General features: G+C 54.1%; 99 protein-coding genes, 2 tRNA genes, 2 pseudogenes, 1 riboswitch and 2 other annotated features (1 of these 106 only partly in view). Of the genes and pseudogenes, 13 read left to right on the top strand and 90 right to left on the bottom strand.

What is annotated here, in order from left to right; translation table 11 throughout:
- Positions 1 to 43: 43 nt before the first annotated feature.
- From radA to FZ041_RS01640, 20 genes are all read right to left on the bottom strand, one after another.
- Entirely contained in the window at positions 44 to 1,423 is a 1,380-nt protein-coding gene (gene radA / locus FZ041_RS01730; protein ID WP_075442022.1) for a DNA repair protein RadA, read from the bottom strand.
- Between the two features lies 1 nt (position 1,424).
- The gene (locus FZ041_RS14680; protein WP_255449194.1) at positions 1,425 to 1,553 is read right to left on the bottom strand and encodes a hypothetical protein; all 129 of its coding nucleotides are present in this window, start codon (positions 1,551 to 1,553) and stop codon (positions 1,425 to 1,427) included.
- Complete coding sequence (locus FZ041_RS01725) at positions 1,540 to 4,035, bottom strand: ATP-dependent Clp protease ATP-binding subunit (protein ID WP_149188325.1); 2,496 nt, start codon at positions 4,033 to 4,035, stop codon at positions 1,540 to 1,542. Before FZ041_RS01725 ends, FZ041_RS14680 begins: the two co-directional genes overlap by 14 nt.
- Positions 4,032 to 5,120 carry a protein arginine kinase gene (locus tag FZ041_RS01720; protein WP_075442026.1) on the bottom strand — a complete coding sequence of 363 codons (1,089 nt, stop codon included), beginning with the start codon at positions 5,118 to 5,120 and terminating at the stop codon, positions 4,032 to 4,034. The genes FZ041_RS01725 and FZ041_RS01720 overlap by 4 nt, the downstream gene beginning before the upstream one ends.
- Entirely contained in the window at positions 5,107 to 5,658 is a 552-nt protein-coding gene (locus FZ041_RS01715; protein ID WP_075442028.1) for a UvrB/UvrC motif-containing protein, read from the bottom strand. Before FZ041_RS01715 ends, FZ041_RS01720 begins: the two co-directional genes overlap by 14 nt.
- Positions 5,659 to 5,691: 33 nt before the next feature.
- The gene (locus FZ041_RS01710) at positions 5,692 to 6,144 is read right to left on the bottom strand and encodes a CtsR family transcriptional regulator (protein WP_075442030.1); all 453 of its coding nucleotides are present in this window, start codon (positions 6,142 to 6,144) and stop codon (positions 5,692 to 5,694) included.
- 174 nt (positions 6,145 to 6,318) lie between these two features.
- Positions 6,319 to 7,182: a metal ABC transporter substrate-binding protein gene (locus tag FZ041_RS01705; protein WP_255449196.1), complete on the bottom strand. Its 864-nt coding sequence runs from the start codon at positions 7,180 to 7,182 to the stop codon at positions 6,319 to 6,321.
- A gap of 116 nt (positions 7,183 to 7,298) precedes the next feature.
- Positions 7,299 to 9,143, bottom strand: a complete 1,845-nt coding sequence (locus FZ041_RS01700) for a condensation domain-containing protein (RefSeq protein WP_149188323.1) — start codon at positions 9,141 to 9,143, stop codon at positions 7,299 to 7,301.
- A 188-nt stretch (positions 9,144 to 9,331) separates the two neighbouring features.
- Positions 9,332 to 9,721 carry a biotin/lipoyl-containing protein gene (locus tag FZ041_RS01695; protein WP_075428569.1) on the bottom strand — a complete coding sequence of 130 codons (390 nt, stop codon included), beginning with the start codon at positions 9,719 to 9,721 and terminating at the stop codon, positions 9,332 to 9,334.
- Positions 9,722 to 9,758: 37 nt separating this feature from the next.
- Positions 9,759 to 9,914: a methylmalonyl-CoA carboxyltransferase gene (locus tag FZ041_RS01690; RefSeq protein ID WP_075428570.1), complete on the bottom strand. Its 156-nt coding sequence runs from the start codon at positions 9,912 to 9,914 to the stop codon at positions 9,759 to 9,761.
- A gap of 14 nt (positions 9,915 to 9,928) precedes the next feature.
- Positions 9,929 to 11,458 carry a methylmalonyl-CoA decarboxylase subunit alpha gene (gene mmdA / locus FZ041_RS01685; RefSeq protein WP_075442036.1) on the bottom strand — a complete coding sequence of 510 codons (1,530 nt, stop codon included), beginning with the start codon at positions 11,456 to 11,458 and terminating at the stop codon, positions 9,929 to 9,931.
- Positions 11,459 to 11,575: 117 nt separating this feature from the next.
- Positions 11,576 to 11,992 (bottom strand): methylmalonyl-CoA epimerase, encoded by a 417-nt coding sequence (gene mce / locus FZ041_RS01680; RefSeq protein ID WP_075442038.1) that lies wholly within the window; start codon positions 11,990 to 11,992, stop codon positions 11,576 to 11,578.
- Between the two features lie 28 nt (positions 11,993 to 12,020).
- Positions 12,021 to 12,959, bottom strand: coding sequence for a methylmalonyl Co-A mutase-associated GTPase MeaB (meaB, locus tag FZ041_RS01675; RefSeq protein ID WP_075442040.1), 939 nt, complete (start codon positions 12,957 to 12,959; stop codon positions 12,021 to 12,023).
- 99 nt (positions 12,960 to 13,058) lie between these two features.
- Positions 13,059 to 13,454: a cobalamin B12-binding domain-containing protein gene (locus FZ041_RS01670; protein WP_075442042.1), complete on the bottom strand. Its 396-nt coding sequence runs from the start codon at positions 13,452 to 13,454 to the stop codon at positions 13,059 to 13,061.
- Between the two features lie 59 nt (positions 13,455 to 13,513).
- Positions 13,514 to 15,160 carry an acyl-CoA mutase large subunit family protein gene (locus FZ041_RS01665; RefSeq protein WP_075442044.1) on the bottom strand — a complete coding sequence of 549 codons (1,647 nt, stop codon included), beginning with the start codon at positions 15,158 to 15,160 and terminating at the stop codon, positions 13,514 to 13,516.
- A gap of 63 nt (positions 15,161 to 15,223) precedes the next feature.
- A complete protein-coding gene (scpC, locus tag FZ041_RS01660; protein WP_075442046.1) occupies positions 15,224 to 16,726 on the bottom strand; it encodes a succinyl-CoA:acetate CoA-transferase ScpC in 1,503 nt (500 codons plus the stop codon).
- Between the two features lie 282 nt (positions 16,727 to 17,008).
- On the bottom strand, positions 17,009 to 17,638 hold the full coding sequence (locus tag FZ041_RS01655) for a redox-sensing transcriptional repressor Rex (protein WP_075442048.1): 630 nt from the start codon (positions 17,636 to 17,638) through the stop codon (positions 17,009 to 17,011).
- A gap of 11 nt (positions 17,639 to 17,649) precedes the next feature.
- Entirely contained in the window at positions 17,650 to 19,083 is a 1,434-nt protein-coding gene (locus FZ041_RS01650; RefSeq protein ID WP_255449193.1) for an O-antigen ligase family protein, read from the bottom strand.
- On the bottom strand, positions 19,083 to 20,393 hold the full coding sequence (locus tag FZ041_RS01645; RefSeq protein ID WP_149188322.1) for a bifunctional folylpolyglutamate synthase/dihydrofolate synthase: 1,311 nt from the start codon (positions 20,391 to 20,393) through the stop codon (positions 19,083 to 19,085). The genes FZ041_RS01650 and FZ041_RS01645 overlap by 1 nt, the downstream gene beginning before the upstream one ends.
- A gap of 17 nt (positions 20,394 to 20,410) precedes the next feature.
- Entirely contained in the window at positions 20,411 to 23,089 is a 2,679-nt protein-coding gene (locus FZ041_RS01640) for a valine--tRNA ligase (RefSeq protein WP_149188321.1), read from the bottom strand.
- A gap of 36 nt (positions 23,090 to 23,125) precedes the next feature.
- Positions 23,126 to 23,344 (bottom strand) — a binding site (T-box leader).
- A gap of 142 nt (positions 23,345 to 23,486) precedes the next feature.
- Between FZ041_RS01640 and FZ041_RS01635 the strand changes: the two genes are divergently transcribed.
- Positions 23,487 to 24,737, top strand: a complete 1,251-nt coding sequence (locus FZ041_RS01635; protein WP_075442054.1) for a VanW family protein — start codon at positions 23,487 to 23,489, stop codon at positions 24,735 to 24,737.
- A gap of 160 nt (positions 24,738 to 24,897) precedes the next feature.
- Here FZ041_RS01635 and uvrA read toward each other — a convergent pair whose 3' ends face one another.
- The 3 genes from uvrA to FZ041_RS01620 form a co-directional block, all read right to left on the bottom strand.
- Positions 24,898 to 27,726: an excinuclease ABC subunit UvrA gene (gene uvrA / locus FZ041_RS01630; protein WP_149188320.1), complete on the bottom strand. Its 2,829-nt coding sequence runs from the start codon at positions 27,724 to 27,726 to the stop codon at positions 24,898 to 24,900.
- 12 nt (positions 27,727 to 27,738) lie between these two features.
- The gene (uvrB, locus tag FZ041_RS01625) at positions 27,739 to 29,775 is read right to left on the bottom strand and encodes an excinuclease ABC subunit UvrB (RefSeq protein ID WP_149188319.1); all 2,037 of its coding nucleotides are present in this window, start codon (positions 29,773 to 29,775) and stop codon (positions 27,739 to 27,741) included.
- 97 nt (positions 29,776 to 29,872) lie between these two features.
- The gene (locus FZ041_RS01620; RefSeq protein WP_149188318.1) at positions 29,873 to 30,361 is read right to left on the bottom strand and encodes a hypothetical protein; all 489 of its coding nucleotides are present in this window, start codon (positions 30,359 to 30,361) and stop codon (positions 29,873 to 29,875) included.
- Between the two features lie 167 nt (positions 30,362 to 30,528).
- Between FZ041_RS01620 and FZ041_RS01615 the strand changes: the two genes are divergently transcribed.
- Positions 30,529 to 31,059, top strand: a complete 531-nt coding sequence (locus FZ041_RS01615; protein ID WP_149188317.1) for a folate family ECF transporter S component — start codon at positions 30,529 to 30,531, stop codon at positions 31,057 to 31,059.
- Here FZ041_RS01615 and FZ041_RS01610 read toward each other — a convergent pair.
- From FZ041_RS01610 to FZ041_RS01570, 9 genes are all read right to left on the bottom strand, one after another.
- Positions 31,049 to 32,131: an HD-GYP domain-containing protein gene (locus FZ041_RS01610; protein WP_149188316.1), complete on the bottom strand. Its 1,083-nt coding sequence runs from the start codon at positions 32,129 to 32,131 to the stop codon at positions 31,049 to 31,051. The genes FZ041_RS01615 and FZ041_RS01610 overlap by 11 nt on opposite strands.
- 152 nt (positions 32,132 to 32,283) lie before the next feature.
- Positions 32,284 to 34,761: a leucine--tRNA ligase gene (gene leuS, locus FZ041_RS01605; protein WP_149188315.1), complete on the bottom strand. Its 2,478-nt coding sequence runs from the start codon at positions 34,759 to 34,761 to the stop codon at positions 32,284 to 32,286.
- Positions 34,762 to 34,876: 115 nt separating this feature from the next.
- On the bottom strand, positions 34,877 to 35,806 hold the full coding sequence (locus tag FZ041_RS01600; RefSeq protein WP_075442065.1) for a YitT family protein: 930 nt from the start codon (positions 35,804 to 35,806) through the stop codon (positions 34,877 to 34,879).
- Positions 35,807 to 35,818: 12 nt separating this feature from the next.
- The gene (locus tag FZ041_RS01595; protein WP_149188314.1) at positions 35,819 to 36,628 is read right to left on the bottom strand and encodes a Nif3-like dinuclear metal center hexameric protein; all 810 of its coding nucleotides are present in this window, start codon (positions 36,626 to 36,628) and stop codon (positions 35,819 to 35,821) included.
- Entirely contained in the window at positions 36,622 to 37,311 is a 690-nt protein-coding gene (locus FZ041_RS01590) for a tRNA (adenine(22)-N(1))-methyltransferase (protein ID WP_149188313.1), read from the bottom strand. Before FZ041_RS01590 ends, FZ041_RS01595 begins: the two co-directional genes overlap by 7 nt.
- A gap of 64 nt (positions 37,312 to 37,375) precedes the next feature.
- A tRNA-Asn gene (locus tag FZ041_RS01585) sits at positions 37,376 to 37,451 on the bottom strand.
- 71 nt (positions 37,452 to 37,522) lie between these two features.
- Positions 37,523 to 38,653, bottom strand: a complete 1,131-nt coding sequence (gene rpoD, locus FZ041_RS01580; protein WP_075442071.1) for an RNA polymerase sigma factor RpoD — start codon at positions 38,651 to 38,653, stop codon at positions 37,523 to 37,525.
- Positions 38,654 to 38,700: 47 nt separating this feature from the next.
- The gene (gene dnaG, locus FZ041_RS01575) at positions 38,701 to 40,491 is read right to left on the bottom strand and encodes a DNA primase (RefSeq protein WP_149188312.1); all 1,791 of its coding nucleotides are present in this window, start codon (positions 40,489 to 40,491) and stop codon (positions 38,701 to 38,703) included.
- Between the two features lie 201 nt (positions 40,492 to 40,692).
- Positions 40,693 to 41,691 carry a deoxyguanosinetriphosphate triphosphohydrolase gene (locus FZ041_RS01570; protein WP_075442075.1) on the bottom strand — a complete coding sequence of 333 codons (999 nt, stop codon included), beginning with the start codon at positions 41,689 to 41,691 and terminating at the stop codon, positions 40,693 to 40,695.
- Between the two features lie 199 nt (positions 41,692 to 41,890).
- Between FZ041_RS01570 and FZ041_RS01565 the strand changes: the two genes are divergently transcribed.
- A complete protein-coding gene (locus FZ041_RS01565; RefSeq protein ID WP_187626272.1) occupies positions 41,891 to 42,433 on the top strand; it encodes an LptA/OstA family protein in 543 nt (180 codons plus the stop codon).
- Between the two features lie 73 nt (positions 42,434 to 42,506).
- Here FZ041_RS01565 and glyS read toward each other — a convergent pair whose 3' ends face one another.
- From glyS to FZ041_RS01525, 9 genes and pseudogenes are all read right to left on the bottom strand, one after another.
- The gene (gene glyS, locus FZ041_RS01560) at positions 42,507 to 44,558 is read right to left on the bottom strand and encodes a glycine--tRNA ligase subunit beta (RefSeq protein WP_149188310.1); all 2,052 of its coding nucleotides are present in this window, start codon (positions 44,556 to 44,558) and stop codon (positions 42,507 to 42,509) included.
- Positions 44,559 to 44,560: 2 nt separating this feature from the next.
- Positions 44,561 to 45,439 (bottom strand): glycine--tRNA ligase subunit alpha, encoded by an 879-nt coding sequence (gene glyQ, locus FZ041_RS01555; protein WP_033170319.1) that lies wholly within the window; start codon positions 45,437 to 45,439, stop codon positions 44,561 to 44,563.
- Positions 45,440 to 45,726: 287 nt separating this feature from the next.
- Positions 45,727 to 46,353, bottom strand: coding sequence for a hypothetical protein (locus tag FZ041_RS01550; RefSeq protein ID WP_149188309.1), 627 nt, complete (start codon positions 46,351 to 46,353; stop codon positions 45,727 to 45,729).
- Between the two features lie 29 nt (positions 46,354 to 46,382).
- Positions 46,383 to 47,111, bottom strand: coding sequence for a DNA repair protein RecO (gene recO / locus FZ041_RS01545; protein WP_075442083.1), 729 nt, complete (start codon positions 47,109 to 47,111; stop codon positions 46,383 to 46,385).
- A complete protein-coding gene (locus FZ041_RS01540) occupies positions 47,111 to 47,791 on the bottom strand; it encodes a DUF502 domain-containing protein (RefSeq protein ID WP_149188308.1) in 681 nt (226 codons plus the stop codon). The genes recO and FZ041_RS01540 overlap by 1 nt, the downstream gene beginning before the upstream one ends.
- Positions 47,788 to 48,750, bottom strand: coding sequence for a GTPase Era (gene era / locus FZ041_RS14515; RefSeq protein WP_255449195.1), 963 nt, complete (start codon positions 48,748 to 48,750; stop codon positions 47,788 to 47,790). Before era ends, FZ041_RS01540 begins: the two co-directional genes overlap by 4 nt.
- Positions 48,739 to 49,200, bottom strand: a pseudogene (ybeY, locus tag FZ041_RS14510) (rRNA maturation RNase YbeY); the annotation flags it as partial. The gene era and the pseudogene ybeY, both read right to left, overlap by 12 nt.
- Positions 49,201 to 49,203: 3 nt before the next feature.
- Positions 49,204 to 50,214 carry a PhoH family protein gene (locus tag FZ041_RS01530; RefSeq protein ID WP_149188306.1) on the bottom strand — a complete coding sequence of 337 codons (1,011 nt, stop codon included), beginning with the start codon at positions 50,212 to 50,214 and terminating at the stop codon, positions 49,204 to 49,206.
- 619 nt (positions 50,215 to 50,833) lie between these two features.
- The gene (locus tag FZ041_RS01525; protein ID WP_075442091.1) at positions 50,834 to 51,205 is read right to left on the bottom strand and encodes an endonuclease domain-containing protein; all 372 of its coding nucleotides are present in this window, start codon (positions 51,203 to 51,205) and stop codon (positions 50,834 to 50,836) included.
- A 425-nt stretch (positions 51,206 to 51,630) separates the two neighbouring features.
- Between FZ041_RS01525 and bioB the strand changes: the two genes are divergently transcribed.
- Entirely contained in the window at positions 51,631 to 52,632 is a 1,002-nt protein-coding gene (bioB, locus tag FZ041_RS01520) for a biotin synthase BioB (RefSeq protein WP_075442093.1), read from the top strand.
- A 55-nt stretch (positions 52,633 to 52,687) separates the two neighbouring features.
- On the opposite strand, the gene FZ041_RS01515 is transcribed toward bioB, so the two are convergent.
- The 4 genes from FZ041_RS01515 to FZ041_RS01500 all read right to left on the bottom strand — a co-directional run bounded on the left by FZ041_RS01515 (position 52,688) and on the right by FZ041_RS01500 (position 58,517).
- Positions 52,688 to 53,596, bottom strand: coding sequence for a DUF2156 domain-containing protein (locus tag FZ041_RS01515; RefSeq protein WP_149188305.1), 909 nt, complete (start codon positions 53,594 to 53,596; stop codon positions 52,688 to 52,690).
- A gap of 75 nt (positions 53,597 to 53,671) precedes the next feature.
- Positions 53,672 to 54,055, bottom strand: a complete 384-nt coding sequence (dhaM, locus tag FZ041_RS01510) for a dihydroxyacetone kinase phosphoryl donor subunit DhaM (protein ID WP_075442097.1) — start codon at positions 54,053 to 54,055, stop codon at positions 53,672 to 53,674.
- A 107-nt stretch (positions 54,056 to 54,162) separates the two neighbouring features.
- Positions 54,163 to 57,942 (bottom strand): phosphoribosylformylglycinamidine synthase, encoded by a 3,780-nt coding sequence (locus FZ041_RS01505; protein ID WP_149188304.1) that lies wholly within the window; start codon positions 57,940 to 57,942, stop codon positions 54,163 to 54,165.
- A gap of 101 nt (positions 57,943 to 58,043) precedes the next feature.
- Complete coding sequence (locus tag FZ041_RS01500; RefSeq protein WP_149188303.1) at positions 58,044 to 58,517, bottom strand: NanQ anomerase/TabA/YiaL family protein; 474 nt, start codon at positions 58,515 to 58,517, stop codon at positions 58,044 to 58,046.
- A 246-nt stretch (positions 58,518 to 58,763) separates the two neighbouring features.
- Positions 58,764 to 58,975: a binding site (T-box leader), on the top strand.
- Between the two features lie 47 nt (positions 58,976 to 59,022).
- Here FZ041_RS01500 and FZ041_RS01495 point away from each other — a divergent pair.
- Together FZ041_RS01495 and FZ041_RS01490 are read left to right on the top strand one after the other, a co-directional pair.
- Positions 59,023 to 59,502, top strand: coding sequence for an Lrp/AsnC family transcriptional regulator (locus tag FZ041_RS01495; protein ID WP_075442103.1), 480 nt, complete (start codon positions 59,023 to 59,025; stop codon positions 59,500 to 59,502).
- On the top strand, positions 59,499 to 60,686 hold the full coding sequence (locus FZ041_RS01490) for an aminotransferase class I/II-fold pyridoxal phosphate-dependent enzyme (protein WP_149188302.1): 1,188 nt from the start codon (positions 59,499 to 59,501) through the stop codon (positions 60,684 to 60,686). The genes FZ041_RS01495 and FZ041_RS01490 overlap by 4 nt, the downstream gene beginning before the upstream one ends.
- Before the next feature lie 44 nt (positions 60,687 to 60,730).
- Here the strand turns inward: FZ041_RS01490 and FZ041_RS01485 are convergent, their stop codons facing one another.
- On the bottom strand, positions 60,731 to 61,006 hold the full coding sequence (locus FZ041_RS01485; RefSeq protein WP_149188301.1) for a late competence development ComFB family protein: 276 nt from the start codon (positions 61,004 to 61,006) through the stop codon (positions 60,731 to 60,733).
- 131 nt (positions 61,007 to 61,137) lie between these two features.
- On the opposite strand from FZ041_RS01485, the gene FZ041_RS01480 reads away from it, so the two are divergent.
- Positions 61,138 to 61,212: transfer RNA gene (locus FZ041_RS01480), tRNA-Arg, on the top strand.
- A gap of 135 nt (positions 61,213 to 61,347) precedes the next feature.
- Here the strand turns inward: FZ041_RS01480 and FZ041_RS01475 are convergent.
- From FZ041_RS01475 to FZ041_RS01460, 4 genes are all read right to left on the bottom strand, one after another.
- Positions 61,348 to 61,695, bottom strand: coding sequence for a hypothetical protein (locus FZ041_RS01475; protein ID WP_149188300.1), 348 nt, complete (start codon positions 61,693 to 61,695; stop codon positions 61,348 to 61,350).
- 122 nt (positions 61,696 to 61,817) lie between these two features.
- Positions 61,818 to 63,404: an alpha-glucoside-specific PTS transporter subunit IIBC gene (locus FZ041_RS01470; protein ID WP_149188299.1), complete on the bottom strand. Its 1,587-nt coding sequence runs from the start codon at positions 63,402 to 63,404 to the stop codon at positions 61,818 to 61,820.
- Positions 63,405 to 63,435: 31 nt separating this feature from the next.
- A complete protein-coding gene (locus FZ041_RS01465; RefSeq protein ID WP_149188298.1) occupies positions 63,436 to 64,767 on the bottom strand; it encodes a 6-phospho-alpha-glucosidase in 1,332 nt (443 codons plus the stop codon).
- A gap of 170 nt (positions 64,768 to 64,937) precedes the next feature.
- Positions 64,938 to 65,714 carry a MurR/RpiR family transcriptional regulator gene (locus tag FZ041_RS01460; protein ID WP_149188297.1) on the bottom strand — a complete coding sequence of 259 codons (777 nt, stop codon included), beginning with the start codon at positions 65,712 to 65,714 and terminating at the stop codon, positions 64,938 to 64,940.
- Between the two features lie 207 nt (positions 65,715 to 65,921).
- Here FZ041_RS01460 and FZ041_RS01455 point away from each other — a divergent pair, with 207 nt between their 5' ends.
- Entirely contained in the window at positions 65,922 to 66,725 is an 804-nt protein-coding gene (locus FZ041_RS01455; protein ID WP_149188296.1) for a MetQ/NlpA family ABC transporter substrate-binding protein, read from the top strand.
- 12 nt (positions 66,726 to 66,737) lie between these two features.
- Complete coding sequence (locus FZ041_RS01450; RefSeq protein WP_149188295.1) at positions 66,738 to 67,910, top strand: pyridoxal phosphate-dependent aminotransferase; 1,173 nt, start codon at positions 66,738 to 66,740, stop codon at positions 67,908 to 67,910.
- A 245-nt stretch (positions 67,911 to 68,155) separates the two neighbouring features.
- Here the strand turns inward: FZ041_RS01450 and FZ041_RS01445 are convergent, their stop codons facing one another.
- From FZ041_RS01445 to FZ041_RS01410, 8 genes are all read right to left on the bottom strand, one after another.
- The gene (locus tag FZ041_RS01445; RefSeq protein ID WP_149188294.1) at positions 68,156 to 70,723 is read right to left on the bottom strand and encodes a flagellar hook-basal body complex protein; all 2,568 of its coding nucleotides are present in this window, start codon (positions 70,721 to 70,723) and stop codon (positions 68,156 to 68,158) included.
- A gap of 31 nt (positions 70,724 to 70,754) precedes the next feature.
- Entirely contained in the window at positions 70,755 to 71,132 is a 378-nt protein-coding gene (locus FZ041_RS01440; protein ID WP_149188293.1) for a TIGR02530 family flagellar biosynthesis protein, read from the bottom strand.
- Positions 71,133 to 71,286: 154 nt separating this feature from the next.
- A complete protein-coding gene (locus FZ041_RS01435) occupies positions 71,287 to 71,901 on the bottom strand; it encodes a recombinase family protein (protein WP_149188292.1) in 615 nt (204 codons plus the stop codon).
- An 87-nt stretch (positions 71,902 to 71,988) separates the two neighbouring features.
- The gene (locus tag FZ041_RS01430; RefSeq protein ID WP_149188291.1) at positions 71,989 to 72,759 is read right to left on the bottom strand and encodes a hypothetical protein; all 771 of its coding nucleotides are present in this window, start codon (positions 72,757 to 72,759) and stop codon (positions 71,989 to 71,991) included.
- An 80-nt stretch (positions 72,760 to 72,839) separates the two neighbouring features.
- On the bottom strand, positions 72,840 to 73,682 hold the full coding sequence (locus FZ041_RS01425) for a metal ABC transporter permease (RefSeq protein ID WP_075442119.1): 843 nt from the start codon (positions 73,680 to 73,682) through the stop codon (positions 72,840 to 72,842).
- A complete protein-coding gene (locus FZ041_RS01420; protein ID WP_075442120.1) occupies positions 73,682 to 74,500 on the bottom strand; it encodes a metal ABC transporter ATP-binding protein in 819 nt (272 codons plus the stop codon). The genes FZ041_RS01425 and FZ041_RS01420 overlap by 1 nt, the downstream gene beginning before the upstream one ends.
- Before the next feature lie 18 nt (positions 74,501 to 74,518).
- Positions 74,519 to 75,256: an ABC transporter permease gene (locus FZ041_RS01415; protein WP_149188290.1), complete on the bottom strand. Its 738-nt coding sequence runs from the start codon at positions 75,254 to 75,256 to the stop codon at positions 74,519 to 74,521.
- Complete coding sequence (locus tag FZ041_RS01410) at positions 75,256 to 76,128, bottom strand: ABC transporter ATP-binding protein (RefSeq protein WP_149188289.1); 873 nt, start codon at positions 76,126 to 76,128, stop codon at positions 75,256 to 75,258. The genes FZ041_RS01415 and FZ041_RS01410 overlap by 1 nt, the downstream gene beginning before the upstream one ends.
- A 114-nt stretch (positions 76,129 to 76,242) precedes the next feature.
- On the opposite strand from FZ041_RS01410, the gene FZ041_RS01405 reads away from it, so the two are divergent.
- Positions 76,243 to 76,698 (top strand): sporulation-specific protein 15, encoded by a 456-nt coding sequence (locus FZ041_RS01405; protein ID WP_075442126.1) that lies wholly within the window; start codon positions 76,243 to 76,245, stop codon positions 76,696 to 76,698.
- Positions 76,695 to 77,576 carry a polysaccharide deacetylase family protein gene (locus FZ041_RS01400; RefSeq protein ID WP_149188288.1) on the top strand — a complete coding sequence of 294 codons (882 nt, stop codon included), beginning with the start codon at positions 76,695 to 76,697 and terminating at the stop codon, positions 77,574 to 77,576. The genes FZ041_RS01405 and FZ041_RS01400 overlap by 4 nt, the downstream gene beginning before the upstream one ends.
- Before the next feature lie 3 nt (positions 77,577 to 77,579).
- Here the strand turns inward: FZ041_RS01400 and FZ041_RS01395 are convergent, their stop codons facing one another.
- The 6 genes from FZ041_RS01395 to xylB all read right to left on the bottom strand — a co-directional run bounded on the left by FZ041_RS01395 (position 77,580) and on the right by xylB (position 85,442).
- On the bottom strand, positions 77,580 to 78,596 hold the full coding sequence (locus tag FZ041_RS01395; protein WP_075442130.1) for a LacI family DNA-binding transcriptional regulator: 1,017 nt from the start codon (positions 78,594 to 78,596) through the stop codon (positions 77,580 to 77,582).
- Between the two features lie 151 nt (positions 78,597 to 78,747).
- Positions 78,748 to 79,377 carry a DUF4867 family protein gene (locus tag FZ041_RS01390; protein ID WP_149188287.1) on the bottom strand — a complete coding sequence of 210 codons (630 nt, stop codon included), beginning with the start codon at positions 79,375 to 79,377 and terminating at the stop codon, positions 78,748 to 78,750.
- Between the two features lie 30 nt (positions 79,378 to 79,407).
- Positions 79,408 to 81,027 carry a glycoside hydrolase family 43 protein gene (locus FZ041_RS01385; protein WP_149188286.1) on the bottom strand — a complete coding sequence of 540 codons (1,620 nt, stop codon included), beginning with the start codon at positions 81,025 to 81,027 and terminating at the stop codon, positions 79,408 to 79,410.
- Positions 81,028 to 81,042: 15 nt separating this feature from the next.
- Positions 81,043 to 82,458, bottom strand: a complete 1,416-nt coding sequence (locus FZ041_RS01380) for a glycoside-pentoside-hexuronide (GPH):cation symporter (RefSeq protein ID WP_149188285.1) — start codon at positions 82,456 to 82,458, stop codon at positions 81,043 to 81,045.
- A gap of 23 nt (positions 82,459 to 82,481) precedes the next feature.
- A complete protein-coding gene (locus FZ041_RS01375) occupies positions 82,482 to 83,903 on the bottom strand; it encodes a sugar porter family MFS transporter (protein WP_149188284.1) in 1,422 nt (473 codons plus the stop codon).
- Between the two features lie 15 nt (positions 83,904 to 83,918).
- Positions 83,919 to 85,442 (bottom strand): xylulokinase, encoded by a 1,524-nt coding sequence (gene xylB, locus FZ041_RS01370; RefSeq protein ID WP_149188283.1) that lies wholly within the window; start codon positions 85,440 to 85,442, stop codon positions 83,919 to 83,921.
- A 323-nt stretch (positions 85,443 to 85,765) separates the two neighbouring features.
- Here xylB and FZ041_RS01365 point away from each other — a divergent pair, with 323 nt between their 5' ends.
- Complete coding sequence (locus tag FZ041_RS01365) at positions 85,766 to 87,256, top strand: L-fucose/L-arabinose isomerase family protein (protein ID WP_149188282.1); 1,491 nt, start codon at positions 85,766 to 85,768, stop codon at positions 87,254 to 87,256.
- A gap of 282 nt (positions 87,257 to 87,538) precedes the next feature.
- Here FZ041_RS01365 and FZ041_RS01360 read toward each other — a convergent pair whose 3' ends face one another.
- The 21 genes and pseudogenes from FZ041_RS01360 to FZ041_RS01260 form a co-directional block, all read right to left on the bottom strand.
- On the bottom strand, positions 87,539 to 88,588 hold the full coding sequence (locus FZ041_RS01360) for a sulfate/molybdate ABC transporter ATP-binding protein (protein ID WP_149188281.1): 1,050 nt from the start codon (positions 88,586 to 88,588) through the stop codon (positions 87,539 to 87,541).
- Complete coding sequence (modB, locus tag FZ041_RS01355; RefSeq protein ID WP_075442144.1) at positions 88,579 to 89,250, bottom strand: molybdate ABC transporter permease subunit; 672 nt, start codon at positions 89,248 to 89,250, stop codon at positions 88,579 to 88,581. Before modB ends, FZ041_RS01360 begins: the two co-directional genes overlap by 10 nt.
- 1 nt (position 89,251) lies before the next feature.
- Positions 89,252 to 90,046, bottom strand: a complete 795-nt coding sequence (gene modA / locus FZ041_RS01350; RefSeq protein ID WP_149188280.1) for a molybdate ABC transporter substrate-binding protein — start codon at positions 90,044 to 90,046, stop codon at positions 89,252 to 89,254.
- A riboswitch (molybdenum cofactor riboswitch) is annotated at positions 90,042 to 90,171 on the bottom strand. Its footprint overlaps the gene before it by 5 nt.
- Positions 90,172 to 90,254: 83 nt before the next feature.
- Positions 90,255 to 91,004, bottom strand: a complete 750-nt coding sequence (gene sigH / locus FZ041_RS01345; protein WP_075442267.1) for an RNA polymerase sporulation sigma factor SigH — start codon at positions 91,002 to 91,004, stop codon at positions 90,255 to 90,257.
- A 156-nt stretch (positions 91,005 to 91,160) separates the two neighbouring features.
- Positions 91,161 to 91,691: an NYN domain-containing protein gene (locus FZ041_RS01340; RefSeq protein ID WP_149188279.1), complete on the bottom strand. Its 531-nt coding sequence runs from the start codon at positions 91,689 to 91,691 to the stop codon at positions 91,161 to 91,163.
- 3 nt (positions 91,692 to 91,694) lie between these two features.
- Positions 91,695 to 92,579 (bottom strand): 23S rRNA (guanosine(2251)-2'-O)-methyltransferase RlmB, encoded by an 885-nt coding sequence (gene rlmB, locus FZ041_RS01335; RefSeq protein ID WP_255449191.1) that lies wholly within the window; start codon positions 92,577 to 92,579, stop codon positions 91,695 to 91,697.
- On the bottom strand, positions 92,579 to 93,271 hold the full coding sequence (gene thyX, locus FZ041_RS01330) for an FAD-dependent thymidylate synthase (RefSeq protein WP_075442150.1): 693 nt from the start codon (positions 93,269 to 93,271) through the stop codon (positions 92,579 to 92,581). Before thyX ends, rlmB begins: the two co-directional genes overlap by 1 nt.
- Positions 93,272 to 93,274: 3 nt before the next feature.
- A complete protein-coding gene (locus FZ041_RS01325) occupies positions 93,275 to 93,763 on the bottom strand; it encodes a Mini-ribonuclease 3 (protein WP_075442152.1) in 489 nt (162 codons plus the stop codon).
- Positions 93,760 to 95,190, bottom strand: coding sequence for a cysteine--tRNA ligase (cysS, locus tag FZ041_RS01320; RefSeq protein WP_149188278.1), 1,431 nt, complete (start codon positions 95,188 to 95,190; stop codon positions 93,760 to 93,762). The genes FZ041_RS01325 and cysS overlap by 4 nt, the downstream gene beginning before the upstream one ends.
- A 34-nt stretch (positions 95,191 to 95,224) precedes the next feature.
- A complete protein-coding gene (gene ispF, locus FZ041_RS01315) occupies positions 95,225 to 95,701 on the bottom strand; it encodes a 2-C-methyl-D-erythritol 2,4-cyclodiphosphate synthase (protein ID WP_075442156.1) in 477 nt (158 codons plus the stop codon).
- Positions 95,702 to 95,728: 27 nt separating this feature from the next.
- On the bottom strand, positions 95,729 to 96,481 hold the full coding sequence (ispD, locus tag FZ041_RS01310; protein ID WP_149188277.1) for a 2-C-methyl-D-erythritol 4-phosphate cytidylyltransferase: 753 nt from the start codon (positions 96,479 to 96,481) through the stop codon (positions 95,729 to 95,731).
- Between the two features lie 120 nt (positions 96,482 to 96,601).
- Positions 96,602 to 96,979, bottom strand: a pseudogene (locus FZ041_RS01305) (NAD(P)H-dependent oxidoreductase); the annotation flags it as partial.
- A 254-nt stretch (positions 96,980 to 97,233) separates the two neighbouring features.
- A complete protein-coding gene (locus tag FZ041_RS01300; RefSeq protein ID WP_149188329.1) occupies positions 97,234 to 98,223 on the bottom strand; it encodes a sugar-binding transcriptional regulator in 990 nt (329 codons plus the stop codon).
- A gap of 46 nt (positions 98,224 to 98,269) precedes the next feature.
- The gene (locus tag FZ041_RS01295) at positions 98,270 to 99,427 is read right to left on the bottom strand and encodes a PIN/TRAM domain-containing protein (protein ID WP_075442162.1); all 1,158 of its coding nucleotides are present in this window, start codon (positions 99,425 to 99,427) and stop codon (positions 98,270 to 98,272) included.
- 203 nt (positions 99,428 to 99,630) lie between these two features.
- On the bottom strand, positions 99,631 to 100,119 hold the full coding sequence (locus FZ041_RS01290; protein ID WP_075442164.1) for a CarD family transcriptional regulator: 489 nt from the start codon (positions 100,117 to 100,119) through the stop codon (positions 99,631 to 99,633).
- Positions 100,120 to 100,281: 162 nt separating this feature from the next.
- On the bottom strand, positions 100,282 to 101,244 hold the full coding sequence (locus FZ041_RS01285; protein ID WP_075442166.1) for an NAD(P)H-dependent glycerol-3-phosphate dehydrogenase: 963 nt from the start codon (positions 101,242 to 101,244) through the stop codon (positions 100,282 to 100,284).
- Entirely contained in the window at positions 101,241 to 101,957 is a 717-nt protein-coding gene (locus FZ041_RS01280) for a tRNA threonylcarbamoyladenosine dehydratase (protein ID WP_439653956.1), read from the bottom strand. Before FZ041_RS01280 ends, FZ041_RS01285 begins: the two co-directional genes overlap by 4 nt.
- Before the next feature lie 164 nt (positions 101,958 to 102,121).
- Positions 102,122 to 103,264, bottom strand: coding sequence for a cell division protein FtsZ (ftsZ, locus tag FZ041_RS01275; protein WP_149188275.1), 1,143 nt, complete (start codon positions 103,262 to 103,264; stop codon positions 102,122 to 102,124).
- A 334-nt stretch (positions 103,265 to 103,598) separates the two neighbouring features.
- The gene (locus FZ041_RS01270; protein WP_075442172.1) at positions 103,599 to 104,477 is read right to left on the bottom strand and encodes a DMT family transporter; all 879 of its coding nucleotides are present in this window, start codon (positions 104,475 to 104,477) and stop codon (positions 103,599 to 103,601) included.
- Between the two features lie 122 nt (positions 104,478 to 104,599).
- Positions 104,600 to 106,018 (bottom strand): GntP family permease, encoded by a 1,419-nt coding sequence (locus FZ041_RS01265; RefSeq protein WP_149188274.1) that lies wholly within the window; start codon positions 106,016 to 106,018, stop codon positions 104,600 to 104,602.
- A gap of 275 nt (positions 106,019 to 106,293) precedes the next feature.
- Positions 106,294 to 106,872, bottom strand: coding sequence for a flavodoxin family protein (locus tag FZ041_RS01260; RefSeq protein ID WP_149188273.1), 579 nt, complete (start codon positions 106,870 to 106,872; stop codon positions 106,294 to 106,296).
- 173 nt (positions 106,873 to 107,045) lie between these two features.
- Here FZ041_RS01260 and FZ041_RS01255 point away from each other — a divergent pair, with 173 nt between their 5' ends.
- Positions 107,046 to 108,203, top strand: coding sequence for an MFS transporter (locus FZ041_RS01255; RefSeq protein ID WP_075442178.1), 1,158 nt, complete (start codon positions 107,046 to 107,048; stop codon positions 108,201 to 108,203).
- A 30-nt stretch (positions 108,204 to 108,233) separates the two neighbouring features.
- On the opposite strand, the gene FZ041_RS01250 is transcribed toward FZ041_RS01255, so the two are convergent.
- The 5 genes in view from FZ041_RS01250 to FZ041_RS01230 are tightly spaced (at most 15 nt apart) and all read right to left on the bottom strand, a layout consistent with a single transcriptional unit that may run on beyond the window.
- A complete protein-coding gene (locus FZ041_RS01250; protein WP_149188272.1) occupies positions 108,234 to 109,229 on the bottom strand; it encodes an endo alpha-1,4 polygalactosaminidase in 996 nt (331 codons plus the stop codon).
- Between the two features lie 15 nt (positions 109,230 to 109,244).
- Positions 109,245 to 111,488: a coiled-coil domain-containing protein gene (locus FZ041_RS01245; RefSeq protein WP_149188271.1), complete on the bottom strand. Its 2,244-nt coding sequence runs from the start codon at positions 111,486 to 111,488 to the stop codon at positions 109,245 to 109,247.
- The gene (pelG, locus tag FZ041_RS01240; RefSeq protein WP_149188270.1) at positions 111,485 to 112,966 is read right to left on the bottom strand and encodes an exopolysaccharide Pel transporter PelG; all 1,482 of its coding nucleotides are present in this window, start codon (positions 112,964 to 112,966) and stop codon (positions 111,485 to 111,487) included. Before pelG ends, FZ041_RS01245 begins: the two co-directional genes overlap by 4 nt.
- Positions 112,966 to 114,393 (bottom strand): GT4 family glycosyltransferase PelF, encoded by a 1,428-nt coding sequence (gene pelF / locus FZ041_RS01235; protein WP_149188269.1) that lies wholly within the window; start codon positions 114,391 to 114,393, stop codon positions 112,966 to 112,968. Before pelF ends, pelG begins: the two co-directional genes overlap by 1 nt.
- On the bottom strand, positions 114,393 to 115,343 hold the 3' portion of the coding sequence (locus FZ041_RS01230) for a DUF2194 domain-containing protein (protein WP_149188268.1). Its footprint extends 873 nt past the window's final position; only the last 951 of its 1,824 coding nucleotides appear in the window; the start codon falls outside the window, past its right edge — the gene reads right to left on this strand; the stop codon is at positions 114,393 to 114,395. Before FZ041_RS01230 ends, pelF begins: the two co-directional genes overlap by 1 nt.

The following is a 115,343-nucleotide window of genomic DNA, read 5'->3' as shown; positions in this document are numbered from 1 at the left end:
TATTATTATAGCACGTTATCTGCCATTATGCACATGAGGCCAATCAATCTTTTGGCATGGCGAGCCGCAGTGCATCGCTGATGGTCTCAGCGCCATAGAGATGGATGCCGTCGGTCTCACGGGCCAGCTGCCGGTAGTTCTTCATCGGCAGCACGACATGCTCAAAGCCTAATCGCTTGGCCTCGTTGATGCGGATGTCAGCCTGGCCGACAGCGCGCACCTCGCCCGATAAGCCCACCTCGCCAAAGACGATGGTCTTAGGCCGCAGCAGGCGGTTGGCAAAGCTTGACGCCATGGCCACGCAGATGCCGAGGTCAGCTGCCGGCTCGTCGATGCGGATGCCGCCCGCCACCTTGACATAAACATCACAGGCACCGATCTGCAGATGCACACGCTTTTCGAGCACGGCCAGCAAGAGCTGGATGCGCTTGATATCGACCGAATCAGCCGTACGGCGCGGCGGCACATACGGCGTCGGTGCGACAAGTGCCTGCAGCTCGACAAGCAGCGGACGCGTCCCCTCCACCGTCGGTATGATGACCGTACCGCTGTCGCCCACGCGATCAGACAAAAAGAGTTTTGATGCATCCGGCACGTCGACGAGTCCCACCTCACGCATCTCAAAAAGTCCGAGTTCGTTCGTACTGCCAAAGCGGTTCTTGACCGCCCGCAACACGCGGTATTCGGCATTGCGCTCGCCTTCGAAGTAAAGCACCGTATCGACGATATGCTCAAGGACACGCGGGCCAGCCAGATTGCCCTCCTTGGTCACATGGCCGATGACAAAAGCGGCAATGCCGTTCGTCTTAGCAATCCGCAGGAGGTCTACCGAGCACTCACGCACCTGTGAGACACTGCCCGGCGCGCTCTGCACGTCAGGCTTGAAGATGGTCTGTATCGAGTCGATAACCAAAAGATCCGGCTTGATATTGGCCACGTGAGCTTCAATCGTCTCCAGATTCGTCTCGCTGACAACAAAAAGGGTATCGGCGATTGCCTGCAGCCGGTCGGCACGCATGCGCACCTGCCGTGTGCTTTCCTCGCCAGTCACATAGAGTACACGACGGCCGCCGCGTGCCACGTCAGCACAGACTTTTAGCGTGAGGCTTGACTTGCCAACGCCGGGATCGCCGACAATCAGTACCATCGAGCCAGGAATCACGCCGCCACCCAGCACGCGGTCAAGCTCGCCCGAGCCTGTCGCAAACCGCGGCAAATCCTCGACCTGCACCTCGGCAATCGGCTGCGGCTTTACGGCATCCGATAGTCCGAGCCGCAGGCCACCGCCCCCAGCCGGCTCTGGCGTGATGGTCTCTTCGACCATCGTATTCCACGCTCCGCAACCGGGACAGCGGCCAAGCCACTTAGGCGCATCGTAGCCGCATTCCTGACAGACGTAGACCGTTTTCTTTTTCTTTGCCATATCATTTTCCTATCCTTTTCAGCAGGCGGATGGTCCAGCGGCCCAGCCAAATGATAGCCCAGAGCAGGTTCAGGATGAAATCCAGCACTCTGCCGCCAAGGCTTTTGGGGGCCAGTTTATTTTTCGGCATCAGCCTGCTCCTTCTTGGCCGCCTTCGGTTCCTTCTTTACAAAGTCCAGGCTGTCGCCATTCTTGCGGACATAGATGGTATCGCCCGCCTTGAAACTGCGCGCGAGCAAACGCTCAGCAATCGCATCTTCGATGTGTTTCTGCAAAGCGCGCTTGAGTGGCCGCGCACCGTATTTGAAGTCCATACCGGCATCCACGAGCTTGTTCTTCGCCGCCGGACTGATTTCGAGCTTGATTTCCTTTTCTTCGAGGCGCTTCTTGACATCGCGCAGCAGGATATCGACAATCTTCGCAAGCTCAGCCCGCCCAAGCGGACGGAATACCAGCAGCTCATCGATGCGGTTGAGGAACTCCGGCTTGAAGATGCGCTTGACCTCGCCGAGCACACGCTTGCGGGCATTCTCCTCCGCCTGTGCCTCCTCATCAGCAGCACTGCCGATGGCAAAGCCTAACGATGTATTCTGCTTTTTGAGGAAGCTTGCGCCCGCATTCGAGGTCATGATGATGACCGTGTTGCGGAAGTCCACAGTACGTCCCTGGCCATCGGTCAGGCGGCCGTCGTCGAGCACCTGCAGCAGGATATTGAACACGTCAGGATTGGCTTTCTCAATCTCGTCCAAAAGGATGATTGAGTACGGCTTGCGGCGCACCGCATCAGTAAGCTGGCCACCCTCCTGGTAGCCGACATAGCCCGGCGGCGCACCGACCATGCGCGATACGCTGTATTTTTCCATGTACTCGGACATGTCAAAGCGGATGACCGAATCTTCACTGCCAAACAAGGCTTCTGCCAGTGCCTTGGCAAGCTCAGTCTTACCAACACCTGTGGGGCCTAAGAACAGGAACGAGCCAATCGGACGCTTCGGATCTTTCAGCCCTGCCCTTGCCCGGCGGACGGCCTTGGCTACTGCGGTCACGGCCTCACTCTGGCCGATGACACGCCGCATGAGGATTTTCTCCATATTGAGCAGTCGTTCCGATTCCTTGGCAGCCAGCTGACGGACAGGGATGCCCGTCCAGAGGGCTACGACATCAGCGATGTCATCGGCCGTGACCGTGATGTGGTTATTGCCACGCTTTTCCCATTTGCGCCGCGCTTCGTCGAGCGCAGTTTCGGCCGTCTGCACGGCATCGCGCAGCGTAGCTGCCCGCTCATAGTCCTGCGAGGCAACCGCTGCTTCCTTCTCCGTATGCAGCCTGCCGAGCTGCTCACGGATTTCCTGCACCTTGCCTGTAGGGGCTACCTGACGCATGCGTACCTTTGAAGCTGCCTCATCCATCAGATCGATAGCCTTGTCGGGCAGGAACCTATCCGTAATGTAGCGCTGCGACAGGCGGACAGCCGCTTCGATGGCTGCATCCTCGATGGTTGCCCGATGGAATTCTTCATACTTGCCACGCAGGCCATGCAGGATCTTGATGGCGTCCTCCGGTGCCGGCTCCTCGACCACGATGGTCTGGAATCTGCGGGAAAGCGCCGCATCTTTTTCCAGATATTTCTTGTATTCATCGAGTGTCGTTGCGCCGATAATCTGGATTTCCCCCCGCGACAACGCCGGTTTCAAGATATTGGCCGCATCGAGCGCGCCTTCGGCAGCACCAGCTCCGACCAACGTATGCATCTCATCGATGAACAAGATGATATTGCCCAGCCGCTGGATTTCCTCGATGATGCCCTTGAGCCGCTCCTCGAACTCGCCGCGGTATTTCGCCCCGGCGACGAGCGAGGCCATCGACAGCGACACAACCTTCTTGTCCTGCAGCATATAGGGCACAGCTCCCTCGATGATGCGCTGGGCCAGCCCTTCGGCGATTGCCGTCTTGCCGACGCCTGGCTCACCGAGCAGGATGGGATTGTTCTTCGTGCGGCGTGACAAGATCTGGATTACACGCTGGATTTCCTTTTCCCGGCCGATGACAGGGTCCATCTGGGCCTCTTCGGCCATGCGGTTGAGGTCACGCCCGTATTTCTTGAGCAGCGGCGCACCTTTTTCCTTGCGGCCGCGCGCCCGCGTCTCCTGCGGGCCGTCATCCTCCGAATGGGGCTGGTCGATGCGGTCCATGACCTCATTCTGCAAGGCATCGGGATCGACGCTTAGCCGATCGAGCACCTCAACGGCCGCGCCTTCGGTTTCCTGCAGCAGGCTCAGCAGGATATGCTCGGTGCCGATGTAGCTATGGCCGAGTGTCTGTGACTCCTCAACAGCCCCTTCCATAACACGCTTGGCCCGTGGCGTATAGTACGGATTATCCGATGGATATTCCGCCTCCTTGGCCACGAGACTGCGGATCTGGCTCACAGCTGCCTCAAAGGTGATACCGAGCGCCTGCATGGCCTGGGCTGCTACGCCCTCACGCTCGTGCAGCAGACCGAGCAGGATATGCTCGGTACCGATGTAGTCCTGCTCCAAGTCCTGTGCCACATACTGGGCAAATTCAATCGCCTTGATGGCACGATTGGTAAAGTGATTTCGAAAATTCATGGATGTTCCTCCGCGCTCACGCGATGGTCCAGCAGCGCTTGCCGCGTCTTGCGGGCCCTGAGCCGGTCGATTTCTTTCTTGGACATGTTCGCATTCTCGGCCAGATTCTGCAGATAACTCTTGCGGCTTACCGTCAGGATATCCGCATAGCAGTCAGCTGTTACCTCACTGATGAGCTTGAGATCAATGCCGAGACGAACCTTCGATAAAAGCTCCATCGTCTCCTTTTCGGACAGCAGCCGCGCATAGGCCAGCGTGCCATAAGCACGCCATACTTCATCTTCGAGCTGCTCCTTGCGATAGAGTGCCAATGCCTTGCGGGCCCGGCGTTCATGCGCTACGATTTCCGTCACGGCACTCTTGAGATTCTCGATGAGCTCCTCCTCCGAAAAGCCCAGCGTCAGCTGGTTGGCAATCTGGAACAGGCAGCCCACCGGCTCCTTCGCATCGCCGTATACCGCGCGTACAGCCAGCCCGAGCTGCGGCGAAATATTGATGATGCTGCCGACATTGCGCGTGAATACCAGCCCCGGCAGATGCAGCAGCACCGAAGCCCGCAGGCCCGTGCCGAGATTTGTCGGGCACGACGTAAGATAGCCCATCTTCTCATCAAAGGCAATATCGAGCTTGGACTCGATGAGATCATCGAGCGTTGAAGCTGTACTCATCGGCAGGTCAAGATTGAGCCCCGGCGCCCAGCACTGGATGCGCAAATGATCCTCTTCGTTGACCATGATGCTGATGCAGCGGTCATCCGACACATAAGCCGCCCGATGCTGGGGATTCTTGACGAGATTCTCCGTAATCAACTGCTTTTCAATCAAGACTTCACGCTGTACCGTCGACAACCGCTCGACATCGACACGATCAAACGGCATCCCCATCGATTTCTCGAGTTCCGGCAAAACACCATCCGTCGCTACAAGCACCTTAGCCAGCTGATTGAAGTCGGCCCGGTTCGGGAACGGCTCGCCGCGCAGGTTGCGTGCCAGGCGGATGCGGCTGGCAATGACGACATCGCTATCCGTGCCGCCGCTCTTCAGCCAGGTAATATCCTTATCCCGCAGCAGTTCATTGATTGCCATCAGCTGCACCTCCTTCCTTCAGCGCCAATTGTGCCTCTAATGCCCGTATCTTATCGCGCAGTTCTGCAGCCCGCTCGTATTCTTCCTGGGCCACACTTTCCTGCAGCTTTTGGCGCAGCATACCGATTTCGTGCTTGAGCTCAATCGTGCCGCCCGTGCGATGCGGGATCTTGCCACGATGCAGGCTCGAGCCATGGATGCGGCGCAAAAGCGGCTCAAGCTGCTGGCGGAACGTCTTGTAGCAGTCTGCGCAGCCAATCTTGCCCGACTGCTGAAAGTCGCGATAGCTCATGCCGCAGCTCGGGCAGACCAGCTCCCGCTGCCCCGCCTGCTGCACTTCCTCTGCATCCGTATGATTGCTGAAGATTCCCTTGAGGAAATCATCCATCGATACATTGCGTGTATGATGCTCGGTTGCCATGAACTCACCGTACGCAGCCGCACATTTCTCGCAGAGATTCTTCTCCACGCGCCCGTCGGGGCCAATCTGGGTAATATGAACGACCGCCTCGTTGCGGCCGCAATCGTCACATAACATCTGCTTCTCCTCCTTTGCGGAAACTACAATCTGCTACGAGAAATTTTCCAATGTCAGCAGCAGGGATTTCAAAAGATGCACGCGTTCCTCATCCGTACAGTTCGGCGACTCGAATGCCGATACCACGACCTGCATCACGAGTGCTGCCTCACGATTCGTTATCATCTGATGCTGCAGCAGATAATGGACCATGGACTGTACCATCGGCAGCTCCGTATCCTTATCTATCTTATCGAGCATGTCCTGATAGACCATATTGCGCGTCGGCACCTGTACGATGCGGATAAAGCCGCCCAGACCACGGCGGGATTCCACGACGAAGCCCTTATCCTGTGTAAACCTTGTCGACAGCACATAGCTGATCTGCGACGGCGCACAGGAAATCTCATCGGCAATGTCCGTACGCCGCAGCTCTACCTTGCCATCCTGTTGTGCCGCCAGCTGGCGCAGGATATAGGCCTCTATCAAATCTGCGATATTGCTCACGTTAATCACCTTCTATTATAATTGACCATTTGACTTTTATCTTATTCTATTATAGCGCCTTTGCACAGATTTTGCTACTGGGAAAATATGGCAACGAAAAAGGAGCTGACCGAGCAGCTCCTTTATGGCCTTATCCGGCAGACTTCGTCTGCCACCTTCCCCTTAGAGAAGACTTTATTGCAGTGCAGTCTTGAGGGTTTCCATATTATTTTTCATCGTATCTATGTATGCATCCATAGCAGATTCATTTGCCTCGCCCGTTACGATTGGGTCGAGCGTATAGATCTTGGCACCTGTCTCACGGGCAATAGTCTCAGCCGCCGACGGCGAGTACTGTGGCTCGACGAACAGGACCTTGACAGGCAGTGCCTTGACCTTCGCGATGGTATCCTCAAGCTCCTGCGGCGTCGGCTCCGTGCCGGGCTCGCGTTCGATGACGCTGACGATATTGAGCTTGAATTCCTTGGCCAGATACGGGAAAGCCTCATGGAACGTCACGATATCCTTATGCGGCAGTTCATCGAGCGCCGCGTGCATCTCTTTTTTGAGCGCTTCAAGCTTCGTGCAATACTCAAGCGCATTCTTGCGATACGCGTCCTGATGGGCAGGGTCCGCCTCGCAGAGCTTGGCCGTGATGGCTTTGACCTGCGCAATCGAGTATGTCACCGACGTCCATACATGCGGATTTTCTTGCTCACCAGTCTTTAAAAGATTGATATCCTTATAATCCGCTGCCTCGATGACCTTGAGCTTCTTATTCTGCTTCACAGCTTTATCGAGGAAGCTTTCCATGCCCGCACCATTGACCACGAACACATCCGCCTTCTCCAGCATCTTCATATCCTCGGTCGTCAGCTGATAGTCATGCAGGCAGCCCGTCTGCGGTTTCGTCATATTGACGACTTCCACGCCATCAACACCCTTGGTGATATTGATGACATCGATATACATCGGATAGAACGAAGTCACGATCGTAAAATTCTTCTTATTGCCACTCTGCTGTAAAGAACTGCAACCAGCAGCCGTAAAGGCCAGCACCAGTACGAGCAGCAATGCTGCTATTTTTTTCAAACAAATCCTCCTTTAGCCCCATGGGCTGATTCTGCTTTCCTCTGCCATTACAGATTCATTGTAGCAAACGTGTCAAGCCAAGCTTAGGACTGCAGCCACAGCCGCTGGTATTTTTCCAGCTGGCGGCCAAAATGCATGATGATGCTTTGTGCCATCGCCGGCTCCCTGCGCATGACGCTTTCCATGGTGATCCGCGGAATGACGAGCAACAGTGCCTGATCGGTCAATACTTCCAAAGCCAGCTGATTCCTGCGCTTGGGCAAAAGGACGCTATCATTTGCCCAGGCTTTCTCCGCGACAATGTCCAGCGTATTATACCAGCCATCGCCAGTTTCCATGCTGCGGGCCAGCTTGCCCCGCACGACAAACAACAGCTGCTCCTCCACATCCTGCCCGAAAAGCCTGTCGCCCTCATAGCAAGTAAGCAGTTTAGCCGTCCCTGCAAAGGCCTGCACCAATCCTTTGTCGCACGACTGGAGGAGCTCCAGCTGTAGCAGTGCATCCAGCAGGTTCGTCCGCTGCTGCACCGGCTTGGCCGCCATGCTCTGGGACCGCCGCCGGCTCCAGTTCGCGCGGAAGGCACTGTAAGGCTGCTGCCAATCCATGACCATCTGGCGCAGCATCAGGATATAATCCTGCGCCAGCTTCTCGATCCCGGCTGGCTGGAAATACCGGCAGTCATACGCAAAAGTTATAGCAATCTCCCATTCGGCATAACGGAAACGCACACCCAGATGCAGCTCCCGCGTATCCCATACCTCCTGCGTCACAATGCGCCCTTCCCGCTTGCCCTGGCGCTGCGAATAGCTTCCCTCATCCTGCAGGAAATCACCGAAATTCAATACATGGTAAAAGCCCTTTTCCTGCTGGTCCAGCACCGCCTGGATATCCTTGCGGGCCAACGCCGCATACGAAGTCGAGACCAGAAACTGCTTGAACACCTGCTCCGTCAGCTCCTGCACCTTGGGATCCTCTGCCACGCGGACGCGCAGCGGCAGCATGCTCTGACTGCCACGGCCCGCCTCACTGCCCGGTGCCAGCAGGCAGAAGGCCACATCGCGGCAGTCGTTCTCTCCCTGCAGGAGCAAGCCCCAGGCCGTCTGCAGGACAGACATCAAGACCTTCTTGTTGTCCTTCGACAATTCCTTCAGATCAGACAGCACGTCACTGGGGATATGCGTCAGATAATTCTGCTCCTGGCGTTCCTGTCCGGCATCCTGTCCGCCAGCGCCTGTCTCTTCATATGGCAGGTGGGAAAGCCCCGGCAGGTCACTGAGCAGCTGCCGCCAATAGCTGCGGATGGACTCGGCTCCCCCTGCCGTGGCAGTCGCCGCTGCCGGCGCCTTCTCCAAGGGCAGGTTGTGTATATAGCGGAAAATGTTGCGGACATCGAAATTATCCATCACGGCCTGCACACCAGTCACGACTACCGCATACTCCGAGGCCCCCGTATGATAGACCGCAAAACGCAGCAGGCTGCCATAGCGCAGATCAAAGCCCTGGCGCAGATCAGCCTCCATCAGGCGCCGCAATTGCTCATCCAGATCCTTTCCCGACGTCTGTTCCAGATTGCGATAGATGATCACCGGCAGATTCCGCCGCTCCTTGAACACCACAGCCAGCATCTTGTCTCCGGCCACACAGTAATTCGTCCGCAGGACATCCTCCTGCTCAGTCAGCGTCCGGATTGCCAGATTGAAGCGCAGGGGCAGCAGTTTCCCCTCCAGCTTATAGAGATTCTGCCGCAGGGGACTCACTGGCGTTGTCTCCCCATACGTCACCACTTGCCGCTCGCTTTCCGTCAAGTCCCTGACATATTGTATCCGATGGGCCGTATATCCCCGGCGTTCATCCAGCTGTGCGCCATACAGCTGGCGAAGACTTCCCTGCTGCCCGGCTGGCAGCTCCTCTACACTCCATTTACGCACGTTGATCAGCGCTCCTCTACATCATGATCCTAAGGCAGTTTATGCCACTGTTATCCTTAGGATTTCGCCAAAATGACAGTTTTTCCCTGCTTGACACGTGAAAAACATCCCGGCATCACCGGCAGCAAAAAAACTCCCCTCAGGAAAATCCTGAAGGGAGCCTTCACGCAATATCCGATCTGTACGGCTTAGCCGAGGATCACCAGCGACTCATGAGCTTTGACGCTCTGGCCAGCATCGACGTTGAATTTCTTGACAACGCCATCAGCATCAGCAGCAATCTCGTTCTGCATCTTCATAGCCTCGAGAATCAGCAGCGTCTCGCCGGCTTTGACAGCCTGGCCTTCGCTGGCAACGAGTTTGACGATCTTGCCCGGCATCGGAGCATCGATGGAATGCTCACCAGCGCCAGCGGCAACAGCCTCTTTCTTCGGAGCTGCCGGTGCAGCCGGAGCCGGTGCCGGAGCAGCTTTCGGAGCCGGTGCAGCAGCCTTCGGAGCTGCCGGAGCAGCGGCTTTCACTTCCTCGACTTCTACTTCATAAGCATTGCCGTTAACGGTAATATTGAACTTTTTCATTAATAATTCCTCCAAATACCTTCAACTTCGGAATCAATCAAAACTGTTTGGCCAGACCGCCACGAGCGGACAGAGCCCATACATCGCTGCGCTTGATGCGAACAGCGATGACTTTATTCGACATCATCATCTGGACAGCAGCCGTGATAGCAGCTACTACCTCAGGCGATACGCCATTTGCTTCTGTTTTCATAGCACACCCTCCGATCAAAGCGGAATATTGCCGTGCTTCTTAGCCGGGCCAACTTCACGTTTGCTGGCCAGTGCATTGAGGGCCGTGATGATACGCGGACGCGTCTCTTTCGGCTCGATGACCATATCGACGTAGCCGCGCTCTGCAGCAACGTACGGCGTAGCAAAGTTCTCGACATACTCAGCCGTCTTGGCATCCTTATCCGGATCTTTGCGGAAGATGATGTTCGCAGCACCTGCCGGGCCCATGACAGCGATCTCCGACGTCGGCCAAGCCATGACCTGGTCTGCGCCGAGCTCACGGCAGCACATAGCGATATAGGAACCACCGTATGCCTTACGCGTGATGACCGTGACCTTAGGAACCGTAGCCTCGCTGTATGCATAGAGCATCTTCGCGCCATGACGGATGATACCGTTGTGCTCCTGATCGACACCTGGCAGGAAGCCCGGTACATCGACGAGGTTGACGAGCGGGATATTGAAGGCATCACAGAAACGGATGAAGCGAGCCGATTTATCCGAAGCATCAACATCGAGGCAGCCAGCCATGACATTCGGCTGGTTGGCGATGATACCTACGCTGCGGCCATCAAAGCGGGCGAAGCAGCAGATGATGTTCGTAGCAAAATGCTCATGAACTTCATAGAACTCGCCATTATCGACGATGGAGCGGATGACATCCTTCATATCATATGGCGCATTCGGATTATCCGGGATGACCGTGTTGAGTTCCTCATCCTGACGATCCGGATCATCACCGGTCTCCATGATCGGTGCATCTTCCATGTTGTTGCTCGGCAGGAAGGACAGCAGGTAACGGATCTGCTTGATGCAGTCGTCCTCATCCTCAGCTGCGAAGTGAGCAACACCGCTGCGCGTGTTATGGGTCATAGCACCGCCCAGAGCCTCAGCCGTCACTTCCTCAGCCGTTACCGATTTGATGACAGCCGGGCCCGTGATGAACATCTGGCTCGTGTTCTTGACCATATAGATGAAGTCCGTGATAGCCGGGCTGTATACAGCACCGCCGGCGCACGGTCCCATGATGACCGAGATCTGCGGGATGACGCCCGACGCTGCCGTATTGCGATAGAAGATACCACCATAGCCAGACAGAGCATCGACTGCTTCCTGGATGCGGGCACCGCCCGAATCATTAATGCCGATGCATGGAGCGCCCATCTTCATGGCCAGATCCATGACTTTCCAGATCTTATGGGCATGCTTCTCACCCAGCGAACCACCCTCAACGGTGAAATCCTGTGCGTAAGCATAAACCAGACGGCCGTCGACCGTACCATAACCCGTTACAACGCCCTCGCCCGGGAGTTCTTTCTTCTCCTGGCCGAAGTTCGAGCAACGATGTTTCATGAACATATCGAGTTCGACGAACGTACCCTCATCAAACAGCTTGTTGATGCGCTCACGGGCCGTCTGTTTGCCCTTTGCGTGCTGCTTGTCGATACGAGCCTGACCGCCGCCCTGCATGATATGCTCTTTTTTTGCATGCATTAATTCAATCTTTTCCTGAACAGTAGCCATTATATACCTCCTATAATTAGCTTGTGAGCATCCTGTCAATGACAAAATCCTCATGTACTGCAATCTCTATTTTGCACTATTTGTGTGAAAATTGCAAGACTAATTTATTACCAGGTATCAATCGCGCTGGCAAAGTTCGAGCAGGACACCATGCGAAGCCTTCGGATGGACAAAGGCAATCTTAGCACCGCCGGCACCGATGCGCGGCGTTTCATCAATCAGACGGACACCTTTCTCTTTGAGATCAGCCAGAGCTGCCTCCAGGTTGTCTACACGCAGGGCAATGTGCTGGATGCCACCACGGCCGCCATTCTTCTCGATGAATTTTGCAATCGGGGAAGTCTCATCCGTTGCTGCTAAGAGCTCAATCTCGCTGCCATTCGGCGTCGGGAAAAAGCCCGTCGTCACTTTCTGCTCAGCAACCGTCTCCTCACCGTTAGCCGGCAGGCCAAGCATATCACTCCAGAAGGAACCGACTTCCTTGAGGTCCGAAACAGCAATACCAATATGATCTACACCTAATACTTTGAACATGATGAATTCCTCCATTCGGATAAAAGATTTATTTGAGCATCTCGCCCATAACCTCACCAATCACCGTGTATGGATCGGTCTTATGCTGCTTGATCTGCTCTACATAGCCATCCAGTCTGCCACTATCGACAATCTTGCTCTTGATGTAGCTGCCGATGTTGCTGCTGAGGATGTCAAGCATCTCATCACGGGTACGCTTCGTGCGGCGCTTGGCCAGCTCGCCATTGCCCTCGATATACGTCCTGTGCTTATCTACAGTTCCTAACAGTTCGGCTATGCCTTCATTCTGGCTGGCTACCACCTTAGTGATCGGCGGACGCCAATCCGTCATCAGACTGTCAAGATCAAGCATCATGTTGATCTCGCGGACCAGCTTGTCCGCACCATCAAGATCAGACTTGTTGATGCAGTAGAGATCCCCGATCTCCAGGATGCCTGCCTTGATTGCCTGGATGTCATCGCCCATGCCCGGAATCAATACGACCATCGTCGTATCCGCGGCCTTGACGATATCTACCTCTGACTGTCCAACACCGACGGTCTCGACGATGATGATGTCCTTTCCAAAAGCATCCATTGCCTTGACAGCATCGGCGGTCTTATGCGAAAGACCACCCAGGCTGCCGCGGGTGCCCATACTGCGGATAAAGACTCCCTCGTCAAGTGTCAGTCCATTCATGCGGATGCGGTCGCCTAAGATGGCGCCGCCCGTGAACGGGCTGGTCGGGTCAACAGCGATTATACCAACGGTCTTTCCCTGTGCACGGTACTCTCTTGCAATCTTGTCCGAGAGGGTACTCTTGCCTGCACCTGGCGGCCCCGTGATACCCAAAACATAAGCATGACCGGTGTGGGGATAAAGCTTCTTCATGATGTCTGTCGCTTCATCGTATTCATTCTCGATAGCCGTGATGGCCCGTGAAAGTGCCAGCCGGTTGCCTTTGAGCAGTTCTTCTGCGATATCCAAAATGCCACCACCTTTCGGTAGTTTCTACATAAATAAGGCCGGGCAAGAGCCGGAGACCGGAATGTGTCTCCTGACTCTCCTTCCCAGCACCATTGTTTCTTAGAGTTTTACATGCTCATTGATGAATTTGACAACATCACCAGTCGGAGTGCCCGGCGTGAACACTTCCGCAACACCGGCCTCTTTGAGAGCCGGAATATCGCCTTCTGGGATGACACCGCCACCGATAATCAATACATCGTTCATGCCATTCTTATGGAGAAGGTCGACGACTTTCGGGAACAGATGACCATGAGCACCCGAAAGAATGCTCATAGCAACAACATTGACGTCCTCCTGCAGAGCAGCTTCAGCAATCTGCTCCGGCGTCTGGCGAAGCCCCGTATAGATGACCTCGAAGCCAGCATCACGCAGCGCGCGGGCAACGACCTTAGCGCCGCGGTCATGGCCGTCAAGGCCCGGTTTAGCAACTAATACTCTGATTTTCTTTTCCATTTTGAATTCCTCCAAAAACGTAAACGCTATTCTTGTCCGATTGTTCGCGATAGAGACGCTTACAGGCTGACATGAGCCTCATACTCGCCGAATACCTCGCGCATGACGTTGCAGATTTCGCCAAGGGTTGCATACGTCTTGACAGCAGCGAGGATATGCGGCATGAGGTTTTCGTTCTCATCCTGGCAAGCCTTCTTGAGGTCAGCCAGTGCAGCTTTTACTGCCTCATTATCGCGTTTCGCTTTCATAGCCTCGACTTTAGCCTTCTGACGTTCGCCGACGGCCTCGTCGACTTTCAGCAGGCCTTTTGGAGGTTCTTCTTCCATCTGGAATTTGTTGACACCGACGATGGTGCGGGCACCAGACTCGACATCCATCTGCCATTTGTAAGCAGAATCCTGGATTTCTTTCTGGATGTAGCCCTTCTCGATAGCAGCGACAGCACCACCGAGATCGTCGATTTTCTTGATATAATCCCAAGCCTCTGCCTCGATGCTGTTGGTCATGGACTCTACATAGTAGGAACCAGCCAGCGGATCGATGACATCAGCCAGACCGCTCTCATACGCAACAATCTGCTGGGTGCGCAGGGCAATCGTAACGGATTCCTGCGTCGGCAGAGCCAGAGCCTCATCACGGGAGTTCGTGTGCAGGGACTGGGTACCGCCCATGACAGCAGCTGCTGTCTGCAGGGCAACGCGGACGATGTTGTTGTTCGGCTGCTGAGCCGTCAGCATCGAACCTGCCGTCTGCGTATGGAAACGCAGCTTCATGCTCTTATCATTCTGCGCATGGAAACGCTCTTTCATGACTTTTGCCCAGATACGGCGGGAAGCACGGAACTTCGCCACCTCTTCGAGAACGTTGTTGTGTGCGTTCCAGAAGAAGGACAGACGGCCAGCGAAATCATCAATCTTGAGGCCCGCTTTGATAGCAGCCTCGCAGTAAGCGATACCATCAGCAATCGTGAAGGCGATTTCCTGTGCAGCCGTCGAACCGGCCTCACGGATATGATAGCCGGAGATGGAGATCGTATTCCATTTCGGTACATTCTTTGAGCAATACTCGAAGATATTCGTGATAAGGCGCATGGACGGACGCGGCGGGAAGATATACGTACCGCGAGCGGCATACTCCTTGAGGATATCGTTCTGGATCGTACCGCGCAGCTGGTCAGCTGGCACACCCTGTTTCTCAGCTACAGCGATATACATAGCCAAGAGGACCGAAGCCGGTGCATTGATCGTCATTGACGTCGAAACCTTGCCCAGGTCGATCTGGTCGAACAGCGTCTCCATATCAGCCAGCGAGTCGATGGCAACACCAACCTTGCCGACCTCACCTTCAGAAATCGGATCCGTGGAATCGTAACCGATCTGCGTCGGCAGGTCAAAAGCACAGGACAGGCCCGTTGCACCGTTCTCGATCAGCATGCGATAGCGTTTGTTGGACTCCTCAGCTGTGGAGAAGCCTGCATACATGCGCATCGTCCAGAAGCGGCCGCGATACATCGTCGGCTGGACACCACGCGTATACGGATAAACACCTGGGAAGCTAATTTCATCAGCATAATCCGTATCCTTGATGTCAATCGGCGTATAGAGGCGTTTTTCCGGCAGGTGCTCACGCTCCGGGAAACGTGCAATTGCTTTTTCAACGCTGGCTTCGTATTTGGCGAGCTCAGCCTGGATTTTCTCATTGCTCATTTGGGAATTCCTCCTGATTCATTCAGTCAATCTATATATCTATATTATCTGTATGTGATTTTCTTATTTAGCCATGCTGCCCGTCTTGACGAAACGCTCATGGAAGGAAAGCGCCTCTTCAAGGATATGCGGCGTATGGGCATGCTTCGTTGCCTCAGTCGCACGATTGAAGTAATCGAGCAGGATTGGGCGGTAATCCGGATGCGCGCAGTTGTTGATGATTTCCAGCGCACGCTCACGCGGTGCCTTGCCACGCAGATCGGCGATGCCCTGCTCCGTGATGATGATATCCACATCATGCTCCGTATGATCGATATGCGAGCAGAATGGAACGACAGCCGAGATCTTGCCTTCTTTGGCAATCGACGGCGTGTAGAAGATGGTCAGGTAAGCGTTGCGGGCAAAGTCGCCGCTGCCACCGATACCATTCATCATCTTGGTGCCTGTGATATGCGTCGAGTTGACGTTGCCATAGATGTCAACCTCAATGGCCGTATTCATGGCAATGACGCCCAGGCGATGGACAACTTCCGGACTATTGGAGATTTCCTCCGGACGCAGCAGCAGATATTTCTTGTATTTCGCTACATCCTTATAGAAACGTGCCATGCCCTCCGGGGACGGGCTGAATGCCGTGCCCGATGCGAAGTTGAGCTTGCCCGCATCGATAAGATCGAGCATGCCGTCCTGAATGACCTCGGTGTAGACCGTCAAATCTTTGAGATCTGAATCGACGAAGCCGGCGATAACTGCATTGGCAACGTTGCCGACACCAGACTGCAGCGGCAGCAGGTTCTTCGGCATGCGGCCAGCCTCGATTTCCTTGTTGAGGAATTCGAGCGTGAACTCGCTCATCTTCTTCGAATCTTCATCGATTGGTTTCAATGGACGCGTGTGATCGGGGATATCGCAGGGAACAATGTATTTGATCTTTTCCGGCGTACACGGGATATACGTCGTACCCACACGGTCATTGGCCTTGACGATTGGAATCGGCAGGCGGTTCGGCGGGTCCATCGGGATGTAGACATCGTGCATGCCTTCAAGATCCAGCGGCTGCGAGGTATTGACCTCGACGATAACGACATCTGCACTCTGTACATACGATGCAGCATTGCCCAGGGAAGTCGTTGGGATGATATTTCCCTCTTCCGTGATTGCACACGCCTCGACAACAGCGACATCAACATGTCCCAGATAACCGCAACGGCTAAGCTGGGCTGACTCTGACAGATGCAGGTCAAGGTAATCAACCGAACCATCGTTGATCTCATTGCGCAGAGCTTTATCCGTCTGATACGGCAGACGCTGCTTGATGCCATGAACCGATGCCAGTGCATCATCCAGTTCCGGACCAGTAGAAGCTCCCGTCCACAGATTAATCGCAAATGGCTCCTTCTTCATGCGTTCAGCAAGTGCAAGTGGAACAGCCTTCGGATACGCGGATGCGGTAAAACCGCTCATTGCAACGTTCATATCCGGTTTGAAGAAAGCTGCTGCTTCTTCAGCCGTTACGATTTTCGCCTGCAATGCCTTATTGCGTACGCGATCGAGAATGTCAATCATGGAAAATCCTCCCTCATCAGTGCCGACCCATTTTCGGTTCCGGCAACAGATTTTAACGTTCGGGACGCTGCATCTTGTTTCGAATTCCTTGTTATGATTCACGGCATGTGGAAGTATAACACGAAGTTATCAACACCATGAATTATAATCATAGATTATTGTAACACTATGCTCTGATTATGTCCCATGACTAAGGATAGCACGAAAAGAAAACGCCGTCAAGATAGTCTTGACGGCGTTTGACGAGAATTCGTTCAATACTTCACATATATTATTTTTTGCTTATTTGCGGGTAATATGATATGACAAGCTACTAAGACCAATTGATAAATCTTCATTGACAATATGCATGGTTTCAGGAACTTCCATCTTGATTGGGGCAAAATTCCAGATGCCCTTGACTCCCGCATCGACGAGTTTATCCGCCACCCCTTGTGCAAAGGCTGCCGGTACAGCAATGATACCGATATGGATATTGCGTTCCTTGACGATTTTCTTCATATCACGGATATCTTCTACCTTGACATGATTGACCGTCGTCCCAATGACATTCGGATCCTGATCGAACAGGGCCACAAGGTTGAAGCCCAGCGTCACAAAGTTCTGATAGTTCGCCAATGCCGCTCCCAGATGGCCAATGCCGACCACAGCAATATTCCAATGGTTGTTAAGCCCCAAAATCTCACCGACATTGCGTTTGAGTTCATTGACATAATAGCCTACGCCCTTTTTGCCGAACTGGCCAAACGAAGCCAGATCCTTGCGGATCTGCTCCGGCGTGATGCCCAGCCGGCGGCCCAGCTCATCGGAGGAGATGATATCGATCCCCTCATCCTGTGCCAGCCGCAACGTCCGGAAATATAAGGGAAGGCGGTCGATCGTTGCCTTGGATATATTCACTTGACCTTTCATAAAACGCCTCCCTATCCTTCTTGTTGTTCTTTCACTTCATGCATGAGCGCTAAAGCTGCTGCCAGTGCCGCCATCATCCAGAGGAACATCGACGAGGGGATATTGAACAGCAGATCGTCGGTGAAGCCATTGAGCGCCACCGACAGGACAGCCAGCCCCAGCCCCAGGGACAAACCGCCTAACAGGCGGTGATCCTGCCAATCGCGGCAATCCTGCCAGAAGGGAGTCTCAGGCTGCTCTTTTGCAGCCTGCATGCTCTGCTCGACACGCTGCAGCTCAGCATCAGCCGCCGCATCTTCCCGCAGGTCGAACGGCGTAGCTTCCACCGGCTCAGCAGCAGGCGGCTCGAACCGCTGCCGCAAGGCGGAAAACATTGTGCCGAAGAAGAACCACAGGAACGCCAGTGCTCCGGGGATACCGATCTCTGCAGCATAGTTCAAGTAGAGGTTATGCGCATGCACAATGCGGATATCCGCCCCCTGCAAGTAGAAATCATATTCTGGATAGACCATCCAATACGCCCCCCAGCCTATGCCGAAGAATGGATGATCCTGTATCATCGCCACGGTGCTTTCCCAAAAGGCTAGCCGCATCTCTGCCGAGGTGTCGACCTTCGTGAAGACGGACGTCAGGCGCTCATAGAGCACCGGATCTGCCAATAGCAGGATGCCGCCTACCACAGCGCATCCCAACAGCACACGCCAATCCTTGACCATGCCATACACCAGGAAGATGACCGCGATGACCAGGCAGGCACCGCGCGCATACGTCATGGCCAGGCAAGCGGCCGCAGCCACCATGAATGTACCCAGCAGGATACGCTTTGCCCTGCTGTCAGCCTTGGTAAACAGTCCAAAGGCCAGACAGATGATGATATCGAGATAACCCGCCAGGATATTGGGATTCTCCCAAGTGGAGAAAACACGCTTGCGCAGCTCGGGGAATGCTTCCCCATCGACCCATTTCATCGCGCTGATATCAATGCCAAAGACAAATTGGTAGATACCATAAAGCACGACCAGCACAGCCGCCCCCGCAATGGCCAGCAAGATCTGCCGGACCTGCTGCCCATCGCGGACCTGCTGGCCGACCAGGAAATACGTCAGCGCATAAACGCCCACGAGATTGTACCAGTTATAGAAACTGAAGCCGCGATCTGGCGACGCCAGGATCGAGACGCCACTCAGCAGCAGGAACAGGCAAACAGGGACATCAAGCGGCAGCTGCCGGAACTTGAATGTGCGATCCGTGCGGAAGCGCAGTACCGTAAGCACGACGCCTGTCAGCATGGCCAGCGTAGCACCTGCCGGCCAGAGGGCCAGCAGGAACACTTCAGCCAGTACAGCATACCAGGACCAGTCCTTGAACCGCTTGCACCACTTCTGCCGAAAGGCCTCGCGGCGGCGCTGGTGGATCTCGCGCATGGAATCAGACTCCACAGCCATCACATTACCCCCTTCCGTTCAAGCAAGAGCTGGCGGACACCGCCAACCAGATACAGCGACCCCGCCATGACCAGCAGTTTTTCCCCGTTGGCCAGCTCTAGCGCTCTATCCAGTGCTTCGCCATTATCAGCGATAGCCTCGACATGCTGGACATGAGGTGCTACCCGCTTGGCGAGCTCCTGCGGATCAGCCGCCCGTTCCGAATCAGGGACAGTCACCACGACCGTATCATTGGGCCGCAGCAGGATATCCAGCATCGTCTCGATATCTTTGTCTTTCAGGATACCGAGCAGCAGCACACGCTGCTGGGCCGGGAAATACAGATCCAGGCTCGTGCGCAGCGCGTTCATGCCGGCAGGGTTATGGGCCCCATCGACGATCACGGGCTGGCTGCCAAGGGCAATGCGCTCGAAGCGCGCTGGCCAGCTGGCCATCTTCAAGGCCTCGCCAATGGTTTTCTCATTGACGCGCCCATCGATGTTATGGATGAGCTGTGCCGTCATGACTGCCACCGCAGCGTTATCCACCTGGTGACGGCCCAAGAGACGCAGCTCATACGGCATATCCGCTACCCCCAGGAGTGCCGAGGTGAAACGCAGTTGCTGCATGTGCCCATCACAGGACAGATACTCCATCTGGAAATCCTCGCCCGATACAAAAACATCAGCATTTTTTTCCTCAGCCGTCTGGCGGATGATATCCAAGGGAATGCCCGCAGCCGCAGTGACAACGGGAACGCCCTCTTTGATGATACCAGCTTTATGGTGAGCAATACCCTCCAGCGTTCCGCCGCAGCGGTCCGCATGCTCAAAGGTCACGTTCGTGATGACCGAAACCTCCGGCGTGATGACATTCGTCGAATCCAGCAGACCGCCAAGGCCAACCTCGATGACTGCATACTCGACATGGCACATGGCAAAGTAGAAGAAAGCCAGTGCTGTGAGTACCTCAAACTGTGTCGGGCACTCGTCCCCCTCAGCCACCATCTGCTCCACATAGGTGCGGATAGTGCTCAGGCAATCCGCAAACTCCTGCTCACTTATCGGCTGGCCATCGACCTGTATGCGCTCCGTATAGGAGACCAGATGCGGCGAGCTGTACATGCCTGTATGGATATCTGAACGGCGCAGGATGCCGGCAAGCATCGCCGACACCGAACCTTTGCCATTCGTACCAGTCACGTGGATGGTGCGATACCTGTCCTGCGGCACATCCAGGAGCTCCAGCAGCCGCTGGATACGCGTAAGCCCCAGCTTGATGCCAAAGATATTCAGCCCTTCCAGATAGGTAAGAGCTTCCTGATAATTCATGTTACGATTCTCCTATCTTAGAGCTTCGCCAAATCCTGGATGCGGCTCTCCACCGATTTTTTCTTTTCTTCATAGCCGGCAAGTTTTTCTTTCTCACCAGCGACAACCTGCTCCGGCGCCTTCTTGAGGAAGCCTTCGTTGCTGAGTTTGCCCGTAAGGCGTTTGATTTCCTTCTCCAGTTTCTCGAGTTCCTTATTGAGACGAGCCGTTTCTTTCTCAACATCGATAAGGCCCTTGAGCGGCAGGTAAATCTCGACGCCATTCACGACACCCGCCATGGCATTTTCCGGTGCAGCAGCACCAGCCGGCAGGATCGTAACCGGCTCCGAGGAAGCCAGCTTGTCAAGATAGCCCGTGTTTTCCGTAAATACCTCACGCAGGGACTCATCCTTGAAGTTCAGGATGACTTCACTCTTCTTGCTCGGTGCCGCCCCGACTTCAGCGCGCATGTTGCGGATGGATTTGATGCTCTCCATGATAGCCGTCATCTGGGCCTCGATAGCATCGCTGATACGGGCTGCATCAGCCTGCGGCCACTCGGAAATCATGATGCTCTTGATGTTCTCTGCATGCGGGACTTTCTGCCAGATTTCTTCGGTGAGGAACGGCATGAACGGATGCAGCAGACGCAGCGTGCCCTCGAGGACATGGGAGAGGACATAGAGTGCCGTATTGCGGGCCCGCACGTTTTCCGTATCATAAAGGCGGGCTTTCGTCAGCTCGATGTACCAATCGCAGAACTCATTCCAGAGGAATTCATAAATCATGCGGCCAGCTTCGCCAAGCTCGAACTTATCGAGATTCTCCGTGACATCGCGGACCGTGCGGGCATAGCGCGAGAGAATCCAGCGGTCAGACAGCGTATAATCTTCCTCGGCCGGCACGAAGTCCTTGTCAAACCCTTCGAGGTTCATAAGCATATAGCGCGATGCATTCCAAATCTTGTTGGCAAAGTTGCGGGCCGACTCGACGCGCTCCCAATAGAAACGCATATCGTTGCCCGGTGTATTACCCGTGATCAGCATGAAGCGCAGCGTATCGGCACCGTATTTCTCGACGACCTCAACCGGATCGATACCATTGCCGAGCGATTTGCTCATCTTGCGTCCCTGGCTGTCGCGGACAAGACCATGGATGAATACATGCTTGAACGGGATATCCTTGCCAAACTCGAGGCCCATCATGACCATGCGGGCAACCCAGAAGAAGATGATATCATAGCCCGTAACGAGCGTAGCCGTCGGATAGAAATGCTCAAGCTCCTCGGTCTTTTCCGGCCAGCCCATCGTTTCAAACGGCCAGAGGCCCGACGAGAACCAGGTATCGAGCACGTCTTCATCCTGATGGATATGTTTGCTATGGCAATGCGGGCACTCGGTAAGGTCTGTACGCGATACACTCGTTTCACCGCAGTCATCGCAATACCAGGCCGGAATGCGATGGCCCCACCAGAGCTGGCGCGAAATGCACCAGTCGCGGATGTTTTCAAGCCACTGGATATAGATCTTGGAGAAGCGCTCCGGCACGAACTGGATCTTGCCGCTCTTTACCGCCTCGATAGCCGGCTTGGCCAGCGATTCCATCTTGACGAACCACTGCTTGGAAACCAGCGGCTCTATCGTGCTGTGGCAGCGCGAACAATGGCCAACGGCATGCTCATGCTCTTCCACCGAAACGAGAACGCCGAGCTCTTCGAGCTCTTTGACCAGGGCTTTGCGGCATTCATAGCGGTCCATGCCCTCGTACTTGCCGGCACCTTCCATCATCTTGCCCGTATTGCTGATGACTTTGATTTCTTCGAGGTGATGGCGCTGTCCCATCTCAAAGTCGTTCGGGTCATGAGCCGGCGTAACCTTTACGGCACCAGTACCGAAGGATTTATCGACGTATTCATCGGCAAACAGCGGAATCTCACGGTTGACAATCGGCAGGATCAGCGTCTTGCCGACGATGTCCTTATAGCGCTCATCGTCTGGATGAACGGCAACACCCGTATCGCCGAACATCGTCTCCGGACGCGTCGTAGCGATTTCGACATACTGGTCCGTGCCTTTGACCTGATAGCGCAGATGCCAGAGATGGCCCTGCTCCGTCTCATGCTCAACCTCGATGTCCGAGATTGCCGTGTTGCAGTCCGGGCACCAGTTCGTGATGCGCGTCCCCTGATAGATGAGACCTTTTTCATAAAGGCTTACGAATACCTCGCGGACAGCCTTCGAGCAGCCCTCGTCCATCGTAAAGCGCTGGCGGTCCCAATCACAGGAGGAACCCAGCGTGCGCAGCTGGTACATGATGCGGTTGCCGTACTGCTCTTTCCAATCCCAGACGCGCTCGAGGAATTTCTCACGGCCGAGCTCGTAGCGGTTCGTGCCCTCTTCGCGCAGTGCGCCCTCGACCTTGGCCTGCGTTGCAATGCCGGCGTGGTCACAGCCCGGAACCCAGACCGTATTGAAGCCCTGCATGCGATGATACCGGATCAGAATATCCTGCAGCGTATTGTCTAGCGCATGGCCCATGTGCAGCTGTCCCGTGACGTTCGGCGGCGGGATAACCATGCTGTACGGTTTCTTGCTCTTGTCGACCTCAGCATGAAAGAATTTGTTCTCCTCCCAGTACTGATACCATTTCTTCTCAAAAGACTGCGGATCATAAACCTTCGGGATATTGTTCCCCTGCTCCTGGATTTCTTCTGCCATGATAAACCTCCTAAAACTAAATAAAGCGCTCTCGTCCAAAAGGACGAAAGCGCCTGCCTTCGTGGTACCACCAATCTTCCCATGCAGACAAAGCCTGCATGACTCAAAGCCGTAACGTGGCCGACGGCCCAGCCTACTCCTTGTTCAGCGGGGCAACTCCGAAGCTACCTTCCAACATCTGATGCAGAGACTCTCACCTGCCGTCTCCTCTCTGAGGCACCGGATTGCTGTACTCCTCTTCTTCCTCGTTGTTAGCGATTTGATGATTCAGATGCCGTTAATTTTATCATACCTGCCCTATATTTGCAACGCCCGAAATTTTATCATTTAATAATTGAAACGTATATGCGAAGCGATTATACTATAACTAGTATTGTACGTAGGAGTTTGGATTGCTATGAATTTTTCGTCGATATCCCTTAGCAAAATAGTTGCCATCCTGACCATCGGCATGGCCTTTACGGTCGTCGTCGTCGGCAGCGTATCGGTCTCAGTCACCAATCAGAACCGCGTCGCCATGGGTGTCCAGGCACATGGCACCAGCATCGCTGGTATGACCCGGAAAGAAGTCCACGAGTTCTTCCAAAAAGAGGCCCAGCAGGCACTCAAACGTCAAGCAGCTGTGCTGACCTATAAGAATCGCCACTGGAACATTGCCCCTGCTGATATCGACTTGCATGGCAACGTCAACGAAGCAGCCGAAGCCGCCTATGCCATCGGCCGCGACCAAGACAGCATCACGAACATGATCACCCAGATGACCTGCGCCCTTTTCGGCCGCAACATCACGATGACAGCATCGTTCGACAAAGATAAACTGGCAGCCCAGCTTGCCAAAATCGAGCAGCAGCTCCATACTGAGCCGGTCAATGCCGAAGCGCAGCTGCAAAAGAACGGCACCATCAAGAAAACCCCGAGCGTTACCGGCCTTACACTCGATACGGCCCCGATAGCCGCCGAGCTCACGCCGCAGTTCGAAGCGCTGAAGCTGACCGCCAAGGTCACACTACAGCCCAAAGAGCAGCCGCCTTTCATCATGGACGCGGATCTGGCTGCAATCGATAGCGTACTTGCCTCATACACCACGCGCTTTTACCCTGGTGACCGCGGCGACAATATCGGCCTTGCCGCCAGTCATCTACAGGGGGCACTCATCCGCAGCCAATCGACGCTCTCCTTCAACAGTATCGTCGGCCAGCGCACCTATGAAGCTGGCTACAAGGATGCCGGCGTCATCATTGATGGCGAGCATCGCGTCGATGTCGGCGGCGGTGTCTGCCAGGTCAGCAGCACGCTCTACAATGCCGTCCTGCTTGCTGGCATGACCCCGACCGAGCGCTCCAATCATTCTCTGCCTTCCGCCTATGTGCCAGCAGGCCGCGATGCCACAGTTGCTGACAATCTGCTGGACTTCGCCTTCCGTAATCCGCTGCCCCATCCCGTCTACCTGCGCGTCGCCAACACGGGCTCGGCGCTGACTATCTACGTACTCGGCACCAAAGCCGACTTGCAAGGCCAAACCATCGCCCTCGTCACCGAAGGCTCCGCCAAGAATCCGTCGCTCTACCGCATCTGGAAAAAAGACGGACAGGTCATCGACCGCGAATACCTGCATACCGACCATTATTCCGACCCGCAAGAAACGTAACGTCCGGAAAACATACCTGTTGCTACATCAAAAGCCAGTTGACGTAAAAACGTCAACTGGCTTTTTCATGTTGCCTTAGCGTTCCTCTCTCTATCCATACTGAAAAGAATCCGACAATACGTAGCACGGACGAGGACAGGTACGCTTTCCTCGTCACCCCTTATTCATTTTTCTCCTCCAGCAACGGCTTGAGGAATTTGCCTGTATAAGACGAGTCCACCTTGACGATATCTTCCGGCCGGCCCTCGGCCACAATCGTGCCGCCGTTGCTGCCGCCCTCGGGGCCCAAGTCGATGATGTGGTCAGCCGTCTTGATGACATCGAGATTGTGCTCGATGATGACAACGGTGTCACCACCATCGACGAGGCGCTGCAGGATGTCCAGCAGCTTATGGATATCGGCCGTATGCAGGCCTGTCGTGGGCTCATCGAGGATGTAGAGGGTGCGGCCCGTGCTGCGGCGCGAGAGCTCCGTCGCCAGCTTGACGCGCTGGGCCTCGCCCCCCGACAAGGTCGTTGCTGGCTGTCCGAGCTTGATATAGCCAAGGCCAACATCCTGGATAACCTGCAATTTACGGGCAATGCGCGGTACATTCTGGAAGAATTCCACGGCCTCGTCAATCGTCATTTCGAGAACATCGGAGATGGTCTTACCTTTATAACGTACCTCCAGGGTTTCGCGATTATAGCGTGCCCCCTTGCAGACCTCGCAGGGCACATAGACATCGGGCAGGAAATGCATCTCAATTTTCAAGATGCCATCGCCCTTGCATGCCTCGCAGCGGCCACCCTTGACATTGAAGCTGAACCGCCCGGCCTTGTAGCCACGCATCTTGGCTTCCGGAGTCTGGCTGAACAGCTCACGGATTGCATCAAAGACACCCGTATAAGTTGCCGGATTGGAACGCGGCGTGCGTCCTATGGGCTGCTGGTCGATATCGATGATCTTGTCGATATGCTCCAGCCCCTTGATTTTCTTATGCTTGCCCGGCTTGCCCTTGGAATGATAGAGCCGTGAGGCGATGCCTTTATACAGGATCTCATTGACCAGCGTACTCTTGCCCGAGCCCGATACACCAGTCACCAGCGTCATCGTCCCCAGCGGGAATTTGACGTCGATGTTCTTGAGATTGTTCTCCTGGGCACCGACTACCTCGATGAACTTGCCATTGCCGGGACGTCGTTTGCCTGGAACCGGGATGAATTTCCGGCGCGATAAATATTGGCCGGTCACCGATTCTTTTACCTGCATGATTTCCTCAGCCGTACCCTGGGCAACAATCCGGCCGCCATGAGCGCCAGCCCCAGGGCCAATATCGATGATATGGTCAGCCGCATACATCGTATCCTCATCATGCTCGACCACGATCAAGGTGTTGCCGAGGTCGCGCAGGTTCTTGAGCGTTGCCAGCAGGCGGTTGTTGTCACGCTGGTGCAGGCCGATGCTCGGCTCATCGAGCACGTAGAGCACCCCTTGGAGCCCCGAGCCAATCTGGGTAGCCAGCCGGATGCGCTGGGCCTCGCCCCCCGACAGGGTACCCGCCGCCCGCGAAAGCGTCAGATAATCAAGGCCGACATTGAGCAGGAAACTCAAGCGCGCATGGATTTCCTTCAGGATCTGCACGGCAATCTTCTGCTCACGTGGTGTGAATTCCACGCCTGCCAGGAAGACATCCGCTTCACGGATGGTCATAGCCGTAAGCTCGGCAATGCTCTTATCCCCCACCGTAATCGACAGGGTCTCGGGCTTCAAGCGCGCCCCATGACAGACCGGACAGTCAATCTCCGTCATGTAGTTCTCATAAGACTCTCGCATCTCATCGGAATCCGTTTCCTGATAGCGGCGGTTGAGCATCGGCAGTACGCCCTCGAATTCCACATTGTACTCCTTGCGCTCGCCGAACATATTCGTGTAGTGGAACCGGAATTTCTCATCGCCAGCGCCATGAAGCAGTACATGGCGTGTCTTCTTGTCCATATCCTTCCAGGGCGTGTCCACCGTATAGCCATAGTCTGTAAGCACGGCCGTAATCACGCACATGCCATAGGAATGCGGGTTCTTCGATAGCGGCGCAAAGACGCCCTGTGCCACCGACAGGGACGCATCGGGCACCACGAGTTCCTCATCAAACTCCATATGGCTGCCAAGGCCCATGCAGACCGGGCAAGCACCATAGGGACTGTTGAACGAGAACATGCGCGGCGTGATTTCCGGCAGGCTGATACCGCAATCGACACAGGCGAAATTCTCGCTGAACATCAAGAGTTCCCCATCGACAATCTGCACATAGACGACACCCTCGCCAAGTTTCAACGCCGTCTCCAAAGAATCGGCCAGCCGCTGTTCCATGCCCTCGCGGACAACCAAGCGGTCAATAACCACCTCGATGGTGTGTTTTTTCGTTTTCTCAAGCTGGATCTCATCGTTGACATCGTGGACTTCCCCATCGATGCGCACGCGCACATAACCCTCACGGCGGATATGCTCAAGCACCTTCTTGTGCTCCCCCTTCTTGCCGCGGATTACCTGGGCCATGACCAGCAGTTTCGTGCGCTCTGGCAGTTCTTTGATCTGGTCGATCATCTGGTCCACGGTCTGCTGGGTAATCGGCTTGCCGCACTTCGGGCAGTGCGGACGGCCAGCCCGCGCATAAAGAAGACGCAGATAATCATAGATTTCCGTTACCGTACCGACCGTCGAACGCGGATTGTGGCTCGTCGTCTTCTGGTCGATGGAAATCGCCGGCGAAAGCCCCTCGATGTTGTCCACATCGGGCTTGTCCATCTGCCCCAGGAACTGGCGGGCATAGGAGGACAGCGACTCGACATAGCGCCGCTGTCCTTCGGCATAGATGGTATCAAAGGCCAGCGATGACTTTCCCGATCCCGAAAGCCCTGTGATGACCACGAGCTTATCCCGCGGGATTTCCACGTTGATATTCTTGAGATTATGCGCTCTTGCGCCTTTTATCTTGATGCTGTTTTCCATTGCCTTTCCCTCTTATTTCTTCGACGGCAGGCTGCCATCGAGTTCCAATATCATATCCCTAAGCTCAGCTGCCCGCTCGAATTCCAGTGCGCGGGACGCCTGCTGCATCTCACGCGTAAGCGTCTTGATGAGATTCTCCTTGTCCTTCTTGGTAAGCTTTTTCTTCTTGCGCTTGCCATCGGCCGCATAATCTGCTGACGATTCGGCCACCAACGTCGTTTCGATAAGCGGCTTGATGGGCTTCTTGATGGTCTTGGGCACGATGCCGTGCTCGTGGTTATACGCCTGCTGGATTTCACGACGGCGCTCTGTTTCGTCCATGGCCCGTTTCATCGAATCGGTGATGCGGTCAGCATACATGATGACATGCCCATTGGCATTGCGCGCCGCGCGGCCGATAATCTGAATCAGCGACGTATCCGAACGCAAAAAGCCCTCTTTGTCGGCATCGAGGATAGCGATAAGCGATACCTCCGGCATATCAAGACCCTCGCGCAGTAAGTTTATGCCAACGAGCACATCAAACTCCCCGGCACGCAAATCATGGATGATTTCGGCACGCTCAATCGTCGCGATATCCGAATGCAGATAACGCACCTTGATTCCCGTTTCTTTCAGATAATCGGTAAGGTTTTCTGCCATCTTCTTGGTCAACGTCGTGACCAGCACGCGCTCATCCTTTGCAATCCGCAGCTTTATCTCCGCCAACAGATCATCAATCTGCCCGTCAAGCGGCCGCACCTCAATCTCAGGATCTAGAAGCCCCGTTGGCCGGATAATCTGCTGGGCGACCTGCTGCGCCTTCTCAAGTTCGTATTTTCCCGGCGTTGCCGAAACGTAAATGATCTGATTGATGCGCGCAGCAAACTCCTCAAAAGTCAGCGGCCGGTTATCAAAGGCTGACGGCAGCCGGAAACCGTTTTCGACCAGAGAAACCTTGCGGCTGCGGTCGCCCGCGTACATCGCATGGACCTGCGGCAAGGTAACATGGGACTCGTCCATGACAATAAGGAAATCCTCTGGAAAATAGTCCAGCAAGGTATACGGCGCATCGCCAGCCTTGCGATGCGTCAGATGACGCGAGTAATTTTCGATGCCCGAACAATAGCCCATCTCCTGCATCATCTCGAGGTCATACTTCGTGCGCTGTTCGATGCGCTGGGCCTCCAACAGTTTTCCCTTCTGCTGGAACATTGCCACCTGCTGCTCCATCTCCGTACGGATATCGGCCATGGCAATCTTGAGGTCCTCATCTTCGGTAACATAATGCGAAGCCGGAAAGACCATCACATGGGTGCGCTCACCATAGACCTCCCCCGTCACCACATCAAACTCCACCATGCGGTCGATCTCATCGCCAAAGAGCTCGATGCGCACCGCGCGGTTGTTATAGCCAGCGGGGAATACTTCCACCACATCGCCGCGCACGCGGAATCTTCCGCGCTCAAAGGCAATATCGTTGCGCTCATAGCGGATCTGCACGAGCTTGCGCAGGATTGCCTCACGTTCGACCTCCTGCCCTTTATGCAGCGACAGCACCATCTCATGATAGCTCTCCGGCGAACCTAAGCCATAGATGCACGAAACCGAAGCCACGATGATGACATCGCGCCGCTCAAATAGCGAGCAGGTCGCCGAGTGGCGCAGCTCATCGATCTCATCGTTGATGGAGGAATCCTTTTCGATATAAGTATCCGTCGAGGCGATATAAGCCTCGGGCTGATAGTAGTCGTAGTAGCTGACAAAGTAACCAACGTAATTGTCCGGAAAGAAGGTTTTGAACTCACTGGCCAGCTGAGCCGCCAACGTCTTGTTATGGGCGATGACCAGCGTCGGCTTCTGCACCTTCTCGATGACCTTGGCAATGGTATAGGTCTTGCCGGTACCCGTTGCACCAAGCAGCACCTGGGCCTCCTGGCCATTCGTGATGCCCGCCGCCAAGTCATCGATGGCCTGGGGCTGATCCCCCATGGGTTCAAAGGGCGCCACCACCTTGAAGGGAATATTCTTATCAAATTGTGTTGTATTCAGCTTCGGCACCATTGCCATATCAAGACCTCCTCCAGCTTTAGCGAATGTGTGTACTCTATTATACCGCATTATAAAAAAAGGCTCAATGACAAATAGTCATTGAACCCCATACGTTTCACGGCAAACGGCACAATATCCTCCTGGCGAGAATGATCCCGAGCGTTCCCGTCACCAGCTGCGGCCAGCTCATCATGAACAGCAGCACGGCTGCCACCTGTGGCGGCAGATCCACCAGCCGGATGACAGCTACGGTCCCGGCATACAAGACAATGGCCTTGATGACAGGAGTCAGATAGACGGCGCGGCTATGCTGCCAATGCGCCGCTCCCAGCATATAGATCACGTTGCCAGCAGCCACCACCGGCAGCATCAGGACCAGCGGCAGCTGCCCCTGCAGGAACGCTCCCACTGGCAGCAGCAGGCCAATGACAGCCGCCCAACGGCTGCCTGTATGCCAGGCAGCCAGCACCATCACAGCATTGAGCAGGCTGCCGATCAAAAACATATTGACCGGCCCTGGTATCATCGGCATAAGCAGCCGGATACTCTGAAACAACAAGGCGATAGCCAACAACAGGGCAATCCTTATCCACGTATTCTGCAAAATCCATCCCTCACCATCTATTTTCTCGGTATAACACAGCATCAAGCTGCACAAGCGCCCCACCAGCTTGACGCTCCTGCCATTCAATGATACAGTGACAGTATCTATGCAAGCAGAGTAAAACCAGTACATCATGTGCCGGATAGTTGGGAGTTGTCAGATCACTTATGCAAGATTCATCCACCAAAGCCCTCGTCTACGGCGGCGTCTTCACTGCCTTAGCCATCCTTCTCACCTATGTCTTCGCCATCCAGACACCATTTGTCCGCATCACCTTCGGCTTCCTGCCCCTCGCGCTATACGGGGCGCTTTTCGGCCCTTGGCGCGCTGGCATTGTCGGCGCACTGACCGACATCATCGGCTCGATACTTCTCGGCGGCAGCACCTTCTTTCCCGGCTTCGCGCTTTCCGGCTACCTGACCGGCTGGATCTACGGCTGGTTTCTCCATACCAAAAGACACATCACCTGGAAAACCGCCTGGCTCCCCTTCTTGCTGGTGATGTGTCTCATCCATCTCGGACTGAATACGCTCTGGCTCGTCCTCTACTATGATAAAGCCGCAGGTGCCATCTTCTTCAGCCGTCTGCTGAAGAACCTGCTCTGCTATCCGCTGGAAGTCAGCCTGTTCCTGCTCGTCTACCAGCACGTCTTCCCTTTGCAGGCCCCAAAGCGCGATTGCTCTCCTATCAAGCGCTGACTTCGGCCGCCGTGAGGATCGATTCGATCTTCACCTGCCGCGTGGCATTGAGATCGATGAACTCTCCCTTGGTCGTCTGCACCACTGGCAGTGAGTTGACACGGCTCTCATCGATATAGACGATACGGCCGCGTTCTCCATTGCTGAGCTGCACCCAATTGCCATTGAGGGCGTGGCAGAGGTTCTTGATGAACAGCACGCCGTATTCCGTGTCGAGCTTGCCGTTGAGGATGTCATCGTACAAGATTGCAAACACGTCAAAGGGCGAACGGCGTTTGGCAAAGATGCGGTCACCAGCCATTGCATCGTAGATATCCAGGATAGCGAGAATGCGGCCAAAGCGGGAGATCTGTGCCCGCGGCAGGCCGTTCGGATAGCCCGAGCCGTCGCAGCGCTCATGATGCTGGAGCACGCCATCCATGATGTCACGGTTTGCACTCAGCGTCGTCATGCCGATCATGTCATGGCCGAACTGGGTATGCTTCTTGATGACATCAAACTCCGCCTCGGTCAGCCGTCCTTTCTTCTCCAGGATCTCCGACGAGATGCGCATCTTGCCGATATCGATGAACAAGCCCGCAATGACGAGGTTATACTGGTCGAGGATCGACAGATTGAGCCACTTGCCCATGAGGCCGGCCAGGATTCCCACATGCAGGCAATGATTGATCAGATAGCTGCCCTCACGCGCCATATTGTGGATCTGGGATACGGCCTTGGCACCATCACACAGCTCACGGAAATTCTTTTCATCCATGATATCCTGCAAGGCTGCCGCATCGAACTCCCCACGCTCCGCCAGATTCTCAAACATGAGCTTGAGCTTGCGATAGACGGTATCATAGCAACTCGTGTAGGCGTCATCAAGCAGGAATTCCTTGCCCGGGATATCGACCGCCTCATCTTCTTCCTCGATATACACCGAAAAAATAGGGCGATCAAGCAGACTGTAGATCAGCTCCAACGTCAGATTAATGCCCTGGCCGATCAATACATTCATGTCGCCATCCATCACGTCCCGCCCTACGACCATGCCAGGACGCAGATTCTCCACTGCATACGCCTTCAACACGAGTTATCATCCTTCCCTTAGAAGTGGTCTTGCGCCACTTGCCTGTCCTTGAATACAAGAATAATTATACCATATCCACGCGCAATCCGTATACATCTTTGCACAAATGATAAAAAGCGCTCCGCAAACGCGGAGCGCTTTTCCATAGGCTGTCAGCCCTTCACTACGATATTGACGAGCTTCTTCGGCACGCAGATGACTTTGACGATCTGCTTGCCCTCGGTCAGCTCTTTGGCACGCGGCAGTTCCATGACTGCCTTTTCCATTGCTGCACGGTCAAGATCCGGCGATACCATGATCTTGTCACGGACCTTGCCGTTGATCTGCAGGACGATCTCGATCTCATCCTGTTTCATGGCAGCCTCATCATAGGACGGCCATTTCTGCTGGTGGACACTGCCCTCGCCAAACAGATGGCTCCAGAGTTCCTCGGTGATATGCGGTGCGAACGGTGCGAGCATCTTGACGAGGTTTACCGCCATCTCACGGGCAAGACCTGCATTGAGCTCTTTGTCCTGGAAGCCATAGAAAGCGTTGACGAGCTCCATGACGGAGGAGATTGCCGTGTTGAACATAAAGCGGTCGCGGACGTCTTCCGTTACCTTCTTGATGGTGACGTGGAGAATACGGCGCAGTTCCTTCTCATCCTTCGTCAGTGCCGACACATCATAGCTGTCCTTGCCAGCCTTGATGCTCTCCTCGAAGTGGCCGAGGATACGCCATACACGGTTGAGGAAACGATATGCACCCTCGACGCCCTGATCGCTCCACTCGAGGTCGCGGTCAACCGGTGCCGCGAACAGGATAAAGAGACGCGCCGTATCGGCACCATACTTGCCGATGATTTCCTCTGGCGATACGACATTGCCCTTGGACTTGGACATCTTCGAACCATCTTTCAGGACCATGCCCTGGGTCAGCAGGTTCTTGAAGGGCTCATCGAAATCGACGAGACCAGCATCCTTCAAGACCTTCGTAAAGAATCGCGAATACAAAAGGTGCAGGATGGCATGCTCGATACCGCCGATGTACTGATCGACCGGTGCCCAGTAGTTGACCTTATCCTTCGCGAACGGCATCTTGTCGTTGTGCGGATCCGTATAACGCAGGAAGTACCAGGACGAGCAGATGAAGGTATCCATCGTGTCGGTCTCACGCGTAGCATCCGCCCCGCACTTCGGGCACTTGCAATGCAGGAATTTCTCACTGCTAGCCAGCGGCGAAACAGAACCAGCCTCAAAGGAGACATCCGTCGGCAACATGACCGGCAGCTGCTCTTCCGGTACCAGTACCTCGCCGCAGTGCGGGCAGTTGATGACCGGAATCGGAGCACCCCAGTAGCGCTGGCGCGAAATCAGCCAGTCGCGCAGGCGGAAATTGACCTTGCGCTTGCCAAAGCCTTTTTCCTCGGCATAGTCCATGATGGCCTTGACTGCCTCATGCATATCCATGCCCGTGAACTGAGCCGAGTTGACCAGACGGCCGTCTTTTTCGACATAGGCCTCCGTCATTTCCTCCAGCACCAGCTCCTTATCCTTCGGCTGCAGTGTCAGGATAATCGGCAGATCGTATTTCTTCGCAAACATCCAGTCGCGGGAGTCACCGGACGGAACGCCCATGACAGCCCCCGTGCCATAGTCAGCGACGACATAGTTCGTAATCCAGAGCTGGGCCTTCTCGCCATTGAACGGATTGATTGCATAGAAGCCCGTGAACATGCCCTCTTTTTCCGACTCGCTCGACGTGCGCTCGATATCGGACTGGTTGCGAACCTTCTGGCAGAATGCCTTGAGTTCTTCGGCCTTATCGCTCTTTTCGATCAGCTTGTCAACCAGCGCATTCTCCGGTGCCAGCGCCACGAACGTGATACCGTAAGCCGTATCCGGACGCGTCGTATAGACGACGAGTTTCTCATCGAGCTCTGGTACGTCAAGCGTGATCTCGAGACCTTCGCTGCGGCCGATCCAGTTATCCTGCATCGTCTTGACGCGCTCCGGCCAGCCTTCGAGCTTGTCGAGGTCTTTAAGCAGGACATCGGCATAATCCGTAATCTTGAGGAACCACTGGGAAAGATCCTTTTTGTGGACATCCGAATCGCAGCGCCAGCATTTGCCATCGATGACCTGCTCATTGGCCAGTACCGTACCGCAGGTGTCACACCAGTTGACCGATGCCTTTTTCTTGTAAGCCAGTCCCTTTTTGTAGAAGAGCTCAAAAAGCCACTGGGTCCACTTGTAGTATTCCGGCGTGCAGGTCAGCACTTCGCGGTTCCAATCATAGGAGAGGCCCATCTTCTTCTGCTGCTTCTCCATGTTCTCGATATTGCTGAACGTCCAATCCGCAGGGCTTACTCCATGTTTGATGGCCGCATTCTCAGCTGGCATGCCGAAGGAATCGAAGCCCATCGGATGCAGGACATTGAAGCCCTCCATGGTCTTATAGCGGGCCATGACATCGCCGATGGCATAGTTGCGGACATGTCCCATGTGAAGATTGCCCGACGGATACGGGAACATCTCCAGTGCGTAATACTTCGGCCGGTTCGGGTCAGCCTCGGTCTTGTAGACGTCTTCGCTTTCCCATTTATCCTGCCACTTCTTTTCAATCTCCTGCGGTGAATACTTCTCCAACACAATCTCCTCCTACAATATACGAATCCCCGCCTGCAAAATGCAGCCGGGGATTGAAATTCGCGTTTTACAGCTAAAGCCTATTATACCGTAACAATAGGCATAGCGTCAACTGTCAATCGTGTTCATTGTGTAAAAACTTTTGTTTTTCCTGTTCTTCCTGCCATTTACGCCGTGCATCCTGATACGACTCGCATTCGAGCGTAAATCCCTTGCCCGAAACCTCCGAGGTATCCGATACAATCATGAAAGCCTGCGGATCGTAATGGTCAACGATCGTCTTGACACGGCTGACCTGCGTAAGACGAACGACAATAAACAGGATATCCTTGTGCTCGCGCGCAAAACCTCCCTTGCCCTCGATATAGGTAACGCCGCGATGGACGTTCTCCATGATATCCTGGCAGATCTTTTCTGCAGCCGGCGAGACGATGAAGATCGACTTCTCGCGATTGAGGCCTGCGGCCACACGATTCGTGAGCTCAGCTGTCACATAAATCGAAACCAGCGTGTACAGGGCCTCATCCACACTGAACATCCATGCCGAAGCCATGACGATGACAAAGTTCAATAGGAATACTACCGTTCCGACATCGAGCGAATAGAATTTCTTTGCCACAGCACCAACGACATCCAAACCGCCAGTATTCGCATTGGCACGGAAAATCATGCCAAAGCCGATACCGGCCATGACGCCGCCAAAAATTGCACTCAGCATACCGTCCTGCGTCACGTTCCAATCGACCATGAAATGCGTCGCATCGAGAATCAGCGACAGCACTACAGTACCGACAATCGTATCCCAGGCGTAAAGCTTGCCGAATACCCGATAGGCCAGATACAAGATTGGCAGGTTATACGCAAGGTTCTGCATACCTACCGGCAAACCGGTCAGATAGTAGACAATCAGTGCGATACCACTGATGCCGCCTGTCAGCAAATGCGCCGGAATGATAAAGAGGTTGAACCCCAAGCAGACAATCAGGCAACCTATGGCAATCTGGATATATCTGCCTGCATGTTTCTTTATGCCCAAATCACTCATCCTTATCGTCCATCAAATCATCTGAAAAAAGTCCTGAGAAGACTGGTCAGCCAAGACCTCCACCGAACCCTTGGCTTCCGCCAGCTCTTCTGCCAGCCGCTCGCGGAGCACTGCCACCACAGGGAATTCTGTGCCAAAATGCCCCGCATCGATCACGTGCATGCCAAGCTCGACAGCCTGCTGTGCTTCATGATATTTCACGTCACCAGTCACATAGGCGTCAGCCCCCAAGAAAGCGGCACGCTGGATAAACTCGGCACCGCTGCCGCTGCAAAGAGCCACCTTGCGCACAGGACGAGCCCCGGCATCCACGAGCCGTACATGCTCAGCCGGCAAGGCATCGCGCACCTGCGCAGCAAAGTCCTGCACCGTCATCGGCTGCGGCAGGCTGCCGACACGCCCCATGCTAATGACAGAACCATCCGCCTCCTGGCGCTCAATGACAAAGGCAGACAACTTCGAAAGCCCGATGGCCTGCGCCAGCACATCGTTGACACCGCCCTCGGCAATATCAAGATTCGTATGCGCTGCCGCCACAGCGATATCATGCTTGAGCAGCTGCTGCAGCCGCCGCCCGAGCGGCAGATCCGTGCGCAGCTTGCGGATGCCCTTGAAAATCAGTGGATGATGCGCGACAATCATATCCGCACCGCAGGCCACGGCCTGCTCGACCACTGCATCACTGACATCGAGGCAGACGAGGATCTTGTGCACCTCCTGCCCCAAGGCCCCGACAAGCAGTCCCGGATTATCCCAATCCTCGGCCAGCCGTTTCGGTGCGATGCGCTCCAGCGCATCCATGACCACCTGACATTTTACCATGTGAGCCGTTCCTCCAATTCCCTGACTTGTTCCTTGATGACCTCATACTTTTTCGTCTTGCATGCCCGCGGGCTCTTTTCCATGCCGTTGAGCACCCGCCGCTGCTGGAACAGCAGCGACTCGATATGATGTTTCAGCAAAGGTGGCTTCTTCTGCCAGAGCACCGGCCCGATCAGCAGATCAAGCGGTGCCGGACGCTTCACGCGCCCGCGCTCGGCTTTGATGATCTCGTAGATGCGGCCATCTGCCACAGCCAGCGCCTCATCTGCGATATGCCAGTTGTGGCGGTATAGCCATGTGCGCAGCTCCGGTGCACCATTCATCGGCTGCAGCACCAGTGTCGTCAGCTTCTTCACCACATCTGGCGACTGTTCCAATATCTGCGTCATCAACACGCCTCCCATACCGGCGATGCAGACCGTGTCCACCTCACCGGGCTCCAGCACCTGCAGGCCATTGCCCAGCCGCACCGAGATCTGATCGGCGTCCATAGCATTCTCATGCACAGTGCGCTTAGCAGCTTCATACGGCCCCTCATTCAGATCTCCGGCCACGACAAAATTCGCCTTGCCCTCGCGGATAAGGTCGATAGCCAGATAGCCATGGTCTGTACCAATATCTGCTGCCCGGCAGCCGACCGGCACAAAATCCGCTAATGCCTGAAGTCTATCATCCAACTGCATGATGACGCCTCCTGTCCAAAAAAATAAAAGGGTGTAACCTTCCGTTACACCCTTGTGTTTCCAATGGCTCCTCGAGCAGGATTCGAACCTGCGACAGCCTGATTAACAGTCAGGTGCTCTACCGGCTGAGCTATCGAGGAATTAACTTGTCAATGCTTTGCATCAACATCAACTATTATACGCATCAGCACGGTTCATGTCAAGGATTTTTTTAATCCAAGAAATCCTTGAGCTTACGGCTGCGGCTGGGGTGACGCAATTTGCGCAGTGCCTTGGCCTCGATCTGGCGGATACGCTCACGCGTTACACCAAAGTTCTGGCCAACCTCTTCCAGCGTGCGGGCACGGCCATCATCCAGGCCGAAGCGCAGGCGCAGTACCTTCTCCTCACGCGGCGTCAGCGTATCGAGCACCTCTTCGAGCTGCTCTTTGAGCAGCATGAACGAAGCTGCATCGGCTGGTGCCGGTGCATCCTGGTCCTCGATGAAGTCGCCCAGATGCGAATCCTCTTCCTCGCCGATCGGCGTCTCCAAGGAAACCGGCTCCTGCGCGATTTTCATGATCTCACGGACGCGCTCGACCGAAATATCCATCTCCTTGGCAATCTCCTCCGGCGACGGCTCGCGGCCCAGCTGCTGCAAGAGCTGGCGGGAAACGCGGATGAGCTTGTTGATGGTCTCGACCATATGCACCGGGATACGGATCGTACGCGCCTGATCGGCAATCGCACGCGTGATGGCCTGACGAATCCACCAGGTAGCATAGGTACTGAATTTATAGCCCTTCGTATAATCAAATTTCTCGACAGCCTTGATAAGACCGAGATTGCCCTCCTGGATCAGATCCAGGAACAGCATGCCACGGCCAACATAGCGCTTGGCTATGCTGACAACCAGTCGCAGGTTAGCCTCAGCCAGGCGTTTCTGCGCCATCTCGTCGCCTTCCTGCATGCGCTTGGCCAGCACGACTTCTTCCTCAGCCGTCAGCAGAGGTACGCGGCCAATCTCCTTGAGATACATGCGGACAGGGTCGTCAATGCTGACGCCCTCCGGCACGGAAAGATCGATCTCGACTTCATCATCCTTATCATCGATATCGACTTCATCATCGGACTGATCGTTGCTGTTCGAATCATCGATGATCTCAATCCCTTTCCTGCTGAAGGTGTCATACATATTGTCTATTTCATCCGGGGAAAGATCCTGCGTCTGCAGTGCTTCGACCAGCTCCCCATAGGTCAACGTACCGCCATTGCTCTTGCCCTTCGACAAAAGATTCTCTACTATCTCCGAGCTGCGGTTTCTGCTGCCAGCCTCAGCCTGAATTTTTTTAGCCTCAGCCATTCAGCATCCCCCTTTCCTCACATTCCATGACTACCAATCTATCCAACTCACAATTCATCCATTTCATCTTTGATCTTCATAACCTCATTCAGTTCATCGACATAGGCTGTATTTCCCGCTTTCATATATGCATCTGCCTTGCGGGAATGTTCCACGAACAGCATATTAAGATAGGCTTTCCTAAGCACTTTCAGGGAGTCATTGTAGGCCTCGGTTTCCGCACGTCCGCCTAAATTTTCTACCAGTGCCCGAGAGAGTTCTGCCGCCGCGTCCTCACTGAGGTTCTCCGCGGCCGTAACATCATCTGGAGCCTGCCCCTGGTTGCTCAGATCCTGCAGGAACAACAGGATTTCCCGCTGGACGGGATCACCGATGCCAGCAAGCGGCAGCACCGACTCCACATGGTGGATCAGCGAGACATCCTGCCACACCATGCGGACGATAATGCGCCCAGCGCGCCGGATCGCATTATCCTGCTGCTGCACCGCCTGCCTGATAGGAGCACGCACTGGCGCACTTTCCTCAGCCACTGCTCCCCGGGCATAGCGCCGAAGCTCATCGCGCACGACACCCTCGTCCAGCAATAAGATCTGCGCGAGCTTCTTCTCATATTCACTGCGTACCGCTGTCTCCTTGATGCCAGCCAGCACTGGCAGCATCTCATGCAGTGCCTTCACCTTCCCATCGAGTGTGTCGTAATTGACATGCTTGAGGACATACTGCAGACGGTACTCGACAAGCGGCAGTGCTTCCTTGACTAATGCCCGGAAAGCATCTGCACCATGCTTGCGGATGTATTCATCCGGGTCCTTGCCATCTGGTACTACGATGACCCTGACTACGGCTCCCGTATCCCTCACGATGGACAACGCTCGGATGGTAGCTTTCTGGCCGGCCTCATCGCTGTCATAGCAGAAGTAGATGTCCGGCGCATAGCGCAGGAGCTTCTGGCAATGCTCGGCTGTGAATGCCGTTCCCAGGGACGCCACGACGTTCCTGACGCCAGCGCCGAACACGGAAATCGCATCCATATAGCCCTCAACAACGATGGCATAGCCTGCCTGCTGGATTGCCCGATGGGAGCGATCCAGACCAAAAAGGAGTTTTCGCTTATTAAATAATATCGTCTCTGGTGTATTGAGGTACTTCGGTGTACTGTCATCGAGCACCCGGCCGCCAAAACCAACCACCCGCCCGCGCTCATCCGCGATCGGAATGATCACGCGATTGCGGAACCGGTCGTACAGGCCGCCGCCATTATTACGCTCTGCTGAAAGCCCGCATGCCAACAAAAACTCCTGCTTCACTCCACGCTTCGTAAAGGCCGTGGACAACTTATCCCAGGCATTCGGGGCAAATCCCAGCTTGAACTCTTCGATGGTCTCGGGCGAGATATCCCGTCCGGCAAAATATGCCTTGCCTGCCTCACCATAATGTGTCATGGTCAGGCAATTATGAAAGAAATCCCGCGCCATCTCATTGACTTTGCGCAAATCCGCCATCTCCCGTTCACGGGCGATTTCCTGCGGTGTGCGCTGCCGCTCCGGCAAAGGGATTCCCAGCTTTTCTGCCTGCAGCTTGATGGCCTCAAAATACGTGACGTTCTCAATCAGTGAAATGAACTTGAACACATTGCCACCGGCATGACAGCCAAAGCAGTAAAAGAATCCCTTATCCGGAACGACGGAAAAAGAAGGAGTCTTCTCGTTATGGAAAGGACAACAGCCCCAATAACGATTACCTTTGCGCTTTAAGGGAACATAGCTCTGGATGACATTCAGGATGTCGGACTGGGAGCGGACCTGCTCCACAAACTCGTCCATTCTCTCGCTGCGCATACTCGACCCCTTGCTGATACCAAATTAGATACTTTATAATAAGGTACCTGTATGTGATTCGCCGTCAACGGCAAATTTCCTGCTTTTCGTGAAAATTTCTTATGAAAGCAGCCTTGATGACATACAGCCCTTTTTACTATTAATATTCCCGCAAACTTGCCAATATCCTTTTTCCTATTGACAAATTTGAAAAAATTTGTCTCAATGGACCATCAGTCCCACGGGTGGCATGTAGATTTCATGGAAGAGCTGCACGGCATAGCTGTCCGTAAGGCCAGCCACATAGTCCGTGACGATCTTCTGCCTGCCCCAGCGTTTTTCCCGGCGGATGAATTCCTCCGGCAGTTCATCGAAATGTTTCAGGAACCATCCATAGAGTTCGCGGAGCACAAACACCGCCTGGCGGCGCTCATGGGCCAAGGTCTCCGAATGGTAGATATGTTCAAACATGAAGTTGCGGAAAATGTCCATGACTTCCTTCACTTCATCGGAAAGACCAACGTCATCTTTCCCTTGCGAATGAAGGATCATATCCGAAACCATGCTCGTGATCATATGCGAGGTGTCTTCCCCGAGCCTCTCATAGACCACAGCCGGCAGATCGCCGGGCTGCAGCAGCCCCGCCCGCAAGCTGTCATCGTAATCATGACAGAGATAGGCGATGCGGTCAGCAGTCCGTACGATGCGCCCTTCAAGGGTCTTCGGCAGTACGCTTCCCGTATGGTTCACGATGCCATCCTTGACCTCAAAGGTCAGATTCAAGCCCTGTCCCTCACGCTCGAGGAACTCCACCACGCGCAGGCTCTGCTCATTGTGGCAGAAATGCCCCGTGAGCTCAGCCATCGCCGCTTCACCGGCATGGCCAAAGGGTGTATGGCCCACGTCATGCCCAAGGGCGATGGCCTCGGTCAGATCCTCATTGAGGCGCAGCCCGCGCGCGATCGTGCGGGAAATCTGCGAGACTTCCAGGCTATGCGTCATGCGCGTGCGGTAGTGGTCTCCCGCGACGATATAGACCTGCGTCTTGTGCTTGAGACGGCGGAAGGATTTGGAATGCAGAATACGGTCGCGGTCCCGCTGAAACGATGTCCGGAACGGGCACTCCTCCATCGGATATTTCCGACGGGCCTCACGGCTCTTGGCCGCCAGTGGCGAAAGGATCTCATATTCCTGCGCTTCGATGCGCTCCCTTACATTCATGCTCAAGCCTCCTTTTAACAGGGTTTCCTTCTTATTTTACACTATTTCCGTCAAAAAGTCTCGTCTTTTTCTTATTTTCCTTTGGTTGCCAAAAATCCCCCACCACTGTCCGCAGCGATGCAGCCTGCAATTTTGCAAAAAAAGATACTTTGACGTACAATATAGGAAAGAATCTGTCATGAACAGGAGGGATTTGCCGATGAAACCAGCACGCTGGCTGCTCACCGCAGCCATTGCCGCGCTCATGTCATGGTCTGTGGCACTGCCTGGGCAGGCTGCACCACAGACCATCACACTGAGCGTCACAGATCAAATCATCAAAGGGCAGGATAAAGCCATCGTCACGGCGGACCACAGCACCTACAACGAAGACACCGCCCGCTACACGCTGCGCGGCAACGTCAAGATCCAGTTTGGCAACCGCACCATCCTGACCGATGCAGCTAAAATCAGCACGCAGACTTTGCAGCTGTGGACCGAAGGCAATACGAAGCTCACCGAAGGCGAGCTCTGCTTCGCCGGCGGGGCTGTCTATGCCGAGCTGGCTGGCAATGTCGCCTGGTTCTTTGGCCCGAATTGCAGTCTGGAACGCCCCGGCCTTGCCATCCACTCCGATAATATGGCCTATCATTGGGACAGACAGACCGCCGTCTTTGACGGCCATGTGCTCTGCATCTACAAAGGCGAGCACCGCGCCGCGAGCCACCTGGAATTTGACTTGTCAAACAACGAAATACACTAAGCGCTACACGAAAAAGAACCCTTGCGGAAAGTGATACATCACCTTCCGCAAGGGTTCTCTTTTATCGCTTAACTTACAGGACAACCTTCGAGAAGTCAGCTACGCGATTGATCAGCGTATCAATCGACTTGAGCAGGCCCAGACGGTTGTTCTTGACCTTTTCATCCTTATCCATGACCATGACGCCATCAAAGAATGCATCGATGGGCTGGGAAAGCTCGGTCAGCGCATCAATAGCGCCCGTATAATCCTGCCCTTTGACCAGGCTCTCGACAGCACTTGCCGTCGACGTATAAGCCTGATACAGGGATTTCTCCTCCGGTGCCGTGAAGAGGGCCTCATCGATAGCTGCCGTCTCAGACTTCTTCGCGAGGTTTGCCGCGCGGACAAATGCCTGGATGTTAGCCGTTGCAGCATCGCTGGCCACAAACTTCGCCACAGCTGCTGCACGCAGGCTGACCGCATAGAGGTCATCGACATTCTCGAGTACAGCATCAACAACATCATAGCGGACGTCTTCCAGAACGTTCTTGAGACGCAGGCGCATGAAGTCAGCCACATCCTGCTGCATCTTCGTGCGGGCTGCTTCATCCGTAATCTGATAAAGATCCATAGCCTTGGCTACGACCTTGGCAAGGCTCAGCGTGTATTTGGCCTCAATCATCATATGTACAAGGCCGAGAGCCTGACGGCGCAGGGCGAACGGGTCCTGGGAGCCCGTCGGGATCTTGCCGCGGCTGAACGTACCGACAATCGTATCGATCTTATCGGCTACCGAAACAATGCGGCCAGCCTCAGACTGCGGCTGGTTATCGCCAGCAAAGCGCGGCATATAGTGCTCATCGATAGCGATAGCGACCTTCTCGCACTCGCCATCGAGCTTGGCATACTCGCGGCCCATGATACCCTGAAGCTCCGTGAACTCCTGGACCATGCCCGTCACCAGGTCAGCCTTGCAGAGCTCCGCTGCCCGTCTGGCATGCTTATGCGTCTTTTCATCCGCACCGAGTTCATCCGCGATGAACGTTGCCAGTTCCATAAGGCGCTCGGATTTTTCGTACATCGTACCGAGCCCCTGCTGGAAGACAACCGTCTTGAGTTTCTCGCGATGCTCCTCCAGGCTCTTCTTGCGGTCTTCATCGAAGAAGAACTGGGCATCGTCAAGACGGGCGCGCAGCACGCGCTCATTGCCGTGCTGGACAATCTCCAAATGCTCGCTGCCGCCATTGCGGACCGTGATGAAAAGCGGCATCAGGCTGCCATCCGCAGCCTTGACCGGGAAATAACGCTGATGGTCACGCATCGGCGTGATGACTGCCTCAGCCGGCAGCTTGAGGTATTTATCCTCGAATTTGCCGCAGAGTGCCGTCGGATACTCGACAAGATAGAGAACCTCTTCGAGAAGATCCTCGGTAATCTCAGCCGTACCATTCTGTTTCTTGGCTACTTCCTCAATCTGCTCGCGAATCATCGCCTTGCGTTTGTCCTGATCGACGATGATGAAGTTCTCTTCACAAGCCTTCTCATAACTGTCTGCATCGGCAATCGTAAAATCGCCCTGCGACAGGAAGCGATGACCGCGGGACGTGCGGCCCGATTTGACCTCAGCCACCTCAAACGGGATGACTTCATCATCCAGCAGAGCCACGATCCAGCGCAGCGGACGGATGAACTTGAAGTCAAGGTCGCGCCAGCGCATGTTGTTCGGGAACGAAAGACCGCAGATGAGGTCTTTTAAAAGTTCCTGCAAGAGCTCAGCCGTAGCCTTGCCTTCCTCATGCACCATCGCATAGACATAGCCGTCTTTTTCTACGAGATCCTTCGGGTCAACACCCTGACCGCGGGCAAAGCCCTGGGCGGCCTTGGACGGATTGCCGTCCGCATCGAAAGCAATCTTGACCGACGGGCCGCGGTTCTCACTGGAGACATCTTCCTGTTTCTCAGCCAAATCTTTTACAATAAGTGCCGTACGGCGCGGCGTACCCAGCGTGCGGATACTGCCAAAGGCAATGCGGTTCTCCTGGAATGCTTTTTCTGCATTCTCTTTCAGCTGGGCAAGGATGCCCGGCATGACATGGGCCGGAACTTCTTCCGTGCCGATTTCGAGTAATAAATCCTTGCTCATGCTTACTTCTCCCCTCTATGCAACATCGGATAGCCCAGTTCCTCACGCTGTTTCAGATAGCACTCTGCGCAGAGACGGGCCAGCTTGCGGACGCGGCCAATGAAGGCCGTGCGCTGTGATACGGAGATAGCGCCACGTGCATCGAGCAGGTTGAACGTATGCGAGCACTTGAGCACGTAGTCATAAGCCGGATGGACATAGCCCTCGGCGATGACGCGGACAGCCTCGGCCTCGTATTTATCGAAGAGCTCGAACAGGAGCTTCTCATCGGAAAGATCGAAAGCATACGCCGACTGCTCATACTCGTTCTGATGGAAGACATCGCCATAGGTGTAGTCATCCGTCCACTGAATGTCATAGACGTTCTCGACACCCTGAATGTACATCGCCAGACGCTCCAAACCATACGTGATCTCCGATGCGACCGGCTTGATGTCCTGACTGCCTACCTGCTGGAAATACGTGAACTGCGTGATTTCCATGCCATCGAGCCAGACCTCCCAGCCGAGCCCCCAGGCGCCCAGCGTCGGCGACTCCCAGTTATCCTCAACGAAGCGGATATCGTGCTTCTTCGGATCGATGCCGAGACGCTCAAGGCTCTCGAGATAGAGCTCCTGGATGTTATCCGGCGACGGCTTCATGATGACCTGGAACTGATGATGCTGGTACAGGCGGTTCGGGTTATCGCCATAGCGGCCATCAGCCGGACGGCGCGACGGCTCGACATAAGCAACATGCCACGGCTCCGGGCCGAGCACGCGCAGGAACGTCGACGGGTTCATCGTGCCGGCGCCCTTCTCGACATCATACGGCTCGGCCAGGATACAGCCCTGTTCCGACCAGAATTTCTGCAGGGCCAGGATGATTTCCTGAAATTTCATGGGAACAACTCCTCTTCTAATAAATCTGCTACGGAAACGCAAAAAAGTCCCGCCCCCGTAACGTTATCGTTACAGGGACGAGACCTATCTTTCAAAATCCCGCGGTTCCACCCTGATTGGTTTCCTCAAAGGAAGCCCGCCTCAAAGTATTGGATTCCGCTCCAAAGTGCCTTTCATCTCATTGACGGCCTTTCACCATCGCCGTCTCGCTAAGGGGAGAGACTACTTCTCTTCTTCATCGCTGCTTACGAGTTTAGCAAAATCAAAGACACTTGTCAACTCCAGACTCACTTCGCCAGCTTGATGCCCGGAATGATCTTTTCGTCGATCTGCTTGCCGATGCCATCACTTTTCTCCTTGGGATAAGCCAGTGTGACCAGCCACGATTCGTCTGCGTCCTCAAGATAAACCACCTTGAGCACTTCATCCTCACCGCGCAGCTTGCCGTTCACTGTCGTCACGATCGCATTGCGGCCATCGATGGTCGTTTGCTTTTCCTGCTGGGAAATGTTTGTCATCTTAGCGGCCTTGGCCAGCGACTGGATATAGCCCGTGCGCATGGCTTTTCCCATGTCCTCATAGAACTGGCGGGCCTTGGGCTCCTGTGCCGGGCCATAGTTCTGCTCGATGCCCTGGCGGTTAAACGTATTGGCCGTGAACTCGGCCAGATGGATATCCTCGCCAGTCGGCCGTTCCATGCAGCTCTGGCGTTTCTGGATAGCCACTGCCAGCTGCGGGCTTACTGGCACATCCTTCATCGAACCGCTCAGAGAAAATGGCAGCTCCATTGAAAGCTTATATACCTGCCCCTGCACAGACACCTGCTGCAGCGGCTTATCGCCAAAACAGCCCGTCAGAAATATACACGTCAGCAGCAACATCAACGCTGCCAGCAGTATCTTGTGTTTCTTCATTGCGTTAACCCTTTCATCAAAATGACCGTTTACAGCTGCTGGATAAAGGCCAAGGATTTGAGCGGCCGTCCCAGCAGCGACTGCAGATAGCTCAGCAGCAGCTGCTCCGCCTTTACCAGCAAACGCGCACTTACCTTGAGCTGCGCAGCCTCTGACCAGTCAAAATCCCGCAAGCTCAGAATGAAGCGCCGCAGCTCAGCAGGAAAAGCCATCATGCCCGCCTCGCAGCAATCTGCACAGAGCACGCCGCCCGCGGCCTGCTGGAAATACGCATCGCCATTGATTTCCCGGCCACAGTGTACGCAGTGCTCATAATGCAGCTGCATGCCCGTAAACTCCAGCAGCTGATAAACTGCCGCCAAAGCCGTCACGCGCGGATTGCGCGTCTCAAAGGCAGACAAGATCAGCAAAAGCTGCGAAAACATCTGTGGTTCAGGCTGGCCTTCCGGCAGGAACTCACGCAGGAACTCCGCCACGAAACTGCCATACGACATAGCCGTCAGATCCTCGCTGAGTTTGCGGTAATGCTGTTTCAGCGTACACTGCTTCACCGTATCCACCCGCTGCCCTTCGGCAAGCTGGAGCTCCAGCAGCGAGAACATCTGCATCCCGCCAGCCAGCGGGCTGCGCGGCCGCCGGCAGCCAAAGGCCGCAGCCTTCACCAGCCCGCGCTCGCGCGTGAAGAACGTCATCATCTTGTCGGCTTCGCCCCAGTTCTTCGCGCCTAGCACTACCGCTTCGGTCTGATAGATTGCCATTATTTCTTTTCCTTCTGCAGCAGCGCGCTGGCCGCTGCCTTTGACAGATTGCCCGGCTCGGCCGCCAGCGGCGCAGACTGGCGTTTTGGCATGACTGCCCCAGCTGTCAGCATATACTGCAAAGCCGATTCGCTGCTGATATCGAGATAGATAACATCGGTCTTGCGCACAAACAAGTTCGTACCCGAAGTCATATTGAGACTCCAGGGGATAAAGACGCAGACATACTCATCGCCGAGCTTTTCCTTGAGCATCTCCGGAACATCAGCCATGATAAAGCCCAGTGCCTGTGACTGATGGAACGGTACCAGCACCACCTGGTCGAACATGTTGTTGGACTCAAACACCGCCGTGGACAGATGCTTGACACTATTATAGATGAATTTGACGACGGGAATCTTCCCGAGCAGTGTTTCCCCGATATGGATCAAGCGGCGGCCTGCCCAATACGACGATGCCCAGCCCGTCACATAGATAATCACCAATAGCGTAATGAGCCCCATCCCGGGGAAGTAAAAGGGCAGATGCTTGCCAAGGACTCCCTCCGTAAAATGCAGCGTCTCAGCCACCACAAAAAACGTGATCGCCAATGGCACAAGCAGTATCAGTCCATTGATAAAGCGGCGGGAAATGCAGCGGGACCAGCTGCGATTCGGCTTATCGCCCGTACCCCCGCTCATCGTTCATCACCAAAACCGAAGTTGCGCAAGATACCATCGCGGTCACGCCAATCCTTGCGCACCTTGACCCACAGATCGAGGAACACCTTCGAGCCCAGCAGGTTCTGGATATCGGTACGCGCCAGTGCACCAATCTCGCGCAGCATTGCGCCCTTGGCTCCGATGATGATGCCCTTCTGCGAATCGCGCTCGACATAGATTGTCGCGCGGATATAGACGTCATCATTTGGACGCGTCGTCATCTCATCGACATCGACAGCAATCGCATGCGGAATCTCATCACGCGTGAGATGCAGTGCTTTCTCGCGGATAAGCTCGGCCACGATAAGCCGCTCCGGCTGATCCGTAATCATATCATCGGGATAGTACTGCGGCCCCTCAGGCAGGTATTTCTTGACCTCTGTAAGCAAACTGTCAAGATTCGTTTCTTCCTTGGCCGAAATCGGCACAACGCCAGCAAAATTATATTTATTGGTATAGTTGGCAATGATAGGCAAAGCCTGCGACCGCTCAATCAAATCGATCTTGTTGACGACAAGGATAACCGGTTTCTTCGTCGCCTGCAAGCGTTCGAGAATGAACATTTCGCCCGGGCCCAGCTTCTGCGTAGCATCCACCACAAAGAAAATCGCATCGACTTCCTTGAGCGTGCCCTCGGCGGCCTTTACCATATACTCGCCGAGCTTGTGCTTCGGCTTATGGATACCCGGCGTATCGAGGAATACGATCTGCGCATCAGGCTGCGTCAGGATGCAGAGGATGCGGTTGCGCGTCGTCTGCGGCTTATCGCTCATGATGGCGATTTTCTCGCCGATCAGTGTATTGACCAGCGTCGATTTGCCGACATTCGGACGGCCGATAACGGCGATAAACCCTGATTTATGCTTGCCCTTCTTTGCAGCCGGCTGTTTTGCTGCCGCCTTTTCCGGCTTTTTCTCCGCCTTATCCTCGCGCGAGATGCCAAGCTGCCCCATGACATAACGCTGCTCTTCTTCCATCTCCTCACGGTCCGCATCTTCCATATGGTCATAGCCCAGAAGATGCAGCATACCGTGAACCGTCAGGAAAGCCATCTCGCGGCGCACGCTGTGCCCATAGTCTGCCGCCTGTTCTTCGGCCCGCTCCACCGAAATGATGAGGTCGCCCAGCACGTCGACTTCGGGCTCGCCTTCGATTTCCGGCTCCTCGCTCTCATTGAGCGCAAACGACAGGACATCCGTCGGACGGTCAATGCCGCGATACTGTTTGTTAAGCGTATGGATATACGCATTGTTGGTCAGCGTGATGCTGACCTCGCCATTCTCCACATCGTAGAGCTTGCCGACCATCTCAGCTGCCGCCTTGACGTTGTCGATATATTCCTGCGGAAACGTAAGCTCCTCTGGATAATTGCTGATGATTACTTCCATTCCTTATGCCTTTCCCTGTCTCTCTGCCTCAGCTTTGGCCTTGGCTTTTTTCTTCTTTGCTTCCCAGTCGCCATACGCCTCAACGATGCGTGTCACGACCTCATGGCGGATAACATCCATCGGCGCCATGCGCACGATGCCGACGCCTTTGACATCCTTCAGCACCTCTGCCGCTTCGCGCAGGCCCGAGGTCACGCCGCGCGGCAAATCGACCTGCCCGAGGTCGCCCGTAACCACCATACGGGAGCCAAAGCCCAAGCGCGTCAAGAACATCTTCATCTGCTTGTCCGTCGTGTTCTGCGCCTCATCGAGAATGATGAATGCATCCTCAAGCGTGCGCCCGCGCATATAAGCCAGCGGCGCAATCTCGATAACGCCCTTGGCCATGAGCTTCTGGTATGCATCCTGCCCTAAGATATCCTGCAGAGCATCGTAAAGCGGCCGCAGATACGGATCGACCTTGTCCTGCAGATCGCCGGGCAAAAAGCCCAGCCGTTCGCCAGCCTCAACAGCCGGGCGCGTCAGGATAATCTTATTGATTTCCTTATTGCGCAGGGCCGCCACCGCCATGACGACTGCCAGATACGTCTTGCCCGTACCAGCCGGCCCGATGCCAAAGGTAATCGAATTGTGACGGATGGTATCAAGATAAAGCCGCTGACCGAGCGTCTTGGGCCGCACATGACGGCCGCGCGACGTCACGAGAATCGTATCGCCAAACAGCGTGTGCAGAGCCTCCCCCTTGCCGCCCTTGACGAGCCCGATGCCATAGCGTACCTCATGCATCGTAATCGTCGTGCCCTGACGGTAGAGATACTGGAGCTCCTCAAGCACCTTGGCCGCCGGCTCCACCATCGCGGCCTCGCCGAGAATCTCGATGCGGTCGCCACGGCTTATGAACTGACAGTCAAAATTCTCCCGCATGACCTGCAGGAATTCATCGCGCTCACCCAAAAGCGAATAAGCCTCTTTATGGTCTTGGAAAACAATCTGCTTTTCTAATGCCTGCTGCAAAGAATCTGTTCACCTGCTTCTTTCTATCGAATAAACAAATATATATAGTCCCATTGTACCACATATCAAGCCCGCGTCAAAAATACTTATAGCAAAAAGCCCTGCGTACCGGAAGAGGTGCTACGTTGGCACTTACTTTTTCTCCTCAGGCCTTCCCACTGGCGAAGATGGCGCGCCCCGCGCGTCCGATGAGGTTCTATGACACCTCTGTTCTGCCATATTCTTCCTCTTCGTTCGGGATAATATTCTTCAAGTTCCAATCGGAGTACATTCAGCTCGCCTCGCTTTGATGCTGATGACTGCACGGGAACCTCTTCCACCGCTCCGCGGTCCCCCTTCCCCATAGGGGAAGGCTCTAGCCCCCACTTGGCCATCCATTCTAAAAACCCCCCCCCTTGCGTACCAGTAGAGGTTCTACGCTGAATCTCACTTTTCCTCTCCCATGCCTTCTCCCCTGTGGAAAATGGCACGCCCCGCACGACGGAAGAGATTCTGCGCTGGCTCTTGCTTTTCTCCCTCTGCCTTCCCCTCTGGGGAAGGTGGCGCGCTCTGCGCGTCGGAAGAGGTTCTATGCCAGCTCTGGCTTTTCCCCCCCCTGCCTTCCTCCTACGAAAGTTTTTCAGTGCCTGGTACTATCACTTTGCAACCGTTCCTTTACCAGCATATCAATATAACTGCATGCAGCTTCGAACTGCTTATCTATCTCCCGATTCGTGAACCGCAGCACCATCACCCCCAACCGCTGCAATTTCTCAGTCCTCTTTGCATCGTACTGATGCTGTTCCTCTTCATAATGTTGTGAACCATCTAGTTCCACGGCTAACTTCGCTTTTGGACAATAAAAATCTAAAACATAATTCAAAACCGTTTTCTGCCGATGAAATGCTGGTTTATAGGTATGCAGATAATCGTACCACAAATGACGCTCCTGTGGTGTCATATTCTTTCTCAGCGTTTGGGAAACTTTCTTCAAGTTCCAATTGGAGTACATTCAGCTCGCCTCGCTTTGATGCTGATGAGTGCACGGGAACCTCTTCCACCGCTCCGCGGTCCCCCTTCCCCATAGGGGAAGGCTCTAGCCCCCCCACTTGGTCATCCATTCTAAAAAATCCCCCCTTGCGTACCAGTAGAGGTTCTACGCTGAATCTCACTTTTCCTCTCCCATGCCTTCTCCCCTGTGGAAGATGGCACGCCCCGCACGACGGAAGAGGTTCTGCGCTGGCTCTTGCTTTTCTCCCTCTGCCTTCCCCTCTGGGGAAGGTGGCGCGCTCTGCGCGTCGGAAGAGGTTCTATGCTGGCTCTTGCTTTTCTCTCCACAAACTGAGTCAACCTTAATATTCTATAATGTTGACTGTGAACTTATATGATTTTATAATGTTTACAATAGATTCTTATCTTCATGAGAGGGGCTTCGTTATGAAAATCACTGCTATCGACAAACTCACGGATAAAATCATCGCCGGGCTGCGCATCAAACGCGGAGACGACCTGTCCTATCTGCTCACCGCACCATTGGAGGAGCTGCAAGAAGGTGCCCGCCGGCTTCAGGATCATTTCTGTGGCAACCACATCGATTTCTGCACCATCATCAACGGGCGCAGCGGACGCTGCGGTGAAAACTGCAAGTACTGTGCGCAGGCTGCCTGCCATCATACAGGCATCGAGGAATACAGCTTCCTGCCGAAGGAAGAGATTCTCCGCAACGCCAAGGCCAATCAAGACGCTGGTGCCAACCGCTTTGCCATCGTTACGTCAGGACGTGCTCTTGCCGGAGCAGACTTCGACAAGGCCATCGATACGTACAAGGCCATGCACGACAAACTCACCATCGGCCTCTGCGCCTCCCATGGCCTGCTGACCCGCGAGCAGTTCAAGCGGCTGCGCGCTGCCGGTGTCACGAGCTATCATCATAACATCGAGACCAGCCGCCGTTTCTTCCCGCAAATCTGCACCTCGCATACGTATCAAGACCGCATCGATACCATCAAGATTGCTCAGGAAGAAGGCTTCTGTGTCTGCTCGGGCGGCATCATCGGCATGGGCGAGACCTGGGAAGACCGCCTCGATATGGCTATCAGCCTAGCTGAGCTCGGCATCGAATCCATTCCCATCAACGCGCTGATGGCAATTCCAGGCACAGGGCTTGCCAACCGGCCTGCCCTGCCTGCTGAAGATATCCTGCGCACCATTGCGATTTTCCGCTTCATCAATCCAGCAGCCAATATCCGTCTTGCGGCCGGCCGCAAGCTGCTGCCCCAAAACGGTGCGACCGCCTTCCGCGCCGGCGCCTCGGCTTCGATTACCGGCAACATGCTGACGACTTCCGGCACGACCATCAAGGAAGACATGGCCTTGCTGCGCACACTTGGCCTTACGAACCAAAACACAACCTGCACCGCCAGCTGCGGTACGCACTGATTTATAAAAATAAACAGCAAGGTGGATTGCCTTATCGAACCATCCACCTTGCTGTTTATTTTATGCGTTTGGCATTGAATTTTTCAATCATCTTCTCAGGCTTGTAAGATTCCTTAGCCTTGCGCAGGCCCTCATGGCCCATATCTTCCTCGCGGTTCACATAGGTCATGCCCTGCCAGCAATGCTCGATGAACCCTTGATTGATGGCCGGATAGGCACCACGGATATCCGGATCGGCTTTCTCCACATGCACGACCACCGTATCCGTGTTCAGCTGCTCGCCGAAGGTGAACGCAATGATGCGCCCATCAAGGCGGATAGCTCCGCTCTTGAGCCCGAAGTAGTCAAAATCCGCCAGCACTTCGCGGATAGCCTCACTCTCCCAGCCGATAAACGGATCATCGGGTTCATCCTGGATGCGCAGGTCATACCAGCGCTGCAGCTCATCCAGGCAAGCCGGCAGGATTTCCTGCGTCATCGGCAGGTACTCTGCCTGCGGATACAGCTTGCGGAAGGCATTCAGATGGTTTTTCTTGGAATGCAGCTTGCGCCCGGACAGGGTGATGAGCTTTTCTGCCAAGTAGACATAATCGTAATTGTCACGATCGGCCTTGATCTCGAAGGCAGCGCCTTCGTACTGCTCCAGCACCGCCGCATAGCTCTTCTCCATCCCAGTCATGAAGAATGGCCTGTCCTGCGCCTCAAAGTAGGCCAAAAACTTTGCCGTAGCTTCCTGCATCTTCTCCTCGGGGCCATAGGGCTGCAAGGCCATCAGCTGTCCATCCCATTCAGCAGTCATATAGAGGACGCCGTCCTCTTCGCACCACTTGATATGATATGGCTTGCGCCACATGAACAGATTCGTGAAATTGAAATGGGAATTTTCATAATAACGACTTTTAAAATACCGATCAAGCAAGGGCTTGTCGGCTTTCGTCAACGCACGGAATTCTATGATAATCATCCTCCTGATGACACACTCTCGTTACTGTGTACCCTCTCATGATAACAAATCTGTCAAGTACCGGCTGTGACTGACTCACTGAAGCTTCATCATCTGACGGGCGCTTTCTGCCTGCTGCGCCACCTCAGCTACGCCAGCGCCGCCATTGGCAGCTATTGCCGCCAGAACCGCTCCCTCAACCAACGGACAGTCGACCAGCTTTACCATATCATCCTTGAGATTTTCCTGCACCAGTTCAGCCGTCATGACAGCACTGCCCATATCCATGAGGATTACAGCACCATCATGACCACAAACTTCCTCGACAGCCAGCGTGATTTTCTCATAGCTTGTCCCGAGCATGCCATCGTCCAGTCCGCCAGCTGCGGCAATCTGCGCATCACGCGCCATCATTTCCGCCAGCTCTTTCACGCCCTCGGCCAGCTTCTGGCTATGTGATACGATTACAATCCCTACCAACGCCGTCCCTTCTCTCCTGCTTTATTTGAAAATGCGGCCAGATGTCTGACCGCATTCCATCAATGTATCCTATTGTACCATAATTTTTTGCAATTGCAACAAATCTATTATTTATAGTAAGCCACGCCAGCTTCAAAGAGCTGCTGGTCTTTGCTGCCCGGCACGTTGACAGCAATATGCTCACCAATGCGCTCCGAATGTCCCATCTTGCCAAGCACACGGCCATCCGGACTCGTGATACCTTCGATGGCATTGATCGAACCATTCGGATTAAACGGGATAGCCATCGACGGATTGCCCGACGCATCGACATACTGCGTGGCAATCTGCCCGCGCACGCGCAGCTTTGCAATGATTTCCCGATCGGCGACAAAGCGGCCCTCACCATGCGAGATCGCAATCGTATGGATATCGCCCACCTTGACATTATTGAACCATGGCGACAAGTTCGATACGACCTTCGTCTGCACCATGCACGAAGCATGGCGGCCGATGTTGTTATGCGTAAGCGTCGGCGAAGATTCCGAGAGATCACGGATATCGCCATACGGTACCAGCCCCAGCTTGATAAGTGCCTGGAAACCATTGCAGATGCCCAGCATCAGGCCATCGCGCTTGTTCAAAAGCTTCATGACCTCTTCCTTGATGCGCGGATTGCGGAACATGGCTGCGATGAATTTACCCGAACCATCCGGCTCGTCACCGCCACTGAAACCGCCCGGCAGCATAATCATCTGCGCGCTGCGGATGCCCTTGACGATAGCCTCGACCGTTTCCTCAACGGCAGCTGGCGTAAGGTTACGGACAACCAATGTCTGCGCCTCAGCCCCAGCACGTTCCCAAGCCCGCGCCGAATCGTATTCGCAGTTCGTGCCCGGGAATACCGGAATGAATACCTTCGGCCGGGCGATATGCGTCTGTGGCCGCAACACATTGCCCTTTTCGTAGGGAATATACATTGCCTTTTCCTTGCTGCTCTTCTTGACCTGCGTCGGGAAAATCTTTTCGAGCGGCGTCGTAAACGCTGTCTCTGCATCGGCAAGCATGACAACCGTCGCGTCACAGACAATACTCGGGCCAGCCGTCGTCACACCGAGCTCACGGTAGCCGGTTCCGGCCAGCAGCGTCTCAACATCGGTATGTTCGGCCACCTCGAGGATGATCGAACCATAATCCGGCGTGAACAGTTTCTCCATCGTTATCTGCTCGGCGAACTTAAACCCAATGCCATTGCCGAGCGCCATCTTCGTGACCGCCGCAGCGATACCACCAACGCCGACACTCTGCGCCGCAAAGACCTTCTTGCCCGCCGTCATCTGGCTGATTTTCTCCCAGTTGCGCCGCATCTTCGCAAAGATTGGCAAATCCTGGCTGTCTTTCGGTGCCGGCACCAGATAGACCTTGTTGCCCGGATATTTGAATTCCGGCGAAACCGCACAATCGGCTTTCATGACATCGACAGCAAAGGCTGCCAGCGTCGGCGGTACATGAATGTCCTCAAACGTTCCCGACATCGAATCCTTGCCGCCGATGGCCGGAATCTCAAGCTCATGCTGCGCCCAGAGCGCACCGATAAGCGCGGCAAACGGGTTGCCCCACTTCTTCGGATCTTTGCCGAGACTTTCGAAGTATTCCTGGAACGTCAAGCGGATATTATCCGCACGGCCGCCCAAAGCAACGATCTTAGCTGCCGACTCGACAACCGAGTAGAGTGCGCCATGGAACGGGCTCCACTCCGTAAAAGCCGGATTGAGCCCAAAGGTCATCGCCGTTGCCGTATTCGTCTCCGCACCAAGGACCGGCAATTTCGCGACCATGCCCTCAGCTGGCGTAAGCTGCTTGCGGCCACCGAACGGCATCAGTACCGTATTGCCGCCGATTGTTGAATCGAAACGCTCGGCCAGGCCCTTCTGGCTGCAAACATTGAGATCCGACAGATTGGCCAGCCAGGCCTTCTCCAGATCCTTGCCGCAGGCCTTGACCGCCGCCGGGATTTCATGCAGATAGCGTTTCTTCTCATCGGGGCTGCTGATTACAGCAGTGACATGCTGGCGCACACCGTTCGTATCGAGGAATTCGCGGTTCATCTGCACGATGGGCCTGCCGCGCCATTTCATGATAAGCCGCGGCAGTGCTGTAACCTCGGCGACCTTTGTCGCCTCCAGATTCTCTTCGTCGGCGAACCGGACAAAAGCCTCCAGGTCTTCCGGATCGATGACGACAGCCATGCGCTCCTGCGACTCAGAAATGGCAAGCTCCGTGCCGTCAAGTCCCGCGTACTTCTTCTTGACTGCATCGAGATCGATGACAAGCCCGTCGGCCAGCTCGCCGATGGCAACGGCCACACCGCCAGCACCAAAATCGTTGCAGCGTTTGATCATGCGGCTGACCTGCGGATTGCGGAACAGGCGCTGAATCTTGCGCTCCGTCGGCGGATTGCCTTTCTGCACCTCAGCGCCGCAGCTCGTCAGCGACTCCTCCGTATGCTCCTTGGACGAGCCCGTTGCCCCGCCGCAGCCATCACGGCCCGTGCGGCCGCCGACGAGCACGATAAGGTCCCCGGCTGCGGGACGCTCGCGGACGACATTGACCTTTGGCGCAGCCGCAATGACCGCACCGATTTCCATACGCTTAGCCATGTAGCCCTCATGATAGACTTCGCGTACCTGTCCCGTCGCCAAGCCGATCTGATTGCCATAAGCACTGTAGCCAGCCGCAGCGCCCAATGTGATTTTTTTCTGCGGCAGCTTGCCCGATAGCGTATCCTTGAACGGGCGGCGCGGATCTGCAGCGCCGGTTACGCGCATAGCCTGGTAGACATACGAACGCCCCGAAAGCGGATCGCGGATAGCACCGCCCAGGCACGTAGCGGCGCCACCGAACGGCTCGATTTCTGTCGGATGATTGTGCGTCTCGTTCTTGAACATGACGAGCCATTCCTCGTCCTTGCCATCGATATCTGCCTTGACGACAATGCTGCAAGCATTGATTTCCTCCGATTTGTCGAGATCTTCGAGCTTGCCCTGTTTCCTTAGTGCCTTCATGCCGATGACGGCAATATCCATCAGCGTCACATCGCGGAGATTGCTCCCATAGATTTCCTTGCGGTCTTCCAGGTATTTGTTGTAAGCCTTCGTGATAGCCGGAGAAAAATAGCCTTCTTCGATGTCCACCATATCAATGGCCGTCGTGAACGTCGTATGGCGGCAATGATCCGACCAATAAGTATCGATGACGCGCAGCTCCGTGATGGTCGGTGCCCGCCGCTCCGTCTCCTTAAAGTACTGCTGGCAGAACTTCAGATCCTCGAAGCTCATCGCAAATCCCTTGTCAGCCATGAACGCCTTGAGTCCCGCCTCATCGAGCGTATTGAACGCTTTGAGCACCTCAACGTCGGCCGGTTCCTCATAGTGCATGTCCAGCGATTCCGGTTTTTCCAGGCTCGCCTCACGGCTCTCCACGGCATTGATGCAGTAGTCCTTGATTTTCGCAAAGTCATCGCGGCTCACATCCCCCACGATGACAATAACGCGGGCCGTCGCGATCCGCGGACGCTCTTTCTGCGTGACCAGCTGTACACACTGGGCTGCTGAGTCGGCCGTCTGGTCGTACTGGCCCGGCAGATATTCCACCGCAAATGTCCGCGAATTCGGAAAATGCGGCAGTTTCTCCTCATATACTACATCCACCGGCGGCTCTGCAAATACCACCGACTTTACCGCTGCATACTCTTCATCGCTGAGGCCTTCGATATCATACCGCTTGATGATGCGGACGGCCTTCAGTTCCTCGAGGCGGAACGTCTCCTTGAGGTCGCTGCAGAGCTGCTGGGCGGGGATGTCAAAGAATCCCTGTCGTTTCTCTACGAAAATTCTTCTTACAGTCATGAGTGCTCTTTTCCTCCAAATGAAAAAATACTGAAAACATAAAGCTTTATATAGATAAATAGGCATAGCAGACCCCCTACCGGCCTGCTATGCCTATTGCATCACAAACAATCCACTGCAATCTTGACGACTACCTTGGTTACCTTGCCTGGCGTATCATCTACTGCCCCCTGCGGACGATGTACATCCTCCGGATAGAGCACAGCAAAACGCCCCGGAGACAGCACAATATTGCTTTCCGGTATCAAGGACTCATAGAACGTTATATCTTTTTCGGCATCATAAGGGCTCAACACCGTAAGATCCGGGCTGAACGGACACCATCCCATATACTCTTCGCCCTCCACGACGAATTGGATATCCACATATTTCGTATGTGTCTCCGGATGGCATTCACGATATAACCGCGTCGTATAACGCTGCAGATTGGCCACACATTTATCCCCATCGATTGGATAGCGGCCATCCGCCAGCTGTGTAAAATCATGTTCGCGCAGATAATCCAACGCTTTCTGCACCATAGCTGGATATCTTACATGGCTGTCATCCAGCGAATCAATGCTGCCAATAATCATGCCATACCCCTCTTCCCATTCTCATAACTAACATCTTTGACAAGCATCCCGCTTGTCTTTAGTATCATTTTACCTAAAACAGATGCGTATTGCAAGGATACAGGGCTATTTTATCAAAAAGCGCTTAATTTTTCTACAAAAGGACATGCGCCCCAAAATTCTCCATCATCTGTTTCCTCTCAAAAGACCATCTGTAAATTATATCTTGCCAACAGACAGACCCTGTGATATGATTGTCATATATTGCAAAAGGCAATGACTGAAAGAGTATCTGTCCATCTTCTCTCCAGAGAGGCGGTGTTAGGTGTAAACCGCCGGGAGGACACAGAGAAAGCTGCTCACGAGCCTGCATGGCCCCATAAGCCCTGCCGTCAGCCGCGTTAAGGCATTGAGTGGATTCCTGCCGATTGCAGGGTCCGATTAAGGTGGTACCACGGGAATAAGCCCTCGTCCTTTACAGGATGAGGGCTTTTATAGTAGAAACATAAGGGAGGAAAATATACCCATGCGTGAACTCTTAGAACTGCTCGAACACGATGCACGCCGTCCAGTCGGCGAGCTGGCCTCCATGCTGAACCGCAGCGAGTACGAAGTCGAGCGCGACATCAAGAATCTGGAAAAGGACAAGATCATCCTTTCCTATAATACGCTGATCAACTGGGAAAAATTCGGTGATGATACGGTCACGGCTGTCATCGAAATCAATCTGACGCCGCAACGCGAAGTCGGCTTCGATGCCATCGCCGAGCGCATCTACCGCTTCGACGAAGTACGCACCGTCTATCTGATGAGCGGCAGTTTCGACCTCATGGTCATCATCGAGGGCAAGTCGCTAAAGGACGTCGCCAACTTTGTCGCCAAACGTCTGGCCACCATCGAGGGCGTCACGGCTACGCGCAGTCATTTCATGCTCAAACCATACAAGAAGGATGGCATCATCATCAACGACGAAGAGCGTGACCGCAGATTGGTGGTGTCCCCATGATCGAAACAAAAAACAACTGGGCAGACCGCCTCTCCCCCGGCGTCAATGCCATCGCTCCCTCGGGTATCCGCAAATTCTTCGATATCGCCGCCCAGATGGAGGATGTCATCTCCCTTGGTGTCGGCGAACCGGACTTTGTCACACCGTGGTCTATCCGTGAAAGCTGTGTCTACGGATTAGAGCAGGGCTACACATCCTATACGGCCAACCGCGGCCTGCCCGAGCTGCGGCAGGAAATCTGCAACCACTTCCACGACTGCTATCAGACCGACTACGATGCCGCCACCGATGTCCTGGTGACGGTCGGCGTCAGCGAAGCTCTCGATATCGCCATGCGCGCCATCCTCGCACCTGGCGATGAAGTGCTGATTCCCGAGCCTTGCTACGTCTCATATCAAGCCTGCACGATTTTAGCCGGTGGTGTCCCTGTGGCCGTTCCCGCGAAAATCGAGAACGAATTCCGCATCACGCCGGCTGAACTTGAGGAGCATGTCACGGAGCGCACCAAGGTGCTGCTGATTGGCTATCCGAACAACCCGACCGGTGCCATCATGACACGCAAGGATCTCCAGGCCATCGCGGACTTTGCCGAAAAACACGACCTTATCGTCATTTCCGATGAAATCTACGGCGACCTGACCTATGGCGGCGAGGAGCATGTCTGCTTTGCCTCCCTGCCGCGCATGCAGGAGCGCACCATCCTGCTCAATGGATTTTCCAAAGCCTATGCCATGACAGGCTGGCGCATCGGCTATGCACTCGGCAATCCGACCATCATCGCCGCCATGACGAAAATCCATCAGTACACGATGCTCTGTGCGCCAATCACGGCTCAGATTGCCGCCGTCGAGGCACTGCGCCACGGCGAGAAATACATGAAGAAGATGGTCTCGGAGTACGATCGCCGCCGCCGTCTGATTTATGATGGCTTCATCAAGATGGGCCTCGAATGCTTCGAACCAAAAGGTGCCTTCTATATCTTCCCCAACATCAGCTCAACCGGCTACACGTCGGATGAATTCGCCGAAGAGCTATTGAAAGCTGAACATGTCGCCCTCGTCCCCGGCAGTGCCTTCGGTGCCTGCGGCGAAGGCCATGTCCGCTGCTCGTATGCGACCTCCATCGACAAGATTTCCGAGGCACTCAATCGCATCGACAATTTCCTCAAGCATCATAAAAAATAAAAATGAGCCGGAAAGCAGCAACCGCTTTCCGGCTCATCGTTTCTTCAGGATTTTGTAGTATGGTGAGGATTTTTGCTCACTATCTCAATCGCCTTAGCGATTGCCTGGATAACCGTAACCTCACCTTCCGTAGTCATCTCACTGACGCGGACAAAAACATCGCCCTTGCGCGTGGATACATATCTGGGCGGCAGCTGATTGAGGGCCAGCGCAGCAATATCCGAGCGGCATTGCTCACACCGGCAGCAGGATGGATACTGTTCCAGTACAATATCCATCTTGTCCTGGACAACTTCTTCCATACAGTTTTTCAGTTCCATGATTATTCCTCCCTGTTGGGATTCATTATAACACGTTTTTAGTCAGAAGCAAATCCAGCATAATCTTTCTGAATTTGACAAAAATGCCGACCCATGCTATACTATCAATTGTTGTCTAGGGCAATAATCATGCGCTCGTAGTCCAGTGGATAGGACGTTAGCCTCCGGAGCTGAAAGCGTGGGTTCGACTCCCGCCGAGCGCACCACTTTGATTCAGATAGCTTTTCGCAGTCTTCTTTATGAAGCTGCGGAAAGCTTTTTTTGTATCCTTTCTTCTGGCAAATAATATTCCCCCGTGGATAATCCACGGGGGAATATTATTTGCTAGAAGCTTACTGTATTCACCAGAAGCCATCCTTATCTTCTTGTTTTTCGACCCATTTGTGAGCTACGTCTTTATTCACCCACCACTCATCGAAATAGATTTCGACATCTCTTTCGTTGCTCTCATCGGAACATCTATGGGACCCCAACACGAAATCCCCCTCAAGGACATCACCTGGTTCGAGCCGGTTCGGTTTGGCGTAATATTTGCGTACCCAGCCACAGCTGTAGCCATGAAAAGCGGATACCACTACGCTTTTATTCACGGGATTGTAATAAACCACGGTCCCCTTTTCTGCAAATGCACTGCTCGATAGTATCAAGGTCAGCAAAAACAACAAGGGGAATACTTTTTTCAACGACATAGTCCTCACTCCTTACCAATGATTCATCCTTATACCAACCGGCTTGTCCTTGCCGAAATGTATTCTGTTCTTTATATCCCTGAAAATGGCAAAGTGTTGTCGTCTTCCCCTCATTTTTTCACTCACACGGCACCATGCTCCAAAAGATCTTCAAAGCGCTCGCGCACCTGCGGTACCGACAACCCAATGATGACCTGGATGGCGCAGCCATTATGCACAAGGCCATGGGCGCCATGGGCCTTGAATACCTCTGGTGCGGCCAGCAGGCTGTCATCCTTGACCGTCACGCGCAGCCGCGTCGCACAGTTCGTCACGTCGACGATGTTTTCCCGGCCGCCGAGATCTGCGAGGAATGCCGCCGCTTCCTCCGCCAGGATATCCCCTTTCGCCTTGGCCTTGTAGTCGGCTTTGGTGTAGAGTTTGACCTCTTCATCGCCGCGGCCCGGCGTCTTGAGGTCAAGCTTTAGGATAAGCGTCCGGAACACTGCAAACCAGATTCCCGTGAAGATGAGCCCGACAACAATCTGCGTCAAATAAGTCGGCCAGTGATTCTGGAACAACGGGATCCAGTCCTGGAACAGGGCGCAGTCCAGAAGGCCGCCGCCGAAATTCCCCGTCACGCCCAGCGCATACATCGTAGCCGACAACGTGCCAGCCAGCAAAGCATGGACAACGAACAAGATAGGAGCGACAAACAAGAAGGTGAATTCCAATGGCTCCGTGATGCCGCAGCAGACCGCCACTGCAGCAGCGGGGAATACCAGCGCACCGATTTTCTTGCGGTTCTCCGGTTTCGCCGTGAAGTACAGTGCCAAGGCGATGCCCGGGCAGCCAAAGACCTTGCTCATGCCATGCAGCGCAAAGCCGCCTTCGGGGAACAACTCGATCAAAGGCTTTGTCGAAGCCGCAAACTCCTGCAGATGCTGGAGCCAATAAACCTGGATGCCATTATCGACCACAGCCGGCCCGAAGATAAACGGCAGGTAAATGAAGTGATGCAGCCCTGTCGGAATCAAGATGCGCTCAAGGAACGTATAGACCCATACGCCGCCTACGCCTGCGCTGACCAAAAAGCCCTGCAGCGAAGCAATCGCCAGCTGGAACTGCGGCCAGACCACGCAGAACAGCAGCGCAATCGGGAACATCAGCCAGAAGCCAGCCACCACGACGAGGGACGAGCCGCGGAAAATGCCCAGGCTTTCCGGCATATTGACATCAAACAATTTCCCATGCAGCCAGACCGAAATGGCTGCAATGAGAATCGCACCGACAATACCGGTATCGAGGGTCTTGATGGTCGCCACCATCGTAAGCCCCGAGCCAGCTACGGCCTCACGCGTGAAGTCAACGCCAAAGCTCGGCCCGTAGATGGACAGGATGGCACTGACGAAATAATTGAAGATGATGTAGATCAGAAAAGATTCCATACAGGCCCGGGCGTTATTCTTTTTCGCCAGGCCAATCGGAAGACCGATCGCAAACAAGAGCGGCATCTGGCGAAAAACCGTCCAGGCACCTTCCTGGATGATATACCAGAAATTGTACCAAAGCGTGCCCTTCTCGGCGATGGGGCCGAGAAGCATCGCATTGGTGCACAGAATGGAGATTGCTACAAATATACCAAATACACCGAACATCAAAACTGGCGTGAACATCGCACCACCGAAGCGCTGGACGTTCTGCATGACAATATCTTTTGAAATCTGCATGACAAACTCTCCTATTCCCCGTCACAGGCTTTTAGTGCAGTTCCGGCCAATACGCTTTATTCGCTTCGATGAGATCATCCAGGATTGCCTTAGCTACCGACGCCGACGGCACTGTCTTCGAAAGGGTCAGCGCCTGCCAGAGTTTCTGGTAGCTGCCATTGATCCAGGCATCGACCACGAGTTTTTCCACCGATACCTGCTGCTCCATCAAGCCCTTCTGGAACTGCGGAATCTTGCCGATGCTGATTTTTTCATAGCCGTTAGCCCCGACGATGCACGGAATCTCCACCATCGCCGTCGGATCGAAATTGGCAATCGCGCCATTGTTCTCCACAATCAGCAGCATGCGTGCTTTCTGGTTTGTCGTGATGGCCTCAGCCAAATCGACGATATAGCTTGCATGGTCATCCGCCTCAAAGGCACAATCTTTCGCTGTACCTTTGTCCACGATATCCTTCGCTGCTGCAAATACATGTTTCTCACGATGCTCCATGACCTCATTAGCCCGCGTGTGGTCAGGATGCTCGTTATCATGCTGGAACACGTAATCCGGATAGAGATAATATTTGAGATACGTATTGGGCAGCGTATCGGGATCGACTGCATAGACATCTTTCGCCTTGGCAAAGGTATCCTGCCAGCTGGCCTCAACATTTTTGTCATTGGGATTTACGACATAGCCGTGCTCCTTGACATGCGCCTTGATTTGCGGCATGAGATCATGGCCTTGCTTGTCGCGGATATCACACCACCAGCCGAAGTGATTGAGACCATAATAGCGCACCTCCATATCCTTGCGGCCATTCGGCAGCTTGAGGATTTCCGCCATGCGCTCTTCGATGCCGACAGGCATATCGCAGATATTGATGATGCGGGAATCCGGCCGCAGACGGCGCGTGGCCTCAGCAACGATAGCCGCCGGATTCGAGTAGTTGAGCATCCAGGCCTTCGGCGAATATTTTTCCATATAATCGAGAATCTCCAGAACGCCGCCGATGGAACGCATGCCATAAGCAATGCCGCCCGGACCGCAGGTTTCCTGTCCGAAGACGCCGTGACGCATCGGGATTTTTTCATCCTTCTCACGCATCGCATATTTGCCGACCCGGATATGGGCCATGACGAAGTCCACATCGGTAAATGCTTCCTCCGGATCGGTCGTATACGAAAAAGCGATTTCCGGCGCCCGCTCCGCGAGCAGAATCTTGCAGGCTTCCGCAATCTTTTTCTGCCGCTCGGCATCGTTATCGTAGAATTTTATCTGGCGAATCGGGAACCGATCGCTGTGTTTCAAGAGCATCAGGACAATTCCTGGTGTGAAGGTACTTCCGCCGCCGGCAATAACAATCGATGACTTTTTCATAATAAAAACCCCTTTCAAAAATGATTGCCTGTGAAAAACCTTCGCGAATGGATTTCATGGCTTTATCATAATCAAAAGGAGTTACGGTTTCAATAGTTCTGGCGTGGTTCGGGAGACGTCACCCCAGCCTGTGACTTGTCACGATCTGGCGTGATATATCACATTTTGCCTTAGGTATCTTCGCTGTCACCATCCTGCTCTGCCAAAAACTGCGTATAGCTGACAAACCAGATTTCCACCATCAGGAAAAAGGCCAGCGTCGACTCATAAGGACGTTTCGATGCCACGGGAAGCGCCCTAGGCGTCACATAAAGATTTTCGGTACTGAGCCGTGCCAGTGAATTGCTTTGCAGCCGCGTCATCGAGATCAGTGGCACGCCTTTAGCATGCAGCGTCTTGGCAAAATCCACCACACGGTCACTCTCGCCGCTCAGTGAAATGATGACAAAAAGATCCTCAGGCGTCGCATTCTCCATCGTGATGCGAAACTCATCCGGGCCGTAAATGGTATACAGATATTGATTCATCTGCAGGAACAGCCGCGTAAGTTCATTGGCGATATTGCGCTGCACGAGCCCCGAAGCAAAAACAAACACGCGGCGGGCACGATGCATCAGCCGGTTGACACGCTCAAAATCCTGCTTGGCAATCTCCTCGCCGATGGCCTGGCACAAGGCAGTCGTCGCCTCGGCGATCGTCTGGGTAGGCTTGTCATGGGGCTTGGCATATTCCATCTTGAGCACAGCCTTCAGATCGCTGAAGCCATCGAATCCCAGCTTCTTGGCAAACCGCATCACCGTTGTGCGCGAGACATGACAGGCATCTGCCAAATCATAGATGGATATATAACAGCATTCTTCCAAATGCGCATAGATATAACGCCAAACAATCAAATCCGTATCGTTCAACCGACTCAGATTATGCTTCACAAGCTCTTCCATCTTCATGCCATCATCCCTTCTGCCAGCAATACAACAACTGTTTACAGTATAACACATCCAGGCCAGAAACTTGACCGATCAATTTGACTTGTCATTTTTGACCGGTCAATCTGACTTGTCGATGCTAAAGCATATTAAAAATATATGTTTACAGTTGACAAAGTTACACAAGTGTCTTATCATATAATACAAATATGAATTGGAGGGATGAACATGAATGCGAAAAAATTATCACTTTTGGCCCTGAGCGCACTCACGGCTATAACGTTACTCCTCAGCGGCTGCGGCCAGCAGGCGCAAAAGGAAATCAAACTAGGTGCAACCTCCGGGCCGCATGCCGAAGTAGCCGAAGCTGTCGCCAAAGAAGCTGCCAATCAGGGACTCAAAGTCACTGTTGTCGAGTTTTCCGATTATGTCACACCCGATCAGGCGCTCGCTGACGGCGATATCGACCTGAACAGCTACCAGCACGAGCCGTTTCTAAAAAATTTTGCCGCACAGCACAACGCCGAACTTTCCCCTATTGGCACAACGATTCTCATGCGCATGGGTATCTACAGTGATAAAGTCCACAACGTAAAAGACATCCCCGATGGCGCAAAAGTAGCCATTCCGAATGACCCGACCAACGGTGGCCGCGCACTGATGCTGCTCGCTAAAGCCGGACTCATCACCTTGCCGGAAAACAATTTCAAAGCAACGATACAGGACATCCAGGCCAATCCCAAACATCTCCAGTTTGTCGAGCTCGAGGCCGCCCAGCTGCCCCGCAGCCTGCAGGATGTCGATATCGCCGTCATCACGATGAACTACGTCATGAGCGGCGGACTCGATGTCGAAAAACAGGGCATCTATCTGGAAGACAAATCGGAACCATTGGCAGTCACGGTACTGGCCGCCCGTACGAAAGACAAAGACAATGCCGACTATCAGAAAATCGCCCAGATTTTCCATGCAGAGGCCATCAAGAAATTCATTCAGGATCAGTATCATGGTACCATCGTACCAGCAGAATAAGGGGCAATCACTATGGCAGGACTATCAAAACGCACAAAGACCTTTACAGATTCCGTCATCCGGCGCATGACGCGCGTCTCACTCAAATACCAGGCAGTAAATCTCAGTCAGGGCTTCCCCGACTGGAATCCACCTTCAAAACTCACCGCACGGCTGGCCGAAATCGCCGCCCACGGGCCGCATCAGTATTCCATCACTTGGGGTGCACAGAACTTCCGCGAGGCACTGGCCAAGAAGCAAACGCATTTCACAGGGCTTGCCATTGATCCCAACACCGAAATCGTCACGACCTGCGGTGGCACCGAAGCCATGATGACCGCAGTCATGAGTGTCACTGACCCTGGCGATAAAGTCATTGTCTTCACCCCCTTCTATGAAAACTATGGTGCGGATGCCATCCTGTGCAGTGCCACCCCCATCTATGTATCGTTAAAACCGCCAGCCTATACCTTTGATGCCGGCGAACTCGAAAAGGCCTTCCAGCAGAAGCCAAAAGCCTTGATTCTCTGCAATCCGTCCAATCCCTGCGGCAAGGTATTTACGCGCGAAGAATTGCAACTCATCGCCGATCTGGCAGAAAAATACGATACCTGGGTCATTACCGACGAAGTCTACGAGCATATCGTCTACGAACCATACGAAAACATTTACTTTGCTACGCTGCCACACATGCGGGAACGCACGATTTCCTGTGGCTCCCTCTCCAAGACCTATTCGATTACCGGCTGGCGTCTCGGCTACGTCATCGCCCGCCCCGAGGTCATCGAAGTTGCCCGCAAAGTCCATGATTTCCTGACCGTCGGCGCCGCAGCGCCACTGCAGGAAGCGGCCGTCACAGCCCTGAGTTTCGACGACAGCTACTATGACTGGCTGAAGCAGCACTATACGAAGAAACGCGAACTCCTACTGAATGGCCTGCGCGATATCGGCTTGCCGCATACCGAACCGCAAGGTGCCTATTACATCATGGTCGATATATCCGCTTTCGGTTTCGCCAGCGACGAAGAATTCTGCGAGACACTGGCCGAAAAAGTCGGCGTCGGCGCTGTCCCTGGCTCGGCCTTCTTCCATGAGGATAACAACGACTATATGCGCCTGCATTTTGCCAAGAATGACGACACCTTAAACGAAGCTCTGGCAAGACTAGCCGGCATCTATAAGAAAATGCCTGTGCATCGAAAATAATAAAGCAAAAGACGACAGTCCAACCGACTGTCGTCTTTTTTCTATGGGATTTGAGCGGTCAATTGACAAGTCAATTTCTCTCCAATCCCCAAATGTACAATCCTGCAAAATTTTTTCATTCCAGTGAAAAAACTTCGCAAAATCACATACTTTTCTCACGAAAATAAAATTTAATCTCTCATATCCTACTACTTTTTATAAAGTAATAAACAAGCGGCCACCAAATCGGTTGCCGCTTGCCCGTATTAACGTTTCATATTGATCATAGTCTCAAGCATCTCATCACTGACCGTGATAATCTTTGAATTGGACTGGAAGCCACGCTGCGTGACAATCATATCCGAGAACTCGTTAGCGATATCAACATTGGACATCTCAAGAGCCGACGGCGTAATCGTGCAGCCAAGGTCACTGGCCGTCTTGACATTTGGCGTACCAGAGTTATTAGAAGTCTGATACAAGCTATTGCCTGTCTTGGTAAGACCGGAGGCATTATTGAACTGAGCAATCGCCACCTGTGCCTCGGTCTGTTTCACACCATTGGTATACGTTCCCGTAATGATACCAGAGCTGTCAATGGAAACACTTTTTAACGTACCAGCCGCATTGCCATCGCAGGTACCATTTATCGTAGTGCCACCTGCATATTGGGTAAGCTTACTCATATCAACGGTAACAGTATGTGTTCCTGTAGAACCATTAGTAAGCGTCAGATTTAAATTTCCAGAACCTTCGCTATATGTTCCCGTCGTCTTGAATTGCAACGTCGCATCCGCCATAGCTACTTTCGTTTTGCTACCATCCGGTTCCGTGATTTCCGTACTTCCCGAACCATCCAGATTTACCGATGCCGTCCACTGATTACCATTCGTGCTATCCGTTTTTGTCTTCGTAAAGTAGACGATAATAGAATGAGCATTACCTAATGTATCGTACACTGTCAAGGTTGTCGTAAGCGGCATACTATAGCCCATCGTATAGGAACCTGTCGTCTTCGTAGTCGTTGTCCCATCAGACATCGTCGTACCAATAGAATTTATCGTACTCGTATAAGAATCGCCAGCCTTATACGGCGTCGTATCGGAATTATTTATTTTCAAGCTGTTTGACTTGTCATCCGTAAGCGTAATCCCCGAAACAGTCAATCCATTCGCTGGTTTCAAAGTAACAGCACTTGATGTTGTCGTCCAGCTATCCAGTGTATTATCTCCAGATTTCACCTTACCAGTCATCTGGGTTATTGATACCGTCGTTTGCGGCTCTATCTTTTGGATATTTGCCGTTGGTAAGCCAGTGATGCTATTTATATTAGCCGTATACGTTGTATTACTGCCTTTTGAAATGCTACCAATATTGGATGAAATACCACTTCCTATTGTATATTGCGCAACATTTACAGCGGCAATTGTCGAACCATCACTGAGCGTTATCGTACCTGCACCTGACGTAGCACTGCTGCTAACAACGGTAACCCCCGCAGGCGGTGCACTATTACGTGTATACGTAGCTGTTGAACTACTAGCAATCGACAAAGTATCACCATTAGCCAATGCCACCGTATACGTCGCGCCACTGTCATTTGACAATATATCATTATTACTCAGCGTAACCGTTTTTCCTTTTACGCTGTCAATAGTTCCCGAAATAGAGGTATTTTGCACATAATTATTGCTAGTATTGGTAGAATTATTCACCGTCAACGTATCGCCGCCGGCCAAATTGACAGTATAACTTGTATTGCTATTATTCGTAAGCGTACTTCCCGTACTTAACGATACCAATTTCCCGTGAATGCTATCTACAGTATCTGACAGACCAATGCCCGTTGTATACGTTCCCGTCGAACTTGACGGTACCGACACCGTATCACCATTTATCATAGTTAAAGTAAATGGCCACGATGCAATATTTCCCCAAGTAGCATTATCAGCAGCCAACGTTGCAGTTCCGGCTGAAGCATTCAACGTCTTTATCGCATTGCTGCTAGTGGGAACCGCCCCCGTTACCTTATACGACTGCGAGGATGTTACTGGCACAGAAAGAGTGCTGCCATCACTCAACGTAAGAGTCGTATTACCATCCAGCGAATAGTTTGTTCCCATCGCATACTGCCCGCTTGCAGAAGTGATACTGATACCATTGCTAAAGCTACAATCCAGATTGCTTATTTTTGTCGTATATTTTCCACCAACGGTCCATGTATCTGTATTGGTCGGATCTACAGTTATACTATTCCCCTTGTTGTCTGTCAGCTTTATTCCCTCAATAGTAGCCTCAGCGGCATTAAGGTTATTGACATACGTTGCTGCTGTCGTCACCTTCGCAGCCATCGATTTTCCCGATTCCACCTTAATGCCACCCACAGCACCATTGGTATTTAACTCTCCATCTTTTGCCGTCCAGCCCTGCACCAGCATGCCGCTGCCTGGCAGGACATAGTTACCATCAGCATCAAACTCAAAGGCACCATCACGCGTATAGTAAGTTTCATTACCCTGCTTAACTACGAACAAGCCATTTCCCGACAAGCAAAGGTCAGTATTCTTACCCGTAGCCTGCACCGAACCATCGGTAAACAGCATATCAATGCTCGCCACACCAGTGCCAAGACCAATCTGTTTCGGATTCGTACCGCCAAGATTTCCCGTTGGTGCCGATGCACCAGCCTGTGTCTGGCTAAGCGTGTCCGCAAAGGTCACTCGGCTGGATTTAAAGCCTGTCGTATTTACGTTGGCAATGTTGTTGCCGATTACATCCATTCGCGTCTGATGCCCTTTTAAGCCCGAAACACCGGAATATAATGAACGCATCATGATTAATCACTTCTCCTTTATCCCATGTGCCTTAAAGTATTGCAGCACTGTCTATGTTGGTAAAAATATTTTCTTTAGCACTTGCTTCATCCACAGCCGTGATAACCGTGCGGTTTTTCACGCTTACGACGAGGGCCGTCTGTTTCATCCAAATCAGTGCTTCCCGCGAGCCTTTGGCGGCCATGCGGTCAACAGCAGATTCCAGACGCGCTTTGTCCTCCTCATCCAATGCTATCCCGCGCAGTTCCAGCCGCTTTTCTGCATGGCGCGAAAATTTGACGCCATGTTTCACCGCGTGCAGTTCGCGGGCAAATGCCGTTGCGTTTGGTTTTGGCGACTTTCCTTGTCTCCTGCCGATTCCTGCCATTCCCTGCTCGGCTTTCGCTGGTGTTTTGACGATTTCTTTCATAGTTGCCTCAACCCTCATGTGTGTTTTGAAACCTATACTTTTTGGAATAGACAAATTTTATTTAAGAAATCTTGCATTTTCACCGATAGATATAGTAGATTAATATAGAAACAGCCTATTCAGAAAAGTATACTTTTCCGAATAGGCTGTTTGCTTATTTCCGACGCTTTTCGCGCTCTTTTTGCTGCTGACATTTATTATAGAACGTAGAAACCGGCATGTTTATTTTCCTGGCTGCCTGGTTCAGTGAAAGCTCTCCGCGCCGCCAGGCTTGATACACACAGGCAAATCCCTGTGGCAACGGCTTCTGCGGCCGGCCAAAGCGCACACCACGCCGATGTGCTTCAGCAATCCCTTCGGCCTGCCGCTGACGGATGTTGTGCCGCTCGTTTTCGGCCACAAAGGACAGCACCTGCAAGATAAGGTCGCTAACAAATGTCCCCAATAAATCCTTGCCTCGCCGCGTATCCAATAGCGGCATATCCAAAACGACAATGTCGGCGCCTTTGACTTTGGTTATCTTCTGCCATTGCTCCAACACCTCGCGATAATTGCGTCCCAGCCGGTCAATGGAATGGATACAGAGAATCGTCTCGTCATCGATACGCTGCATAAGCTTCTGATACTGCGGCCGCACAAAATCCTTGCCCGATATTTTATCCATATAAATGTTTTGCGGCTCGATTCCCATCTTCCGCATAGCGGCCAGCTGCCGCCCCAGATTCTGCTCCCGCGTGCTCACGCGCACATATCCCAAGATTTGCTGCATAATAATCCTCCCCAATATAATAATAGGGCTATGCACGCATACAGCATGCATAGCCCCATTTATTTTACTGAGTATCTGTATTATCCCTCAATGGATTTCATCGGCATCGTTCCATTTGGCATTCTGCTTCTGCAGGGCCGCAAACGATTGACGGATTACCGGGCAGCCATAACACTCCTGCCCATCAAAATTATCTGCTTTGGCAAAGTGTTCCATCAGATGTTTGCGGCAGGCCTCATCGACGATAGCTGGCTGCAGTTCTGCCAGCGTCTTTTTACGTTCGCCCAAAAACTGCCGCATCCATGAATTCCACTGCGCATATTGGCGATAGAGCTGACGATGCAGAAAATCAAAACCATTGCCCGCAAAATTTTCCTTGGCATTGCAGAGTACATTACAGTTGGCACATTCATAGGTAGTTACCGTCGTGGTCTTTACATGGGAGACGCACGACTTCGGCAGTGACCAAGCAAAGTAGCCTGTCATCTTCGCCATGCGCATGATATCGGCATGCTCCTTTGCCAGGCGCTCAATATTCTGCGGGATATAGTGGCGAACCGTAGCCTCCAGGTTCGCCTTGGTCGCCCGCACAGGAAACGGAATCAGCTTGCCGCACTCTTCTTCGGAATCTGCCATATTTGCCTTATGTACCATCCCTAAAATCAACAGCGTCCGCTGCTGTTTCATCAACGACAAAAATTCATTGCTATTGCTGATGCCCCGCGGATCGTCATCTTCTTCCATAGCTTTATGCAGCTCGATTGCCACCAGCAGCATGCGCTTGTGCAGTTCCAGCATTTCGCCAAACATGTCCTGCATTTCTTCGCGGAGTTTTTGCTTATCACTATCTGCCGCCATCCTGTGTCACTCCTTCAGACCCTCACCTTACATCTAATCCCTTTTATTTTTTCGCGGTCTATTGGCAAACTCCTTTATTCTCAGCGGATAAAATACGGCTTGAGCACAATCGTCACAAAAAATACCAGCGCGGACAGTACGACGATTGTTGCCCCTGCCGCCATGTTGAAGTAATAGGCCAGAATCAAGCCACTGATGCCAGTAAGCAATGCAATGCCGATAGATACCGCATGATATTGCTTGACATTATTGGTGACGTTACGCGCTGCCGCCGCCGGCAGCACGAGGAGTGCGTTGATGATCAGGATGCCGACCCACTGGATGCTGATGGATACGACGACAGCCAGGATAGCGGCAAACATCCCCTCCACCCAAAAGGTATCCATGCCACGGCTGCGCGCAAACGAGGAATTGATCGAGAGAACCAGCAGCTTATTGTAGAGCAAAGCCCAGCCGCCAATCACCAGCAAAAAGACCAGCGCCAGCGCCTGCAGATCTTCCTCGGTGATGCTCAGCACATCACCGATAAGAAACGAGGAAAACTTATTGAAGCCGCCGCCAGCTGTCATGATCATAAGGCCCAAAGCAATCGCTGTCGATGAAAAAACACCGATAATCGTATCGGTCGAGGCCGTGCTCTTATTCTTGATATAGGTAATGCAAAGCGCAAACAATATGGAAAACGCCACCAGTGAGACAAGCGGTGAAACCACACCGAGCAGTACCCCGATGGCAATTCCCGTGAACGCACCATGACCGAGGGAATCCGAGAAAAAAGCCATGCGGTTCGACACGACCATCGTGCTCAAGAGGCCAAAGAGCGGCGTTACCAGCAAGATAGCCAGCAAGGCATTCTTCATAAACATATGGCTGGCCCATTCAAAGGGCAGCAGGGTATCCATGACACCATAAATCATTTCCATCAGCCTCTCACCTCGCTTTCCGCTTTGCTATCGTTGGCACTTCCGGCCTCGCCGCCCGCAAGCATGCCGAAAATACGGCGCGTGCGCGCATCACCAAACACCTCTTTCGGCGTCCCGTTCGTGACGACACGCTTATCCAGCAGCACGACCTGGTCGGCATGACGTGCCACCATGTTAAGATCATGCGAAATCAGGATAATGGCCATATCTTCTTTCTCACGCAAATCCGCAAGGATTTCATAAAAGAGCTCCAAACCGTTCTGGTCAACGCCCGATACCGGCTCGTCAAGCAGCAATAAATCCGGCAGCGGATCAAGGGCCAGCGCGAGCAGTACGCGCTGCAGCTCGCCGCCTGAGAGCGCACCAAGCCGGCGGTCAATCAAATGCGCGGCATGAACACGGGCCAGGCTCTTTTCGACCTGCGGCCGCAATTTCTTATCTGAGCAAAGCCAGACGGGACGTTTTGACAGGCAGGCCATAAAGATGTCCATAACGCTCGTCGGAGCGCTGACATCAAAGCGCAGATACTGCGGTACATAACCGATGACAGGATGCCCTGTATGCTTGCCCTTGGCATCGACATAGTGGAGCTTGCCCTGATGCGGCACCTCGCCCAGGATAGCCTTTAAAAGCGTGCTCTTGCCGGCACCATTCGGGCCGATCAAAGCCGTGAGCTGCCCGCAATGGATATGGATATTCACATCCTCGAAGATGACCTGACGGCCAATCCGGACCGCAAAATCCTCGATGCGCGTACAGCAGAGCTTGGCACAATCTTCACTCGACGATGCGTGATGATGTATGATATTCTTAAACAATTTCGTTACTCCTTATATTCAGCGGTTCAGCTGGCGGAACGACCGGCTCCCGGCTACAAAGCCCAATAAGGCATAAAGCAGCAATACCACGACTGAGCCCAGTGCAATCTCACTGCCGCTGCCAATCCCGCGCAGCAAATAGCTCGTATGCGTAAGCGGCAGCAGTTCGATGAAATAACGCAGCAAGTCCGGCAGCGCCTGCGTCGAAAAAAAAGTGCCGCACAAAAAAGACATCGGCAGCAGGATATAGGTGTTGACCTGGCTCATTTCCTCATACGTCCGTATCTTCATCGCCGCGATGAAGCCGATTTCCGCAAAGATGATGCAGTTCAGCACCAGCACCAGCAAAAAAAGCGGCGTAAGCGTGAAATGTGCGCCAAAGACCAAAGCCAGCACTACGATGATGGCCGAGGAAATCAGCCCGCGCAGTACAGCCGCGAGCACCTTGCCGATGACAAAGGCATCGGGCCATATCGGGGCGATGATATATTCTTCCAGACTTTTATGATAGATGCGCTCCGCATGCACCGGCGTGATGCTATTGAAGCTAATATTCATCGAATTGAGCGCCAGGATGCCTGGCACCAGAAAGTCAAGATACGTCCCTGACTCCACCTGGATGCTGCGCCCCAACCCCCAGCCAAAAGCGACGAGATAGAGCATCGGGGCCACCATGCGCGACAAGATGAATTTCGTCAGCCGGCGCTTCAGTACAACCCAGTCGCGCCAAAATACCGTCCAGATATCGTAAAGCATCAGATGCCCTCCTTTCGCCCGGTAAGCTCGATGAATACATCCTCGAGATTGGTCGGCCGTATGAGGATCGAGCCCTCGCCTGCCTGCCGGCCAGCAAAGACAGCTGCGGCCTGTTTTTCGGCAAAGAACTTGTACGCACGCCCTGCACTGCCATCCCACTCTACCGTATAACGCCCCAGCTGCTCACAGAAATTTTCCGGCGTATCGAGAGCCACGAGTCTGCCCTTATTGAGGATAGCCACACGGTCACAGAGATTTTCTGCTTCCTCGATATAATGCGTCGTCAAAAAGACCGTGACGCCGTCACGGGCCATCTGCCGGATTAGCTCCCAAATCCGGCGGCGGACCTGCGGGTCAAGTGCGACCGTCGGCTCATCCATGAACAGGATGCGCGGACGATGCAACAGCGCGCGCGCAATCAGCAGGCGGCGCTTCATGCCCCCCGACAGGCGGCGGACGCCATCGTTCACCACATCCGTGAGCTCGACATACGCCAGCAGCTCACGGATGCGCTGCCGCCGCTCCGCGCCCCGCATATGGTGCAGCCGTGCATGCAGCGCAAGATTCTCGCCAACCGTCAAGTCCTGATCGAAATTCACATGCTGCGGCACCACGCCAATGACACTCTTGAGCGCCTGTGCATGCTCCACCAAATCCATATCCTTATAGCGGATATGACCGCTTGTCGGCTGCGTCTGCATCGTCAGCATACGGATGGTTGTCGTCTTGCCTGCGCCATTCGGGCCCAGCAAGCCAAAAATCTCCCCGGCCCCAATGGCCAGCGAGAGATTATCGACTGCTGTCTTTTCACTATTCTTCCCCGCCTTCGTCTTATGCGGAAACTTTTTTGTCAAATTTTCTATGGTTATCATGACGTATCTCCCATATCTTCTACTATAATATTGTAGCAAATTCGTCAAGACTTGGACTTTCCTGTAAAATTCCGCTACAATAGATTCTAGCAGAATCAACAAGGAGATGTAAACATGACCGATAAACAAATCAATCTTTCCCCCGCAGAAGCCCAGCGCATGACGCGCAGCATCCAGGCCCTGCAGAAGCGCCTGCGCGATATGCACGCGCAGCGCGATGCCATAAACCTGGCACTGGCGCGCGTGACGCCAGACAATCTCGGCCTGGCCTTGACACAGAAGAAGAATCTAAAAGCACTCAGCACTGCTTACGACAAGCTCACACAGGAAACCAGCTGCCTTGACCCGCTCGATGCCGCTCAGGTACTCGAAGAAGAATACAACTACATCCTGACCATCGGCAACGTTCTCGAAACGACACGCGAGCTCAAAAAAACTGCGCATCTTCACGATAGCAACCGCGAGGCCATCCGCGAAGGTCTCGTAAAATTCTACGATGGCCTGCGGGCCGAACTTGCCGCAGCTGAAACTGCCGCGAAAGCGAAACAAGGAGGTGCCCCCTTACGTTGACCCGTCAGATTTTATCCACACTGCTGCTGTCGGCCACGCTGCTGCTCGCTGGCTGCGCCGGCCAGACGCCAAGCCCTGCTGCCGAACCCGAGTCCTCTGCGGATAGCTCCGCAGCTGCCGCAGAAACCACAGCACCAGCCTATATCACAGCCGATGATAGCTTTACCAACCTGCAGCTTGATACGCCGGCTATGCCTGTCTACGACAGCTACACCATCGCCGAGCGCCGCGCCAAGAATCTCCCCACACAGCTGCCGCAGCTCACCCCCTATAAAGACGGCAAGGTGGCCTATCTGACGTTTGACGATGGCCCTGACAACAAGAACACGCCCGCCATCCTCGATATCCTGAAAGAGAACGACGTACCTGCCACCTTCTATGTGACGGGTGCACATGCCGAGCTGCATCCCGATGTCCTGAAGCGCATTTTCGCTGAGCATCATGCCATCGGCAACCACAGCTATGACCACGATTACCGCAAGCTCTATCCAGCGATTGATGGCTTCCTTGGCGAAATGCAAAAAACCGATGATATCATCAAAAATATCATCGGTGTGCGCCCGCTTATCCTGCGGGCTCCAGGTGGTGTCATCGGCAACTTCACGTCAGCTTACCCGCCCGCACTTGCAGCCAATGGCTATGTCGAACACGATTGGAATGTCAGCTCGGCTGACGCCGCCCCCGGTCATCCGACCGCTCAGGATTTCATCGGCAATATCGACAGCCAGACGGATAACAAAGACTTTGCCATCATTCTGATGCACAGCTCCGAAGGCCATGAGGAAACGGTCAAAGCTTTGCCGGAAATCATCCGCCTCCTCAAAGCCAAAGGCTTTTCCTTCGGCGTCATCACACCGATGACGCCTCAGCCTTGGTAAGTCTCAAAGGTTTTCCAACAGGCGGATTTCATTCTTGAGAATGTATTCCTGCTTCCCAGGCATACGGCCATTGACGAGATAGGCAAACGCCAAATCTACCGCCAGATGCCCCTGCCGGTACGGATGCTGGAAAATCGTAGCCCGCACCACACCAAACTTCATCATCTCCACGGTCGTTGGCACGCTGTCAAAAGCGATGACCATCGGCCGTTTTTCTTTGGGCAGCTGCATGACCGCACGGCCAATCCCATAAACGCCGGCAGCCAGGGAAACCAGTGCCGTCGTCTCAGGATGCGCCAAAAGAAACGCCTTCGTACGCTCATAGGCGAAAATCTCATCATCTTCATGTTCGATGACGTCGATGACATGGAAATTCTCGACCCGCTGCATGCGATGCATGAACCCATCGAGACGCTGCTTATGGCCAAGCACCTGCCGGCTGCCAAGAATCAAGCCGATTTCAGCGCTGCGGCCAATCATAGCCTCCAGCAAAGCGCAGGACGTGATGCCGCCATTATAATAATCACTGCCGACATAGCAATGGCGTTTTGACCCGTCCACATCGTTATTGACATTGACGACAAAGATGCCCGCCGCCACCAATTCGTCGATCTTAGCAATAACACGCGCATCATTGATGGGATTGAGAATCAGCGCCTTGACCTCTGGCTGCAATTCTTCCATGAGCCGCAGCTGTTCCTCTGGCTGGTAGCCTTTCATCGTGCGGATGTCTACCTGCAAGCCATAAACTGCATACTCCCTTGCCGCATCCTTCATGCCCTCTATCACCTTGTCAAAAAAAGCATTGCCCTCCGACGATAAAATCACGCCGATGATGGGCCGATTCTTGCGGGCCGCTAATGCTTTGCCAGCCGGATTCGGCTCATAGCCCAGCTGCTTAGCCATCTTGCGGATATGCTCAGCTGTTTCGGCATTGACACGGCCACGGCCATTCAAGGCACGGTCAACCGTCCCGCGCGATACCCCGCAAAGCTCAGCAATTTTCTTCATGGTAACCATACTATCATCTCGCTATCCTGCATAATCCCTTATTCTCGTTCCTTATGATATCCGTATTTTAGCAAGTTTTTCCGCTTTCGTAAATAACGAATCCCTTGGACAAACAAAAGCCTCTTCTGTCATCTCTGGCAGAAGAGGCTTTTGTGCTCCATCAGCAAAGTTCGATATTCTCTCCCTGCAAGCCAATCCAAGCGCCATCGCGGTCAAGACCGCTCTCCTTGTGGGCGATCAGCCATTTGTTGTCCGCAAACAGCAGCCGGTCCTCGGCCTGCTGGCCGGGCTTTTCCCGCAGTTCCTCATTCGTCCCTTTCGGCAAGACAACACCGCAGCGGAACTCCTGGCCCTCCTTGCCACACGGCGCATAATGAAGCGTCGTCGCATAGAGCTCGACTGCCGTGCCTGCCGGCACGAAAAATACCTCCATCTTGCTCGTATCATAGGTATTGTTCTCATAGTCGATATCCTGCTGACGGCCCAAGATCAGATAAAGGTCTGTCGCTGCGATATCGATTTCCGAAGAGCGATGATACTCAACGGCATTGAGCTTCTCATTCCAGCCGCTGCAATGACCAAACTCAATGGCCTGCTCGCCATAGGTCTTATCCTTGAGCTCCTGATAGAGCGGCAATTCCTCAAACGCACGGACTGACGGCTCATAGACCACTTCGCCTTTCTTCACAGCCGGACGGGCTTTGATTGTCTCCACAAAATCTGTGACATCCAATGGCAGAACACGGCCATACGTACGAAATTCTTTTTCTTTGACACTGCTGATTTTCATTTTCTGCACCTCGCGATTCTATTCATCCCATTATTTTTCTAATTCTTTGTAGCTGAAATAGTCAAAGTCCGCAGGCAGCGCCGTGCCCGTGATATCGATGCAATTCATGCCGACAAATGCCCCGGTAAAGAAGCCGCCGCCCCGCACATAATCGTCGGACAGCTTCCAGCTAGCCAGCGTAACAGGAAGGAACGTAAACGATTCGCCATCAAAGGAATACCCATAACGATAGCTCCGGCCACGTACCTCCGCTTTGAAATGGACCGTCTTCACATCCTCCGGCACAGGGATTTCCTGCCCGGCAAGCGGCATCGAGAAGCTGCCATTATCGGCAATGACCAAATCGATACAGCGTCCCTTGCTCTCATTCCAGGTCACATGGATGCTCGACCAGTTCTCCGTATTATAGTAGCAGGTCATGCCCGCCATCTGCTGGAACGATTTTGGCTGGAATTCTACGCTCGTCTGCGCATCAAAGGCAAACGACTGCCAACGGCGGGCCACATGTGCCTGCGTGAATTTCGACTGCAGGGATTCGCGGCCGTAGAGCCGCAGGAATCCCGGACGGGCCATAAGGCTGCCGAGCATTTCCGTAAACGGAATCCGCAGCGTCTGGAAATTGATATTTAAGTCCGTAGAATCAAAATCATCTACTTCTTCATAGGTTGCTGCCCATTCCTGCACCGGAAGATCCGGAGCCTCGACCTCCAGGCTGCCCTGACGGCCGCCCACTACCTTCGGCCAGCCATCGTGCCACTCGATTTTCTCGATAGCGGTCTCACGGCCCAGCGGACAATAGGCATGCTGCTCACGCTCGCGGCTCGGGAAACCTGATGGTGCCGGCAGCGGCCGTCCCGTCAAGTGCGCCAAATACCACTCGCCCCCCTGCGTTTGCACCAGCGAAGCATGCCCGCATTTCTGCAGTGGATTATGAATATCCGTCCAAGCGGACAGCATGGGGTAATCGGGCTGGATTTCATAGGGCCCATGGATATCCTTGCTCCGTGCGATGGTCTCCGAATGCTGATACGTCGTACCGCCCTCAGCTGTCATCAGATAATACATATCATTGATGTGGTAAAGATGCGGGCCTTCGGTGTAGGCAATATCCGTGCCCTTGTAGATGATTTCCGGCTGGCCAATGAGCTTTTCTTCCGCCACCGAATATTCCTGCAAAGCGATACCATAGAAATTATGATGGTAGACGCGCTGATCCCAATACATATTGACGAGATATTTGCGGCCGCTCGGATCATGGAAAAGCGACGCATCAAATCCTGCCCCATTCAAAAGGATTGGCTTTGACCACGGCCCTTTGATGTCTTCGGCCGTCGTAAGATAATTATGGCAGTCCTTCCACATGCCATCGACGACCTTGACATCGGTATAAATCAGCCAGAACTTACCATCGGCATAGCTAAGGTCTGGTGCCCAGATTCCGCCTGAATCCGGATTGCCCTTCATATCGAGCATTTCCACGGTATCAAGCGGATGGGCAATCAGATGCCAATGCACAAGATCCTTAGAATGATGAATCTGAACGCCCGGAAACCATTCAAATGTCGACGTGGCAATGTAGTAGTCATCCCCAGCCCGCACGATGCTCGGGTCGGGATTGAAACCTTTCAAGATTGGATTCTGTATCTTCATGATAAATGCTCCTTTTTACATAGTCCCTGTTGCCGGCGTTCCTTCATGTTCCTGCGCCTGCTCCTGTGCATGGCGGCTCTCAAGCTCCGTCACGATCTCATGATAACGTGCATCATCGAGGCCATAGAAGCAGATATCGATAAACGCCACAGCGAGGAACAGCAACGGAATGAGCGTCGTCGTCAGCAAAATGCCCTGCAGGGCCTCAGGCGTCTGCACCTGATTGGCCACATAGCCAAACCGCGCCAGCATGAAGCCCGGAACGATACCGCCGAGCGCAAGCCCAAACTTGAAGAAGAAACCGATGATTGCATAAATCATGCCGCTAAGCCGCTTACCTGTCTTGTACTCACCATACTCGATGGTCTCAGGAATCAGCGCCCACATAAAGCCGCCGGCGACAATGATACCGCACGAACCAATGAAGCGCGCGATGAGCACCAGCGTGATATTTTCAGCCGGCACCAGATAGGTAACGATGCAGCCCACCATGCCAAGTACCAGCGAGATGCGCAGCAGATTGATCTTGCCGACGAGCTTGTTGAACGTCGGTACCAGTGGCAGCAGGAAGAAGGCCGGCAAAGTACCGATGAGACCAAACCACTGGATGAGGTCCGGACGGTTGCAGTTATAGGTAATGAAGTATGTGCCAATGGAATTCGTGACTGCCATCATACCAAAGAGGATGATAAAGAACAGACTAAGAACAACCAGCGGACGATTGACCTTGAACTGCTTGAATACATCGACAAAACGCAGCTTCTCATCATTTGACGGATCGATCTTGATGCGCTCCTTCGTCTGCGAGAAGCAGTAGAGCAGCAGCAAGGCACCGATGACGCTATAAAGGCCCATGGTCACCTGCCAGCCGAAGCGGGACTCCTCCCCCGTATAGCTGCCAGTAATCATCGTGACCAGTACGGGGATGCCGAAGGAAACGATGAGCCCCCCCAGATTCGCACAGAGCATGCGGATTGAAGTCATGCTAACGACTTCCTTGTTGTCGCGGGTCATCGCCGCCGTAAGGGCACCATACGGGATGTTGATGGTCGTATAGACCAGAGACAGGCCGATGTAGGTCGCATAGGCATAGATGATGCTCGCGCCCTGGGTGAGCTCCGGCGTGCTGAAGCAAAGGATGCCGAGCACTGCAAACGGGAATGCACCGTAGAGCAGATAGGGACGGAACTTGCCGTATTTAAAGGTATGCTTATCCACAAACGTACCGACAATCGGATCGACAATGGCATCCATCACGCGCACGATCAGGAACATTGTCGCAACAATTTCCGCTGGCAAGCCATAAACATTGGTATAGAAAAACAAGAGATACGTACAAACCGTGGTATAGATGAGGTTGCATGCCAGGTCGCCCATAGCGTAGCCTGTCTTTTCCCGCATGCTCAGCTTATAATTTTTCAAAGCTTCCATTTTTTCTCCCTCTCCCGGCTTCTTCAACAGCCGATATGACGCAGTTTCTTACCATCCATCAAATTCTTTTCGATATTTTCCAATGTGACGTTTTTCGTCTCCGGCACATAAGCAAGCGTCAGGACGATAAAGAGTCCATTGAGCAGTGCATAAAGCCAGAATGTATGCGCCGATCCCAATGTATCGACAAGCGTCAGGAACGTTGCACCGACAATCGCACAGGTAATCCAATTCGTCATCGTCGAGCAAGCCACGCCAAATTCACGAGACTTGAGCGGCTGGATTTCCGAGCAGAGCACCCAGACAATCGGCCCTGCACTCATGCCAAAACCGGCAATGCTGACCATCGTCATGATAGCAGCCAGATACGAAACCGACACATCCGCCGTACCAGCTTCAAGCATCGACATGCAGACACCTACCACTGCCATGGACAGTGCCATAACCCCAAAGCCAATCTTAAGCGTCGGCTTACGGCCATTCTTGTCCACCATAAAGATGGCAATAAACGTCGACAATACAAAGACAATACCATTGATAACCGTGCCGATCATCTGGTCTTCGGTCGTAGAGAATCCGGCCAGGCTCAGGATTTTCGGTGAATAATACATGATGACATTAAAGCCCGTAAACTGCTGCATGGCCTGCAGCAGCACGCCGAGGAACACCGCCCGGCGGACATTCTTGTTCGCCTTGAACAAGGCCCAGCCATCCTGCTTGATTTTAAGAGCTTCCTTGATCTCCATAAGCTCTTCTTCTGCTGCCTGCGCACTGCCATGCAGGGAATCGAGGACATGCGATGCTTCCTCCAAGCGGCCAACAGCCGCGAGCCAGCGCGGGCTGTCCGGCAAGCGGAGGACCGTCAGCAACAGCAGTACGGCCGGCAACGCTATGATCATCAACATCATGCGCCAATTGCCCGTGTAACTGAACGCCGTATCCGACAGGAACGCTGCCAGGATTCCCACCGTTACCATCAGCTGATAGCCGGATATCACTCGTCCCCGTGCATTCTTATCCGACATTTCTGCTAAATACAACGGGGCTGTATAAGATGCAATACCAACGGACAAACCAAGGATCAGCCGAAAGCCAATAAGCATATCGGCGCTGACAGCAAAGCCTGACCCCAGCGAACCGATGATAAAGAGTGCGGCACCGATCATCAAGCTCTTCTTACGGCCAATCTTCTTGGCCATGACCGACGCAATGATAGCACCGGTTGCGGCGCCGACCATCATCGAACTGACTACCCATTCCTGCGCGGCACTGGTAAGATTCCATTCCTGACTGATGAACGGCAGTGCCCCGGAAATAACCCCCTGATCGAGGCCAAAGAGCAAGCCAGCCATGCCGGCCGCAAAGTAGATAAACATGCGGACATGCGCTACCGCCCGCTTTGTCTCCTGCTCCTCAGCCATATCTTTTGCGATTGAAGCCCCCATGAGCGAATCCCTCCCTTATAATACAGCCAAATCACTATAGCATTCTTTGAGCTGGACATATAGCTTCTGATAGAGTTTGTGGCCTTTCTCATAATACGCATGCGCTGCCGGGTCCGGCTGGCACCAGGTATCCTGCTCAATAAACTGGCGGCAAGCCGATGGCACATCACGGAAGATACCTGCTCCAACACCAGCCAGGATAGCCACGCCAAGTGCCGGCCCTTCCTGTGCCTTGATGGTCTTGACCTCGCAATTGTACATATCGGCCAGCATCTGCCGCCAGATGCGGCTCTTGCCACCACCGCCACAAGCCATCATCTCATTGACATCGACATGCATCTCTTTGAGAATACCGAAGCAATCCGCCAGTGAGTAGCTGACGCCTTCCATGACCGCCCGCAGCATATCTGCTTTCGTATGGATAGCCGACAGGCCGAAGAACACGCCCCGGCAATCAGGATCCAGATGCGGTGTGCGCTCGCCCATCAGATAAGGCAGATACAGCAGCCTGTGGCTGCCGATTGGCACCTTGGCAACATCTTCATTGATAAGGTCATAGGCATCGACCTTTTTGAGCACCGCATCATTCTTATACTTTTCAGCCAGATTGTCGCGAAACCATTTGAGCGACAAGCCCGCCGCCTGCGTAACTCCCATGACATGCCAGCAGCCCGGCACCGCACAGCAGAACGTATGGACACGCCCCTTGGGATCGATACGCGGCGTACTTGTATGCGCAAAAACGACCCCGCTCGTACCGATGGTCGTAAACGCACGACCGTCTTCGACAATACCTGTCCCCACAGCAGCCGCCGCATTGTCCCCAGCGCCACCGACCACGACCGTATCGACGGTAAGGCCTGTGCGCTCCGCGAACTCAGCCGTGATATGACCGGTCACCTCTGGCGATTCGTAGACCTTCGGCAGCAAAGCTTCATCAATCTCCAATTTCTCCAGGATCTCCTTGGACCAGCAGCGGTTCGGCACGTCCAGGAGCTGCATGCCGCTCGCATCGGAGACCTCCGTCGCATAGTCACCAGTCATGCGGAAACGCACATAATCCTTCGGCAGCAAGATATGACGGCAAGCCCGGTAATTTTCGGCCTCATGATTGCGGACCCAGAGGATCTTCGATGCCGTGAAGCCCGTAAGCGCCGGATTGGCCGTAATCTCAATCAAACGCTCCTTGCCGACCCGCCGGGTGATTTCCTCACACTCCTTGCCAGTGCGCTGATCACACCAGATGATTGCCGGACGGATGACCTCGTTCTGCGCATTGAGCATGACCAGCCCATGCATCTGCCCGGAAAGACCAATCCCCTTGATGTCCGCAGCTGGTACACCTGACGTACGGACCACATCCTTCACCGTCTTCAAAACTGCCCCATACCAATCGAGCGGTTCCTGTTCCGCCCAGCCGTTTTGCGGCTGATAAAGCGGATATTCCTGTGAAGATGACCGCACGACCCGACAGTTCTCATCGAAAAGCACTGTCTTGGTGGCTGAGGTACCGATGTCGATACCGATAAGATATTTCATAAATCCTGCCCCCCTGTTTATCCAGCTTCCGTATTGCGTGCTTATGCACGCTCAAGCTTGACACCAATATAGCACAATATAAAACAAGCGTCAATACGAATTTTTATTTTTCTAAAAATTTATTAAAGCGCTTAAATAATAATAAACTTGCGCATTATATGATTGCTTTTACAAAAAACGCCCTATTAACGCGCCAAATAAAAATAAAACAATTGACAATGTGTTTTCTCAGTGCTATGCTATTAACCGAAATGAGGCGTGCACATGAACGCACGCAAAACCAATATCTAGCTGTGATTGTATTAAAAAAGGAGCGTTTTATCATGACCATGAGCAACATCCCAACTGTCAAATGCGGTATCTTGTCTGTCAGCCGCGACTGCTTCATCATCTCCATGTCGGAGAACCGCCGCCATGCTATCGCAGAAAGCTACGCAAAAAAATATGGCTCTCTCTACGAAGTGAAGAAAACCGTTGAAAACGAAACCGATATGCTCGCTGCCGTCAAGGAAGCCAAAGACGCCGGCTGTAATGCACTGGTTGTCTTCCTCGGCAATTTCGGCCCGGAAACCCCCGAGACACTCATTGCCAAAGAATTTGACGGGCCGGTCATGTATGTATCGGCAGCCGAAGAAAGCGGCAAAGACCTTATCAACGGCCGCGGCGATGCCTACTGCGGCATGCTGAACTGCTCCTATAACCTCGGCCTGCGTCATCTGAAGGCCTTCATCCCTGAGTACCCGGTAGGCACAGCCGACGATATCGCCACCATGATCGCCGAGTTCCAGCCGATTGCCCGCACGCTCATCGGTCTTTCCCATCTCAAGATCATCACCTTCGGCCCGCGTCCGCAGGATTTCTTCGCCTGCAATGCACCGATCCAGCCGCTCTACGACCTCGGTGTGGAAATCGAGGAAAACTCGGAGCTCGACCTGCTCGTTGCTTACCGTGCCCACAAGGATGATCCGCGCATCACAGCCATCGTCGAAGATATGGCCAAAGAGCTCGGCCACGAGGGCAACCCATATCCGGAAATGCTGCCGCGCATGGCTCAGTTCGAGCTTACCCTCAAGGATTGGATGGCTGAACACAAGGGCTCGCGTGACTATGTCGCCTTTGCCGATAAATGCTGGCCAGCCTTCCCGAAGGAGTTCGGGTTCGAGCCCTGCTATGTCAACAGCCGCATGGTCTCCCAGGGCATCCCGGTCTCCTGCGAAGTCGATATCTACGGTGCTCTCAGCGAATATATCGGCCTCTGTGTCAGTGGCGATGCTGTAACGCTGCTTGATATCAACAACAGCGTACCAAAAGACCTCTACGAAGCCGATATCAAACCTTCAACCAACTACAAACTCGAAGATATCTTTATGGGCTTCCACTGTGGCAACACACCGCTCTGCAAGCTCCGCAAAGGCGGCGTGAAGTATCAGCTGATCCAGAACCGCCTGCTTGAAAACGGTGGGACGCCTGACTTTACGCGTGGCACACTCGAAGGCGATATTGCCGCCAGCGACATCACCTTCTTCCGCCTCCAGAGCACTTCCGATGGCAAGCTGCGCGCTTATGTCGCCGAGGGCGAAGTCCTGCCGGCAGCTACACATTCCTTCGGTGGCATCGGTATTTTCGCGATTCCAGAGATGGGCCGCTTCTACCGCCATGTGCTGATCCAGAAACGCTATCCGCACCATGGTGCTGTAGCCTTCGGTCACTTCGGCAAAGCTCTCTGGTCCGTCTTCCAATACCTTGGGCTCACGGATATCGCTTTCAACCAGCCTAAGGACATGCTATATCCGACGGAAAATCCATTTGCTTGATATTCCCTTCGCATAAACAAATTCCCTTAGAAAAAGGCAGCTGTCGTCACAGCTGCCTTTTTCCTAAGGGAATTTTCGTTTTACTTTTTGGGGAAAACGAGAAAACGGAATATGCAAAGGGGAGAGCGCATAATTCCGCTATGTTATAGTTGTAGAAAAACTACACAAACTATATATTTATAGTAATATCTCCTCCGTTTTCAGACAATATGCCGCACTCTTTTGGAAACAAGTGTTACAACAAAACGCAAAAATTTTGGTTCATTGTTACAATTTTTCTTTTTAGCCTTGCATAATCATAATCGCTTCCAGTGGAATATGAAAATATAACGCCCCACTCTGCCGCTGGCAATTCTCCCAAGTCTCCTTGGCAAGCTCCCAACGGATAGCCTTTCCCTGGCTCCCTCGCCTGCGCACCATCAGTAAATAGGAAAACACATCCTCTATAACTTGCACGACTTCCAATGGATACGTATTTTCGCCCGGCGCCGTGCGCAATTCCAAAAAATGTGCACGCACACCCACATAATGGATATCATCCGGCACGTCCGCAGCTGCAGCCAGTGTAAGATCCCATTCCGTTGCCTGGATATGGCCCGCATCGATCTTGCGCGCTGGCGAAACATTCTTGCAGCCAGTCAAAAGTGTAGCTGCCAGCGTCTGCGGATGGCGAAACAATTCTTTTGTTTCCTGCGCCGGCTCCATACACCCCTGGCTGATGACAGCCGCCCTGTCAGACAAACGGTAGACCTCGCCGCGGTCATGGGAGACCAGCAGAGCCGCTCCATGATATGCCTGCAACACTTTCCCCAGCTCGAGCTCGAGCTGCCATTTGAGGTAGCCATCGAGCGCCGAAAAGGGTTCATCCAGCAGCAGCAGCTCTGAATCAGCCGCCAGGATGCGGGCAAAGGCCGCCCGCTGCTGCTGGCCGCCTGAGAGCTCCCGCGGATACGCATCGGCCAGCTCCGTCAGTCCGAAGCGGACGAGATTCGCCTGCACCTTTTCCTCTTTGTCTGCCGGTGTCCCGCCAGCCACAAAGCGGATGTTTTCCCGGATCGTCATATTCGGGAATAGGGCGTAATTCTGGAACAGGTACCCGACATGGCGCTGCTGCGGGCTCAGATTGATGTCCTGCCCGCTATCGTAGAGCACACGCCCATTGAGTACGATCCGTCCGCTGTCCGGCGTCTCGATGCCGGCAATGCATTTGAGCGTCATGCTCTTGCCACAGCCCGAGGCCCCCAGCAAGGCAAAGACCTCATCACGGGCCGTGAAGTCCGCCTTGAGCATGAAGCTGCGCAGCTGCTTGCGGATACTCACTATCAATTCCATATCGCTGCCCCCTTATTGCTGCGGGCTATCCACCAATTCATCAACAGGACAAAGACCAGCGAGAAAACAACGATCACCAGCGCCCAGTCAAAGGCCAGATCGTAATCATTGGCCTGTACTGCCGCATAGATGGCCGTGCTCATCGTCTGGGTCTTGCCCGGGATATTGCCCGCGAACATGATTGTCGCCCCGAATTCGCCCAGGGCGCGCGTAAACGACAGCACCAGCCCCGCCAATATCCCGGAGCGCGCATTCGGCACGAGGACGTGCCAGAAGATGCGCCATTCGGACACGCCCAGCGTCCGCGCCGCATGGATGATATTCGGATCGAGCTGCTCAAAGGCTCCGCGCGCCGTCCGGTACATCAGCGGCAGCGATACGGCCACAGCCGCGATGACAGCTGCCTGCCAAGTGAATACCAGCGAGATATCCCATTGCAGCAGGAATCTCCCGACACTGCTGCGCTTGCCCAGAAACAACAACAGAAAGAAGCCGACAACGGTCGGCGGCAACACCATCGGCAACGTAATAATGGCATCAGCCAGGCCCTTGAAGCGGTTCATGCGCACCACCAGCAAAGCCAGGCCAATGCCTGCAAAGAACGTTACCACCGTCGCCGCACCAGCTGTCTCCAGCGTGATGATCAGCGGTGATAATTCCATATCATTTTACCTCGAAGCCATATTTCTCGAATACCTTCTTGTTCGCGTCACTCGCAGCGAAGGCCAAAAACTCCTTTGCTGCCTCCATATGCTTGGCGTCCTTGAGGACGGCGGCCGGATAGATTATCGGCTTATGCGTATCTGCTGGTGCCTTGGCTGCGACCCGCACCTTATCCGATACTGCTGCATCGGTAGCATAGACCACACCGCACTCAGCCTCGCCCGTTTCAACCCAGGAAAGCACCTGGCGGACATCGGAACCATAGACAGCTTTCGCCTTCACAGCGTCAAGAATCCCGAGCTTCGTGAAGACTTCCTCCGAATACTGGCCTACCGGCACGCCCTTTGGTTCTCCCAAAGCGATGTGCTTGATGTCTGCCCCGGTGACCTGCGGGAAGGCTGTGATGTCCCTGCCCCCCTCTTTGGGTACGACGAGCACCACCTCGTTCTGCAGCAGGTCGCGGCGCGTCCCTGCTGCCAGCAGGCCATCCTTTTCCAGCGCATCCATCTGCTTCTGCGCAGCCGAGAAGAACAAGTCCGTCTCCCCGCCATTCTGGATTGCCTGCTGCAAAGCACCCGAACTGCCGAAATTGCAGACAATCCTGACATCCGGATGCTCTTTTTCATAACCTGCCACCAGCTCTTTCATGACATCGGTAAGGCTCGCTGCGGCTGCCACATGCAGCTCGACTTTCTCAGCCCCCGGAGATGACGCTTCTTTCGCTGCGGGCTGGCCGCCACAACCGGCCAGGACAGCCACCACCATCGCCATGATCACTACCAGAATCTTTTTCATCCGTTATTTTCCTCCTTTTCAAAACGGAAGGGAGCGCGGTTTCCTGTGCTCCCCTGTGGGTATTACCCAGGCGCAGCATCATAGCGCATGACCTTAGATGCTTTTGCTCGGAGTTACGTTATCATTATACGGCAAAACAAGCCAAAAAACTATATGAAACATCACACAAAAAAATCCTGCCCCCCTGGGCAGGATTTCTATGCTGTTATCAATGAATCAGTCCGTCATCATCTGTGACACCGCGCAAACGGCGATTAATGGAGCTGAGGCCACGGTAGACCGTACTGATATCGATTTCATCGCCACGGTTCTCCATATACTTCTCAAGCTTGCGCTTCACGCGCTGCAAAGCATTATCGATGGATTTGACATGCCGGTCAAGATCTTCCGCAATCTCCTGATAGGACTTGCCATCGAGATAACTCATGAGCACTTTCCACTCAAGATCCGACAGAATCTCTTCCATCTTCTTCTCGATATCAATGAACTCTTCCCGGCTGATGACGAGATCTTCCGGATCGGCAGCCTTGGCACCAGACAACACATCCAGCAAGGTACGATCTGAATCCTCGTCATAAATCGGCTTGTTCAGCGAAATATACGAATTCAGTGGAATGTGTTTCTGACGGGTAGCCGTCTTGATAGCCGTGATAATCTGACGCGTCACACAAAGCTCCGCAAATGCACGGAACGAAGACAGCTTATCATTGCGGAAGTCACGGATTGCCTTATAGAAGCCAATCATGCCCTCCTGGATGATATCCTCGCGATCTGCTCCAATCAGGAAGTATGATCTTGCCTTTGCCCGTACGAAATTCCGGTACTTGTTGATGAGATAATCAAGTGCGACCTTGTCATCCTTATCTCTTATGGCTAATAAAATCTCTTCGTCCGTAAGATCAGCGAATTCCCCATATAATTCTTCGCTAAAAAGTTCTGTAGTCGGTTCTGCTTCCATCGCACTTTCCCCTTTGCTGAAAACCCCCGTTTTCATTCTCTTGCTTCCCTTGATAAGAAAATTATACTCCCTCTTTGTTGTAAGCGTCAAGGATTCCTCTAGGACTTTTTTCCCCCATCTTATCGTTTTTCGCTTCGAAAACAAAAATTTAATTCCTTATTGATGGGATTTGCGCAATATATCCAATTTCTTGACGGTTTCGCGATCCAAACGATCCTCAACCTCCAAGCGGGTGACGGGCAGCGTCACATGACCCAAATACTCTTTCTGCAGATTCTTCTTGGTTCGTCTTACATTTTTCCTGAATTCCGACGAAGGAATACGGAATGCACCAGCACCAAGAATCACGCTCTGCTCTGCACTGTCAGAAGTCACGACATGGACCTCCTTGCCAGCACGGACCATCTCATAAGCCAGGCGCTCGATGCGGCTGTCAGCCGTCTCTCCTTCGCCGGTATAGATCAGCTCCATATGGTCATTGACTTTTTCCCGATGTTCATCATCATCTGTGAACATCGCATCAAACACGATGGTGATATCGATTTTTTCATAGGCTCCGTATTCGGCCAGCTGGTGAACCAGCTGGTCCCTGGCCTCGGATAGCTCGGCACGCAGGCGGATAAGTTCTGGCCAGGAATTGATGACATTGTAGCCATCAACGATATAATACTCCCTTTTCCTGCTCATAAATCAGCCTTTCTTCACTAAGCGTTGCCGCATGGACTCATACATGAGGATGGAACCAGCCACCGATGCATTGAGCGAATTGATCCGGCCCACCATCGGCATCTGCACGATGAAATCGCACTGTTCCTTCGTCAAGCGGCTCATACCGCGGCCCTCACTGCCGACCACTAAGACCAGCGGCCCAGTCAAATCGGCCTCATAGTAATTCTGGCTGCCATCCATATCCGCTCCGGCTACCCAAAAGCCCTGCTCCTTGAGTTTCTTGAGTGTTTGCGCAATGTTGCCAATCCGCGCGACTGGTACATACTCGATAGCCCCAGCCGACGTCTTAGCTACCGTAGCCGTAAGCGGCACACTGCGGCGTTTCGGAATCAGCACACCATGAACACCCGTCGCATCTGCCGTACGCAGAAGTGCGCCCAAATTGTGCGGATCTTCCAGCTCGTCAAGCAGCAGTAAAAACGGTGCTTCGCCCTTCTCAGCCGCCGCTTTGAGGATATCCTCAAGCTCCGCATAAGCTACAGGTGCCACATAAGCCAGAACGCCCTGATGGCGCAGACCGCCAGCTACAGCTTCAATCTTGCTGCGCTCGACAAACTGCGTAACAATGCCACGTTCCTTTGCCAGCGCAAGGATTTCACTGACAGATCCTTCTTTATCCCCATCAGCCAACAGGATTTTATTGATGCCACGGCCAGCACGCAAAGCTTCGGTTACCGCATTGCGGCCAATCAGCACATCGTCGGGAAGTTCCCGCACTGCAGCTGGGGCAGCCTTGCGCTCATGCGGTTCACGGCGCTTGCCGCTCTCACGCTTCTCTGCGTGTTCCTGCCGATTCTTGCCATTGCGGAACGGCTTTTTCTTCTTATCGCTAAATTCTTTCATCATCAATCCTTCTCCCGCAGCTTCAGCATCTCCTGGAACTTGCCACAGGTCATGGCCCCTTCCGGGCAGCGTCCTGTATTCACGCAGCTCGCACCAGCATTGTGGAACAGCGTCGGTGCCACTTTCTTGACCTCAGCCAGCATCTTGTAAGCCATCTCACGGATTTCCCACTGCGCGCGGTTGCAGCAGCGCAGGTTGAAGAAGTGCAGCAGCGACCGCGCATTCATCGTCACGAGGATTTTCGTCTCCGTGGCATTGGCCAGCACATACCGGGCATCCTCTTTGGGCACCCCCATCTCCGTAAGCTCATCGTAGGTCTTGCGGATCTCGGCCAGCAGTGCCTCATACTTCGCCTTGGCCTCCGGCTTTTCCGCAATCGTCGGCGGCGTGATGTACTCGAAGCCATGCGCCGCGACATAGCGCTGGGACTGCTGGTCATACGACGCAATGCGGTGACGGACTAACTGATGCGTAAGCACCCGGCTGACGCCTTCGATACCGAACGTGAACGTGACATGCTCAATCGTCGAGCCATGCCCCAGCGTCACCATCTTGCGCACCATTTCCTTGGCCTTTTCGTCGCTGATTTTCTCGGCCAGCTCCTCAGCCCCGGCCGAAGAGTAGCAAAGGCGGGCCGCCATCGCCACCACATGCTCCGGATTCGGCGTGTATTCCAACAACTTGACTTTTATCATAAATTATCTTTTGCTCCTTATTTCCTTCATCATAGCCTTTGAAATCACCTGGAACGAGGCCTCCGCCAATTCGTAGAGCCGTTCATTCTGCTCCGACAGGTAGAGGCTGCCCAGCAGCGCCTCAAAGCCGGTGCTGGCGTGATACTCAGCTACGCTGGCACTGCGTGGTGCATGGCTTTTGGCATTGCGCCCACGGCGATAGATCCCCTTTTCTTCCTCCGTGAGCATCGCTTCGATGCCCCGATAGGCCTTGGCCTGCCAGACAGCCGATACGATCTGGGCACTGAAGGAATGGAGTGCCTGCACCTTGCACTGTTCATAGGAGAGCAGGCGGGTGCGGACATAGAGATGGAAATATGCATCGCCGACATAGGCCAATACCAGCGGATTGAGCTGCTTGACATCCACATCGCTGTAACGCTGCAGGATACCGCCATCCCCATCGGGCTCAAACATCATATCGACGAGTTTCTGAAAATGTTCAAACTTCATGCCTTTTTCCACCGTGCCCCATTCGGCGTATCTTCAATGACGATACCCACTTCCTTGAGCTCATCGCGGATCTTGTCGGCAATAGCCCAATTCTTCTCCTTGCGGGCATCCTGACGGATGCTGATGATGAGTTCCATAAGCTTATCGGTAAGGCCATCGTCAGCAGCTGCCTCTTCCTGCTCAAAGATGCCAATGATCGCAGCCATCTCGAGATAGATCTCGCTGACACGTGCAAAGCCTGCGGCATCGTAGTCTGCCCCCTTGTTCATGACATCCTGGTAGTAGATGTTGATGTCCTTCGACAGGCCAAACAACTGGCTGATGGCCAGTGCCGTATTGAAATCATCGTCCATGGCCTCATAGAACGCCTTACGGTATTCCTCGGCTTTTGCCACCAGATCCTTGGCCGTATCCGCAGCGCCTTCCTTCTTCAGCAGTTCATCCATAAAGGCTTTGGACTGCTGCAGGCGCGCCAGGCTCGTCTGCGCTTCCTTGAGGCGCTCATCGCTGAAATCCAGCGGGCTGCGGTAATGCGTCTGCAAGATGAAGAATCGCACGACCTCACCGGGATATTCCTGCAGGATGTCCTTGACCGTAAAGAAATTATTCTTCGACTTGGACATCTTTTCATTATGAATCGTGATGAAGCCATTGTGCAGCCAGTACTTGGCAAAACTGTGCTCATCGCCGATGCAGGCCTGCGACTGGGCAATCTCGTTTTCATGATGCGGGAAAATCAAATCACTGCCGCCACCATGGAAGTCGAACTGCTCACCGAGGTACTTCAGCGACATCGTCGAGCACTCGATATGCCAGCCTGGGCGTCCCTTGCCCCACGGGCTGTCCCAGCTTGGCTCCCCCGGTTTAGCCGATTTCCAGAGAGCAAAATCCATCGGATGATGCTTGCGCGTATCGACCTCGATGCGCGCACCAGCCTGCATATCCTCGAGTTTGCGGCCACTGAGTTTGCCATAGCCAGCAAATTTCTCTACGCTATAGAACACATCTCCGTTATCCACTGCATAGGCATAGCCATTGTCGATAAGTTTCTGTACCATCGCAATGATATCGGGAATCGTCTCGCTGACCCGCGGATAGACATCCGCGCGCTTGACGTTGAGCGCATCCATCGCCTCAAAATATGCCTTGATATAGCGGCCGGAAATGTCACTCCACTGCACGCCTTCCTTATTGGCCGTATTGATGATCTTATCATCAACATCCGTAAAATTCTGGATGTAATGCACCTTATAGCCCTTTTTCGCAAAATAACGGCGGATGACATCCCAGGTCACGAACGGACGTGCATTGCCGATATGCGGATGATTATAGGGCGTAACACCGCAGCAGTAAATGCTCACTTCGCCTTCTTTGAGCGGTTTGAATTCTTCCTTGCTGCGGGACATCGTATTATAAACTTTCAGCATTCGTTTTTCCTCCAATATCTATCTGCTGGCCAGCTCAGGCTTTCTCGATGCCGGCGACGGCATACGCCGAAATCCCCTGCTCTGTACCCGTGAAGCCCAGTTTCTCCTCCGTCGTCGCCTTGACATTGACCTGGTCAAGCGTCACGCCGAGGACCCGGGCGATATTCTCATTCATCTGCGGGATGAAATCCTTCATCTTCGGTTTCTGCGCTACGATGGTCGCATCGACATTGCCGACCTCATAGCCCTTTTCACGCAGCAGCTCCATAACATGGCCGAGGAGCTTCAAGCTGTCCGCTCCCTCGAAACGCGGATCTGTATCGGGGAAGTGGCGGCCGATGTCGCCGAGCGCGGCTGCACCGAGCAGCGCATCCGAAATCGCATGCAGCAGTACATCCGCATCCGAATGCCCCAACAGCCCCAAGGTGTGCGGGATCTCCACACCACCGATGATCAGTTTGCGTCCTTCCACGAGACGATGCACATCATAGCCCATACCAAATCTAGTCACGATAACGCCTTCTTTCCTATATAAATATCAATGCAAATGTTTCTTCATCTTTTCCTTCGTCTTCTGGAGCGTCTGCTTCACCATGCCCCGCAGGCCATCGCCTTCCTCTTTCAGGAACATCTCAGCAATCAAGAGATCTTCCGGCGTCGTGACCTTGATGTTCTTGTAATCGCTGGCCACCACCTTGACAGGTGCCGCCAAGCGCTCCACCAGACTGGAATCGTCGGTTCCCAAGAAACCGTCCTCTTTGGCCTTCTGATAAGCCGCCAGCAGGATATCCTTGCGGAAGCCCTGGGGGGTCTGCACCTCCCAGACCTTGTCGCGCGGCGGCGTCTTCACGACCACGCCATCATTGTCGACGAGCTTGATCGTGCTCTTGGCTGGCACGGCGGCAACGGCGCCGCCTGCTTCACGGGCAGCCTGCACGACGCCATCGATGGTCGCGACACTCGTAAGCGGGCGCGCTGCATCATGGACCAGGACGATATCCGCTTCCGCAGGCACGACAGCCAGGCCGTTGGCAATCGAATACTGGCGTTCCGTACTCCCGGCTACCACCTGAAATGGCTTGAGTCCCGGAACATGGCTCAGCAGCCTGCGGATGGACGATACATCCTCCTCCGCAACGACGACAACCAGATTGTCAATCTCTGCCGATGCCGAAAAACGCAGCAGCGTATGTACCAGGATAGGCTTGCCGGCCAGTTCCAAAAAAACTTTATTCATGCCGACATTCATGCGCCGTCCCTGTCCGGCAGCAGGAAAAACTGCTGTTACCATATCTATACAATCCTCCCAGTATATTTATCTTTTATATCATACTACAAAAGCAGAAAAAAAGAAAATCCAGCCCTTGACTGAGCTGGATTTTCCCGGAGGATTATGAGATTTATCTTTTCTTTATTTCAGGGCATATCCATTGTTGTACATCTGATCCTGCAGCTTGCGCGTCTGATAGAGCTGTGTCGTCGTATCCAATTCCACCATATCCAGCGTGAGCAGCTGACCCTTCTTTGCATCCTTGAGCATCCGTGTCTTCTTATTGATAAGGCCATAAACCACATAGCCTTTGGCATAGGTCTCTTCTGCTGTTGCAATCGAGCCATATGTCGTATAGCCGCCGATGCCATCGATATATTCGCCAGCCTTGAGATCGCGCTTCGCTACTGTAATGCACTCACTGACAGGGCCAGCCAGGGGAATGATGGTCGGCTCATGATCGATGATAGCCTTTGCCACTGTAAGCGGCGTCTCAAGATTGCAGAGATGATACGTCCAAAACTAAAATCCATCATTGCCTCCTTTTTTCGTTCATAATTATTTATGTTTCATTGTGTTTGTTATTGTCTTTTGACAATTCAAATTATAACATCAAGTAAACACTTTTACAACCGTGTTTATATTGAACGTTTGTAAAAGTGTTGAATTCTGCGACAATTTTATTTTTACATTTATTCTCACAACGAACAAATGCCATCAATGAACATTTATCCATTGATGGCATTACCTAGCGCCTATATTGTTTTCTCTTATCATTCACTCGCCAGCAGACCAGCCGCACACTCGGCATCGGTAATCAAGATATTGATATAGCGGCCGCGGATTGCACCAAGCACCGGGGCAATCTTCGGTTTGCCGCAGGCTACACCGATGCGCCGCGGCACCTGGGCAAGACGCCGCAAGGAGATACCGGCCACACGTTCATTGAAGTCGCTGAACGCATCCGCACCGCCATCGGCGTCGAAGTAGCGCAGAGCTATATCGCCCACAGCCCCCTTGCCCAGGAATTCCTGCATCAAGGACTGGTCGATATAGCCTTCCTGCAGCAGGGTGGAATGGGCAGGGTCCAATACGCCGATTCCCATGACGACCACATCGAGGGAGGTATACATGTTCGTGACCTTCCGGTTCGAACGTTCCTCCATGAAGCCCTCCAGGACGTCCTTGCGCGAAAACAGTGCCGGGGCAAAGAACTGGACGCTCTTGCCGCCAAAGCGCTCGGCGAACTCACGCGCCAGATAGTTGGAATGGATATCCATCCGGCTGTCGCTGACACCGCCGATCAGCGGCACGAAGGTGCAGTTGCAGGATTTCTCCAGACGGTATTCCGAGCGGACGATATTCTGTATCGTAAGCCCCATGCTGACACCCACGAAATAATCATCCTTCAAGATCCGCGACAGGTATTCCAGCGTCGCGCTGCCAATCTCCGAGTTTATGTTACGTGTCCCCTGCTCTAACGGCATAGAATCGACGATGATGACCTCCTGCAGCGAGAATTTCTTTTCGAGTTCGCGCTCCATCTGGCCATAATTCGTGTTGTCAGGATTCAGCACCTCGATCTTCACGATGCCTGTATCCTTGCCCAGCTGCAGCAGCCGGGAGACTGTCGGGCGCGATATCCCCAGTGCATCCGCCACTTCCTTCTGCCCCAGGCCGTCGAGATAATACAAACTGCAACATTTGAAAATCAACCGTTTGTCATCCACCAATTTCTTCATTCGATCGTCCAGCCTCTCCATAAGCAAAGAGAGGAACCACACAGTTCCTCCCGCTTACCATATTCTGTCAATTCTTCGGTTTCGCAAAAATCATGCGGCCGGCTGCAGTCTGCAGCGCCGACGTGACTTCAACGGCAATCGTCTCATTCATGAACCGCTGGCCACCCTCGATGACGATCATCGTGCCATCATCGAGATAGGCAACACCCTGTCCCTGCTCCTTGCCCGACTTGACTACGGTCACTTCCATAGCCTCGCCCGGGATCACAACCGGTTTCACGGCATTGGCCAGCTCGTTGATATTGAGCACCTCGACACCACGCAGCTGAGCAACCTTGTTGAGGTTGAAATCGTTGGTGATGATCTTGCCGCCGACCTGCTGCCCCAGGCGTACAAGCTTGGAGTCCACCTCGGTGATATCGTCAAAATCAACATTCGTCACCTCGACCTTGCAGCGCGTCCCCTGACGGATGCGCTGCAGGATATCCAGGCCACGGCGGCCACGCGTGCGTTTGAGTGCATCCGACGAATCGGCGATATGCTGCAGCTCCTCCAGCACGAAGACCGGAATCAGAAGCGTCCCCTCGATGAAGCCCGTATCACAGATATCAGCGATGCGGCCATCAATGATGACGCTGGTATCCAGCAGCTTGTACTGCTGCTGCGGCTTTGCCTCGGCAGGCGCAGCAGGCTGTTTGCCCTTGGCCGCAGCTGCCTGCTCAGGATTCTTGGACACTGCCTTGGTGAGCTTCTGGATGAAGTCGAACATACCCGTCAGATCCTTGCGTTTGCGGATCGTCAGCGTGATGCCCAGATAGCCAAAGACAATGCTGAAAATGACTGGTATGTACTCACCGACAACCGGAATCTTGGAAAAGGCATAGCCCAATAGATTAGCAATTATGAGTCCGAGAAACAATCCCACTACACCGGCGATGACATCATGGATTGGCATCTTGTTCAGCTGCACTTCTACCCAGGCCGAGAAACGCTTGAGCTGACGGATGAAATACGACGACAGGATGAAACCTACGATGCCGCCAATCACAGCGCCGAGCAGGATGCACACCAGTCCAGCGAAGGTCAGCTTGAACCAGCCCATATCCGCCTTGAGGATTTCCGTGCTGATGAAGCTCGTCAACAACGGTGCCGCCAGATTCAGCAGGGCACCACCGGCAATAGCCATGAACAAGGTGATAAAAAAGCGCAATACACGATCCAGCATCTTCTCCACCTCCTTTCTCCTATAAGATATAGCTATAAGGTCAGTATAGACAATCCCACGGGGTACTGTCAACCAACACAGTGAATTCTCAAAAGATTTTAATTCTTTATCGAGACGCCATCCCCATAAGACAAAAAAGAGGAATTGTACACAAGCAAGATCCCACTCATGCGCAATTCCTCATGCCAGACATCTTCGTCCCGTCAGTGCAGGTTATGTGACAGGATCTCTTCCATCCAGCCCTCCACTTCCTCCGGTGTTTTGCCACAGGCATAGACGAGCTCGCTGACCAGGATCTGTTTGGCCAGATCCAGCAGCCGCCTTTCTCCGGAAGAAATCTTTCGCTGCCGGTCCTGCAGGATCAAGTTGCGGGCAACCGCTGCTACATCGCAGATGTCGCCGCTCTTCATCCGGTCAAGATTGGCATGAAAGCGTTTGTTCCAGCTTCCTGATGCCCGTTCCGGCTTGTCCTCAAGTACATCACGTACCTCATCTACCTTCGCCATGGAGATAACATCCCGCAGACCGATATTGTCCACATTATCCGTCGGAATCATCACCTTCATGTTGCCCAGCGGCATTTGAAGGACATAGTACGACTTCCCTTCTCCGAGCACTTCACAGTTTTCGATCCCAGCGATCACACCGGCTCCATGCATCGGATAGACTACCTTATCTCCTACCTGCAGCAAACACACACCCCCTCAGGACACAATGGTCAAGTTGGCACATCTCAATTTACCTGCGTTTTTATTATAGCATGGTTGCTGCATTATTTCAAAAGTTAAATTTTAAATTTTAACATATAAGAACTATATCGTCAAGGGAACCGTGTCACAAAATATCATTTGGACTCATGCCAGCTCTGATTTCGTGCTGCGCATGAACAGTTGGGTGAGCTGATCCTTCGGATCTTGGTGGTTGTGCACGATTTCATAGACCGTCTCACAGATCGGCAGCTCCACCCGGTATTCACGCGCCAGATCCATCAGCGCCTCCACCGTATAGACACCCTCAGCCAGCTTGGCAAACGGCTTGCCCGTGATCAGGTCCTCACCGAACCGGCGGTTGTTGCTATGCGGCGAAAACAACGTCGCCTCATAGTCCCCCAGATGGGACAAGCCATACACCGTCATCTTATCGCCACCCATCTTCTCGATGAGACGCGACAGCTCCCGTGTCCCCCGGGCCATCAGCGCTCCCTTCAAGCTGCCATAGCCAAAGCCATCGAGCATTCCTGCCGCCAGACCGACGACATTCTTTGCCGCCGCGCCGATCTCGGTACCGAGCAGATCCTCCCCATAGTAGAAACGGATCAGCGGACTGGAAAAGGCCTCGACGAGTTCCTTCGTCAGCTGCATATCAGCTGCAGCGATGACCATGCAATTGGGGATACCCCGCGTGAAGTCCTGCACATGTCCCGGGCCAACCCATACGGCCACAGGAATGTTTTCGCCAGCCGCCTCGCGGAATACCGTCGTCAGCCGCTTGCCTGTGCCGATCTCCAGCCCCTTCATGCAGAGCACAAAGCGCTTGCCCGCCAGCCCCAGTGCAGCCAGCTCACCGACGAAGCTACGCAGCTGCTGGCTGCTGATGGAAATCACGATCGTATCCGCGAACGCCAGTGCCGCCTCGATGTCATCGGTCAAAGCTACACGCTCCGGCAGTTCCAGATATTCATTCTTATGGGTCTCCTTCAGTTCCTGCAGATGCTTCGAGCCTTTGCGGCCCCAGAGAAGCACGTCATGGCCGATATGATCTGCATACCAGGCATGGAACGTACCCCAACGGCCACAGCCGAGAACTGTTACCTTCATGCTGATACCTCCACTTTCGCTCCAGTGAGGTCACGGACGACTTCGCCGGCGATGATAAGACCTACTACCGATGGTACAAATGAGATGCTGCCCGGTACAGCGCGTTTCGCCGCGCAGTTATTGGCACTGCCTGGCGGGCACACACAGGCTTTGCCGCAACCCCCCGGTCTTACCGCCAGCGGCTTCTCCTTCGAGTAGACCACCTTGAGTTTCTTGACATGATGCTCCTTCATCTTCTTGCGCATCACGCGTGCGAGCGGATCGACACTCGTCTTGTAGATGTCTGCCACCTCAAACTTCGTCGGGTCGAGCTTGTTGCCAGCTCCCATGCTGCAGATGATGGGGATGTGCAGCTCACGGCACTGCAGCACAAGATTTATCTTGCCTGTCACCGTGTCGATGGCATCGACCACATAATCATAATGCTGCTGGAAAAACTTCTCCGCATTCTCCGGCAGGTAGAAATCTTCGATCGTATCCACGACTGCCTGCGGATTGATGTCGAGGATGCGCTCCTTCATGGCCTGCGTCTTCGGCTTGCCTACCGTTTTCGAGGTCGCATGGATCTGGCGGTTGATATTCGTCAAGCAGATGAGATCGTTATCGATCAGCACCAGATGCCCGACACCAGCCCGGGCCAGTCCCTCCGCCACGAAGGAGCCGACACCGCCCACGCCAAATACCGCTACGGTTGCCTCAGCCAGTTTCTTCATTCCCGCTTCTCCCAATAACAGCTCCGTACGGGAGAATCTGCCTAAATTACCCAATGTATCCGTTCCTTTCTGTTTCCTTGCCTGGAATCCTGTATCCATTATACCTGCTCACGACGGAAAAAGGAACTGCAGACATGCCTGCAGTTCCTTTGAGACTATCCTAGTCATTTCTTGTCCTGGGGATCATCCGTCAGCTTGAAGGCCGGGATTGCAAAGGCCCCCGGCTGCTTGAAGGCTGGTTTCTCCTTGGTCTTGTTCATGAAGGACGGCGTATCGAGAGAGAAAGCAGTCTTCTGCACCTTGCTCTCCGGCACCTTGACCGTCGGTGATTTCATGACCACGCTGTCAGCAAAATCCGTAGCGATGATCGTCGCCTGGACATTGCCATTCATCGAATCATCCACCACTGTCCCGAGGATGATATTGACCTCCGGGTCAGCATGCTCGACGATATAACGCGTCGCCTCATCCACATCGTACAGGCTCAATGTATGGTCACCGGTCAGATTCAGGATGACACCGCGTGCCCCCTTGAGCCCCTTGTCGATGAGCGGGCTCTCAGCCGCCGCCTTGACGGCGTCCACAGCACTGCGCTTGCTGCTGCCAATGCCCAGCAGGGCGTCGCTGCTGTCGCTCTGACGGAAGATCGTCGTGACATCGGCAAAGTCGACGTTGATGACACCCGTCGTGAGGATCAGCTCAGCCACGCAGTTGATGGCCTGCTTGAGCACCTCATCGGCATACTCGAACGCCGTGACGATCGTCATGCGGCGGTTCTCCGGCAGCTTCATCAGGTTGTCATTCTCTACGGCAATCAACGCATCCATCTGCGACTGCATCTTGACGATGCCCTCCATGGCCGTGCGCTTCTTGCGGCTGCCCTCAAAAGAGAACGGCACCGTCACGACGCCGACAGACAATATACCGAGCTCCTTGGCCAGACGCGCCACCACAGGAGCAGCACCGGTTCCTGTACCGCCGCCCATACCAGCCGTTATGAATATCAGATCTGCCCCGTTGAGGGCATCCTTTATCTTGTTCTCCTCTGCCTTGGCGGCCTGCTCGGCCACAGCGATATTGCCGCCGGTTCCTCGGCCACGCGTCAGCGACTCACCAATCTGGATGCAGCGAACACCTGACTGTTCCACCAGCTGCAGCTGTTTGGCATCCGTATTGATCGCGATAAGTTCGATCTCCAGCTCATTATGCTGTCCCATGCGCATAAGTACACTATTTCCGCCGCCACCGACGCCGAACACCTTGATCTTGACTTTCGGTTTTATGATTGATGTTTCATCTGGTGTCATGGAACATTCCCCTCTCATTTCAACATATCTTTATATGTATTCGCCATCCACAGTGGTCATTCCTGCCTGCCAAGCAAGAAATATCGCAGCAACATCATCACCCACAAAAAAAGCAGGACTGCCCACAAGCAGCCCTGCCTCCCCTCTCCGCCAGTCTATCCACGGACTCAGCTGAAGAGGAATACCGCTAAACAAGCCAGAACGATCTTCAAGCTGTCAAGCTTCACGCCAAACACTTCCTTACTTCGCATCCAGCATAATATTCGCATCTAGCAATGAAAGTTAACCGTTTAAACTGATTATACACTTGTCTATCAAAAATAGCAATCCCTATTCAGCGCCGTTTGAACAGCAAACGCGACTGGGTGACCAGCACCCCCGCAAACATGAGGCCGCAGCCAGCGATCTGCGCCGTGCTCATGACCTCGCCGAGCAGCAGCCAGCTCGACACAGCACCGAAGACCGCCTCGAAACTCATGATGATGGCTGCCGGCCCCGGCTCGGCATACTTCTGCCCATAGATTTGCAAGGTGAAGGCCACGCCCCCCGACATCACACCGCCGTAGAAGATGGCAAACCAAGCCGCCACCAGCGGGCTCCAGCTGATATCCTCGCAGCACAGCGCCGCCAGCGTGCTGCCAAACCAGCAGACTGAGATCTGCGCCACCGAAAGCTCGATGGCATCGACGCGCTCGGCATAGCGGTCGATGAACAGGATCTGGGCAGCCCAGAAGAACGCGCTCAGGAAAACCAGGCCATCGCCGAAATTCAGCGTGATGGCACCATGGATGGACAGCAGATACAATCCCGCCAGAGCCGCCAGGGCCCCTGCCCAGTTTTCGCCATAAATCTTCTTGCCGAGCACCGCTGCCCCCAACGGCACCAGAATGATGTAGAGCGCCGTGATGAAGGCCGTCTTGCCGGCTGTCGTATACAGCATCGCCACCTGCTGCAGCGAAGTACCCACGAACATGATGGCGCCGGCACCGAACCCAGCCCGCCAGCCCGGGTGATACGTTCCCCGCTGCTTTGCCTGCTCCCGCTGCCCGCGCAGCGCATGCCAGAGCCCGAGCAGGAACAGGAGCCCCAGCGAATACCTGGCCATCGCATAGGTAAACGGTCCCAATCCGTCCATGCCCACCATCTGCGCGACAAATGTCGTGCCCCAGATGAAGGCCGCACCAAAAAGCAGCAAAGAACCTTTGAGCCGCATGCAATCTCTCCCTTCGTGATGGTTTCCATTATAAGGACTTTGCGGCTTTTTTTCAACACAGCCAGCCATGACAAAACAGGCTGAGGACACGCAATCCCCAGCCTGCTGGTCTTTGGCAGATATCAGCAGATACCTGTCAGCATATAGAACAAGATGCACAAGAAAGGCACAAAGAATTTCAACGCCATGACCACGGCGATATCATAATAGGAATCGTGGTGCGTAAGCCCGCAGATGGCCAGCAAGGTGACCAAGGCGCCACAATGCGGCACCGGGTCGATACCTACCGAAGCGATCGCCACGATGCGATGCAAGACCTCCAGCGGGATTCCTGCCGCCGTCGCCATTGCTGCCCACTGTTCACCGAGGGCTGACAAAGCGATCGTCAGGCCGCCCGATGCCGAGCCCGTGATGCCGCACATGATATTCGTCGTGATGACAGCCGAAAGCAGCGGGCCAAAGGAATCCGCAATGCCGACCAGCCACTGCGTCACGGGCAGGAACCCCGGCATTGCCGTGATGACGCAGCCGAATGCATAGCCCGAAGCTACATTGAGCACGGCCGTACCCGAGGAAAGTGCCGCATAGTTGATTGGCGGCAGGAAACCGTCAAGCACCATGAACCGCTTGCGGCCGATATAGGCTGCCACGATGCTGCTGATGATCAGCGCCACACTGATGGACCAGATGGCCGAAACCTTGCCGACCTGCGTCGCCAGCAGCGACAGATGCAGATCCTTCAGCGTCTCCAAGCTGTCAGCGCTCCAATGGAAGCCCCAAGCCCAGCCAAACGGATTCGACAGGATGACGTTGATGACGATGACCAGCACCAGCGGCAGCAGTGCCCAGTACCAAGGGATATGGATCTTCGGATTGCGCTTACGCCGTCCATCCACCACATGATTGCCGTAGCCTTCACCGGCAGCCTTGAGCACCCTTGCCCGATGCCCTACCCAGCCCCAGCCGATCAGCAGGAACAGGACAGAAGCAAACATGCCGATTCCCGGTGCTGCCCATGTGCTCGTCTGGAAATACGACGAAGGGATGATGTTCTGGATCTGCGGCGTGCCCGGCAGCGAGACCATCGCAAACGAGAAGATACCCACCCAGAGCGCCGCTGGCAGCAGCCGCTTCGGAATATCCGCTTTCTTGAAGACCACCGCACCGAACGGATACATGACAAATGCAACGACGAAAACACTGAGGCCACCATAGGTCAACGCACCGCAGCCCATCAGCACCGCCAATATCGCCCGCTTCTCCCCAAGCACGTCGACAATCTTGCCGGCCACCGCCGAAGCCAAGCCACCTTTCTCCATCAGACGCGCAAACACCGCGCCAAACAGGAATACCGGATAGTATGTCTTGACGTATTCTGCCAGGCGTGTCATATAGAGCTCGCTATAAACCGGCAGGATATCAAAGACGCTGGCCAGTGCCGCCAGCCCGGCAAAAAACGGTGCAATCAGGATGATCGACCAACCCCGATACGCAAAATACATCAACCCCAGCAATGCCAATGCTATACAAAGTGCCTCCATGTCGTCCAAAGACTCCCCTCTGTAAATAGGATTCAATAATAATAAACTATAAACACCGCGAAACGATAACAATTAGGAATGATAGATTTTTTTTCCATAGGAAAAGCAGCCGACACCTGCCGGCTGCTTTTCTCCCTGCTTGTTTCGTTTACAGATTTTATATTACCATTAATATTTTTTATTGTCAATTAAAATTTATATTTGTCCTTTTATTCAGAATATTTACCAGCAACAAAGGGGCAGCCGGACGCATACGTCCAACTGCCCCTTTGCCATCACTCCTGTTTTCTTTGCTGCTGCAATGCCGCCAGCTTCGCTGCCTGCTTGGCCGCGAACCGCGCCTTCAGGACCAGCTTATGCTCCATGCGCTCGACAAGATCCTGCGCCGCCGCGATGTCCTGTGCATCGGGATGCGTTGCTGCCAAACGCCACCGCTCCTCGCTCTGGGGCCCGCCATGCGGGTCATCAGGGCCAGCCTGCTTGCGCTTTTCCAGCATAGCCGGATTGATCTTGCCACGGCAGCCAAAGGTGCCGAGTATCTCACAACCCGCGCCCAGATGATAGCCCGCCCGGGCAAAGGAAGTGATGGCATGCTCACTGGTCGGCGCCGTCCCATGCGTCTGGAAGAATACCACCTTCGCATTCTCCACACCTGCCAGATATTTCAGCGTCAACGGGTCTGGCTGGCCCAGCCGCAGCCAATAGCCGATGGCCACCACATCATATGCCGATAGATCCTGCGGCGCATCCTGTACGCGGAAAATATCCGCGTCATCAGCCTTCTGGGCAATCGCCTCCGCAATCTGCCGCGTATTCCCGGTCACGGAAGAGTAGATCACAGCCCATTTCGTCATATCATATCCCCCTGTCTCATTTAGATACTGCCATTGTAACACAAAAGACCGGCGATGACCGTAAGGTTTGTTACAGCCAGCTGGCATGATAGGCTTTGCGTTCAGCAGCCAGCTTTGCTACAATGGAATCTGTTATCTTTGAACAATCATCGCTATATTCCCGAGGTGCAACTATGAACCATATTCCTTTCCGCGTGAATGTCGCTCTGCTGAGCGCCGGACACTTCCTCAACGATTTCTATTGCAATTTCCTGCCCATCCTGCTGCCAGTCATCATCCCGCAGCTTGGTCTTTCGCTGACACTCAGCGGCTTATTGATCATGGTCATGTCCATCACCAGCAATCTCTTGCAGCCGGTCTTCGGCTACATCATGGATAAGCACGACTGGCGCCGGCTCTTGGTCCCCGTCCTGCCCTTCGGCGCCATCTGCATCTGCACGATAGGCTTCGTCACCAGCAAATCCATGCTGTTTTTCGTCATCGCCTTGACGGGCCTTTCCGTTTCTCTCTTCCATCCGCTCGGCTCGACCCTGGTCGCCAAGTCCAGCAGTCCGCAAAACCTCTCCAGTGACATGTCTTACTACATCGCTGGTGGCAACATCGGCTTTGCGCTGGCCCCGCTGGCCCTCGTAGCCTTCACCGCTGTCTATCCGCTGACATCACTGCCCTGGCTGATCCTCCCCAGCATACTGCTGGCTGCCATCCTGTCCCAGAGCAAACTGCAGCAGTTCTCCACCATCCCTGCCCATAGCAGCAGCCAGCGGGCCCTGCGCCTTGGCGAAGTGCTTGCCAACCGGTCGGTGATCAAGCTCAATCTCGCCATGGGCCTTCGCTGCTGGACCCATACCTCGGTGTCCACCTTCCTGCCCTTGCTGCTGATCCACGCAGGGTACAGCTCCCTGCTGTCGGGCAGCCTGCTGACTTTGTTCCTGGTCGGCTGTACTGCCGGCGGCCTCGCTGGCGGCTGGCTCGGTAAGCGCTGTTCCCATAAGTCCATCATCGTAGGCTCACTGCTACTCGGCCTGCTGCCCACCTGGTATTTCTTCACGCACGCCGGCACAGAGCTGCTGTCCCTCGCAGCCTTGTTCTTCTCAGGCTTCTTCCTGCTCTCTCCCCAGCCCAGCTCCTTGGTCTGGGCCAACCACCTCATGCCGGCCAATGCGGGCATGGCAGCCGGCATGATGCTCGGGCTCTCCTTCGGCCTTGGCAGCATCGGCACAGCCATCACCGCGGCACTGGCCGACTACATCGGCCTTTCCACCGCGCTGCTGCTGACCTCGCTGCCCCTGCTGCTCGCCGCATCCTTCGCCGCAGCAACACCAACAAAATAAGATGCCAGCAGGCTGAAGCCTGCTGGCATTTTATTTTGCACTTCCCTCACGGAAATACTGATACACATCGATGACATCCAGGAAAGCTCCGTCAAAGCCTGCCTGCATGATAGTATCCAAATAGGCCGTGGGGCTTCCGTAAAGGATTGCCTGCCACTCTTTCTGCCAGTATCTGACGCGATGGCTACCCCAGTCCTCGTTCACCCCAGCCAACCATGCAGGAGGCTCTGCCTGCCATTCCGGCCGCCAATAGGCACGATATGGCTCGGCCTCACCAACACTCATATAGGCATAGACGAGACGGCGGCCGCCCTGCGGCTTGCGCTGCAGCCGCAAGACCTCTGCCGCTGTCAGCGGGCGGTCCTCGCAATACAGATCAATGATCAGCAAGTCGTAGGGTGACTGTTCCAGCCGTGCAAAGTATTCTTTCCGCGCGTAGTTCCCAGGATTCAGCAGCACCAGGAAATTGCGGACATCCCCCAGCCTCCGAATATCGCGGTCATTGATACCGGCTGGCTGTTCCTGCGGAATGGCATCAAGATTCCGCCGTGTGGATGCCCAGCTGATATAGCCGCAGCGGTCGTTTTTCTGCCTTGAAGATGCCTTCTGTGCCTCCGTCTGCACATAATCGATGTTGAAGACTGGCAGCCCCGCCTGCAGCGGGACCTGCAGGGCCAGCTTGTAATAATCGCTGGTTTCCTTGCTTGTCTCCTCGCCATCCTTGAGGTCACTGCCGTAGAACACCGATTCCACCAGCTGCCCGTCGAGGCTCTGCAGCATCTTGCTGGCATTCTGCGGCGTATTGCCATCATACGGAAGGTATAATGGCGCTCCGCCATTAGCCAGCAGCCCGAATCCAGGCTTCCGGACCTGCACATAATCATGCAGGCTTCCCAGCAGGTCCACCATCGCCGTGTCATAAGCCACAGGCTCTGCCGCTTCGCTGCTTCCCAGCGCCGAGGATGCCGTGAGCAGCCCAAGCCCCAGAGCGATCTTGCGCAGTAACGCGCCCATTTTTCCAGCCATTGTTTTTCTCCTGTATCAGAACGTGTGATTATACATCAGGCTCATATTCCAGCCATGATAGGAATCCGTGTCATCGCCATCGATCGTGTAGGTTTCCAGCTTGGCTGCCAGTGCAGCCCGCTCATTGCAACGATAATCATAGCCCAGCAGCACCGACTTGCTGCGGCGGCCGTTTTCCTCCGTGCCTGTCCGCCAGTTATAGCTCTGGCCATTCGTCTCGCCATACCCCAGCAGGATATAAACCGCCTGCTGCCGGTCAAACTGGTGCCGCCAGCCCAAGCCGCCATAGTAGCGCCGCATGCTGCTCGCCGTCGTCCCTTCCTGATAACTGCCGATCAAATAATACTGCCAGGAGTCCCATTCATCGATATCCTGATTGCCGTAAAGACGCAAGATCCAATCCTCGCCATCGTCATTGCGCCCGTCGAGAGCAACAGCCCTGTCATCCAGGACGTACTCCCTTCCCCTCTCCCAATATGAGTAGAGCTGCCTGCGATAGTACGAATGGCTGGCATTGATATGCGTCAGCTGGACGGAGAACTGGTCGTGTTCCCCGCTATGCCGGTACGTCAGATCCTGCCGGAACTGATTGCTGGGATCGATGCGGTCTTCTGTTTCCACATCCTGCACCCGTGACAGGTCAATCCCCCGCGCTGCGGCATAGGCACGGACAGCATCGTAACTCAGATCCGCCGCCGACAGGCTTTTTGCCACACTGCTGTGATAGCTGTAATCGCCGCGGATGATATAGCTCAGCCGCCCGGTCAGGCTGTCGCGCCCGGTGATATGCCGGGTCACCTCGATGCCCGGCGTCACCTGCCAGCCTTCGCTGAACGAATTGTACCTGGCCAGCCCATCGGCCATCATCGCATTCTGATGCACATTGGAAACGCCTGTCGGCACATTGACCGTCAGCAGATAATGCACGTCGTATTGCCTATGGTTGTTTTTCAGCACCATGCCCAGCGTGGTATCCGTCCAGCCGCGTACATGGCCTTTGCGAAGGCCTGTATCCGAATCGAGCCAGCCCGTGGACAGCGAGAAATCCCACTGCTTCTCCGCCGCATAGAAGCCGATCGGCTGATAGAGCTGGTAGCCACGCTGCCCAGCCCCGCGCCATGTATAGTATTCAAAGCCCAGGCCAGCGCCCCATCCCTCACCGAAATGCGCCAGCGAATCATCCGCCTGCTGCTTCCACAGCTGCGTGTCCTGAAGAGCCTGGGACGCTTCTGCCACATAAGCCGCCGCTTCCTGGCTCCATTTGATGCCATCGGCCACATCCTGCTGCCGCTGCTGGATATCCGTCTGCGCATCGTCCTGCTGCCCGGTAAGATCTGCCACCCACTGCCGCGCATCGCGCTCCGCATCCTCAGCCGCCGCGCGCGCAGCCACGAGGGCATCGAACTGCGCATCCAGCGCATCCAGTGCGGCTTCGCTTTCATCGATGGCCGCATCCAGCTCCTGCAGCCGGGCTGCCAATGATGCCAGCTCACCGCTGCGGTCGGCCACCATACCCGATGCCTGCCTGGCCGCATTGACCTTGGCGATGACATCATAGAGCCGGTTCTGTTCGTAGTTGACGCTCTGCCAGGCCTGCTCAATGATAGCTTCCAGATTTTCCTGCTGCTGCTCATATGTGCGCATCTGCTCCACTACTGCCGCATAATTCCCCTGTACCATCTGGCGGTCTGCCAGCAGCTCGCTGACAATCGTCTGCTGCGCTGAAATGTGGGGCAGGAAATCCGCAGCTGCCCGCTGGGCAGCCAAAGCCTCCTGCGTGCGGGCAGCGCTCTCGGCTTTTGCCCGTGACAATTCCTCGGTCACCCGCTGCAAGCGGCGTTCAGCTTCATCGAGTTCCTGCCGCGACGTCGCCAGTGCCGCCGCAGCATCCCTCTCAGACTGCCTTGCCTGCTGCAGGGCAGCTTCAGCCTGCACCAAGGCATCAGCGGCTTCGCGCACATTGCGCTTGGCAGCTGCGAAATCACGGATGCGGTCACGTGAATCGCGCAGGGATTGCAGGGCCTCCGGCACCTCGGTAAACGTATGGACGGAGGCCGCCTCGGCAGCCACTGCTGGCAGCAGGCCAAGCGAACCAAGCGAAACCGCCGCCGCTCCCTGCCGCAGGAATTCCTGCTGCTGCATGTGCCGGCGGCGGCTGCGCGTCATGCGCATGGCCGACTGTTCACGCAAGCGCCTGGCGGCAGCCGCCGCTTCTTTCTGCGGCTGCAATCGTTTACGTCCCTTGCGGCTAAGCCTCATGGCTCCTCCCTCCTCTCTCGCTCCAAATCAACATACCGCTCCCCATACAAGCGCATGGCCAGCCGGGTAAGCAGACCATGCGGCGGCTGATAGAAGACGGGCTGTGAGCAGAATACCAGATAGTTGATGCGGCTGGCAAAATGATCGAGCCGCCAGGCAGCGACCACAAAGCTTGCTGCCGCCGCCAGGAAAAAGGTGAACCCGTAGCTCTGCTCCCCCCACCAGCAAAGGCCCAAGACGCCCAGCACCAGATTGCTAGCCAAGAAGAACAATGACACCATGAGCACATCCTTCTGATAGTCAAAATAGATCAGCAGGATGTAGATGAGCTGCAGCAGTCCCGTAAAGAAGGCACCGAACAACAGGACATTGAACATGTTGACCTGCTCATAGGTAATCCCCGCCCGCGACAGGATATAGCTGCCCAGCGCCAGGAACACCAGCGTGAACACCAGCTGCAGCTCTGCGGCATGCCGCAGCTCAAACCACAGGACATGCAACAGGTCCTTGCGCGCATCCTCGATCTGCCGGAAATTCCCCTTGCGCGTGATATGCGAGAAATAGACTGCATAACGCTGGTAGAAATTCGTCTCCACTGACACGACAAACACCATCATGAGCGGCAGGACTGACAGCAGCGCATAGAAGGTGACCACATCATAGACCGGCGAGTAGCGGAAGGTTCCCGCCACTTCGACACCCCAAGGGCCAAACCAGATCAGGATATTGGGCAGGAACAGTCCGGCCGCATAGCTGGCAGCGATCACGAACAGTCGCCAATGGCGCTCGAAATACGGCAAGAACGCAAAGTTCATGCCATCTTCTGGCAAGCCAAAGCAGGCAGCGATGTGCCAAAGGAACAACAGGACACAAAGGGCCATGCCCATATCGACGGCCAGCAGCGCAGACTGCTCGGCCGGCAGCCAGCCCGCCCCTAGCAGCTGCGCTGCCAGCGTTATGCTCACCGCGACGCCAGCCAGATAGCTCAGCAGCAACCGCTTGTATTTTTTGATGGCTGTCAGGTATACGCTTTCCACCCAGGAAAGCAGCAGCAGGGCAAAGAACAGATATGCGAGCCACTTCGTCAGCGGTGCCAGCGGTCTGCCCCATAAGAAAGCCAGCGCCAGAAGCCCCCCGAGGGCAGATAGCAGCGCCGCACTGCCAAACAGTGAAGCCGTGATATCCTTGTAACGTGCCAGCGACAGGGAATCAGCCAGATAGCGCGTAAGCACCATCGTGAAGCCGCTCGACAAGATCTGCGAGAAAATGAACGCATACACCACAGCCGCCACAAAGACCTGCACGGACTCCGCCGGCACGGCAAAGTGCCGGAACAGCAGCTGGACGGCCAGTACCATGCCCGTCAGCAAGGCAAAGGGCCCCGCCGTGATGATGGCCGAGTACGAATAAGCCCGGATATGACCAGCCGCCGTCCGGGCCGTAAAGAGTTTCTTCAGTTCGAAGCCGACGCCTGCCATCAGCCCTTGACCTCCTTTGCCTGCGCGTATATCCTGCGATACGCTGCCAGGAAATGTTCATACGTGTAGCCGCGCTTGACGCGCTCGTAGCCGATGCTGCCCATCTGCCGCCTGAGCGCAAAGTCACGGCCCAGCCGGACAATCTCCTTGGCCATGGCTTCAAAATCCATCGGGGCAACGATAGCCCCCGCCGCCCCGAGCGTATCCGTACTGTCGCCATAGATGAGCTCACGGCAGCAGCCGACATCCGTCGTCACAAACGGCCGATGCGCCGCCTGCCCTTCCAGCACCGCCAGCGGCTGCCCCTCACTGATGCTCGAAAGGATCATAAGATCTATCTGCGGCAGATACTTGACGATATCCACCGACCCTGTAAATGTCACATCCTCAATCCGCAGCATGGCTACGGTCTGCTGGCATAAGGCATAATATTCGGGATCTTCATCGAAGCCGCCCATGATGACCAGCCGGGCTGCAGGAATCTCCTGCTTGACGAGGAAGAAGGCCCGCAGCAGCGTGACAATATCCTTGATGGGCACAACGCGGACAACAGCTCCGAGCGTAAGCGGCCCCTCATGGGGCTGCAGTTCAGGAATCTGCGCAAAACGCTCCATATGCACGCCATTCGGCACGATGCCGATCTTTGCCGGATCACAGCCCAGGTCGCGCTCAATCTCGGCATTGTGCTCAAACAGCGTATAGACATGATCGGCCACCCGGTAAGACAATCTGGCCAGATTGTAGAAATACTGGATCCAGACCGACTTGAAGTCGCCCTTGGCCCAATCGCTCTTGATGATCTCCACCTCGCGCTCACGCGAGTAGATGCCATGCTCCGTGATGATGAATGGCTTATGGTAGACCTCCGCTGCCATCGCACCGATCACCCCGCAATAGCCCGTGGCGACACTGTGATAGACATCCGCTGCTGGCAAATCCTGCTGCAGCAGGAAGAACAGGGGCAGCAGCATCGAGCGCAGGGTCCAGAAGAAATCCGTGAAGGGCAGATACGGATAGTTCTCCTCGTATACCCGCTGGATCACATCAAAGAAATCGCTGCTCATGAAGATGTCCAGCGGGCTCTGGAACCGGCCGCGGTCACGGAAGATCACCGACAGCTCCTGGACGTTGATAGGCTTGCTGCCTGTCACCAGCTCGTAAAGCAGTTTCCGCTCAGCCGCGGTCAGGATATTCTCCCGCATCCCCTTTGACTTGAGGCTCAGGATATCATCGAGGAACTCCTCCTGCACGCCAACCACATTGGCCGGGAGCTTGTATTTGAAATCGCCGCGGTTCTTGGCCTCGGCCCCGATGGAATAGATGAAGAACTCATGCTCCGGCAAGCCTTGTATAAGCATCTGGCACCAGGAAGATACACCGCCTACCACATAGGGATAGGACCCTTCCGTCAACAGGCAGATACGCATCAGTTCTCCTCCTTCCAGAATAATACCGCTTTGGCAGACTGCGTCTCAATCATATAGCAGTCCGTGCCAATGCGCGTGAACTCCGCCCCCTCCGCATGACCGATGGTCTTATCCGTATGCAGGATGAACCGCAGCGGATGACCAAAATCCCAGCAATGCAGCACCAACCGGTCCGTGAGCCGCTGCACGCGGTAGTCCATGTCGAGATAATCATCCAGATAGGCTGCACACTCCGAATCCGTCACGGGGCGCAGCCAATCATAGCGCGCCTGCATCTCTGCCAAGAACGCCCGGAACCCCTTTTCCATCATTGCCCAGCTTTTATCCTGGCTCTCCACATAGAACATCTCATCGGGATGGACGAAATGGGAAAAACAACCGATATAGTTGATGACACTGATCTGCTCATAGATGCTCTGCCGGCTCGGCATATAGCCGGCAGAAGTGCGCGGGATATCATAGGTGCCATCCCCCTGGCGGTCAAAATCCGTGATATACGCCTTATCGGGAGCTACACCATCAAACAAGGAGGAAAATATCCGCACCTCGGGGAACACCTGCCGTATCGCCGCCTTGCCCTCAGGGCTCAGGATATCCGATGGCGGCACATAGGCCCGGATTTCATAACCGGGATAGGCATCCTCTACATAGCGCCGAAGCTCCTGCAGCGACTCAGCCATGGCCTGCTGGCTGGGCCAGGGCTGGTAATCAAGATTCCCCTGGTTATAGCCCGCCGGTGCCAGCGACTGATGGTTATAGCCGTGGATGCCCAGCTCACCGCCCATGTCCAGCAGCTCCCGTCCGTAGATGATGAAATCATTGCGGATACGGCTGCCAGCCGGCGGCACAAAGGGGCCCTCGACCTGATTGCCATACGACTCGATGATGAGCCCCGTATACTTCAGATTGAAATCCTTGGCTGCCTGCCGCATATACGGCCACCAACGCTG

It is taken from the genome of Pseudoselenomonas caprae (genome assembly GCF_008271345.1).
Taxonomy (GTDB): domain Bacteria; phylum Bacillota; class Negativicutes; order Selenomonadales; family Selenomonadaceae; genus Selenomonas_A; species Selenomonas_A caprae.
Note: the sequence above shows the minus strand (reverse complement) of the source record. Positions and strands in the feature narration are given on the sequence as shown.

Excerpts from the sequence above, each read along its gene's own strand:
- radA (WP_075442022.1), bottom strand. The coding sequence starts at position 1,423 with ATGGCAAAGAAAAAGAAAACGGTCTACGTCTGTCAGGAATGCGGCTAC.
- FZ041_RS14680 (WP_255449194.1), bottom strand. The coding sequence starts at position 1,553 with ATGCCGAAAAATAAACTGGCCCCCAAAAGCCTTGGCGGCAGAGTGCTG.
- FZ041_RS01725 (WP_149188325.1), bottom strand. The coding sequence starts at position 4,035 with ATGAATTTTCGAAATCACTTTACCAATCGTGCCATCAAGGCGATTGAA.
- FZ041_RS01720 (WP_075442026.1), bottom strand. The coding sequence starts at position 5,120 with ATGGCAATCAATGAACTGCTGCGGGATAAGGATATTACCTGGCTGAAG.
- FZ041_RS01715 (WP_075442028.1), bottom strand. The coding sequence starts at position 5,658 with ATGTTATGTGACGATTGCGGCCGCAACGAGGCGGTCGTTCATATTACC.
- FZ041_RS01695 (WP_075428569.1), bottom strand. The coding sequence starts at position 9,721 with ATGAAAAAGTTCAATATTACCGTTAACGGCAATGCTTATGAAGTAGAA.
- FZ041_RS01690 (WP_075428570.1), bottom strand. The coding sequence starts at position 9,914 with ATGAAAACAGAAGCAAATGGCGTATCGCCTGAGGTAGTAGCTGCTATC.
- mmdA (WP_075442036.1), bottom strand. The coding sequence starts at position 11,458 with ATGGCTACTGTTCAGGAAAAGATTGAATTAATGCATGCAAAAAAAGAG.
- mce (WP_075442038.1), bottom strand. The coding sequence starts at position 11,992 with ATGTTCAAAGTATTAGGTGTAGATCATATTGGTATTGCTGTTTCGGAC.
- FZ041_RS01670 (WP_075442042.1), bottom strand. The coding sequence starts at position 13,454 with ATGGAAAAGAAAATCAGAGTATTAGTTGCTAAACCGGGCCTTGACGGC.
- FZ041_RS01665 (WP_075442044.1), bottom strand. The coding sequence starts at position 15,160 with ATGAGCAATGAGAAAATCCAGGCTGAGCTCGCCAAATACGAAGCCAGC.
- scpC (WP_075442046.1), bottom strand. The coding sequence starts at position 16,726 with ATGATTGACATTCTCGATCGCGTACGCAATAAGGCATTGCAGGCGAAA.
- FZ041_RS01655 (WP_075442048.1), bottom strand. The coding sequence starts at position 17,638 with ATGAAAGGTCAAGTGAATATATCCAAGGCAACGATCGACCGCCTTCCC.
- FZ041_RS01650 (WP_255449193.1), bottom strand. The coding sequence starts at position 19,083 with ATGGCTGTGGAGTCTGATTCCATGCGCGAGATCCACCAGCGCCGCCGC.
- FZ041_RS01645 (WP_149188322.1), bottom strand. The coding sequence starts at position 20,393 with ATGAATTATCAGGAAGCTCTTACCTATCTGGAAGGGCTGAATATCTTT.
- FZ041_RS01640 (WP_149188321.1), bottom strand. The coding sequence starts at position 23,089 with ATGGCAGAAGAAATCCAGGAGCAGGGGAACAATATCCCGAAGGTTTAT.
- FZ041_RS01635 (WP_075442054.1), top strand. The coding sequence starts at position 23,487 with ATGAATTTTTCGTCGATATCCCTTAGCAAAATAGTTGCCATCCTGACC.
- uvrA (WP_149188320.1), bottom strand. The coding sequence starts at position 27,726 with ATGGAAAACAGCATCAAGATAAAAGGCGCAAGAGCGCATAATCTCAAG.
- uvrB (WP_149188319.1), bottom strand. The coding sequence starts at position 29,775 with ATGGCAATGGTGCCGAAGCTGAATACAACACAATTTGATAAGAATATT.
- FZ041_RS01615 (WP_149188317.1), top strand. The coding sequence starts at position 30,529 with ATGCAAGATTCATCCACCAAAGCCCTCGTCTACGGCGGCGTCTTCACT.
- FZ041_RS01600 (WP_075442065.1), bottom strand. The coding sequence starts at position 35,806 with ATGAGTGATTTGGGCATAAAGAAACATGCAGGCAGATATATCCAGATT.
- FZ041_RS01595 (WP_149188314.1), bottom strand. The coding sequence starts at position 36,628 with ATGGTAAAATGTCAGGTGGTCATGGATGCGCTGGAGCGCATCGCACCG.
- FZ041_RS01590 (WP_149188313.1), bottom strand. The coding sequence starts at position 37,311 with ATGCAGTTGGATGATAGACTTCAGGCATTAGCGGATTTTGTGCCGGTC.
- rpoD (WP_075442071.1), bottom strand. The coding sequence starts at position 38,653 with ATGGCTGAGGCTAAAAAAATTCAGGCTGAGGCTGGCAGCAGAAACCGC.
- dnaG (WP_149188312.1), bottom strand. The coding sequence starts at position 40,491 with ATGCGCAGCGAGAGAATGGACGAGTTTGTGGAGCAGGTCCGCTCCCAG.
- FZ041_RS01570 (WP_075442075.1), bottom strand. The coding sequence starts at position 41,691 with ATGAATGTAAGGGAGCGCATCGAAGCGCAGGAATATGAGATCCTTTCG.
- FZ041_RS01565 (WP_187626272.1), top strand. The coding sequence starts at position 41,891 with ATGAAACCAGCACGCTGGCTGCTCACCGCAGCCATTGCCGCGCTCATG.
- glyS (WP_149188310.1), bottom strand. The coding sequence starts at position 44,558 with ATGAGCAAGGATTTATTACTCGAAATCGGCACGGAAGAAGTTCCGGCC.
- glyQ (WP_033170319.1), bottom strand. The coding sequence starts at position 45,439 with ATGAAATTTCAGGAAATCATCCTGGCCCTGCAGAAATTCTGGTCGGAA.
- FZ041_RS01550 (WP_149188309.1), bottom strand. The coding sequence starts at position 46,353 with ATGAAGAAACACAAGATACTGCTGGCAGCGTTGATGTTGCTGCTGACG.
- recO (WP_075442083.1), bottom strand. The coding sequence starts at position 47,111 with ATGGCAATCTATCAGACCGAAGCGGTAGTGCTAGGCGCGAAGAACTGG.
- FZ041_RS01540 (WP_149188308.1), bottom strand. The coding sequence starts at position 47,791 with ATGAGCGGGGGTACGGGCGATAAGCCGAATCGCAGCTGGTCCCGCTGC.
- FZ041_RS01525 (WP_075442091.1), bottom strand. The coding sequence starts at position 51,205 with ATGTACTCCAATTGGAACTTGAAGAAAGTTTCCCAAACGCTGAGAAAG.
- bioB (WP_075442093.1), top strand. The coding sequence starts at position 51,631 with ATGAAAATCACTGCTATCGACAAACTCACGGATAAAATCATCGCCGGG.
- FZ041_RS01515 (WP_149188305.1), bottom strand. The coding sequence starts at position 53,596 with ATGATTATCATAGAATTCCGTGCGTTGACGAAAGCCGACAAGCCCTTG.
- FZ041_RS01505 (WP_149188304.1), bottom strand. The coding sequence starts at position 57,942 with ATGACTGTAAGAAGAATTTTCGTAGAGAAACGACAGGGATTCTTTGAC.
- FZ041_RS01500 (WP_149188303.1), bottom strand. The coding sequence starts at position 58,517 with ATGATTATTGGCAGCATTGATTCGCTGGATGACAGCCATGTAAGATAT.
- FZ041_RS01495 (WP_075442103.1), top strand. The coding sequence starts at position 59,023 with ATGCGTGAACTCTTAGAACTGCTCGAACACGATGCACGCCGTCCAGTC.
- FZ041_RS01490 (WP_149188302.1), top strand. The coding sequence starts at position 59,499 with ATGATCGAAACAAAAAACAACTGGGCAGACCGCCTCTCCCCCGGCGTC.
- FZ041_RS01485 (WP_149188301.1), bottom strand. The coding sequence starts at position 61,006 with ATGGAACTGAAAAACTGTATGGAAGAAGTTGTCCAGGACAAGATGGAT.
- FZ041_RS01475 (WP_149188300.1), bottom strand. The coding sequence starts at position 61,695 with ATGTCGTTGAAAAAAGTATTCCCCTTGTTGTTTTTGCTGACCTTGATA.
- FZ041_RS01470 (WP_149188299.1), bottom strand. The coding sequence starts at position 63,404 with ATGCAGATTTCAAAAGATATTGTCATGCAGAACGTCCAGCGCTTCGGT.
- FZ041_RS01465 (WP_149188298.1), bottom strand. The coding sequence starts at position 64,767 with ATGAAAAAGTCATCGATTGTTATTGCCGGCGGCGGAAGTACCTTCACA.
- FZ041_RS01460 (WP_149188297.1), bottom strand. The coding sequence starts at position 65,714 with ATGAAGATGGAAGAGCTTGTGAAGCATAATCTGAGTCGGTTGAACGAT.
- FZ041_RS01455 (WP_149188296.1), top strand. The coding sequence starts at position 65,922 with ATGAATGCGAAAAAATTATCACTTTTGGCCCTGAGCGCACTCACGGCT.
- FZ041_RS01450 (WP_149188295.1), top strand. The coding sequence starts at position 66,738 with ATGGCAGGACTATCAAAACGCACAAAGACCTTTACAGATTCCGTCATC.
- FZ041_RS01445 (WP_149188294.1), bottom strand. The coding sequence starts at position 70,723 with ATGATGCGTTCATTATATTCCGGTGTTTCGGGCTTAAAAGGGCATCAG.
- FZ041_RS01440 (WP_149188293.1), bottom strand. The coding sequence starts at position 71,132 with ATGAAAGAAATCGTCAAAACACCAGCGAAAGCCGAGCAGGGAATGGCA.
- FZ041_RS01435 (WP_149188292.1), bottom strand. The coding sequence starts at position 71,901 with ATGCAGCAAATCTTGGGATATGTGCGCGTGAGCACGCGGGAGCAGAAT.
- FZ041_RS01430 (WP_149188291.1), bottom strand. The coding sequence starts at position 72,759 with ATGGCGGCAGATAGTGATAAGCAAAAACTCCGCGAAGAAATGCAGGAC.
- FZ041_RS01425 (WP_075442119.1), bottom strand. The coding sequence starts at position 73,682 with ATGGAAATGATTTATGGTGTCATGGATACCCTGCTGCCCTTTGAATGG.
- FZ041_RS01415 (WP_149188290.1), bottom strand. The coding sequence starts at position 75,256 with ATGCTTTACGATATCTGGACGGTATTTTGGCGCGACTGGGTTGTACTG.
- FZ041_RS01410 (WP_149188289.1), bottom strand. The coding sequence starts at position 76,128 with ATGATAACCATAGAAAATTTGACAAAAAAGTTTCCGCATAAGACGAAG.
- FZ041_RS01405 (WP_075442126.1), top strand. The coding sequence starts at position 76,243 with ATGACCGATAAACAAATCAATCTTTCCCCCGCAGAAGCCCAGCGCATG.
- FZ041_RS01395 (WP_075442130.1), bottom strand. The coding sequence starts at position 78,596 with ATGGTTACCATGAAGAAAATTGCTGAGCTTTGCGGGGTATCGCGCGGG.
- FZ041_RS01390 (WP_149188287.1), bottom strand. The coding sequence starts at position 79,377 with ATGAAAATCAGCAGTGTCAAAGAAAAAGAATTTCGTACGTATGGCCGT.
- FZ041_RS01385 (WP_149188286.1), bottom strand. The coding sequence starts at position 81,027 with ATGAAGATACAGAATCCAATCTTGAAAGGTTTCAATCCCGACCCGAGC.
- FZ041_RS01380 (WP_149188285.1), bottom strand. The coding sequence starts at position 82,458 with ATGGAAGCTTTGAAAAATTATAAGCTGAGCATGCGGGAAAAGACAGGC.
- FZ041_RS01375 (WP_149188284.1), bottom strand. The coding sequence starts at position 83,903 with ATGGGGGCTTCAATCGCAAAAGATATGGCTGAGGAGCAGGAGACAAAG.
- xylB (WP_149188283.1), bottom strand. The coding sequence starts at position 85,442 with ATGAAATATCTTATCGGTATCGACATCGGTACCTCAGCCACCAAGACA.
- FZ041_RS01365 (WP_149188282.1), top strand. The coding sequence starts at position 85,766 with ATGACCATGAGCAACATCCCAACTGTCAAATGCGGTATCTTGTCTGTC.
- FZ041_RS01360 (WP_149188281.1), bottom strand. The coding sequence starts at position 88,588 with ATGGAATTGATAGTGAGTATCCGCAAGCAGCTGCGCAGCTTCATGCTC.
- modB (WP_075442144.1), bottom strand. The coding sequence starts at position 89,250 with ATGGAATTATCACCGCTGATCATCACGCTGGAGACAGCTGGTGCGGCG.
- modA (WP_149188280.1), bottom strand. The coding sequence starts at position 90,046 with ATGAAAAAGATTCTGGTAGTGATCATGGCGATGGTGGTGGCTGTCCTG.
- sigH (WP_075442267.1), bottom strand. The coding sequence starts at position 91,004 with ATGGAAGCAGAACCGACTACAGAACTTTTTAGCGAAGAATTATATGGG.
- FZ041_RS01340 (WP_149188279.1), bottom strand. The coding sequence starts at position 91,691 with ATGAGCAGGAAAAGGGAGTATTATATCGTTGATGGCTACAATGTCATC.
- rlmB (WP_255449191.1), bottom strand. The coding sequence starts at position 92,579 with ATGATGAAAGAATTTAGCGATAAGAAGAAAAAGCCGTTCCGCAATGGC.
- thyX (WP_075442150.1), bottom strand. The coding sequence starts at position 93,271 with ATGATAAAAGTCAAGTTGTTGGAATACACGCCGAATCCGGAGCATGTG.
- FZ041_RS01325 (WP_075442152.1), bottom strand. The coding sequence starts at position 93,763 with ATGAAGTTTGAACATTTTCAGAAACTCGTCGATATGATGTTTGAGCCC.
- cysS (WP_149188278.1), bottom strand. The coding sequence starts at position 95,190 with ATGCTGAAAGTTTATAATACGATGTCCCGCAGCAAGGAAGAATTCAAA.
- ispD (WP_149188277.1), bottom strand. The coding sequence starts at position 96,481 with ATGGTAACAGCAGTTTTTCCTGCTGCCGGACAGGGACGGCGCATGAAT.
- FZ041_RS01300 (WP_149188329.1), bottom strand. The coding sequence starts at position 98,223 with ATGGAGAGGCTGGACGATCGAATGAAGAAATTGGTGGATGACAAACGG.
- FZ041_RS01295 (WP_075442162.1), bottom strand. The coding sequence starts at position 99,427 with ATGCTGGATCGTGTATTGCGCTTTTTTATCACCTTGTTCATGGCTATT.
- FZ041_RS01285 (WP_075442166.1), bottom strand. The coding sequence starts at position 101,244 with ATGAAGGTAACAGTTCTCGGCTGTGGCCGTTGGGGTACGTTCCATGCC.
- FZ041_RS01280 (WP_439653956.1), bottom strand. The coding sequence starts at position 101,957 with ATGAAGAAACTGGCTGAGGCAACCGTAGCGGTATTTGGCGTGGGCGGT.
- ftsZ (WP_149188275.1), bottom strand. The coding sequence starts at position 103,264 with ATGACACCAGATGAAACATCAATCATAAAACCGAAAGTCAAGATCAAG.
- FZ041_RS01270 (WP_075442172.1), bottom strand. The coding sequence starts at position 104,477 with ATGCGGCTCAAAGGTTCTTTGCTGCTTTTTGGTGCGGCCTTCATCTGG.
- FZ041_RS01265 (WP_149188274.1), bottom strand. The coding sequence starts at position 106,018 with ATGGAGGCACTTTGTATAGCATTGGCATTGCTGGGGTTGATGTATTTT.
- FZ041_RS01260 (WP_149188273.1), bottom strand. The coding sequence starts at position 106,872 with ATGACGAAATGGGCTGTGATCTACTCTTCCGTGACCGGGAATACGCGG.
- FZ041_RS01255 (WP_075442178.1), top strand. The coding sequence starts at position 107,046 with ATGAACCATATTCCTTTCCGCGTGAATGTCGCTCTGCTGAGCGCCGGA.
- FZ041_RS01250 (WP_149188272.1), bottom strand. The coding sequence starts at position 109,229 with ATGGCTGGAAAAATGGGCGCGTTACTGCGCAAGATCGCTCTGGGGCTT.
- FZ041_RS01245 (WP_149188271.1), bottom strand. The coding sequence starts at position 111,488 with ATGAGGCTTAGCCGCAAGGGACGTAAACGATTGCAGCCGCAGAAAGAA.
- pelG (WP_149188270.1), bottom strand. The coding sequence starts at position 112,966 with ATGGCAGGCGTCGGCTTCGAACTGAAGAAACTCTTTACGGCCCGGACG.
- pelF (WP_149188269.1), bottom strand. The coding sequence starts at position 114,393 with ATGCGTATCTGCCTGTTGACGGAAGGGTCCTATCCCTATGTGGTAGGC.